Origin of the sequence: Enterocloster citroniae, assembly GCF_040545455.1 — a bacterium.
Classification (GTDB): Bacteria; Bacillota; Clostridia; order Lachnospirales; family Lachnospiraceae; genus Enterocloster; species Enterocloster citroniae.
This window is the reverse complement of record NZ_JBEPLZ010000023.1, coordinates 1-89805: the sequence shown is the minus strand read 5'-3', so window position 1 is coordinate 89805 and position 89805 is coordinate 1. Positions and strand designations below refer to the sequence as shown.

Genomic DNA, 89805 nt, shown 5'->3' with positions numbered 1-89805 from the left:
CACTTTCGTATAGTACTATTATACTACATCGAAATCCTGAGTGAAAGAAAAAAGACAACCGCCTCCTATTAGGAGGCTAGTTGTCTACAGTCTGACCTTGGTATAATACCAAGGTAAAGAGGTGTTTTGCATGATCCTGGATTATTTTTTGATATTGCTCAATTCTGATCTGCACAGGAAAGAGGTGTCTATGTCAACTTATTATAAAATTGGGGAAATTGCCGCATTATACGGCATCAGCACGGATGTGCTCCGCTATTACGAGGAGCTGGGGATCCTGGTCCCGCGCAGGGCTACCAACGGATACCGTGTCTACCGCACCGAAGACCTGTGGTGCCTGAATATTATACGCGACCTGCGCGGTCTTGGATTTTTCATGGACCAGATACGGGATTATATTATGAACAGGAGCGTCCGCTCCACCTTGGAATTATTTGAACAGGAAATGGATTTGATCGACCGGCAGATTGACCGCCTGAATGCCCTGAGGGATAATATTACCGCCCGCAGACAGACCATTGCCAGGGCCGGCGAGCTTCCCAGGGGAGAAATCACCCTGAAGGAAATGCCTGCCCGTCCCTGCCACAGGATCATGCAGAGTTATAAGACAAACGAAGAAATGGATATCCTCATCAAGCAGCTGGTCTCCATCGGACCGGGGCGCCAGTATATCATCGGCAATAACCAGATGGGATCCTTTGTAAACCCGGAGGCCGCCATGGAGGGACGCTGCCAGCAATATGACGCGGTCTTTATCCTGCACCCGGACGGTGAACATCAGATCGAACCGGGCGCCTATCTTTCGGTCTGCTACAACGGAGACTGCCGCCAAAACCAGATCTATGTGCCGCAGCTGATCCAACATGCCAGGGACCACTCCATGACGATTCTGGGGCCCATGCTGGAACTGCTGTGGATCGATGTACATGCCACCATGTATGAGCAGGAGCAGGTCACGGAACTGCAGCTGAAGGTTGGGGAAACATCCCCAACCTGACAATCCTTATACGCTTTAGCCCGCTTCCTCAAAATTGCCCGTGTAGAGCTGGTAATATTTTCCTTTTCTATGGATCAGCTCATCATGCGACCCGCGCTCGATAATCCTGCCCTGTTCCATAACCATGATACAGTCTGAATTGCGGATGGTGGAAAGCCTGTGGGCAATGACAAAGGTGGTCCTGCCCTTCATAAGGGCGTCCATTCCCGCCTGGACCAGGGATTCAGTTCTGGTGTCAATGGATGAGGTGGCCTCATCCAGGATCAGCACAGGCGGGTCGGCTACAGCCGCCCTGGCTATGGCAAGAAGCTGCCTCTGCCCCTGGCTCAGGCTTCCTCCGTCCCCTGTAAGCACGGTCTCATAACCATCGGGAAGGCGGCGGATAAAGCTGTCCGCATTGGCCAGTTTGGCCGCGTTCATACACTCTGCGTCCGTTGCATCCAGCCGTCCGTACCGTATGTTGTCCATAACAGTACCGGTAAACAGATGGGTATCCTGCAGGACGATTCCCAGCGACCGGCGCAGAGCCGGCTTTTTTATTTTATTGATATTGATCCCGTCATAGCGGATCTTTCCGTCCTGGATGTCATAGAAACGGTTGATCAGGTTGGTTATGGTGGTCTTTCCGGCTCCCGTGGAGCCTACGAAGGCGATCTTCTGTCCTGGCTCTGCGAACATTTTAATATCATGGAGTACCATCTTGGAGTCATCATAACCGAAATCCACCCCGTCAAACACAACGCCGCCCTCCATCTTTTTGTAAGTGACCGTCCCCTCCTGTTTATGGGGATGCTTCCAGGCCCAGACTCCGGTGCGCTGATCCGTCTCCTCCAGTGTTCCGTCCGCATGCTCCTTTACATTGACAAACTCCACATATCCCTGGTCCTCCTCCGGCATTTCATCCAGCAGTTCAAATACCCGTTCTGCACCTGCCGCGGCCATAACAACCGAATTCATTTGCTGGCTGATCTGGGTAATAGGCTGGGTAAAGTTCTTGTTAAGGCCCACAAATGCCATGATGGTTCCAATGGTGATCCCCCCAATGCCGTTCAGGGCCAGCAGGGCACCCGCCACCGCACACAGCACGTAACTTAGGTTTCCGATATTGGAGTTTACAGGCATCAGCAGGTTGGCGTACCGGTTGGCCTTATCCGCGCTGTCCCTCAGCCGTTCATTTAGGTCCTCAAACTCCTTCATGGCCTGGTTTTCGTGGCAGAAAACCTTAACCACCTTTTGGCCGTCCATCATTTCCTCTATATAACCGTCCACAATTCCAAGGGCTTTTTGCTGCTCTCCAAAATGGACAGCGGACCGGCCGGAAAGGCATCTGGTGACAGCCAGCATCACACAGGCCATGGCAAAGGTGAGAAGGGTGAGCGGCACGTTGAGAAGCAGCATGGAGACAGCGGTCGCCGCCAGGGTAACTGCCGAGTTGATCACCTGGGGGACACTCTGGCTCATAAGCTGGCGCAGGGTATCCACGTCATTGGTGTACACTGACATGATATCACCGTGGGCGTGGGTATCAAAATACTTAATGGGCAGGGATTCCATGCGCTCAAACAACTGGATTCTCAGGCGCTTCATGGTCCCCTGGCTCACGGTAACCATGACTCTGTTATAAGCATAGGATGCCAGGATACTGACCAGGTAGAGAGCTGCCAGTCCGCACAGCGCCGTGAACAGCGGAGTGAAATCCAGGGCAGCCTGTCCTCCCACAGCTCCCTGTCCTCCCACAGCTCCCTGTCCTCCCACAGCTCCCTGTCCTCCCGCGGCCTGCATCCCCGCTGCCTGGGCCAGCAGGGGCTGGATGTAATCGTCCACCAGTGACTGGATAAACAGCATTCCCCTTGCAGTGGCTGCCGCGGAAAGTATGATGCACGCCAGGACTGCCAGAAAGGCCAGTTTGTAGTTTGTAACCATGTATTTGATGACCCGCATTAAAATTCCCAGGGATTCATTGGCCTTGCTCTTTCTATTATTTTCCATCAGGCAACACACTCCTTTCCTGTCCGTGCCGGCTCAGTCTCACCGCCTCCGCTCTGGATCTGGTCAAAATCTCCTCCGCCCTTGTTCTGGGACTCGTAAATCTCCCGGTAGATCTCATTGGATGCAGCCAGCTCCTCATGTGTGCCAAAGCCATTGATCCTTCCGTCATCCATCACCAGGATATGGTCCGCATGCTGTACGCTTGAAATACGCTGGGAAATAATGATCTTTGTGGTGCCGGGTATGGCTGCTGCAAAGGCTGACCTGATCCTGGCATCCGTTGCCGTGTCCACCGCGCTGGTGGAGTCATCCAGGATCAGTACTTTGGGGTTCTTTAACAATGCCCTGGCAATACAAAGTCTCTGTTTCTGTCCGCCTGACACATTGGTGCCTCCCCGCTCGATCAGTGTGTGATATTTTTCAGGTAGCTGCTGGATGAACTCATCCGCACAGGCGGCCCTGCAGGCATCCATACACTCCTGGTCCGTGGCCGCCTCATTTCCCCAGCGCAGGTTCTCCAGAATGGTACCGGAAAACAGGACATTTTTCTGAAGGACCACTGACACGGCATCCCTCAGGACCTCCAAATCATAGTCCCGGACATCTCTGCCCCCTACGCACACAGAGCCGGTGTCCACGTCATAAAGACGGCTGATCAGGCTTACAAGACTGGTCTTGCCGCTGCCCGTGCCTCCGATTATCCCCAGGGTCTCGCCGGCCCGGATGTGAAGGTCAATGTCGGTAAGTGCCTGCTTTCCACTGCCCTTTCTGTAGGAAAATCCCACCTTGTTAAAATCAATGCTGCCGTCCGCCACCTCTGTCACAGGCTGCTCAGGGTTCCTGATATCCGGCTCCTCCATAAACACCTCCTCAATCCTTCGGATGCTGGAGGAACTCATGGTTATCATCACAAATACCATGGAGAGCATCATTAGGGACATCATGATGGACATGACATAGCTGAACAGGGAGGTCAGTTCCCCGGTGGTCATGGTCCCGCCGACAATAAACCGGGCGCCAAACCAGGATACCGACAGGATGCAGCTGTAAACCACCAGCATCATCACCGGGTTGTTAAGGGCCAGGATGCTCTCCGCCTTCACAAACAAACGGCACAGATTGTCTGCCGCCCCGGCAAACTTGGTGTTTTCATACTCCTCCCTCACATATGCCTTGACCACGCGGATGCCCGAGACATTTTCCTGGACACTTGCGTTCAGATCGTCATACCGTTTAAATACCACGTCAAATGTCTTTCTCGCCATCATCATAAAACATCCCAGCACACAGGCCAGGAACACAATGGCTGCCAGGAATATCATGCTCAGCCTGGGGCTGATCATAAATGACATCACCATGCTGCACACCAGCATCAGCGGGGAACGCACCGCTATCCTGATGCACATCTGGTAGGCGTTCTGGATATTGGTCACATCCGTGGTCATACGGGTCACCAGGCCGGCTGTACTGAATTTGTCAATGTTTGAAAAGGAAAATGTCTGTATTTTGTCGTAGATCCCCTTTCTCAGGTTACAGGCCAGGCCCGAGGATGCGCTGGCCGCATATTTCCCTGCCAGCGCCCCTGCCATCAGGCTGACCAATGCCATGACCACCATGATGCCACCATAGGTGTACACCTTTCCCATATTTCCTTCCTGTATGCCCTCGTCAATGATCAATGCAGTGACAAAGGGCAGCATGACTTCCATGATTACCTCCAGCGCGGTAAACAGCGGGGTCAGGATGGAATCTTTTTTATACTGTTTGATCTGTCCTAAAATAGTCCTCATATTCTGCTGTTCTCTCCTTATTCTTTATTTTCAGCCGCAGTCCGGGCCAAGCTTGGCCTGGCAACCCCAAATGCCTTGTGGATCTCAGTGGAACAAATGGTGTTGCCCGGATGTTCCAGAATAAAAAGCAGGACCAGTCCCCGGGAGGCTGTAAGCCCCATATCTGCCAGAAGCCGGTTCAGCAGACATTCTATCCCCATTCCCAGCTTCTTGATATTCCAAAGTACCCGTTCCTCTGATTCCCACATGTTCCTTCCTCCGTTTCCGCAAATGATTCCGCATAATAGTTAACTAGCTAACAATTATGTTACTTATATTTTATAACTCATTTTCGCTTGAATGTAAAATTCAAAAATGTTATAATCTATAAAAATCTTTTATAGTTAATGATTCAATTTATTTTTAGAAAAACATAGGAGGGGGAGAAATGAATACGGTTCAGTTAGAATGTTTCCTTGCCGTGGCAGAATACCTAAATTTTTCCAGGGCCGCAGAATCCCTGAAAATCACACAGCCTGCGGTAAGCCATCAGATCACATCCCTGGAGGATGAGCTGGGCGCCAGGCTTTTTATACGCACCAGCAAAAATGTAACCCTGACCGAAGCTGGTTTTATGTTTATGGAGGATGCTTCCAGCATAATAAAAATCGCCTCCAGCGCGAAAAACAGGCTGGGGGCGGGTTTTAATGATTCCCTGTTTCTTACCATTGGCTGCCATAATCAGTCTGAACTGAACATACTGCCTCCGGTCATAGAAAAGCTGGTAAAGCAGTTTCCCACCCTCCACCCTTCCATAAAGCTGATACCCTTTAAGTCCATGGCCAATCTGCTGGAAGAAGAACGCATCCACGTGATGTTCGGCTTCCACCAGGAGGAGATGAAGGGAATGCCCGGGCTGTTCCATGAACTGGGAAAGCTGCCCGTGTCCTGCGTGTGCAGCCCTGACCATCCCTATGCCGGACGCGGTTCCCTCAGCGTCCGGGAACTGCAGGGTCCCATGATTCTGTGCGAGCCCCATCGTCTCCCCCACTCCATTGAGCAGCTCCAGATGGGTATTTCCACAGCCCGGCATCCTTCCCAGCTTTACTTTGTGGATGGATATGAGAGCATATTGGCCCTGGTAAGGTCCGGGCTGGGCTTTTCCCTGCTTCCGTCTTACCCCGGCTGTGAAGGGAACGGACTGCGTTATGTACCGGTGACAGGGATCGACCCTGTTGTCTTCGGCCTGTTCCACAAGGGACTGAAGGGTAACCCGGTGCTGAAGGAATTTGTGCGGATCATGGACCACGAAATCACCACAAACTGATATCGTCATTTCCAATGGTTGGGGACGCAATCCCCCGTTTTCTGTTCACCTCGTAGATATTAAGTGTGTGGAATACCTGGGGTTTCTCTTCATATCCCACTGATATTTTTATTTCCCCGGCAGTGACATAATCCACCTTAAACAGCAGTTCTTCCTCCTCATCCTGGTAAAGGCCCAGTTCCTTCAGCCTGTTCTCCAGGAGATAGCAGGCTGCTTGCGGATCGATCTGGGGTTTCGGCTCCCAGGCACCGGTCCGGGAATCCAGGCAGTACCATGTTCCATCGATCATGTTCCAGCCCGTCAGCCGCTCCTGCCCATCTTCGTAATACCACTGTCCATCCTGCTCCTGGACCCATCCGGCCGCCCATGCCGCCTGTGTGCTGCATACCAAAGACAGTGCAGCTGCCAGAAAAAATACTCTGATCTTATATATGCCCATGTTTTAATCCTCCCCTGCCCCGTGTTGCCGGCCTGACTTTAAAGATACCCTGTAAGCATATCATTAAAAGATAAACTTCATATAAATTCAGACAGGACAGAATATAAAATCATAAAATATTCACATTTCATATCCTATTCTATTCCAGGATCAGTCCGGGTTTGAATTTCAGGTAGTCCGAGGATACCAGACTGTATTCAATCCCATTTACCTCACCCTGAAAGCTGTCCTGATACCTGGCAGCTCCATGGCAGTGGGAGTAGACCACCTGACTGGCTCCATATTCCTCAGCGGTCCGCGTAAACACGCTTTCCATCTCCCCGATACTGGTGGGGGGATAATGCAGGAACATGATAAACTTCCTGAAACCTCCGGCAACCGCCAGCTCAAATGAGATGCGCAGCCGTTCCAGCTCCCGTTTTACCAGCTTCTCATACTGCTCCGGCGTATCCCTTCCCTCATAACAATATCCCTTTGTTCCAACCAGGGCGTACTCCCCATACATGTAATAATTATTCTGGAGAAATGACAGACTGCCCTGGTACAGATCATTCAGCTGACAGGTCTTTTTAGCGTCCCAGAACATATCATGGTTCCCCCTAAGCAGGATCTTCTGCCCGGGCAGTGAGGCGATGAAATCCAGGTCAGCCCTGCATTCATCCATGTTCCGGCCCCAGGAATGGTCACCGGTCAGGACCACTGTGTCCTGTTCACGGATTCGCTTTTTCCAGTTCTTCTCTATCTTTGCCACATGGTTTTCCCATTCCCTTCCATAGATACTCATGGGCTTATCCACCGTAAAGGACAGGTGCAGATCACCGATTGCATATAGACTCATCTTCTCATCTCCGTTATCGTTCTGGTCAGTCTCCTATGGTCCAGGGGCACTCCCCGGCGCAGAGACTGCACTCCATACACAATTTCCCGCTGCCGCCCACCCGGATCTTCTCCCCTGTGATTCTGGTATAAATCCGCGATTCCTTTCCCATCGTTTCTCCCTGGACAAAGGTATTGACAGCCCCGTCTTCTATAATCCCATTCCGTCTCAGATAATAAGTCAGAGCGCCGTTGGATGTGCCTGTGGCTGATTCCTCCGGTATTCCAACCAACGGAGCAAAGTTCCTGCAATAGGCCGTGCCCCCATCTGATCCGCCCAGACAGAACATATGAATCCCCACGGCCCGGTACTGCTTTGACAGTGCTGCAACTCTTTCCTGGTCCATGACAGCTTTGTAAAGGCTCTCCCTGTCTTTTACCGGGAGGAGTATATCGCACAGCCCGGTGCTCACAATACCAGGCACCAGATTCCCGGGTGCGGATGACAGGTCAAGGCCATATGCATCGTACAGCTGTCCCCTCTCTCTGGCGCTGAACTCATATCGGTATTCAGGCTCTGCCATATCCATCCATACCATACGGCGTTCCAGGGAAACAGCCAGTTCGCCCGCCAGGGTCCCTGCCCGATATTCCCCTATATGAATCCTCCCCGTATCCCGCATGGCTGCAAAGGAAGCGATGGTGGCATGTCCGCACAGCTCCACCTCCGCTTCAGGAGTAAAATACCGGATGTCAAACATATCTTCCCCTGTCTGTTTCACAAGGGCGGTTTCCGAATGCTTAAGCTCCGCTGCCAGGCTTTTCATAAATGACTCCGGCGGGAACGCCTCCTCCTTATCAAGCAGTACGACACCTGCCTGGTTCCCTTTAAATAGTTCTTCCGCAAATGCATCTACCACATATATCTTCATCTTTCCCTCCGGCCGAAACGCCCATTGCTCCAGGTATGCGATCATCCGGCGCTGAAACGAGGCCTCTGGAGATTGCTCAACAGAGGCCCGGTATCTATCTTCGATTTATTTATCATAACAAATCCCAGCTGTAAAATCAATGATGACAATCTTCGGCTTTCATCGGCCAAACTTGACAATCACGGAAAAGATTGTTATAGTATTTTCGTAACACTTTTGTAACAATTGTAATGGACTGTAAATACGGATACATTAAGAAAACCGAGGTTTTTATGAAACAGAATTGGAACCGTTCCAGCAGAAGAACTACCATACTTACCTTGACGGCAGCGGCCCTTCTGGGTCTGAGCGTATTTCCCTCTGTCTGTCCGCCAAGGTCAGCAGCTTTTCGTCCACACCAGATCGCTGCGGCCCCAGGTACGGAGCCTGCCAAACCTCAGGCCTCCATTGAACCCATGCAGGTTCCCCTCTCTCTTGCACCGGCCCCTTCTGAGTATGATAATAAAGCCGTGGCCAATGTCACGGATGTGTTAAATTTAAGGGCTGAACCCTCCACCGAAGGAAAGATCCTGGGAAAGTGCTACCGCGGCAGCGGCGGTGTGATCCTGGAGCAAAAGGATGGCTGGACCAAAATCCGCTCCGGGAAACTGGAGGGATGGCTTAAGAACGATTACCTGGTATTCGGGCAGGACATCAAGCCCCTGGCCAAGGAACTGGGACTTTTTACAGCCAAGGTTACCACACAAACGCTGAATGTGCGTGAGGAACCTTCCACAGAGTCCGCCATCGTGGGCCTTGCTGCCGGGGATGACTATTATCCTGTTTTGGAGGAAAAAGACGGATGGGCCAAGATCCAGCTGGCCTCTGACAGCAGCGGTTATGTATCCACCCAGTATACAAAGATCAGCGTGACTCCCGGCAAGGCAGTCAGCATAGAAGCGGAACAGGCTGCGCTGAAAGCAGCCGAACAGAAACAGGAAAAAAAGCAGGAAAAGAAAAAAGAAGAGGAAAAGTCAAAATATGTGATCAAAGCTTCCGATGATGAGGTTTACCTGATGGCAGCCTGCGTCATGATGGAATCCGGCGGCTATTCCTATGACGGACAGCTGGCCGTGGCCAATGTGATCGTCAACCGTGTCAAATCAGGGCGCTGGGGCGGTTCCATAACAGATGTGATCTATGCCCAGGGCCAGTTCCCCGGCGCCTCATCAGGTCTGTTGGACAAGTATCTTACCAAGGGACCCTCAAAAAGCGTGCTGAAAGCGGTCAAAGCCGCTCTGTCCGGCACCAATAATATAGGGGATTACCTTTTCTTCCAATCTACCAAAGCTGCTGATTACGGCAGCTACTCCTCCTACACGGTGGTGGGAGGCAATTGCTTTTATAAAAAATAGCGGGCAGGTCCCCACTTTTGTGAAAGACTTGCCCACCTGGAAAACTTATCCTGCGCAAAGGGTAAACACCCGGGCCTCATTGTCCGCCTTGATCACCGGCATGGGAAGCCCGGCATACATAAGCGCGGCCCCTGAACATCTCAATCCCAGCTCCGGTATCTCATACAGGCTCTGTTCCTCAAGGCCCTTAAGCTTTATGTAGATAATGCCCTTATTGGCCCCGGAAACGCGCTGTACATAGGCCACCACCGCGGCCTTCTTATCAGCTGACACGGACATAAACGCCGTGTACTCCCTCTCCTTTTCAGGATCGGTCAGACGATAGTGATCCCCATGGGCACAGACCAGCCCGTGATCCTTATAATACCGTACCTGCTTTCTCACGGCCTCCTGTTCCTCCTCTGACAGCAGGTTCAGGTCAAGTTCATACCCAAAGGTGCCAAAGTAGGCCAGAGCAGCCCTTGTATCAATGGAAACCGTTCTCCCGGTCTGCTGGTTGGGGCATTCCGAGACATGGGCGCCCATGACAAACGGCGGATAGATCATGGAGGTGCCGTACTGGATCAGGATCCGCTCCATTGCATCCGTATCATCAGAACACCATATCTGAGGCATGTAATAGAGGACTCCCATATCAAATCTTCCGCCGCCTCCGCTGCACCCCTCAAACCGTACGCCGGGGAACGCCCTGGTCAGCTTGTCCATGAGCCGGTAAAGGCCCAGCACATACCTGTGGCAGAGTTCCCCCTGCCTGCGGGCCGGGAGAGCTGCTGAGAATCGGTCCGTCATGCTCCGGTTCATGTCCCATTTGATATAATCGATCCCGGCATCCTTAAATTCTTCGTAGAGCTGTTCAAAGACCTGGTCCACCACTTCATCCCTGCTGAAATCCAGAATCAGCTGATACCTCTGCCTGGTGGGTTTCCTGCCCGGGATCCGGATGCACCAGTCCGGATGTTCCTCATAAAGCCGCGAGTCCTCATTTACCATCTCAGGCTCGATCCAGATACCGAACTTCAGTCCCTTTTCGTGGATCCTCCGGGCAAACCCGGGGATGCCGCTGGGCAGTTTATCCAGATTGCACTGCCAGTCTCCAAGCCCCCTGTACTCATCCGTCCTTCTTCCAAACCAGCCGTCATCCATCACAAACATTTCAACGCCCAGTTCCTTTGCCTTGCCGGCTATGTCCACCAGCATCTCCTCGTCAAAGTCGATCATGGTGGCTTCCCAGTTGTTGATCAGGACCGGACATCTCTGGTCAATGAACTGCTTGGGGATCAGGTGATATTTGACGGCGCGGTGGAAATTATGGCTCATTCCCGTAAGTCCCAGGGCGCTGTATGTCATCACGGCCTCCGGCGTCTCAAACACACCGCCTGTCTCAAGCTCCCAGTACAGGGTCTCCGGATTCACCCCTGCCACCAGCCTGGTCTGCTTAAAGTCATTGACCTCCACTGTGATCGCAAAGTTCCCGCTGTAAACCAGAGCGATTCCCCAGCAGTCCCCCGAATCCTCCGTGGCACCGGGGGCACAGAGCACTGTGGACGGATTCTGATAGTGGCTGGATATTCCCCGCACACTGTCCACAGTGATCTTACCGTGCCTTACAGGCGTTCTCTCCGGGCAGCGCTCATGTCCCCAGCTTCCGTAAAAGCTGATCATGTCCATCTGGTCCGTGGGGAAGGAAATGCAGGCGGAGTGGGCTGCATTTACATATACGGTCCCCTTTCCCATGTTCCTGATCCTGGCACACCGGGTGATGATGTCATGTTCTTCCAGCACGCCGTAGACAAGGGTCACCTCCATATCCGTATAGGGGTCCCGCAGCAGCACCTCCAGCGTCTTCCAGAAACCGTCCTGTTCTCTCAGGGAAGGCATTCCATTCAGGCTGTATTTCCCTTCCATGATCCTGTGTGATACGTATCTTAAATCAATGCAGTTGGAGCCGTCCCCGTTGATCACGCTCACTGCAGCCACCTTAAAATCCGACACTCCGAATCCGGGGTACTCCTGCTCGATCAAATCCAGGCTTATGGTCCTGTCCTTTTCAGCTTCATGGGGATTGGCTTCAAATCCGTGGCGGATCCTGACCGGAAGGTACTCCGCTGTGTCCGGGATCCGTCTGCCGTAATAGAGATGTTCCAGAAAACCAAACTCCGCCACGCGAAACTGGTAGGTGGTATTCCGGGTGTCCAGCCGGAATACCTGTTTTTCTTTATCATATATGATGCTCATGTGTTACCTCCGATCGTCTGCTGAGGGCTCCTACTTAATGGCGCTGTCCACCATACCCTGTATGAAGTATTTCTGAAGGAACAGGAACACCACGATCACAGGAAGGATTCCCAGGAATGCCGCTGCCGCCGCCCCGTTCACATTTGCCGAATCAGCTGAGAAAAAGCCTGCAATGGCCAGTGTGATGGTCTTGATCTTAGGCGACTGGAGCAGATATAAAGCAAATTGATAGTTGTTCCAGCAGTTCACCCCGGTGATAATGACCACAGAAGCAGTCACCGGCTTCAGCTGGGGCATGATGATCCTGAAAAATGTCTGGAACGGGCCGCAGCCGTCAATGGCCGCAGCCTCCTCAAGGGCAATGGGGATGCTGCTTATAAAACTGGAAAACAGAAAAATGCTGGTGGGCAGCTGGAAGGTAAGCAATGTTACGATCATGCCCCAGTAGGAGTTGATCCCCTGCACCTTTGCCATAAAGGAGTAAAGAGGAACCAGGATACTTAAAGGCGGGATCATCATCACACCCATAATAAATCCTTTTACCAGATTGTTCATCCTGTTTCTGTTCCTGGCAATAGGATAAGCTGCCATGGCGCCCACCACCACGATCAGGAGAATGGAAATGCCGCTGATGATAACCGTATTCTTGAGGGCCAGCAGCATTCCGCCCCGTTCCAGGGCTGTGTGTATGTTCTTCAGGTACACATAACCCGGGAACGCCCATCTTGAGGAGTGGTCGTAAGGAGATTTGAATGCAATGGCAAGCACCATGTAAATGGGCACAAAATGAATGACAATGATAACAAATGCCAGGATATATTTCCAGGTATTGGACCGCTTGGAGCTTTCCATTACACATCCACCTCCTTCCTGTCAAAGTATCCCATTACCACATTGCTGATGATCATGATCAGCAGGAATGAGAAGATCCCGACGGCAGACGCATAGCCTGCGGACTGGGCTGAAAAGTACTGGTTGGTGACCAATGTGGACAATGAGTGGGTACTGAACCCTGGTCCCCCGCTTGTAAGGGCCATGACAAGGTCAAAAAGCTTCAGTCCTCCGATCAGGTTCAATATGGTGGAGGATGAGATGGCCGGCATCAGAAGGGGAAGCGTCACATGGCGAAACCGCTCCCAGAAAGTAGCCCCGTCCAGCATGGCTGCTTCATAGTACATGGACGGCACGTTCTGCAGGCCGGCCAGATAGATGACCATGGCAACGCCCACAAACTGCAGGGAATTGACCAGGACAATGATCACAATGGCGTAATTGCTGTTCACCAGCAGGTCCACGGGCTGCATGCCCAGAGCGATCAGTATATCATTGACCGCCCCTCCGTCATACTGGAAAAAGAAGTACATGATGTAGCCCATGATCAGCGGGGCGATCATGACAGGCATGTAGATAATGGTGCGCACCAGGGAACGGCCCTTGAATTTTGTGTTTAAGAACATGGCATAACCAAGCCCTAATATATTTTGGATGACCGTGCTCATGATGCCGTAAATCAATGTGTTGACAAGGGCTGTTTTTACATTTGCATCCTGGAACAGCCGGATGTAATTCTTAATCCCCACATATTTCATGCTCTGTGAGTATCCGTTCCAGTTGGTAAAAGAAAGACGGATACCCTGGATAAAGGGATAGATCACAAAAACCAGAAACAGCAGGATTGCCGGCAGGTAAAACAGATTGATGACTGAATTTTTCCGAACCTTCATATTTACTCCTGTGCTTTCTTTTCCTCATAGCTGGACTTCATCTGGTCTACAGATATGGTCAGGGCATCGGACTGGCCTGAAAGGAGGGTGGCTCCTGTCACGCAGAGATCGTTCCACATGCCGCTTGGCAGGTACTTTCTGTCAAAATAAGGGATGTTCAGGATGGAACTGTCCGTTGAATACTTGTCATAATATGGCGCCAGTCTTCCTGTGTCGCTTTCCACATTGTCAAGTCCGGAGGGCATACCGCATTTGGTTGCCAGGTAGGAGCAGATATCTTCACGTGCAAGGAAATCCATAAACTGCTTCACTTCCTCGGGATGTTCTGTGGTCTTTGACATGCCCACTGCAAAATGCTCGCCTGTCATCAGCGCCTGCTTAAGGCCCTCTTCCCTGGCTGGAAGCGGCATAAAGCCCATCTCCGTGTCCGGATTCTGTACATAAGTCTCGGTGATGCCGCTGGCTGCCGTAAACATAAATGCTGCCTTCTCAGCTGCCAGTGCCTTGATCCCTGTCATATAATCAGCGGTCACGGCATCTGTGTTAAAATATCCCTTCTGTCTCCAGGAATCGATCATCTCCACTACGGTGTTCCATTTGCTCCAGTCAAAGCTTCCGTCTAAAAGCGCCTGCTGGTTGGCCTCGTCCTGGTTGGTGATCAGGGTCGGGGCTACGAAATCCATCATGTTTCCAATGGTGTAATTATCTTTTCCGCCCAGCTGGATGGGTGTTTTTCCCGCTTCCTTGATCTGCTCGCAGGCTGTCTCAAAATCAGCCCATGTCTTGATATCATCCACATTCACTCCAGCTTCCTTCAGCACATTCACGTTATAGATGATCCCTGTCAGGTCCATGTCAATGGGAAGGGTAAACAGGTTTCCATCCTGGTCCGTGATCTGCTCCTGAATACTGGGTGAGATGTGGGAGGCAAAGGAAAAATCATTTAAGGGCGCCAGGTATTCCGCATATCTGGCCACTGCCCAGCCATGGGTCGTCCATGCATCGGGGAGCTGGTTGGATGCCATCCTGGTTTTCATAATATCAGAAAAGTTGCTGCCTGGCATCACTGCCTCCACGCCGATCCCTGTTTCCTGGGTAAACTGCTTGCATACCTCCTGTACGGCGTCACTGACCGCCTCGCCGTTTAAGTTGTACAAAAATTCAATGGTCACGCCTGTGGATGCCGCCGCCTCCCCCTGGCTATCTTCCTTCTCTCCCGCCTTCTCAGCTGACGTCTGCTCTGCGGTCTGCACCGGCTCCTCGGGAGCTTTGGAGCATCCTATCATATTGACTGCCATCAGGCCCGCAAGGGCCGCTAACGCTAATTTCTTCATAAATTTCCTTCTCCTTTTTACACTGTGTTTTTCAGCCGGCTTTCTTTGTAGCTTAAGTCTATCACACCGGGTCCATTTTCATAAGGTACCCAAATCTACACTTTGAAGCTCATTTCTATCCTGGGGCTGAAAAGAATTGCTAAACAGGTCTGATCTGTGTAGAATAAACATGTAAGACATACCCTGGGAGGATTGGTTGTGATACGCCTGAAAAAAAGACAAAGTTTCCAGAGCCGCCTGCTGGCCCTGTTCCTTATAAGCATTGTGCTGCCCATTGTCATCTTATCCGCTGTGCTGGCCTGCTATTTCCAGAACCGGATCTATGAAGACAATGACAAATACTTTTCCACCTCGCTCTATTCCGTCTCCACCCATTTAAGCACCTATGCCTATGACTTAAAGCGACTGACCCTGACCCCTTATATCTATGATGATATACTGAATTTTTACACGGCCGTTGACAATGGGAACTATACCCGGGACGGGTCACGGGATTACACCATTGAGCGCTACCGGCAGAACTACATCACCGCCCTGCAGCGCATCCTGATCACCGCCAGGGAGGATATTCTTGCCGTGTCCTTTGTGCCCGCAAACCCGGACAACCACATCATGGTCACCACCACAAAAAACAGCGACTTTATAGACAATACCGAGTATGCCTATGAGTCGGAGGCCTGGTACCAGAATAATCTGGACCACGACCAGCCCTATGACTTTATTGTATCGGATTCCCCTGTTTACCTTGGCTCGGACAGGGCTGTTATCTCTGCCGTGCACACGGTGAGGAATGTGTACACCAAGCGGAAGCTGGGAGTGATACGGATCGATGCCTCGGACAAGATCATAAAGGATATCTTTAAGAATGTAACGCTCAGTGAGAACTCGGGATTTGTCATTGTGAACCAGGATGGAAACCTGGTCTACCAGGTGGGAAAGGTGGAGGAGGATGTGATCCGCGAACTCCCCCTGGCCGGTCAGACGATCCGGACCGGAAGCGATACCTATGACCTGTATAAAAGTGAGATCTCAGGAATGCCGTGGCAGCTGGTGTTTGTCTCCTCCCGCAGGGATACAGCCAGAGAGGTGTCCATTATATGGAGCCTGGCCGCGGCCTTAAGCCTGGCATCCATCATCACCGCGTACTTTATTTTCCGCTCCAACTCCCGCCGGACATCCCTGGCCCTTAACTCCATCCTGGAGGTGATGCAGGAGGTTGCAAAGGGAGACTTAAACACATCCGTGCCCGACACGGTGCTCCTTAAGAATGATTCCTTTAACACAGAGGAATTTTCCCTGATCGCTGAAAACTTAAACGAAATGATACAAAAGCTGCAGCTCTACATTGACCGCTCCTACAAGTATGAGATCAGCCGTCAGGAAGCGGAATACCGGGCGCTGCAAAGCCAGATCAATCCCCATTTCCTTTATAATACGTTAAACTGCTTTATTTCCATGAACCGTCTGGGAATGAAAAAGGAACTGGAGGACAGCATCATACAGCTGACCAGGATATTCCGCTACACCTGCAACAACGCCAAGCTGACCACGGTAAAGGAGGAGTTCGCATTCTGCACCCAGTACTGCCAGCTTTTGAAAATGCGCTATGACGAGCGCCTGACCTTCCACTGCCAGGTGGAGGAGGAGGCTGCCGGGATCTCCATTCCCCGGCTTCTCATCCAGCCTCTGGTGGAAAACGCCATCAAGCACGGCATGGATACGGAGGGGATCTCCATTATCATCTGGATCACGGCCTCTGTCCGCGACCGCGCATTGATCCTGGAGGAACGCAACAACGGCGTCCCCATTCAGGTAGACGCCGTTTATGCAGAGGGAAAAGTAGGGATCCGCAATGTGGAAAACCGGATCAGGATGATCCATCCCCAAGCGGTATTTGAGATCGGTCTGGAGGATGGGATCACATCCGTCATTATTAAAATACCTTTGGAGGAGGATATGGAACATGAAGATCATATTGGCTGATGACGAACGTCTCACCCGGCTGGGACTTAAAAATATGATAGAGGAGCTTTATCCTGACGCCCATCAGTTTCTGGAGGCATCGGACGGTGAAAAACTGCTGGAAATGCTGGAACAGGAAACCCCTGACCTGATCTTCCTGGACATCCACATGCCCAGGCTCACCGGGCTGCAGGCATTTTCAAAGTTCAGCGCCAAAAGGATACCGGTTGTCATGCTCACCGGATACGCTGAATTTGCCTATGCCAAGGAGGCGTTAAAGCTGGGCGCCCTGGATTATCTGCTAAAGCCGGCCAGCCTGGACGAGGTGCAGGCCACCATGGAAAAGGCACTGGCCATCTGCCGGGAGCGGGAGGCGCTGCTGAAAAAGGACTATGAACTGGAGTTTGAAAAAATCCTTGACCTTTACACCACCATCGGCTTTTTGCAGGCCCCCAGGTTTGTCCTGCCTCCCTACACTGTGCTGCTCTTTTATTTTGACCACTATGAACAGGAGACCTTCCGAAGGGACCTGGATGCTCTGAGCACTGTTCTATCCCGCATCTGTAAACGCCGCAGGGCGCTGTCCACCATCTCGTTTTTGTCTACCGGTGAGCTGTGCTTCCTTGCCAGCGCCTCCATTACAGCGGACGAGTTTATACCGGATCTGAAATACTTTAACGAGACCTGCGGGTGTATTGCAACCGGGTTCTATGCGTCCGCTGACGGGCTTTCCTCACTGTTCGGACAGATCGAGTCCATCCAAAAGGAGGAAAGCCTGCGATACTGCGTCTGCCTGGGGTCTCTGATCTCTGATAGGGAGCGCGCCGCCCGCAAGGAGCTGCTGCCCTTTTCCGGCCTTTTGGAAAAGCTTCTGCTGGCCCACCGGGCAGGGGACAGCATGGAATTTCAGAAACTGATCCCGCAGCTGGACCAGTTTTCCCATCAGGACAGGATCCTGTCCCTGTGTGATCCTTCCCTGAACCGCATCCTATCCCTTGAATCCGGCGAAAATGTCCATATCCGCTCCTACAGCCAGCTCACAGAGCTTTTAAAGCAGATGATCTCCGGCCGTCAGACCGTGGACCTGGTGGACAGGATCAATGCCTATGTGGATGAACACTATATGGACCAGATCGGCATTAACACCATTGCGGACATGATCGATATCTCCCCCAATTATCTCAGCCGCATCTACAAGCTGAAAACAGGGGAAAATTTCATTGACCATCTCACCGGTGTCAGGATGAAAAAAGCCCGGGAACTTATGTCCGGCGGGCAGACATCCAGTGTCCGGGAAACGGCTGAGCGGGTGGGGTATTTCAGCACCCGGTACTTTACCAAGGTATTCCTCAAAAATACCGGGATGCTGCCATCGGAATATATGAAACGTTTTGTTTTGAGCCAGGAAAACTAACAGCCGGACCCTTCATCTTTCCTTGCCCCTTCATTCTTCCTTGCCCCCTTCATCCTTCCTCACCCCATCATCCCGCATATCCGGTCCACCGCCACCTTATTGGAGACAATGGAGACCTCAGGAAACTGCTTGTAGTTAGGGAGCATTTCCAGGGTCAGGTAATCATTGTAGCCCACTGCCCTCAGAGCCTCTGTCACCTTTACAAAGTCCACGTCCCCTGCAAAGAGGTCGGTAAAGGCTCCCAGGCCTGCCTGGCCGGTGCGGTAATCGGATAAATGGATCTTCCTGATCAGGCTTCCCAGGATCCCGATCCAGTCCTCGGGGTAGCCCACATACATGATATTGCCCACGTCAAAGTAGACTCCCATGGCGGGAGAACCCACATCCTGCACCAGTCTCTTCATCTCCAGGGGGGAGAGGAGGAAACGGTTCCACACATTCTCAATCCCAATGGATACCCCGGCGCGTTCAGCCAGGGGAGCCAGGGACCTAAAGGCTTTGACGCAGCGCTCATAGGCCACGTCATAGCGGATCCGCTCCGGTTTGGAGGCAAAGTCGCAGCCCACATAACCGGGTACCACAAGGATGGTATCCGCTCCCATGAGGGCAGCGCATTCAATCTGTTTTTTTATAATATCCTCTGCCTTTTGCCGGATGGACGGGTCGTTGGACACAAGGTTGTTCTCCCACAGGGACCATACCCCCACGCTGGGTATCTCCAGCCCTGTGTCCTGTGCCATTTTTTTAATCTCCAGTATTTCCCGCTCCGATGTGTTCTGGTTTAAATATCCATTCTCGCTGAGGACAGGTTCCACTCCATCATATCCCGCCTGTTTGACCAGTGGAAACAGATGCCTTAGATCCGCATCCTCTGTAAAAGAAAACATACTGACTCCGGTTTTCATTCTTCCCTCCTATTATATGAAATGCACTCTCGGAATATAGTCCGGGAAATTCCCCGACTACACCGAAGCCTGCCTGTCATAATCCACCTCTGCCTTTTCCCCTGTTTCCAGGGAGGTCTTGATGGCTTCCATGGTGCACAGCACCTCCCGCACCTGTTCCACTGTGATGATGCCTGATTCGCACCTGCGCTCAATGCAGTCCACAAAGTGTTCCAGCTCAATCTCATAGGCGTCCCTGAGGTTGACGGGAAGGGTAGTTATGGCGCCGTTTTCGTAAATCCGCGTCTCCCGTTTGGAGGATGCCACATCCTCCAGGTTATGCCCTGCCTTCATGGCGTACTCATAGGTCTTTTGGCTTCCCACCAGCCGCAGCTCCATAGTGAAGGGATATCCCTTTTCCATCTCGATCACTCCCTGGACGGAGGCGGAGATGCCTGATTCAAATGTCAGCATGCTGCTTACGTAGTTCCAGCATCCGTCTTTGTTCTGCTTTCCGGACGCGTACACACTCTTGACCCTTCCAAGAAGCCAGCACAGGTAGTCCACATCATGGAGATGAAGGTCCAAAAGCCCGCCTCCGCTGTTCTGGGGTTTCCTGTACCACTGGCTCCAGGCGGGGTGCTCCGACATGCGGGCTGCAAACACATAGTTCAGTTCACCCAAACTTCCTTTCTCATACATTTCCTTGGCATTCACATATTCCGGCCAGAACCGCAGCACCTGGCCAACCATCATCAGGACCCCGGCCTCCTTTACCGCCTTCATCATACGCTCCAGGGAGCTGACCTCAAGGGCCACCGGTTTTTCACAGAATATGTGCTTCCTGTGCCTGGCGCCCATAAGCACATACTCCTCGTGAAGAAATGTGGGAAGGCATATATCCGCCACATCAAACTGACATTCCTCTAACATCTGGTGAAAACTGCTGTAGTACCTGCAGTGATACTTTTCCGCAAACGCTCTTCCCAATGTCTCGTTCTGATCACACACAGCCGCTATCTCAGCATTACTGATATTCTGGTAGGCGGTTCCATGGGTTCCTCCCATAAAACCGGCTCCTAAGATTGCTATTCTTACCACTGCCCTACCTCCTATTTCTTCTTAATATTATTTATATTGCTCAGCACCACCGCGCAGACAATGATGGCTCCGGTGATAATGGTCTGGATATAGGTCTCCACCTGGAGAATGTTCATGGCATTGCTGATAACGCCCATGAGCACGCAGCCCAGAAACGCTCCTGAGACAGTCCCCTTGCCTCCGTCAAATGTAACTCCGCCAATGATGGCCGCGGTCAATGCGCTGGTTTCATATCCGGTTCCAGCATTGGCGGTGATGGAGTCGATCCTGGCTGAAAAGATCACCGCTGCTATGGCGCAGAAAAAGCCCGCAATGGCATAGATAATGATCTTATACCTGGTAACATTGATACCAGACAAAAAGGCATTTTTCTCATTGCCGCCAATGGCCACGATGCGTCTTCCAAACTTGGTCTTGTTCATGAGGAAATATGACAGCATGACCATTGCGGCCAGCACAAACAGCATTACCGGAAATACATCAAACAGCTTTGTCTTTCCAATGGCATTAAATGCACCCCCAAAGCTCATGATCCTGCCTCCCGATATGGTCAGCGCCAGCCCGTAAAACACCTGGCTGGTCCCCAGGGTAATGATCAGGGGGATGCACTTGCTTTTCGCGATCACAAACCCGTTGAGCACTCCGCAGGCGACCGCTGCCCCGATCCCGGCCGCAACAGCCAGAGGGATATTCCTGCTTGTGTTGATGATCTGTGCCATGACAACCCCTGACAAAACCATGATATTCCCCACCGACAGGTCAATGCCTCCGCTGATCAGCAGCATACTCATAGCCATTGTCAGGATACCGATCACGGAAATCTGCTGAAAAATGGTTATGAGGTTTTTGACTGCGATGAATTTCGGATTGATCATGGACACCACCGCAATGATGGCCACAATTACAAATGCCAGCAGAATTCTTTGGTCTTTTAACAGTTTTTTCCTATTGTTCATCTTTTTTCACCCCTAACGCTCGTTTAATAATCTCCTGCTCCGTGATCTGTTTTCCGGTAAGCTCACTGTCCACTGCACCGTTTCGGATCACAAGCACCCTGTCGCTCATGGAGATCAGCTCCGGCATATCCGAGCTGATCATGATAATGCATTTTCCCTGTTTGGTCAGCTCAGACATCTGCTTATAAAATTCCGCCTTGGCATTCACATCGATCCCCCTTGTGGGTTCATCGAATATATAGATCTCCTGCTGCGCAAACAGCCATTTTGCCAAAACCACCTTTTGCTGGTTTCCGCCTGACAGGTAAACCGCCTCTGTCCACACACTGGGGGTTTTTATCCTCAGTTTCTGTACCAGGGGTTCAATGAGGCGCGGATGCTTTTTTATATCCACCAAAAAGCCCTTGATCTGTTTCCCCAGTCCCACAATGGTGGCATTTTCCAGCACACTGATATGGAGCATCAGGCCCAATCCCTGCCGGTCCTCGGTAATGTGGGCAAACCCATGTTCAATGCTTTCCCTGGGATTGCGGATCACTACTTTTTTGCCGTTGATCAAAACATCTCCCCCGTATTTGGGGTCCGCACCGGTGAGAGCCCTTACGATCTCTGTCCTTCCTGCTCCCACCATGCCGGCAAATCCAAGGATCTCCCCTTTTCTCACCGCAAAGCTGACCTTAGGCCCCTCCTTTTTCAGCTGCAGGTCCCTGACCTCCAGCATCACTTCCCCGATCTCATGCCTTTCTTTCTGGTAAAAAGTGTCCACGGGACGGCCCACCATGTCCCGGGTAATGACGGAGAGCTCAATGTCCCTGTTTGTATTTTCATATGTATTTACAACAGCCCCATCGCGGATAACCGTGATACGGTCCGCGATCTGCCGAATTTCTTCAAGATAATGAGAAATATATATAATTCCGATCCCCTTGGCCGCTATGGTCTGTGCCAGCTGCAGGACCTTGGCCGCGTCTTCCACATTAAACATGGACGTGGGTTCATCCATGATCAGTACCCTTGGCTCAATGGAAAGAGCCTTTAATATCTTCACAAACTGCTGGTCGGACACGGACAGGTCCTCGATCTTTGTCAACGGGTCGATGTGGATCTTCAGGTCCTCCATCTGACGCCTTGTCTCCTCCAGCATGGCCTTAAAATTCACCAGGCCGAACCGGTCCGCCACTTCATTTCCCACATAAATATTTTCCACCACATTCATACTGGGAACCAGATCATTTTCCTGATATACAATATTGACCCCCAGCTCCTTGGACAGGGTGGGTGTCAGGGTCCTGTAATCCTTTCCGTCAATACAGATCTTTCCGCCGCTGGGAGTGTAGGCGCCGCTGAGCACCTTCATCAATGTGGACTTTCCGGCCCCGTTCTCCCCCACCAGGCAGTGGATCTCTGATCGGTACAGATCAAAAGTGATACCGGACAGCGCATATACGCCTGAAAACTCCTTGACAATATCCTGCATTTCAAGGATCGGTTTCTCCCTATAATCAACATTCATTCGTATCACCTCCTGTAACTCTCAATAAAGCTGCCTGAAGGTGCAATGATTTCTCAAACACGCCATGAGGCAGCTTCATAAATTTCTTACTTGGTCCTGATCGATCCTTTACTTGCCGTATACATAGTCGTAAGCAGCTGCATAGTCATCCCATGCAATGAACTCGTCCAGCTTGTCCGCAGATACAGGCACGATGGGAAGGGAAACAAATTTCTCAGGTGTCTTGCCCTCTACCACGGCATCATACAGGTTCTTAAAGGTCTGAACGCCCTGGATGGATACGGGGGCTGTCATATTAGCAGCCTCCACGCCGTCTTGAAGCATCTTGTAGTCGTCCGGTGAACCGCCTGTGGAGACAATGGGGATGTCCGCCATATCCGCATCCTTTAATGCCTGATAGCAGCCCTGGGCCATCATGCCGTTGTTTGCGAAAATGTAATCAAACTCCTGTCCTGTGGAAATAAAGTCCGTGGTTACATTGTACGCCTTGTCTGTCAGCCAGTCGCCGTGAAGGGTTGCAACCACTTCCACCTGGTCGCCCAGATCCGCCAGCGCGCGGTCCACGCCTTCCTGGTACTTCTCATATACGCCCGCGCCTTCCTGGCCCGCGCAGAAAAATACCTTTGCCCCTGGTTTTGTCTCAGCAATATACTTCATGGCCGCATAACCGATCTGGTCATATTCGCAGGCCACGGAAGCTATGTAATCCCCGGGATCATCAATATCCATTGCAAAGTTTTCAATGGTAACCGGGATATTGGCCTCGTTGGCCATCTTTACAAGCTGTGCTCCCTGCTCTGTGGAGATAGGGAATATGGAAATGCCGTCCACCTCCTGCTGGATCAGGGATTCCATGGCTGTGATGGATTCCTCCAGACTGTTCTTGGAATCCAGGACAATGGTTTTTACCTCCACATCCGCCTGTGAAGCAGCGTACTCAAATGCTTTGGAAGAATACTCGTTCCAGATATCCGTATTGTCGTAAGCAATGTAGCCGAATGTGTAGCTGTCCTTGGCTGCTTTTGCCTCTCCTGTGGTCTCCTCCGGGGCGGTATCCCCGGACTTGGCTGCCTCAGTGGTCTCCTCCTTGCTCTCCTGGCTCTGTGCGGCTGTTGTGGCTGCCGCCGGCTCCTGCTTTGCCCCGCATGCGGCCATGGATGCCACCATGGCACCGGCCATCAGAAGCGCTGTTACTTTTTTCATCTTTCTCATGAATGATCCTCCTTCATATTCTATCTGATACACCTGACAGGCTCCATGATCCCATCGGCCCCTGGAAACGTCAGGATGTAACGATCTCCCTGTTACAGTTCAAATCCCTGGCATTTTAAGTAGGCGGCTGATTCCATGACAGCCTGGTTTACCGCTTCCAGACTTCCCGCGCCCTCAGGCGTAAATTCAATCTCAATGCTGAAGGGGCAGCCGTTCCCCGCCAGGGAAAGCTTTTGGAAGATCTGTGAAAAGTCCACATTTCCTTTTCCCAGAGCGGGAAAATTCCATTCCCTTATCTCCCCGGCTTTATCCTTTAAATGGATGAATTTCACATCTGCCATGCAGGTGTCAATATCCTCCTCGGGCTTCACCTCTCCATAATAGATCACATTGGCCGTGTCATAGTTGATCCCCACCAGTGGCGAACCGATGCGGTCCGTTATCTCCTTTAATATGGTCCCTGTGGCATGTTCCCCATGGGTCTCTAAAACTAGGGTAAGGCCGCATTCCTCCAGGTATGGGAGCAGCATCCTGATATGCTTTGCCACCAGCTCAAGGGTTGCCTTTTCCCTGTCCTCCAGGTGTGCCTCCCCCACGGAGGAGACAATATAGTCACAGCCGAAAAATGCAGCCAGCCTGATATTCCTTATAAAATCCTCCAGACGTTCCCGGTCCATCAGGTTGCAGTGTCCGCTCATGGCAAAGGGCACCAGCTTAAGTTCCTTCATCTTTTCCCTGATACCGTCCAGATACTCAAATGTCTGGCTTGGGAACACATGCTCGGTCCACCCCTTGGTGGCGGTCAGCTCCACGTAATGAAATCCTGCCGCAGCAATGCCTTCCAGGGCATCCTCCACGCTGTAACCGTGGTAGCAGTTGGAATTAACTCCTATGGTCCGCTTCATACCATATCCTCCTTAATACAAAAATAATTTTCCCTTCATATCTTCCATAAAATCATAGTGGGTGTCCATAAAATACTTGGCCGCCCCCCGGAATACCGCATCCTCCCTCAGTGTGGTAAAACGGATATCAACGTCCTCTACAAACTGACGGAACCCCACGGTCTTCACCCGTTCCAAAACCCGTTCCAGATACAGATCCCCAAGCTTGCGCCCCATTCCTCCGATGATAATGGTATCCGGGTGGAACATGGTGATGAGATTGCCCAGGCCAAAACTCAGATCATCCGCCAGCGCGCGGATCAGGCGAAGCGCCCCCGGTTTTCCCTGCTGTGCCAGCTGCCCCACATGGCAGAACAGGATCTGCTCCGTTCCCTCAAATTCCTCCAGGGCATTGCATTCCACGGCACGTTTTGCCAGCACGATCTCTCCGATCCGGTTCTCCAGACATCCCCGGTTGCCGCAGCTGCATGGCTCGCCGTCCCGGTCAATGGAAAAATGTCCGAACTGAGTCCCCATACCGGTGGCCCCTCTCAGGATATTCCCATTCTGGATCAGACTGGCACCCACGCCTTCATTGATGTTCAGGTACACATAGTTCTTAATATCCACATTGCCAAAGGCGTTCTCCGCATAGGCCAGGCAGGCCGTATCGTTGAATATGGCCAGGGGAAGATCCTTTACCTGTTCCCTCAGGCCGGTCACCACCTGGTCGTCCACGCCCAGGGACAGGACCATGGAAATAATCCGTTTTTTTTCACTGTCAATAATACCCGGGATCACGAGACAAATCCCCAGCACATGCCGTTCCCCGCAGTGCCTGTCCATAAAATCCTTGGTAATGGACCAAATCCGGACCGCCGGGTCCTCCCCCTCTGCCGGAGCCGTCTCCTCCAGTATCTCAACCTCGAATCCGGCGGAAACCAACGAAACCTGGATGGTGCGCTTTCTCCAGTTGAGAACAATGACACAATCCCTCCTGTCATTTACCGCCAGGCTGTTGGGCCTGCGCCCCTGGCGCTTGCTCTCCACCGCACCCTCATCCACAATACGGCCTTCCTGGATCAGCTCATCCACAAGGGCTGAAACCGTAGTCTTGCTCAGCTCGGTTCTGGCAGCCAGATTCACTCTGGAAATCCCCGGGTTCTCTGAGATCAGCATATATATCTTTTTTTTGTTAACGGCTTTTATCACTTGTTGGTTAATCATATGGTATATTCCTCTTGATCTGCATTAATAGGATTTAGTTAGTCCACTGGACTAATTAACTGGATTATAACATCCATATCTTATCTTTGCAAGCATTATGTCTATAAATTTTTGATTAACAATATGTGTTTTGGGTAGTATTAACAGACAGGACATTGATTACGTAAAAGAATCTGATATGGAGATATTTTCTCATTAGATGGTTAACGAACTATTTTATCAACTGGGCGCTTGAAGAAAGGGGGACATTCATGTTAAATTCAAACCAGTGTTTCATAACAATGTTTTGGATCATCCAGAAGGTGATGTAGACTCTCACATAGATGGCTGTGCCAAGATCTGTATCAGGGGGGTATCCCTGCGCTCCATTGACAGGCGGGCCCGGACAAGCACCGGTTCTATCTACACCCGGCTTGGGGACAAACACGGTCTGTTCCTGGCCCTGGTCTACCATTCGGTCAAGGAACTTCTTATATGGTGCATACCGCCAAAAGGGCGGCAGAATGGAGGATAAGATAATGAATAAGTTTTTTCAAAACACATGCAAACCCCAGGGGGCTGTGGGAAAACTGATGGTGACCATGATGAATAAGGGGCATGCCGGCCTGGCTGGCTGGGGGCTTTCCCATCTCGCCCTGAGAGACGGAATGGATATACTGGATATTGGCTGCGGAGGCGGGGCCAATCTGGCTGCCATGCTCTTGGCCGCACCTCAAATCAATGCCGTGGGCATGGACTACTCCTCCGTAAGTGTGGAAAAATCCAGGCAAACCAATAACGCGGCTGTTCGGGCCGGCCGCTGCCGGATCATCCAGGGAGATGCCTCTGCCCTGCCCTTTGAAGGCAATTCCTTTGATCTGATCACTGCCTTTGAGACTGTCTATTTCTGGCCGGAACTGGATTCCTGCTTCAGGCAGGTCTGCCACACCCTGCGCACCGGCGGCATTTTCCTGATCTGCAATGAAGAATCAGATCCCGAAAACGACAGATGGTCCAAGCTGATTCAGGGCATGACCATTTACAGCGGGGAGGATCTAAAAGACCGTCTGGAAAAGGCTGGTTTTGCGGATGTCTCCTATGAATATGAAGAAAAACGCCATTGGCTATGTATCACTGCTAAAAAAGCATGACCCCGGCCTTCTCATACTCGCGTTCCATCAGTTCTTTCCAATGATCCGCAAACTTTTCCCACTGCCCTTTTTTCAGGTACTCAGCCGCCGCCCAGGTCATCTGAGCATATTCCTCCTGCAGACGCTGTTCACCGGCCCGGTATAATACAAAGGGATATCCCCACACCAAAAACTCCTCCAGCCTGACGTAGCATTCCCTTACCGTGGCCAGCGGACACTGGCTGCGGATAAAATCAATTGCCAGTTTAAAGCAGTACTGGCACTTGTGCCTGTTAACTATATCCGCAAATTTCTCTGCCAGGCGCTGGCGTTCCTCCGGTTCCACATGCTCCAATGTGTAAAGGAATACCGGGCGCACAGTCAATGCCATGAACTGCAGGCTGTCCCGGTAGAGACGGAATCCCTCCCTTATCTCCGGCCGTTGAAAATCAATTGACCCTATGGTCATTAAGACCCGGGACCCCTTTCCCTGGTAGGAGTGGATGATCCCAAGGCTGTTGAGGATACTGACGGCCCTGCGTAAGGTCCGGTATGATACATCCAATTGTTCTGACATGGTGGGCAGGGACGGCAGGAAGCTTCCAATTGGATAGGTTCCTTTTATGATCTCAAAAATGATTCGGGACACCAAGGTATAGCAAAGCTGCGGCCTCTGCCGGTATACACTCCACCGGAAAGGAATCTGCTCCCTGCCCTTTAAGCCGTATCTCTCCTCCGCCTGGGAACAGAAAGCCAGCAGGCGCTTTAAGCCGCGGCCGAAATCCTCTTCAAAGGCCGCCCTCATAAACACGGTGTCATTCTCTTCCCCATGGGTCAGTAACTCCCTGTCCCTTTCCCGATGCGCATCATAACCGGACAGATAGGGAAAGCGGATATACCGGAGAAGTTCCCAATAAAAATTAAGGATCAGTTTGTTCTGCAATGCGGCAAAGGCGTAGATATGCAGACGGGTGGAGACAGACAGATCCACGTTTGCCGCCTGGGCCAGTTTTTGCTTTAGCCTCCCCCATGTCTCCTGATCAAGGCTGCCCTGGGCGTATTCCCAGATCGGTTCAATGAGCAATCTGCCGGAATGGCAAAAATCCACCATTCCCTCCCGTCTTGGCACGAAATACAGAGCAGCGTTTTCATTAATACGCTCGTCATTTACCTGGTATATGACCTTTGCCGCTTTTCGGGACTCGATCCTGATATATCCCTTCTCCTCCAAACGCGAAAATGCGGCCCGCACTGTCCGGGGAGCCATCTGAAAACTTTCTCCTATTTTGGAAATGGAGGGCAGCAGCTCACCGTACCGGCACGCCCCCATTAATATCCTAGTCTCATAATAATCGCAGACCAGATTATAGATCATGTTCTCGCTGTCTGTCAAAGATTTTCTCCCCTTTATCTTTTTTGTGGCTTTTATTATATCATACAAAAAATGCAATAAAAAGAAAAACATCTCTGGACGTTATCAAAGATACCGTTCACCAAAGATGTCTTCTTTTCTGCAGGTCTATGCGCCTTCTTCCAGCTTAAAGTAATCAACTAATCCCCTTAGAAACTGTGCCTGGGAGGACAGTTCCTCGCTGGCCGCAGCGCTCTCCTGCGCTGTGGCGGAATTGGTCTGCACCACCCCGGATATTATATTGACCGATTCGGAAAGCCGGAGGATCGCATCCGACTGATCCGTGGAAGCTTCCGCAATATCATTAAGGGAATCCGTCACGCCCTCAACTCCCCGGACTACTTCAGTCAGGGAAACCGCTGTCTTATTTGCGATCTTCTTTCCATCTTGAATGGTCTGAAGGGAGCTTTCGATCAATGCAGCCGTGCTCTTGGAAGCAGATGCGGATTTATCCGCCAGGCTGCGCACCTCTTTTGCCACCACTGCAAAGCCTTTCCCCATTTCCCCCGCCCGCGCTGCTTCCACAGATGCGTTCAGGGCAAGAATGTTGGTATGGAATGCAATGTCCTCAATCGTCCTCATAATTGTTCTGATCTCACCGGAACCTTTACTGATCTCTGACATTGCGCCCAGAAGCTCCTCCATACAGACGCTGCTCTCCAATACCTTTGACCGGACCATACCGGATCGTTCACTGGAGTTCTTTGCATTTTCCGTGTTTCTGACCACCTGATCCGATATGTTTCTGATGGTGCCGGAAAGCTCCTCCACCGATGCAGCCTGCTCCGTTGCCCCCTGGGCCAGGGTCTGGGCCCCCTGGGAAACCTGTTCGGATCCAGCCGCCACCTCTCTGGCCGACTGGTTGATCTGAAGCAGGGTACTGCTTAACCTGCTGTTGATCTTTTCCACGGAGACCAGCATCTGATTCAGGTCCCCCAAATAGCGCTCTTTCTGATTGCTGCGCACCTTTAAATTTCCTTTGGACATTTCAGACAAAAGATATGTTTCATCCTGAATGACCGAAGACAGCGTGGCAACCATGCTGCGCATATCATCCGCAAGATTTCCCAGTTCATCCTTTGACCGGTATGTAATCCGTATGGCGGAAAAATTCCCTTCGGACAGGCTGCGGGCCGCCTGCTCCAGTTCCCTGACCGGCTGTGTAATGCCCCGCGCAATACAGAATCCAAACCCGGCGCTGATGATTATACCTGCAATTCCCAGCACGGCCATTGATGTCACTGCATTGATCTGCCGCTCCCTCAATCCCGCAACCAGGACTTCCCCCTTTGTGTTCCCATTCTCTATCAGGTGGTTCAGCTCTGTCTGTGCTTCCCTGATCACAAGGATATTGTTCTTTTCCATGTAATCAGCCGCTTCCGCTTTCTTATTCCGGCTTGCCAGGTCCAACACCTTCTCACGCATGGGCGTCAGTTTTGTGAGAGCCGCATCCAGCCGTGCAATGATCTCCTTATCACCCATAAAGTGCTGTTCGATGACCGGAAGCTGCTCCTGGATGGCCCGGGCCGCGTCCTCTGCGTTTTCCATTGCCTCGTGTATGATCTCAGGGTTTGTATTGGATATGGATCTGTAAACGGATTTCTGCATTCCTTCAAAATTTGCATTCACAATATTGGCGCTGCTGTTAACCGTAAAGGGACCATTGTAAAATGTCTGGATCTGTCCCCCCAGCTTCACCAGATCCACAATACTAACCACACATCCCGCGATCAGCATGGTTATGATGACCGCATACGAGATAAATAACTTATTTGCTACCTTAAAGTTTTTCATGGCTCTCCCGCCTCCGAATTTTTATTCGTATTCTAATGCATATATGGACAGAGTTTTGCATTAAAATGATTATAGCATGAATCAAGATCATAGACAACAACAGAAAAATACCGAAAAAGCACAAAGAAAAAGCGCCAATGGACCGGTATCGCCGGAACCAGCTGACGCGCCTCCTTTACTGTGCCTGCCTAATCTCCTTTTTCCCAAAAATCATAAACCGCTGTATGATAAAGCTGAGGGCAAATAAGGATAATTCCGCACACAGCTTTGCCCTTGCCTTCCCCATCCGCCCATATACCACCAGCCATGATAATAAAGCCGTATTGATACAGAGAACTGCCAGGGCCAAACTAAAATACTGCAGCCCTGCTTTTAGGCTGCTGCCCTTGTGATGAAATACATATTTTCGATTCCAGCAAAAATTGCAGCAGGCGCTGATGACCCGGGCAGCCGCGTTGCTGACCGCCACGGCTGCGACCATCTCTGCTCCAACCCGTGACAATCCTGCACAAAACAAAAGGAAAAGTCCATAATCCACGGCAAAGGAAGCCATGGAAGAACATGCGAATTTTATAATATTCCAATAGATCCGTACGGAGTCCCTTATCACCCGAAAATGGGATGACTCATTCTGATCCAAGTACACGGTCTCTATTCCCACCTCCTCAAATTTGATCCTTCTCTTTGACAGCTGCATCAGCGTGTTCATCTCAAATTCATACCGCTCTCCCCTGATGCGAAGCAGCAGGGGGATCAGCCGGACATGGAATGCCCGAAGGCCAGTCTGGGTATCACTGAGAAACGTACCTGTTACACAGTAAAATATAGCACACGTAATTGCATTTCCAAATTTGCTCCTGAAGGGGACTTCCCCTGAAAAGCTTCGGACTCCCAGAACCATCCGGTGTTCATACCCCTGGGCTGCATGCAGGACCCGCAGGATATCCTCCGCCTTGTGCTGTCCGTCTGCATCGGCGATAACGATCGTTTTTGCCTCTTTTCTGTTCTTTCTTATGTAGTCCAGCGCTGTCTTGACAGCCCTCCCCTTTCCTCTGTTCGTTCTATGGAACAGCACCGTGGCATATTCTGCTGTCCGCCCAAAGAGTGTGCACAATCCTTTTTCGCTGCCGTCATTTACAACAATGATCCCAATCCCAGGATACCCTGACAGTCCCTTTACCAGGGACAGCAGCCTGAAATCAGGTTCAAATGCCGGTATTACGACATAATTACATATCCCCGGCTCTCTGTTTTCCTGTGCTGCCCTCAATCTGATCCCTTCCCTTCCCCATCCGTCTCCTCTGCCCGTTTGGGGGCGGGAAGCCCTATCAGGACCGTCCCCTTTTCACCACACTGCTGCCAAACCCGGAGAATCCCATGAATCAGTACCAAGAAGCAGAATACGATCTGCACCGTATTTGAGACAAAACAATCCATAAATCCCATGAGAGGATTTAACTGGTCCAGTACCCACAGTGTGCCCACCCACAGGGACATGATGATCGTAATGTGTGGAAGTATCCGATCTATTTTCTTATTCATCTGATCCCGCCTTTCCAATATAAATTATGTCACTGATATCCCGTCCCCCGCCGGCCGGACGGTTTACATACTGCCCATCCCAGACCATGGATGAGGATTTTCCTCCATCCAGGTTATAGGCCAGCACGCAGCCCTCATCCTTCATGATCCTGGCAAACTCCGTCATTGACGCCCCTTTGGAATAACCTGTATTTCTTCCGTCCACCACCACAAATTTGTAGTGGCCCGGTGCCACATACCCAATTCCGCATCTGGGATTCTCCTTATTCAGATAGGCGGTGGTCCGGAATGCCTCCTTTATCTCCCCATCCTCAAGCAGAGAGGGGCCAAAATTCCAGACCTGCCATACATCTCTTTCAAGGATTCCCAACCGGTTGAATTCTTCCGGTTCATAAACTGCCATGGTCCCGTCATAAAAAAGGACACAGATCTCCGCATCGCCCACTTCAGAGCGGTACAAGATTCCGTTTCTGACAACGATCCCGCTTTCACTGTTTCCATAGGAATCCCCGGATACTGCCAGAAGTGCCTGGTGATCCTCAGCCATCTCAAGAGTGGATTCCCTCATATTCTTGCCATAACTTCCAAGGGCAAAGGCCGTCCTTAGCTGCCGGATGGATGTCAGATACAAATCCGCCGTATAATAGGTAATGGCATTGTTCCCTGTTCCCAGACGGGTCTTCTTAACCCACACCTGCATGGTCCCATCGCTGATGGTATAAAGTTCTGTTTCTTCCTTTTCAGCCGTTTCCGGCTGTTCTGCATCCCGGTCCGAGGCAATTGACCTGGTATTGGAATTGCCGTTTCCGGGTCCGCCCCGGCGCTTTGTATTTGTTTGTTCCGGGGATCTTCGTTCCTGGTTCTTTGGTCCTGTGCCTTCACGGCCCTGCTGCGGGAGCTCAAATCCTTCTCCTTCCATCTCCCGGGTATCGAGGATCACCGTGCCTGCGTCCTTGTCCTTACGGGGCAGTATATAGAAATATAAAAGGAATCCCCACACACAGACCAGGGCAATGAGGAAATCAATGCAAAGTACCTTGATGAATTTTTTTCTATCCATGAATCCTCCTTTTCAGGGCCGCTTTAATAACTCTGACTAAGGGCCAGAAATATTCTCACCATAGGAATACACCAAGGCGGCTGCCGCGGAGACCATTGGCGCGGCCATGGAAGTGCCGGTCATATAACTGTATCCCTGATCTGCCGTGGTGCTGAGTATGTATGTACCCGGAGCCGCCAGATCCACGGAATCCGAACCGTAATTGGATCTGCCGCACAGTGTTCCGTCATAGCTTAAATTAGCCACAGAGATCACATTGGGAAGATCAAAGGATGCCGGGTAACAGGGGGATACCTCTAGATCCATCCCTGTTCCTGTCTGTTCATCCCCATTCCCTGCCGATACCACAAACAGCAGGCCGGATCGTGCCATGGTCTGATACAGCGCCTGGTCGTAGGATGTGGTAGACAGGCTTAGATTGCAGATAGATGCTCCGTTGTCCTGTGCATACTGAATGGCCCGGATCAGGGATGTCGTATCTCTATACCATTGCCTGATATTTCATCTTCATTGATCCATATGGAACCGCTTAACTCCTGATGGGATATGTCCACCCCGGTATCGATGAGCGCGATCACCACCTCCCGGTTCCCTTCCCGTATAAATCCCAGGCTTCCTCCACGTTTATATCGATCCCTGCCACTGCTCCCGCCTCGGCATCCGCACTTGCCGCGGATATGATTCCGTGACCGGGATATCCTGCAAATGCCTGACCCAGCGTCCCGGCAGGATCCATTTTTACCGGGTGTGATCCCCCTAACTCCCGGGAACGTGTTCTGGGGTGTTCCCGAAGGCATGTTCCCGGACGTTCCCCAAGGAGCGCTCCCGGACATTCCCTGTTGTGGTCTCTGCCAATGTCCCGGGGCGGACGGCTGGGTAAAAGGCCGGTCAAATACAGGAAAGCGGTTTTGCTCATCCTCCATCTGAAATGTCCCGTCATTGGACAAAGCCCACTGCTCTCCTGCCAGCGTATCACTGGCTTTCATATGTATAGACCTGGAAGGAGCCATCCCCGTAAAATGCCAGCAGCTGCAATCCGTCATTGGCCGTTCCTGTTCCACGGACTGTTCCCTCTGCCTCCTTCTCCTCTCCGCCTGCTCCCTGACTGCTGCCCGAACTACGCCGCCCCAGCCCGGGGGATATGTGTGTATTAACAATCCTGTGCAAAGGATACCGGCTGCCAAAAGTAAAACAGGATAACTGCCCTTCTTTTTTACCACCTCCGCTTATTTTCCTGCTGACATCCTAACAGCTTAAGCTGAAACACACCTTAAAAATCAGGGTGTAAAATCATGAACTATCTGTGAAACAAAAAAGATGCGCCAAGAGACACTTCACATAAGGAAGTGTCTCTTTTTCAGCATTTTAAAGAATTTGTAATGACAGTTGGATATGATGAATTTGGAGGAATAACTAAATATATTGGAGGAAACCACAATGAAAATCGTTATTTGAGCAATTTGACGGTATTAAACAACAGGCAGAAGAAATTATATCATTGGAGGAATATAAGTGGCAGATAGAGAGGTCGGCTTTGTTGTGAATGATGAATACAAAGCATGGATAGAAACTATAAAGAGCAAGATAAAGCATAGTCAGATAAAAGCTTCTGTGAAAGTGAATTATGAGATGCTTGATTTATATTGGGATATAGGCAGAGATATTGTTGCAAAACAGAAACATGCTAAATGGGGCGATGCATTTCTTACAACAATGAGCAGGGATTTGAAGAAAACTTTTCCAAATATGTCAGGTTTTTCGGTACAAAATTTAAAAAGCATACGTTATTGGTACAGATTTTACAACTCTGATGAAAATGGCTTACAAGCTGTAAGCCAATTTGCAGTTTGAAAAATTCAATGATTTATGCAATTGATTTTCCACCGCTGCTATATTAGTTTAAAAGAGGTAAGTGTTTGCAATATAAGATACTTTTTCTGCTCCAACTACTGTAAGAATACGGAAAACTGTACCGCACATTACATCCGTGAAAAGGTTGTTTATGCTTTAGTACTTGAAAGTCTGCAGCGAGTTCTGTTCTATGTACAGGCGTTTGAAAAGCAATTTGTGCAGGAGCAGCTTGATAAACCGAGTGAGGAACAGAAAAAGGAACTTGCAAAAAAGCGGCGTGAGTTAGCCAAATCCGAAAAACGTATTGCTGAACTTGATGTATTATTTCAGCGGATTTACGAAGATAATGTATCGGGCAAACTGAGTGATGAGCGTTTTGCGATAATGTCGGCAAATTACGAAGGGGAGCAAAAAACATTAAAAGAGGCTCTCTCACAGTTGAAAGCCGATATTGAGACACAGGATGATAAAACGGCATAGCCACGAATAGCTATACCGTAATTTGATACAGAGATGCCCTCGTACCTTGTTTTTTCTTAATGTATGTTTGCCTGTTCCACGGATTGCATGGATTGTGCAGACCATACGGATTATGCCTGTTTCAAGGCATCTGTATAAAAAGTGGAAGGCACCGCGCCAGCACCGGAGTCATGAGCAGCACCGTCACCATACGCAGCACCTGGAAAATGGTGACTATATCCGCATCTGCACCGTACTCCATGGCCACCATGATCGTGGGGGGAAGCCCTGCCGGGCAGCAGCTGAGGATACATGTAATCTTATCCCACTGTGTTAGCTTCATTAAAAGATGCGCCATCAGGATTCCACTACCCGTTACCAGCAGGCTAAGCAGGATGATCGGTATGATATAATGTGGAAATCCCATCATACTTTCCCTGGATATAGATGCCCCCGTAAGGCCTCCGATACCAATCTGCACCAGTGTCTGCAGGTTCCGGTTTATCCTGCATTCCAGACCGGCCCCCCGCACAGCAGTTCCCACCACCATCATAGGAGCCAGGATGGTGGCCGCCGGTATGTGCAGCAGTCCAAATATTCCCGCCCCTGCCAGGGAAAGTACGATCAGCAGGCACCACAGAGGCAGGGATATTCCCTTTCCCCTTAGATGATCCATTTTTCTTTCTTCCGGATCCTTCTTACGGTATCTTGCTGCCAGGGATGAAAAGAATGTCATGGAAATAAGCATCCTGGAGGATTGGAGCAGAACCGTCACAAAGGGATCCGAGCGGTAACTGAGAGACATCAGAGTGATCTCAGCCATTCCCCCGGGCATGGCTGCAAAAAAGGCAGTCTCCCTGTCAACCCCCGTTGCTGTCAGAATACAGATACCTGCAAGGGACAGCAAAATAAGCCAGGCCACATAGACAATGATCTGACGGTATACTCCTTTCAGACTGTGATTCATACGCAGCCCCAAAAGGATTCCGGTAACCACGGATAACATTGGCTTTTGGAATGCGGGTACGGACAGATGAACACCGGAAAGAGCCAGAACCATAAAGCAGGCAACAGGACCTAAAATGGCAGGAGCAGGCACTTTTAAGCGTCTGCCTGCCATATATCCCAGAAAACTTAAACACCAAAATATTACAAAGTTCGCAAAAGCTGTCATAGATCAAACGTTCCACTGATCAATGCGCGGGCCAAAGGCAATCAGTCCTCCTGCCTCCAGCATTTCCATCAAAAACGGATCCACCGGGCGTGCCTGCAATACGTCTCCTGTGGTCTCATTTTTTATCTTCCCTATGGTCATATCCACGGACAGGCAGTCTCCATCCGACACATGGTCTGTAATTCCCGGACACTCCATAAGGGGAAGCCCTACTTCAAAGGCATTTCTGTAAAATAATCTTGAAGCATACTCTACCACAACCGCTCCCACTCCTGTGGCCTTGATGGCCTTTGGGGCCACTGCCCTGCCGGAGGACTGGCCGAAATGCTTTCCGGCCACCAGGATATCTCCTTTTTGGACCTTCTTTGGAAACTCCGGATTATAGTTTTCCAATACATGCCTTGCCATCTCCTCCATGTCGCCCAAGGCGCGGTCCACTCTTACGATCTGATCCGTGGGAATATTGTCGCCAAATTTCCACACCCTACCTTTTATTTCACTCACTGTATCACCACCAAATTCCTATATTTGATATTCGTCAATTCTGGGTCCAAAGGCGATCAGCCCTCCGGCTTCCAGCATTTCCATGAGAAAGGGATCAATGGGTCTGGCCCTGAATTCCCTTCCCGTTGTTTTGTTCACAATGATCCCACTCTCCATATTAACATAAAGAATATCTCCATCACTGACCCCCTGGGTGATTCCCTCACATTCCAAAAGTGGAAGACCTATCTCAAAACAATTCCTGTAAAACAGACGTGATGCATACTCTGTAATCACTGCGCCCACGCCTGTGGCCTTAATAGCCTTTGGAGCCACTGCACGGCCTGAGGACTGGCCAAAATGTTTTCCAGCCACCAGGATATCGCCCTTTTTTACATGTTTCGGAAATTCAGGGTTCAGGTTCTCCAGCACGTGTTTGGCCATCTCCTCAATGCTGAGCAATACCCTGTCAGCTTTTACGATTTGGTCTGTTGGTATATTATCACCGAATTTCCAGCACCGGCCTTCTCTCTCCATCTGTCATCCCTCCAAAAATTCCCTGGGATCCGTCACACATCCTTTTACAGCTGATGCCGCTACGGTATATGCCGAACTCAGGTACATGATTGCCTCGGGACTACCGTTTCTTCCCGGGAAGTTGCGGGCATGGGTAGAGATCATGGACTCATGCTTTGACATTGCCCCCATATTAATGGCCTGGTTGGAACCTGTACTGGCGGGGAACCAGGATGCTCCGGCCTGGTGGAAGATCTCCACGATCCCTTCCTTCAGGCACTGTTCAAATGTTTCCCTGCTGCTGGGAACCGCGTTAAATTTCACCTCTGGAGCCAGCTTGCGCCCCTTAAGGATTTCCGCCGCCTGTCTGAAATCCTCCAAACGCGCGCCTCCGTGGCCGCCTAATTCCGCCCACTGGACCGGCCTTCCGCCAAAGCCCTCTGCTGGTTTTACATTGCCAAGGGTAGGGGAAGCGGCAACCTGGGGTTCCAGATCGCTGATGTCAAAGCTCAGCACCTTCTCATACTCGCAATCCGGATCAGAGGTGATCACCTCAAATGGCTCATCCGTATACTGTTTGATAAATTCTGCGGTCTTCTCATCCGGATCAATAAAGCCGCACTTTCCACCTACATCAATGGTAATCAGCGGGAACAGCCATCTGTCCCACACATCCAGATCCTTGATATACTGGCCTGTAAAATGCAGCGCGCGGTAAACAGCTCCTCCCTCTCCGATCTGCCCTGTAAGCCACAGCGCCACATCCCTTGGTGTCACTCCCGGCCTGGTGCTTCCTGTAAGCTCGATCTTAATGGTCTTCGGCACCATAAACCAGGCTTTCCCATAGGCCATCACGGTAGCCGCGTTGGAATTATTCCCCAGTCCAGTGGCAAAACACCCCATAGTGCCATGGACCGGGGTATGACTGTCAGAACCTACCACAATGGTGCCCGGACGCACAAAACCGTTGCGCACCCCAACGTTGTGGATATTGCCTGAACCGCAGTCAAAGAGATTAATATGATACTTTCTGGCAAATTCACGGTTGCGCTCCAACACCTCCGCCCTCTGTTCCGTGGGCGGGGAGAAATGGTGGTCAAAAACCATGGCCACACGTTCCGGGTAACGCATTTCCTTTTTAACCTCGTTTTCAAATACATTGGCAGTAATATAACCGCTCAGGTCGTGAAGCAGCAGGGTGTCAACATTTGCAACCACCACGTCCCCTGGCTTTACTTCCTTTTTTCCACTGGCTTTTGCCAGGATTTTTTCTACCATGTTCATAAAACAACTGCCCCCTTATCTGTAATGCGGTACATATTGCTGCAGTAAATGCCGCTTTCATTGTCAAATACTTCCACGGACAGGACCTGTCCCTCGGCAATTTCCCATACGCTCTGGTTTAGATCTGAAACAGTGTCTGATGCCACATGTCTGAGTGTAACCTCAACACTGCCGGTCCCATGGGGCATCTCCGCCCCCGGCACCAGTTCCACGGCCACTGCTTCCAGCTGACTGTCTGTCTCATTTGTATCTATCCCAAACGTCTTTGTAAGGCTGACCCAGACTCCCAGATACTGCATCAGCCCATAAACAGCCCATCTGCCCTTGGCGTCCTCAAGGGTGACGGGCAGTCCGAATTCCTTTCCCCTGTGGGAGACATAAAGCACAATATCCATGGCGCCGTTTTTCCTGGCCGCATACTCGATTTCTGCCGCCACGGTTTTGGAGTTCCCGCCCTGTGCATATTCCTTTCCGCCTTGTTCAAACGCATGGCGCAGGATACCCACCGCCTTTGCGGCCGTCTCCCTGTACGGCTCATCTGCTGTCTGTAAAAGCTCTGTCTTTATATCATCCATTACAACCAGTTCAAATCCCTGTTCCACAAGGGCAGCGGCCAAATCGGCCATAACGTATGTTCCGATCACTCCGATCCGTCCGCCCTGGGGGAAACGCTCCTTCAGGGACTGGGCCGTCCTGGCCGGGACCTTGAATCCGGAAGCCAGCAGCTTCTCCTCCTCAATCCCAGTCAAGGTATGGATCCAGGGGTTGACGCGGTTATTGTGGCCCGTCACCATATAGACCTCATGTTCTGTAACCACTGCCGCACTGTTGCACCAGTATGGCGTATAATTCACATAGTAGGATAACTCATCTGCCGAATACACATCACCGTATATCACAACCGCCTTTGCACCTGCCTTGGCAGCTGCTTCCATCAGTGCCTGTCTTCTCTTTTCCAGGGCGGACAGAGGAAGCAGATTTTTATCCCAATCCATATATCCACGCTTCATATAATCCTCCTTCTACACCTCAAACAGTTTGCGCTCTGTAACGGAAAGCAGTTCATAGCCATCCTTTGTGATCAGTACCGGATCCCCAAATACCATATAGCCGCACAGCGGGCTGAAGGTATTGGGATGTATGACCACCACCATGTTTTCTTTTAAAACCAGATCCGTTGATTCCAACACCAAAGGCATCTCATCCAGGTCCAACCCGTGGCCATGGCCCCTTACCCTGGTATACTTTTCCGTACAGTATTCACCGTAGCCATACTTGCGGAACACATCGTTTTCCGCTTTTGCCACATCACGGATATTAACACCGGGGCGTATCATATCAAAACCTGCCTGCTCTGCTTCCAGGAAAATCTCAAATGCCTTTTTCTGGTTGTCACTAGCCTTTCCCTTTACACAGGTACGGCAAATCTGGGCCCACCAGCCATTGACCTGGGGCGTCACCTCGGTGCGCACCATCTGGCCGGGCTGGGCCACGCGCATCATGGGAGGCGTCATACCGCGCACTTCATCGCCGCCCGTGGCCAGCAGCATAAAGCAATCCTCTGCACCGTGGCGTTTGATATAATGCTCCACCTCTGCTACGATCTGGTATTCGTTGAGACCATCCGCCACGCCCTTCATAAACACGGTCCATGCCTGGTCCGCCAGGCTTACGGCCTGTCTCAGATATCCGATCTCTTCCTCTGTCTTCTGCATCCTGGCAGTTTCCAGCCTGCCTTCTCCCGGAATGCAGGCAGTTCCCGCCAGATCAACGGCCCGGGCCAGATCCAGGGGTATATACTTTTTCCCGGACACTGCCAGGTTCTTTACCCCCGCTTCCTTCAAAAGCTTGGTCACAGTACCGTAGGGGTCGGTGCCGTGAACATGCACCTTGCTTAATAAGGGCTTATTTTTACACTGATCCCAGTCTGATCCATAAATAATATGGGTCTCATCTGTTTTCGTCAGATACAGGATCACTCCAAATGGTCCGATAAAATTTTTCTCTGTCAGGAAACGGTAATTCTCCTTATGCCACTGGGGACTGTAGACCATGAATCCATCAGCGTTCAGATCGGATGTGATCCTCCTGAGCAGTTCGATCTTCTGAACCTTCATCCTATTTCCCCTCCATCTCAGCTTTAAGTTTATTTAACAAACCTCCTGCCGTCATAATATCCAGAAGAAAGTCCGGAAGCACCATACCCTTAGTTTCTGTTCCCTGTGTTATGTTTCTGATGATCCCCTTTGAAAGGTCCGCCTCAAGTTCATCCCCCATCCGGCAGAAGCCGCAAATATCAGCGCATTCAATAATGGGAAGTCCTATATTGATGGCATTGCGGAAAAATATCCGTGCAAAACTGTCGGCGATCACCAGTTCCACCCCTGAAAATTTAAGGGCTCTGGGCGCCCATTCACGGCTGGAATTACAGCCAAAGTTCTGGGCTGCCACCATGATTGATCCGTTCTTTATCTTTTCATGGAACCGGGCATCAATATCTTTCATACAAGCTGAGGCCAGTCCCTGAGGTGTTACCGCTGTCACATGGGTGGAGGATGCGATCTGCTCCGCAGCCACATTTGGCCCGTAAACACCAAATACCTTGTTATGTATTACCATATTCATTCACCTCAAATCTTTCTAGGATCCATAATCCTGCCGCTTACAACAGATGCTGCCACAACTGCCGGGGAAGTCAGGTAAACCTGAGATGTTGGATCTCCCATTCTTCCTACCATATTACGATTGGATGTGCTGAGACACACTTCATGTTTCCCTAACAGCCCATAATGACCGCCTGCGCACGGCCCGCACTGTGGATTACACCAGATAGCCCCTGCATCCAGAAAATCCTGGACGATCCCCTCTTCAATACATTGTCTGAAAATGGCCCTGGATCCCGGGATGACCTGCAAACGTACATTGGAGGAGATCTTTTTGCCCTTGATGATATCACGTGCAATTCGGAAATCTTCCATTCTTCCATTGGTGCAGGTGCCAAGGAGAGCTCTGGTAAAAGGCGTTCCCTCCACTTCACCGACCGGCACGGAATACTGGGAACCTCCTGGTTTAGCCACCATTGGTTCCAGTTTGCTTCCATCTATATTGTAGACCTTATCGTAGACTGCATCCGGATCAGAATGTACGATTTCAAAGGTGCGGTCGGTTCTCTCCTTAATAAATTCCACAGTCTTTTCATCCGCTTCTATGATCCCATTTTTTGCGCCTGCTTCAACAGCCATATTACAAAGGGAACAGCGGGAATCAATACTGAGCTGGCGGATGCTGCTTCCCCTGTATTCAATGGCCTTATAGCTTGCCCCATCCGTTCCTAAAAGGGTCATGACATAAAGGGCCAAATCTTTTCCGTATACATAGTTTGGAAGTACTCCATCAATATTGATAAGGATCGCACTGGGAACTTTCATCCAGATACTGCCCTTATTAAATACCCATGCCATCTCCGTAGCCCCGATCCCTGTGGAAAATGCACCAAAGGCACCGTAAGTCGTGGTGTGGGAATCCGTTCCCACATATGCATACCCGGGAAGGATATGGCCTTTTTCCGGCATGATCTGATGGCAGATCCCTTCTGAGTTATAGAGCGGAAGATCATATTCCTGTGCAAAACGGATGGTGTCGGTAATCAGATCCGCATCCATTACTTTGCTGGGCGGTGTGCCATGGTCCACCAGGATAATTGCCTTGTCCTTATCCCATATTTTCAGGCCCAGCTTACGGAACTCTGAAAAAAACAGAGGCCCCTGCTTTTCAACTGTAAATGCCCCATCTACCTTAACCTCGATGATCTGACCTGGCTCCACATAGTCCAGCCCGGCCGCTTTGGCCATGATTTTTTCAGTTATATTCATGTTCTATTTTCCTTTCTTTAACACATATGTGATTGCATCCTTGGGACATACACCCCGGCAAAAGCCGCATCCAACACACAAGTCTTCATCCACTGCACATTTCTTTGCAGCGCTATCATAGGTGATGGCGTCACAATGAGCGATCGGCATACACTGCCTGCATCCCACACAGCTTGTTTCATCGACCAGAGCCGTGATATCCCCGTAGTCCATTTCCCCGGGAGCACATACATACTTTGTGGCAAGTCCCACCATTTCATCAATAGAGCGATAACCGCATTCATCCATAAACCGTCCCAGTCCGTCCAGGATCTCCTTTCCGATCCCAAATCCTTTTTGCATAACAGGGACACACATCTGGACAGCTGATGCTCCGTACATAATTGTTTCCACCACATCCCGCCATGTGTATAATCCGCTTCCTCCAATGACAGCCTTTCCAGTGTTGGACCAGTATACATCGCATATAAAGCGGTCGGAAGCGCGTTTGGACCAGGGTCCGCTGATGGCTCCAAAATTTCCCTTTTCACTTCCCGGATACAGCATCTTCCCACCGTGATAAATATCCAGTCCCGGGGCACTGCGGTAGGATGCATGAACATTCAGGATATCCGCGCCTGCCTCTGCCACGGCTTTGGACACCGGCATCAGCTTTCCGCTCTCTGTGTTTAACTTTGCAATTACCGGGATCTTCACCGCCTGTTTCACTGCAGCCACAACCGTTCTGCAGGAGTCGGGATCCGCCCCGAGATTGGCCCCAAGGACCGCCTTTGTCTTCGCATCAGCTGTCAGCAGGTTTGGACAATTGAAATTCAGTTCAATGGCATCCGCTCCTGCCTGTTCCATCATGTGGGACAGTTCTCCCCAGGACTCCACCTGATTAGGAATTCCCGACAAGTTTACCGCTATCTTAAGCTCGGTCTGTTCTTTGGCTTTCCTGATAAGATCCAGAGCATACTCAGGCTCAAGGCGGGGATCCCCGCTAACAATCACTCCAATCTTAGAATCAAAAAACCATCTCGGCTTTGCCTCAAATTTCTGCCAGGCCATTGTATGCTTCAGACTGACAGCAGCAAACCCGTTCTCCTCAGCTTCTTTTAGATGTTCCAGTTTTGAACTGATCGGACCTGACGCGATCATTAAAGGGTTTTTCATTTTAAAACCGCCAACATTCACTTCCATTGAACTCATAAACATAACCTCCTCATTTGTTGTCCCATTTAACGGTATATCTGTCCCATTTATGAATATAGCACGTTCCATTTTGCAATGCAAGATGTTTTTACAAAAATGTTTTAATTCTGATTTTGACAAAAAATGAAAACCCTAAACGCAAAAAAATAAGACGGCTGTGTATGAACCGTCTTATTTACAGATAAACCGTATTCTATCTTAAAAGTTCCAATCCCGCTTTTTGGGATGCCTCCCGGAGCATTTTAATATACATGTCCTTCACATCTTCCGAGTAGGAAGAGATCACACTGTTAACGGAAAGCGCTCCCAGTGTCTCCCTTGTGATCCCGCTGACAATGGGAACCGCAATGGACCAGCAGCCCTCATAGCGCTCCTCCATACTAACCGCGTAACCATCCTGCCGGCATGTTTCAACCTTGGCAATGACCTCTTTTTTATTAGCCGCCGTAATGATGCCGTTCTCCTCACCATATATCAAGGCCTTTCCAAACTTTAGCGGAGAAAGGGACGCAGTGAGAACGCGGCCTGTGGAACCGCTGAACAAGGGTCCCCTCTCTCCCATATGCACATTGTTGATGGCGCGCTTTCTTCCCTCAACCCTGTAAATACAGATCCGCTCCATGTTTTCTAAAACATTCACGGAAACCGTTTCCTGCGTTTTTTCCGCAATCTCCTTCACAAGTGGAATCATTACCTCCAGGAAATCCGTATTTTGATTAGAACTCAGACATAACAGCTGAAGTTTCTGGGAGATGGAATATCCCTTATCCTGTCTATACACGATCATTCCGGATTTTTCCATGCTCTGGAGAATCCTATGGACCGTACTTCTTGGAAGTCCTGTCAGTTTCTGGATCACGCTGACACTGTTGGTTCCTTTTGTCTTTCCAACGGCTTCAAGTACTGTAAAAATTTTCTCTGTCATAACTACCACCTGTTCTAAAAAGTTTATGTTGGCACATGCCCCCACCATGCCGCCAGTTTTATATAATCATATTATTAAATTTAAAAAAAAGCAATCTATTCCGACCAAGCCTTTTACTGCCGTATCACGAATTATGACATTTGTATATTTTCCTCTTGCATTTCTCAAACTTTTTTGCTACAATCCCGTTATACAGTATAGCTGTCCCACTATGCGGTATGCATAAAGTTCATGTTATGAATGATTTATTTAAGATTTCTTGGAGAATGAAAGGAGATAGTTATGAAAATCAGTATCATGAAAACCATGCAGAAAATCCCCAGTGGGCTTCTAATTGTTCCTTTGCTTATTTCTGCTGTATTCAACACGCTCTTCCCTGATTTTTGGAAAACCCTTGGAGGCCCAAGCGAAGGTCTGTTCAAGTCTGGTACATACTGTGTCATCGGCCTAATGCTTTTTTCCAGTGGAGCCACTGTTTCAGCTAAAAAGCTGGGCTACATTCTAAAATACGGTGCTACCTATGCAATATTCAAACTTTTTATTATCTTTGGGGCAGGCACCCTGTTCCTGCACTTGTTTGGAGTGGATGGCTTCTGGGGTATATCTGCCTTTGCATTCATCCCCGCTATCTGCTATATGAATCCCGGGCTATTCATGACACTGGCCCAGCAGTACGGAGAGCCCGAGGATATTGGCATGATGCTTCTTCCACAGCTGTTCTGTATGTCCGTATGGTCCATCCTTGTATTCAATCTTTCCAGCGGAGCAGATGTCAACTGGATGTCCGCTGTCAACGTATTGATACCGTTTTTCCTTGGTATGCTGCTGGGGAATCTGGATCCTGACTTTATTAAATTTATAAAGCCCGCTTCCACCATCTGTCTTATGCTGATGGGCTTTGTATTCGGAGCTGCCATCAATTTAAAAACAGCGTTCCATGCCGGGCTTCGGGGCATTGTCCTCTCGATCATTGTGCTGCTCATCAATCTGCTATTCATGTATCTGCTGGCGGACAAGGTCATCCTTAAACGGCCCGGCTGGTTTGGAGCCGGTCTATGTGCCACAACAGGTGTTGCCTGTGTGGACCCGTCCCTCATGGCAGCTGGAAATGAGGCATATGCAGCCTATATACCGGAAGCTGTCTCCCTCCTTGCCCTCACCTTTTTGATCACCACCCTTATATGCGCCGTTATGTGCAGGGTGATCTCCAATAAATCAAAAAAGGAAGCCGAACAGGCCTCCTAAGAATATGTATCGTAATCATATATGATATTTAAACTGCCGCGGCTATGTAATAAGCCGCGGCAATTGGCATATGCTCATTTATTACCGCTTCCGCCGTCTTCAGCCGGTCATTGACAAACGCATTGGCAGTCATGGCAATGATCCGTGATCCCCATCATTTTCAGCAGTTCAACCGCGATTTCCTGGTTTGATTAATTTTCTCATGGAAGCCGCTCTCTATTTGCCGTCAAATACTCAATAAAGTATTTGACGGCAATAGGCAGACTGTTTTTGTCCTTGTACGCAACCCCAATGGTACGGTAAACAGGCGGGTCAATAGGAATGTATACGATATTGTAATTGGTACGCCGGAGCACAAGTTCGGCCAGGATACTGATCCCAAGCACAGCCTCAACCATTGTCATAATGGCATAACCTTCTTCCAACAGGATAAACGGTTCTCCGGTAAGTTCCTCCAACCCCACAACGACAGGGTATTTAGGGGGAACCAGGCAGCTATCTGTGTTTTGGACAGATGGCTTCCTGAAAAAACAATGATGGATATCACATTGGAAAACAATTTTTCCGAAACAGCTTTTGTTGTAAGAAACAGCCATATGTATGATCTGCGGTGGTTCACACCAGGCGGGGAAATAGACCTTTGCGGTCATGCAACCCTGGCCGCCCGGCTGTCGTTTAGCTCATATACAATGGTGTTCCCATCTACCTCTACATTTATTTTCATATGGATTTCCTCTTTTTCCGGTATGGATCCTTCCTGCTGATCCGGCTGTGCAGCTTCTGCCTGGCAGTAAAACTCTTTCTGGACCATCTGAGGAATAAGATGGAAAAGAGCCTGGAGTTTGGGGAAAAACAGCATTTTCCCCAAGTCCCAGGTTATATTTTCCGAAAGACAAAACTGCCGCCTGAATCAGTCACAAGTTTGAGGTTCTTTAGGCGCGCGCAGACACGCCCGGTCCACCAGCTTTAGATGATATTTGTTTACCAGTTCTTCTGCAAATGAGAGGGCCTGGGGATTCCAAACCCGGTCCGGCAGATGGGCATCGGATCCAAAGATCACTTTGTTTCCCACCTCGCCTGCAATGCTCCAAAATTCCGGATTCGGATAATTCCTCTTATCTCCAATACCCAGGAAATTGATCTCCAGCGGTATGTCCAGGTCATTGGCACAGTGGCATAACTGGCGCATCCAGCGGCCATATACTGCCCGGTCCCCGGTAAAATTAATCAGGTCCGGATGGGCAAAATATGTAAAACATCCTGTTTCCAATGCTTCCTTTGACTGACCGCAGTATCTTGCCAAACGTTCCTGGGAGTCCGTGGGCGCTCCGCAATAAAAGTCATTCACTTCATTTCCAAGATAGTGCTGGGCCAGCAGAAAATATTCAATGGGGTACTGCCCTGTCATCTTAAGCAGGGCTTTAAAATACTTTGGATAATACTCCACTTCCAGCCCGATATGGATCTCAATATCGTCCTTGTATTCATCTTTCAGTTTCAGTATCGTATCCACATAATCCTCCAGCTGATCCGGCCTCATTTTCACATTGCTGACATATCCGCCGGAATATGGCATGGGTGTATGATCTGAAAATCCAAGAATCTTAAGCCCGCCCTCAATCGCCTTTTCTACGTATTCCCGTTCTGTGCCTGATGCGTGCATACAGCGCCAGGTGTGTGTGTGATAATTTGCAATCATGCTGTTCTCCAGTTATATCTCAATTTTCAGACCATCATAGGCCGGAGTGATGGGTGTCCCCTCCAGCAGTTTCTCCAGTTCTGAGTGGGGCGGGGTCTTATGTGGACTCATATGCGTCCAGTAAATCCGCTCTTTATTCTTCCATATCCCTGCGTCCTTAAAAAACTCCATGGCCTCCATGGCGTGGTCCCAATCCATATGATAATTTCCCTTATCCGCATTGCCAAAGGTCTGTTCCATAATGACTGCGTCAAATTTATGGGCGGCAATGCATTTCCTGGTCCTCTCCGTATACGGCCCTGAATCACTGGCGTACAAAAACGTCTTTCCCTGGGCTTCAACGATATAGATCAGACCCTTTGAACTGCCGCGGTCTATGTGGGAAGCTTCCATGGGCACAAACCTGACCCCGTTGCATTCATATTCCTGATACAGCTCCGGGACAATGAACTTAATTGCGAAATCTTCCAGATCCTGTCCGTTAAAATGATCCGCCAACGTATGGTATGTACACTGGTTTCCGTAGATATACAGTGTGGGCAGTTCCTGCTGCCTGCTATATCCCCGTTTAAACTTTTCCTCCTCCGACATGTCTGCCGCTTCCTTGGGACGGTAGCGCCAGTATAATAATTGGGGATAGAAATGATCCTCATGGGAGTGTGTTACCAACAGCAGCCTGGACGCCAGCAGATCAACTCCATAGCGCTCTCCCTGGGTAAATGTCTCCGGTGGAAAATCAATCAGGCAATCTCCTGCAAAATGGCCCGAACTGGTATGACGGATATTGCGCCCGCCCATTTTTCTTGCTTTTGTACAATACTCACACGTACACCATAACCCCGGGTACTGCTCTGCAGCTCCTGTGCCTAAAAATGTGAACTCCACTGTATTTTCCTCCTTGTAGCTCTTAATATCATGCTCAGCCTTTCATGGCTCCTGACAAAGCGCCTGAAAGTATATATTTCTGTCCAAATGTAAACAGCAAAAGGGTTGGCAGCATAACGATGATCACGCCTGCCATCATCACATTGTAATCCGCGGATTCCGCATCCAGCAGCATACCGATGCCGATCTGGACCGTGCGCATTTTATCCGTATTTGTCACCAGCAAAGGCCACATATAAGCGTTCCATGCATTAATGAACGTGTAGATCCCAACAGCCCCCATGGCGCCTTTGGACAGCGGGATCTGGATCGCCAGAAGAAAACGAAGGCTGCTGCACCCTTCCATGGAAGCCACCTCATACAGCTCTCTGGGTGTCTGCAAAAACGCCTGGCGCATAAAAAAGATGGTGGTGGCAGATGCCAGGGATGGCAGGATCATTGCAACATAGGTGTCCAACAGGCCCAGCTCCCCCATTGTAAGGTAATTGGACAGGACAATGGACTCCCCCGGTATCATCATGGTTGCCAAAATGGCCATAAACAGTACATTTTTCCCTTTAAAATCAAAGTAGGCAAATGCAAATGCCGTGATACATGCCAGAAAGACCTGTCCAACCGTAATGCATACCGCAATGATTACCGTATTGACCAGATAGCGAAACAGGGGCGCTCTCTGAAATGCCGTAACGTAATAAGAAAGGTCCGGTTCATGGGGAATCAGCTTCAGCGGCTTGCCAAATATCTGAGACAGCGGTAAAAAGCTTATATCCAGCGCATACAGGATAGGACATAGAATAACCAATATTACCAGTATCTGCACCGCCAAAAAACAGGTTCTCCCTATGCGGGTACTCGGTCTCATTGATAGAACACCCCCTTCTTTTCTGCCTTAAACTGAATGATGGAAATGATCAGCAGTATCACAAAGAATACGATCGACTGTGCACTGGCATATCCCCAGCGATTGCTCACAAAAGCGGATTCATAGATCGAATACGCCATCACAGATGTGCTTCCCCCTGGACCGCCCTTTGTCATCAGCTTGACCTGGGTAAAGATCTGAAAGGCATTGACTGTATTGATCACCAGAAGGAAAAACAGCGTGGGGGAGATGCAGGGCAGCGTAATATGCCGCACCGTCTGCAGATAGCCCGCTCCTTCCAGCCTGGAACATTCGTAAAGCTCATCCGGCACTGACTGGAGCCCTGACAGTACATAGATAAAATTCATACCGGCCGTCAGCCAGCAGGTTGTGATAATGATCATAAGCATTGCATATATCCGGTCACCGGACCAGCTGATCGGCTTTCCGATCACGGAATTAATAAGGCCGGCAGTGGGGTTAAACATCATAAGCCAGATCATGGCCCCGCAGGCATAGGAGATCGACATGGGCAGGGCAAAGATGGTGCGGATGGGGCTGGTTTTCTTTTTCCGGTTATCCGCGAGAAGCCCTAAGGTTACCCCGATCAATAATTCCAGTGGAACCAGACAGGCTGCAAACACAAAGGTGGTCCGAAAGCTTTTCCAAAACTGCTCTGCCCGGAACAGGGTATGGAAATTTTTCAATCCCGCGAATTTGACGATTTCTCCCATGGAATTAACGGAAGAAAGGCTCATTACCACGGTGCGGATCAGGGGATAGAATGTAAATACCCCAAACAGGGCAAATACCGGCAGCAGATACAGATAGGGTTCCAGCTTTTTCGTCACCTTTATGTCAGCTTTTTTCTTCATACTACTCATAAGCAAACTCCTTCTTCCCAGATCAGGCCTGCCTCAGGACATAGGCCTGACCCGGCCCGCATTCTTGTACTAGAAGTTAATATCATTGTATTCCTCAATCAATATATCGATCTCTTCAGCCGACTTGCTGATACATTCTTCCGGTGTTATCTCTCCAAGCATCATCCGTTCCAGATAGCTGGAATAAATCTCCCTTGCATCCACCAGACTGGCATATAACGGACCATATCCCATGTTGGGAGACTCATTCACCGTATCGATCACGGCCTGGTACTGCGGATATGTTTTCAGTGTTTCCTTTACGGCATCCTGGTTTAATGCCTCCCCTGTAACCGGGAAATATCCTGTGTTTGCAAATATGTATCCCTGTGCTTTTGGGGAGATCAGATACTTGACAAAATCCGCGATCCCTTCATTCCTGCCGTCACCCTTTCCGTTATCACAGATATAAACAGAGCCGCCGCCAAGGGTGACACCGCCGTTGGGGGCATCCGCCGTCAGTCCCGGGAACTTACATACGCCAAGTTCATAGGCGCCGCCGATGGTTTCTAAGGATGAACGGATGGAGCCTGAAGAGTCACACATGATCACCGCGTCTCCTGACCAGAAGGCCGCCCGGTTGGCCTCAATGGTAAAACCAACATCAGCAACATACCCCTTTGCCACAAGTTCCTGGAACTTGGAGGCGATCTCCACCGCCAGCGTGCCGTCAGCAAATGTTGTTTTTGTTGCTCTTCCCGTGCGCCCGTTGCCATTATCTACCATTGGATATTTTTGCTGTACCATGGGCTGTTCAAAGCACCAGATCAGGTTTGAGCAAAGTGCGATCCCTGATTTGGACAGGCCCTGATCCATCACCTTCCGGGAAATGTCGGCAATGTCATCCCAGCTTTGAGGACCGTTCTCATAACCGATCTCCGAGAGGACGGTCTTGTTATAATAACAGACCGGCACGGAGGTATTTAAGGGCATGGAATAAAGCTGGTCGTCAACCGTGTAATAGTTAAGCATGTTTTCTTCCAGTCCGGATATATCAATATTGTAATCGTCAATGATCTGCTGCATGGGAATGATAAAGCCGCTGTCGATCATGGTCCTTGTTCCTGCCTCATAGATCTGGACCAGATCCGGTCCGTCCTGTGTGCGCATGGATGTCTTTAACTTATTCAATGATTCCTGGTATGAGCCCTGATACTGAAGGTCCACAAAGACTTTATCCTGGGAATTGTTATAATCATCGATCACCTGCTGGATCACCTCTCCGGCCTGTCCGGATAACCCGGTCCAGAACACAAATGTCTCTTTTCCGTCCGCGGCTTTCCCCGTACCGCTTCCCGACTCCTTTTTGCTGTCCGCTAAGACCCCTTTGCTGTCTGCTGTATTTTCTTTGTTATCAACCTTTGCCGGTGCGCAGCCGCTGATTGCCGATGCCGTCATTACCGCTGCAAGAGCCGCCCCAATTAAATTTCGTTTCATACGCTTACCTCTCCAATCTGAATCTATGGTTTGTTGATGCCTTCCTACACAACTGGTTTCCGGAAACAGTTCCTGTAGATTGAATTATACTAATTATATCATTCCTCCCCATTATATCCTTGATGTTATTGTTGCTTTCATTAGACTTTTTTGCTGTTACCTATACTTTTCCCTATATTTCTTTACCAGTTCCATGCTTTGCTCCGGTGTATAAAACCGTTCACTGGAATGGATGCTGTGTTTAAACATTGTTTCGTTCCCCACCCTTTCCAGTAATTTTTTCCCATATACTTCCGGTGTGACTCCGGTACGGCTGACAAATGCTTTTGAAAAATACCGGTAATCAGAAAAGCCGCATTCCATGCAGATATCCAGCATTTTGTACCGGCCCGTGGCCATCATCTTACATGCGGCGCTGTACCGGACCAGGTCCACATATTCGCGGAAACTCTGATGCATGGCGCTCTGGACAAAATGTGAGATATGGCTCAGTGACCGTCCCTCCCTTTCTGCAAAGTCGGACAACCGTATATTATTCTGGTAATTCATATTGACAAATTGGATCAGACGCTTCAGCCTTGCATTCTGATTCTTTTGGATCTGGCTTTGCTCCTCTGTAAGCACGCGGTAAGGAAGGTAGGATAACAGCGTATAGAGAAACAGCCGGATCTGGCTTCTGCAAAAGAATTCATAAAAGGCAGGCTGTGTCAGGTACTGCCATGTCACATCAAGCAGGGTCTGCTCTATATCCTTATAGATTTCTTGCGGCAGACTGTTCACAAAATACTGGTCAAAATGGATATGTTCAAACTCCGGCACGTCCTCGGCCACCAGATCCGGCGAGATCTGGATCCCAAGCAGGGTACAGCTTTTCCCCGTGGCCTTGATCTCATGGGGCTGTTCCGAATTCATCAGGACCATCTCCCCCTCCCGCACCGTACATCGGTCATTGCCCACCTGTACTTCCAGGTCGTCCTCCAATGCCCACATAACTTCGATATCCCGGTGAAAATGGGAGGTCCGATAATCAAGCGTATTAAAATACAGTCTTACACATTTAACAGTCTGGTGCAGGTTAATATTATGTTCGCTCATTACCTTCTCCTTTTTATAAAAATATTCCCGGATCTTATCAACTTCCGTATCCGTATTTCTTTTTACATAGTAGCACGTAATGAGCCAAATCTCACTAACATTAAAAATCTGTGCCCAGGTATGTCTTAATTATCCCATTTTGCTCTGAAATTTTATCACTGACAGATCCCCATACATATTGTTTCCTCAGCTTTTTTATTTCCTGTGCATGTCCGGCCAAGTCCGTGGGCGTCTCTAATATAAAGGGCAGATGACACAGACGCGGGTGGTTGATGATCCTGATGATCGTGTCCTCCCCGATGTGCCCCTCCCCTATCAGTGTATGCCGGTCCTTGTGGCTTTCCCTGACATTCATGCTGTCATTGATGTGAAATGCTTTCAGACGGTTTAATCCGATGAGACGGTCAAACTGTTCCAGCGTCTCATCCAGCCGGTCCACAATGTCATATCCCGAATCCCACATGTGGCAGGCATCCATGCAGACTCCGATGTGATCTTTTTGGGCCACCCGGTCCAGAATCTCCTTCAGTTCTTCAAACCGTTTTCCCACCTCGCTGCCTTTCCCGGACATGGTTTCCAACAGCACCGTGGTCTTCATGTCCGGGAACATCACATGGTTCAGCCCCTGGGCGATCTGTTCAATGGCGCTGTCCAGGGGCTGGTCCAGCCGGCTGCCCGGATGAAGGTTGTACAGATTTCCCGGCATCAGTTCCATCCGCTGCAGGTCCTCCCCCATCATCCGGGCGGAAAGCTCTCTCAAATGCCGGCTTGACGAACAGAGATTCAGCGTATACGGAGCATGGGCTATAAACGGTCCAAATCCATGCATTTGCAAACTATCCAGGAATGTCTCGATCTCTCCCGGTTTTAACTCCTTTGCCCTGGCTCCCCGGGGATTGCGGATGAACATCTGGAATGTATTTGCGCCGATTTGGACCGCGTCCTTTGCCAAAGCGGCGTACCCCTTGGCAACTGAAAGATGGGTTCCGATTGATAATTCGTTTATGCATGTTTCGCTGGCCGGCGTTTCGTTGACCGGTGTTTCGCTGGCCGGTGTTTCGTAAGTCAATGTCTCATGTTCCTTACAATGTTTTTTGCACCTATTATAATTTTTCATATTGATATTATCTTTCTTAAAAGCTCAATTATGTATATAAAAACATTCCCGGCCAGGAAGAATCCTTACCGGGAATAAATATTTATACTCTTTTAAATCAGTTGAATCCTGTACGCGGTCGTCTGCGGTGGAATACTTGCCGTCATAAAATTGGCATGGGTGATCCTGGCCATCTGGCCGGGCCGGAGGGAATGGATATTGATAGGTCTCCCTGCCCGGTCTGTGATCGGCGTGGTGCTTGGAACACTGAACCTGATCTGGCTGTTTATATCACCGCGGTTTCCAGTGTAAATAAAGCCATTGCATGCATCCACATCCACAATCCGGTCTGTTGTCACCGAAGTCTCCTGACCCCTGCTTCGCACAACAATCATAAACGCATTGGATTGAGGCGGGATACTTCTTGTCATGCGGGAAGAAAAAATGGCATTGATCCACATTCCCGGCTGAATCCGGCACAGGCCCACACTCTGTCCAAAAGAATTTATAATAACTGTATTTCTGTTTATGTTCAGCTGTAGGGTCTGGATGGAAACCATTTGTCCGGCTTCCGGCATGGAATAAGAGATCAATATGGTTCCGTTTGAATTGTTGGTACAGGAGCTGTCCTCCACAAATGCATTATCAATACGCAGGGCATTTCCCTGCCGGACGATGGTTCCTCTGGGGTCGTTGTTCATAGCTATCCTTAACTAATACGTTGTTTACTATTATAGTATGAGGATTTTGGCAACCTGTTCCACTATACGTCATATACCCCGCCGTCATAGGCAGTCTGGGCGGAAATGCTTCTCTGTCTGGGCGGGAACTTCTCCGTAAGGTCTTTTGCCAGCTCAATTCCGATTCCCGGTGCATCCGGGATCACAATGTATCCATCTTCCTCCCGGAACGGTTCGGTGGTCATCTCCGCCTCGTTTCCCTGGTGATAAAAGGATGGGAACTCCTGGATGGCAAAATTGGGGATGGCCGCGTCCAGCTGCAGGCAGGCTGCGGTGGAAACCGGACCCAATGGATTGTGAGGCACGATTTTGGCATAGTTCGCCTCCGCCATGGCCGCCACCTTTTTGGAGGGAGTCAGACCACCCAGGGCGCAGACATCCGGCCTGAGGTATCTGGCCGCCCGCTTCTGTAGAATTGTTTCAAACTCCTGTATATTGATAAAGCGCTCTCCTGTTGCCACCGGAATACTTGTGCCCTTGGCAACATCCGCCATAGCCTCCGGGCTGTCCGGGGGGATCGGATCTTCCAAAAACAGGGGTCTGTAAGCCTCCACCCCTTTTGCAAATGCAATGGCCTCACAGGGATCCATACTGCGGTGGCATTCCAGGATCAGGTCAAAATCTCTCCCCACCGCTTCCCGGCAGGCCCTCACCCGCTCTATGTAACCTTCCACCTTGCTGTTATAAATACCGGATGACCGGTCCGCCTGGGTCCTGGTGATATCACCTGTGATCATCAGACGGGCCGCATCATATCCCTTCTGTTTTAAATTCACGCAAAATTCAGCCATTTCCTCCGGCGTATAGCAGAAAACCGCCTCGTAGCTTCTCACTTTATCCCGGCATTTTCCTCCCAGCAGTTCGTAAACCGGCACGCCCAGCGCCTTACCTTTTATATCCCAGAGTGCAATATCAATGGCGGACAGGGCGCTCATGATCACCGATCCCCTGAAATACATGCTGCGGTACAGATAATTCCAGTGGTGCTCAATCTGAAATGGGTTTTTGCCCAGAAGATAGCTCTCAAAACGTCTCAGCACTCCCTCCACTCCGTCTAAAAAGCCCCAGGCCCCGGCCTCGCCCGTACCGTGGATCCCCTCATCCGTGCTGATCCTGATAAATAAATATTTGCTTGCCGGAATGATCTCCAAACCAGTAATCTTCATAATATGGTCACCTCATTCTTCATTAATAAAACGGAAACATGATAGGCAGTGTAAAAATGCAGACAATAGTGATCATAACCGCCAAAGGTGTTCCGCATTTTAGATAATCCTTTAGTGAATACCCGCCCGGCCCCATGATCATGATCTGGCAGGGAGCCGCCATGGGGGTCAGAATAGAGGTACAACTGGCAATGAGCACGCCCATTACAGCCGCCCTTGGGTCCACTCCAATCTTTACACAGGCAGCTGCTACCAATGGAATGAAAATAGTCACGGTTGCCAGATTGGACATCACCTGGGTCAGAATGAATGGGATAATGAAGAACACTGCCATGATGACATAGGGGTTGGTGGTATTGCCCAGCAGGGAGATCATCCAGTCCGCCACCACATCCCCGGCCCCTGTTATCTTGATGGCGTCCGAGAGAGCCAGCACACCGGCAAACAGGAACACGGTGGGCTGATGAATGGAACCCAGGGCCTCGCGCTCCGACAGCACGCCGCACAGGACCAGGAGGCATGCCCCAATGGAGGCGGTAAGGTACATCTTAATTCCGGTCACGGATTCCAACAGCATACAGGCAATGGTGCCCAGGATAAGGATGACAGCCACCTTTTCCTTGGAAGGTGTCAGATGGCTGGCCGTGTCCTTTTTCTGAATGTTATCTGAAAACTGGGAATTATCAATGTCAGGCATGAGACGGTAGCCGATAAATACCATGTAGGCCAGTGAAATCAGCAGAATGGGGATTCTGGCAATGGTAAAATCCCAGATTGAAAACGGGATGGAAGCGCCCGCCTTGATCATAACATCGCTCCAGGTCATATTGCTGGCCCCCTGTCCCAGGAATGTCATGGCGGTAGCTATGTTGGCAATAGCCATGGCGGGAAACAGCATCTTGCTGCGGCTGGTGCCGATCTCATTGGCAATCCCCACCAAAAGGGGAATCATGATGGCGGCCGTGGCTGTGGCGCTGGTCAGGCAGGCCAGGAAACCGGCCACTAAGGATGAAATCAAAATCAGCATTTTGGGATTATTTTTGTAGCGGACCACCAGTTTCTGGGCTCTGTCCAGCAGACTGGTCTTGGTCAGTGCAGCGCCGATCACAAACATGGCAACAAACATGACCACATTGGTGTTGATGAAACCGCTTAAGGCTTCGGCCGGCTTCATCACACCGGTAAGAATAAGGGCGAGAATGATTCCCGCTGAAATGATGGAAAATGGGATTTTTCCCGATAAAAACGCTATGATGGTACATAGCAAGATAATGAGCGTAATCTGTAAAGGTGTCATGGTTTCCTCCGTATGGTTAGAGTATCCCGGATCCTTTTAATGTCCGGGAGTACTCATTCTTCAATGACCGCGCCGTCCTTTGATATACTTATCATAATGCAGTCAAATGCAGATGTACAGCTCAATATTTTCAACATTTATCAACTTTAATTCAATATTTTACGTAATCGTCCAGACGAAGAAACTGAACGGTTACTATTTTACCGGATATGCTTTTTGCAGATACGGTAAAACACGTTGATCTCCTCTGTCAGCATGGATTCCTCCGGATGTGCGGTGACCAAATTCCTGGATAAGGGTTTCTCACCCACGGACAGGGGGACAATCTCCTCATGGAACAGATTATTAAATATCATGTGGTCCAGCGTGATCATCAGGGCATGGGTGTACGCCACACAGGCCAGGCCGCTGCGTGAGGATCCCAGCTCATAAGCGATATCCGGCTTCAGCTGGTAATAACCGTACAGATTATCCGCATAGGTACGGTACGGGGAACCGGGCATCAGCATTACATTGGGTTGATCACAGCAGTACGAAAGGTCGATCCAGGGATATCGAAATCCCGGTTTTGAAACAGCCTTCCGTACCACCGGATGCGTCCCCACCGCTGCCATCACCAGCTCACACTGGTGGACCGTTTCATAGCAGAAGCCATGCTCCTGCTTATCCATCACGGCCAGCAGCACGTCCAGCTGGCGCCCCTTTACCATCTGGACCAGCTCCCCCACGGTGCGCTCGTGCATCAGGATTCGGATCCCCGGAAATGCCTCCTTAAGCTCCGGCAGGATAAAGCGGAACATGACCTCCGTAAAGGTGGCCTGGACCCCGATGCGTATCACCCCCCTGCTCATACTGGAAAAACTGCCCATCTGCGTGTCCAGTTCCCGCTGGATCCGCTCGATCTCCCCTATCTTCTGAACATAATACTCCCCTGCCTGGGTCAGCACAAACCGCTTGCCCACACGGTGGAACAGCTTCACCTGAAGCTCAGACTCCCTGGCCTGGACAAATTTACTTAAGGCAGACGGGGTAATGAACAGGTTCTCCGCTGCTTTCGTGATGCCGCCGCAGCGAGCCACCTCCAAAATGTATTCAATTCCTTTGTCCATGTCTCCCACCTGACCTTTGCAGCTGCAGGCTTACCAATTATAATATTTGATCAAAGCCTGCGTTCCCAGTTCTCCCATGCCTTCCCGCTCCAATTCCTTATACATGGAAAGGACGTCCTCCAGCACCTTTAACTCCGTATCCGCTGCCCTGGCCTCTTCATCCGCCAGGTTCATATCCTTGATAAAATGCTTGATAAAGAATCCAGGCCGGTAGTCGTCCTGCAGCGCCTTTGAAGCCACATTGTTCATCTGCACGCTGCCGGCGGCTCCTGTGGAAATGGACTTTAGCATTGTGTCCACATCCAGCCCCACATTCCTGGCATAGACCATTGCCTCACAAGCCCCTGCCAGGGCTCCCGCAACCGCAATCTGGTTACACATCTTGGTGTGCTGTCCGTTTCCTGCCCTGCCTTCATAATCAATATTTTTACCCATGGCCTGAAGGATGTTCAGGCAGACGTCAAAGTCTTCCCTGTCACCGCCGGCAAGAATGGTCAATGTTCCATCCTTTGCCCCCTTGTCGCCTCCTGTCACCGGAGCGTCCAGGGCGTGAAGACCTGCTTTCTTTGCCTCCTCATAAATCCGCACAGCCAGTCTGGGACTGGTGGTTGTCATATCGATCAGAAATGTGCCGGGATCCGCATTGGCAATGATACCGCCTTCACCAAAATAGATGTCCTCCACATCCTTTGGATACCCCACAATACTGATCACAGCCTGTCGTCCCTTGGCGCATTCCCCCGCGCTTTTGCACCAGACTGCTCCTTCGCTAATGATATCCTCCACCTTTGATCTTGTTCTGGTATAAATAGCAACCTCATAGCCCGCCTTCATCAAATTGCGCACCATGGATTTTCCCATGATCCCCACGCCAATAAAACCTATTTTTTTCATTTACCATTACCTCCTACAGATATGGGGAAAGGCCCCCCGTTTTTTCCAGGCTCATCTCCCAATATATCACTTTTTTTCAAATTATCAAGCCATACTCCCAAGGTGGTAAAACAAAAATTTCTTACCCCTTGATCCCATCCATGGCGATCCCATCCACCAGATACCTCTGAAATATGATGAAAAAAATGATGACCGGAAGCAGCGAGATCACCGACATTGCAAACAACCCACCATAGTTGTTGTAGGAGTTAGGGTCCAGGTACATGTTGAGAGCCAGGGGGATTGTGAATTTACTAACACTATTCATAAAGATCAGGGGCTGGAAAAAGTCCTGCCAAGTCCAGTAAAACGCAAAGATGGAGGAAGTGACAATGGCCGGCTTCACAATAGGGATCAGGATCCGGAACAGAATCGCCAGCTTGCCGCACCCATCGATCTCAGCCGCTTCATCCAATTCCCTGGGAATCCCCCGGAAGAACTGGACCATAAGGAAAATAAAAAACGCGCCGCCAAAAAACCAGGGTAGGACCAGGGCGGTCCTGGTGTCGATCAGGTGCAGCCTTTTCAGTATAATATACTGGGGTACTACCATAACCTGGGGGGGAATCATCATGGTCAGCATTACACATCCGAACCAGAATCCCGAGAATCTGAACTTGATCCTGGAAAGTGCATAGGCTGCAAACAGGGATGTGATCACACAACCGGCTGTACCGGCCACGGTGACGACCAGGGAGTTCATGAAAAATGTGATAAATCTGACTCCACCCACCCCTGAAAAACCGCTTTTATAGTTTGTAGCCCCATCCCAAATCTTAGGAATCAGGGAATAGGTGTCAAGAAACATGGTATCATTGCTCTTAAAGGAGCTGGCCAGCAGCCACAAAAGGGGATAGATCATAAGGAATCCCAGAATGCATGCCCCCATATGGAACCTTATGGAATGGATCCGTTTCTTTGTATGCATACCCATTTTTTATTCCTCCTCCGACTCGTAGTAAACCCAATTTTTCTGGGTCTTGAAGATAATGACGGTAAATACCGCGATAATGGCCACCAGAATCCATGCCAGGGCGCAGCTGTATCCCATATCAAAATAGGTAAAGGCCCTGCGGTACAGATAAAGCACATAGGACAGCGTGCTATCAAGAGGACCTCCGTCCGTGATCACATAACTCTCTGTAAATACCCTGAATCCGTTGATGATCTGAAGGATCAGGTTAAAGAAAATGGTGGGGGTCAGCATGGGAAGGGTGATGTGCAAAAACGTGTATCCGGGTCTGGCTCCGTCCACCATGGCGGACTCATACAGTGAAAATGGAATCTGCTTCAGGGCCGAAAGAAAGATGAGCATGGAAGAACCAAACTGCCATACTCCCATCAGCACAATTGCGCCCAGGGCCGTCCTGGGATTTCCCAGGAAAGAGGTAGTCTGGTTGACCCCTACCAGGGATAACAGAGTCATGACAACCCCCTTGCTTCCAAAGATCTGCTTCCACACGACCGATACCGCAATGCTGCCTCCGATGATGGAAGGCACATAGTACAGCGTCCTGTAAAGCCCCAGGCCTGCATGCTTTTTATTTAACAGCATGGCTACGAACAGGGCAAATGCCAGACGCAGCGGAACCAGTACCAGCACATAGGTGAAGGTCACTTTCAGGGCCTGTATAAATGTGTCATCCTGTGTAAACACCCGGATATAGTTTGCAAATCCGATTATCTGAGGCTGGTTCAAAAGATTAAAATTGGTAAAAGAATAATACATGGATATGGCGGCCGGTATCAGCCACATGCCCACAAATCCCATGAGCCACGGCGTCATAAGAAGATAGGCCACCGCGTTATCCGCTGTTTTATAGACTGATTTGTTCTTTCTGCGCTTCATAACTTCTCCTCTTTGAATGGGAGGGGACTGCTTTGATGCGCAGCCCCCTCCCTCTGTTCTGTATGGTACCTGTCCTGTTCAGCCGGTACCTGTCCTGTTAACCAATATCCACCCTGTTCAACTAGTGCCTGATCAATTGCTCCTTGCCAGGATTGCGTCTGCATCCTTTCTGAACTTGGCCGCAGCCTCCTCAGGACTGGTCTGCCCGTAAAATACACTGTATGCAGTATTCTTAAATACCTCATTGATCTCCGAAGTTCCGGCAGGGTCCGGAGCAGGCGTCTCCCCGCAGAGAGCCTGTGCTGACTCAACCGCCTCAAACATGGCCTTCTGCTGGTCATTGAGCTTGCCTGAATTGACCATATAGTCACGCACGGTGGATGATGCAGGAGTTCCTCTTTCCGCCATCATAATATCATTGGCCTCCTCCGAGTTCATGAACCAGTTAATAAACTCCGCTGCTTCCTTTTTGACCTTGGACGTATCCGCAATGGAGAAGAACATTCCGGGCTTCAGCCACAGTCCCTTTGCATCCGAGCCGTCCAGCATGGGCGGTGTCACGATTTTTAACTTATCATTGACCGCGCTCATCTTGGAGGCGTAGTTATTCCACTCATAGATAAAACCACCCTCCCCGGTAACCACTGGTCCGGCCTCCTGGCCCAATGCCTGGATCTGGGCATGTTCATCCGGATTGGGAACCGCGCCTTCATCAATGAGCCCCATCCACATTTCCAGGAAATCCGTGTACAGCTTATCATCCGCATATCCCAGGGATTTATTGTCATCTGCAAACAGATCTGAACCATGCTGGCGTACCCAGTATTTAAACATATTCATGTCATCCACCACACCGTAGGCAACCGCACCGTATTTTCCGGTCTTTTCCTTAATGACCTTTACATCATTGGCAAACTCATCCCAGGTCCAGCTGCTGTCCGGTTCTTTAATACCGGCATCTGCCAGCACGGCCGGATTGTATCCCATGACTGCGTAGGAGCTTGAAAGGACCATTCCTGTCAGCTTGCCATCGATCATCCCGGAGTTTAACAGGTTCTCATCAATCCCTGATACTTCGATGGTTCCGTCATCCACATAAGGCTGCAGGTCAGCCAGGGAGTTATTTCTTGAATATGTGCTTATGTACAGATAATCCATCTGAACAATATCAGGCATGGCCCCGGAAGCCGCTTGTGTGGCCAGCTTGTCAAAATAACCGTCCCAGCCTGAGGGCATTGCCTCAAATCTCACGTTGGGATGGGACTCGGTGTAGAGATCTAAAAGTTTCTGGGTATAATCATGCCTTCCCTGGCCACCCCACCAGGTAATCTTTAAGGTAACCGGTTCTCCCGTGCTGACACCGCCGTCCGTCTGCGTGTTTGTAGCCTGGGCCGCTTCTCCCTGGGTTGTTCCTCCATTGTTTCCCGATGTTCCGCTCCCTGAGCCACAGCCAGCTGTGGTCAATACCATGGCAGCTGCCATTCCCAGAGCCGCCCATCTTGTCATACGCTTTCTCATAACATACACCTCTCCTTTTTCATTGATCTGTTACTGTTTGTCATTCCCATTGAATGACTTTATTATAACCGGACTATCTCCTAAAATGAATGGATTTAACAGATTACATATCTGAAAAATTCCGACATTGGATCATGTCTTCAAATTCCTTACCATCTGCTTTGGGATATCATAAAAAAGTAACGCCCACTTTTTAGAAAAAGCGAGCGTTACCATCCCAATAAACCACACCAATAGATCTGCTAAGTTGCACGATTTAACGCAACTATCGTGTTCCTGTATTCTGACGGCACCATCCCCGTCACCTTTTTAAACACCTTTGCAAAATACTGCCCATCAGCCGGATAGCCGATGCGCACCGCCAGGTCCGATATGCGGATCTCCGGGTCATATTCCATGAGCCGCCGGGCCAGGCCAATGCGTATGCCCATGAGAAATGCAGAGTATTTCTCATGCATATGTTTGTAAAAGAAACGGCCAAAATAATCCTCATTCATAAACAAAATCTCCTTTGCCAGATACTGAAGCGTCAGTTCGGGATCAGAAAGGTTTTCATAGATGGCGTACAGGATCTGTTTCATGCGCTGTTCCTCCTTGCCCTCTCCCATGGATAAATGCAGGTGTCCGGCACAGGTTTCTATGACAGGCCGCAGAATCTCCCAAAGTTCCCCGGCAGTCCTCTTTTCCACGCACCTGCTCAATTCACTGCCTTCCGCCATTTCCCCGTCCCCCCACAGCACCTTCAGGGCTGCAGCATAGGCCCGTTGTATTTCATCCAGGGAAAGTCCGCGTATTTCCATCTTTACATATGATGCATAGATCTCAAACAAAATCTCCCCATATGTTTTTGCAGACCGGATACGGCCGTAATCCACCACAAATGAGGAATCCTGGCTCGCCTCCCGGTGCAGGGACCAGTTCAAAAACTCCTGTTTCTCCTCCACTTCCCCCAAATGATACAGTTCCTCGATCTGACAATAAAGCTGATACACTGTCTCAATGCTTCCCACATCGCTCATGGCAAAGCACAGCCTTGTCTTTCTATATTTTCCAAACTCCTTTTGCACCTTAAGGGCCAGAGGGGGCATGCTGTCCGCAAACTCTGCGGGCAGCAGATAGATCATCCGCTTTCCCGCCACGGTACTCATGATAACCTGTTCCCCGCCCATAAGTTCGATCAGTATATTGGTCAGGGCAAACCGGTCCAGCTGGTCGAAATCCGCGTCCATTTTTACCGCAAAAAGAACAAATTCATCCTTCCGCTCCCCCAGGAACTTTTTTAGAAGGAATTCATCTGACCTGGAAAGCTGGCGCCTGGTGATGAGTTCACCCAGGATCTGCTCCTTTACATGGGGCAGCATCCGCTCCAGTGCTCCCTGGTATTCCTTGGCTGAAACCTCATTTTCCTTTTTCCTGGTAAGCTCTTCCCCAACCTTTAAAAGCACCTCCACAATGGTTTCCTCATTACAGGGCTTCAGGATATAGTGCCGGATCCCCAGTTCCATGGCTTTGCTGGTATACCCGTACTCCCCATAACCGGAGAGAACCACAAACATCATATGGGGATACGATTCCTGGCACCTGCGGATCAGCTCAATCCCATCCATAACCGGCATCTTGATGTCGGTGATCACAATGTCCGGCACCAGCATCCGTATCTTATCCATAGCCTCGATCCCGTTCCATGCCATATCCACCAGTTCCATATCCACCTTTTCCCACGGAATGGTCTGAGCCATGATCTCCCTCTCAAGGTCCTCGTCATCCACGAGCATTACTTTATACATCCGGTTGTTCCACCTCCATCCTGGGAATCAATATTTTTACAGCTGTTCCCTGTCCGCTGGCACTTTCCACCTTAAACACAGCCATTTGGTCATACGCCATTTTCAGGCGCTCATAGATATTTTTAAGCCCGATGCCATGGCCTGTGGGCTTAACGGTAAATGACCGCACTGCTTCCAGCTCCTCCTGCGTCATCCCGGGGCCATTGTCCCTTACCTCGATCCGGATCTGATCCCCTTCTTCCTGGACGCTGACCTCTATGGTACAGGGGGTCAGCATTTTTTCCACTGCGTGGTAAATAGCATTTTCCACCAGCGGCTGCAGCGTCATGTGGGGGATCAAGCAAGACTGAGTCACATTCACATCCACCTGAAAATCCACGCGTTTCTGGTAGCGGTACTTTTGGATCACAATATACTTGTTCAGCATATTGATCTCCTCTCCCATGGTAAAAAACTGCTTAGAACTTAATGCCGCGCGCAGGATCTCCCCAAGGGCTACGGTCATATCTGCGGCCTCCTCATTTCTTCTCGCCCGTACCATCCAATGTATGCTGTTCAGGGTATTATAGAGGAAATGAGGGTTGATCTGGGCCTGAAGCATTTTATACTTTGTATCCTTTAAAAGCAGCTGCTTCTCATAATTTTCATAGATCAAATGATCGATCTTGTCCAGCGATACCTTAAACTCCTGGGTCAGCAGACCGATCTCATCACCACGCCCGTCTTCGCCCAGGTAATCCCTGGCACGCTTAAAATCACCAGTTTCCACGATCTGCATACTCTGTGTCAGCTGTTCCAGCGGCCTGACGATCATATGGGCCAGCTTTTTAAGGAACAGGGAGGAAACGGCAAATAAGGCCAGAAACCCCGCCACCATCATATTGCGCAGCGTCTGGTTCTGTCCGTATATTTCTGAATATGGAAACATGTTCACATAGGTCCAACCTGTCTTGGCAGACTTGAGATGGCACAAAAAGTACCGCTGGCCATTATTTCTGATGATCTGGTACCCCTTATCTCCCAATATTTGGGGAACCATATCCATCATGTGCTCCTGATTTTCATAGATAAGCCCCTCATCCGAGTATACGCACAGAGCCGAGCTCTCCGCCTCCAAACGGTTTATATTCTTCTCGATCATCCCCGCCACATCACTGGTGATGAGGAGCGTGCCCAGATACTCCAGGCTGGAGTCTATATGCTTGCGTATATCCCGTCCTGAAAGCAGATAGGGATACTGTTTCGTAGGCTGCTGAACCACATAGGCTCCTCTGGCTTCATGGATGGTTTCCATAAATGCCTCATATCCCCCGGGATCCGGGGATCCGGTGGATGTCCCGGCCACGATCTGGGTGCTCTCCTCATCCGTGTATACAATATTGGAGATCATCCCCGCATTGGTCAGTTCATTGTTTAACAGCATACGCAGGTTATATATATCCGCAGTATATTCCGCGGTAAAATGCTTTACGCTCTTGATATGGCTTAGCAGCTCCTGTATCTTTGTATCAATGGCCACATAGTAGGACAGAGCCTCCACCTGGTCCAGATTCTGGTTCACCTCCTGGATAAAGAAATCCAGCTCCTGGACCGATTTCTGGTACAGGTTGTCGTCATATATATTAAATGCGATCCGCAGTGCCACAAGACTGAACAGACAGCAGAAGCCCATGATCAAAACGTAAATGGCGATCATCTTTTGCGCCAGTTTCAGATTCCTGAACTTGTTGTGCCAGTATCCTTTTTTGATCTGCATATGGGCCTCCTTTTTAGAGTTACTATCTATTTTACCATATTCAGGAGTTAAGTCCATCTTGTTTCTTCTTCATTGCCTGGTACATCTCATCATCCGTCAGGTGATTCTCCTCATTGAGAAGCAGAAGGATCCGGCTGTCTCTTTCCGAATAGATGACCTTTCTCTGCCAGTGATAAAAGTAGGGCCCGTCATCCATATTCCTTACATAACCCATGAGAAGCCGTATCAAATAGGCGGTTTCTTTTATATCTGTCTGGCAATCATTGTCATAAAATCCCTTCCATTTGCCATGGCCGCAGGCTCTCATGGCCTCATCCGCCTTCTGAAACCAGTCCGCTGACTGTCCGAGGCGGTAAAATGTTATCATATACTCATGATCCAGCCATGCCTCATAGGCACTGACAAACAGAAGAACACCCTGAATACAGAATGCATGAAGCTTAACCTGGAGAAGAAGGGAATCCTCCCACAGACGTCCACCATCATCAGATAGATTGGCACACCGCTCTAACAGTTCAAATACCGCATCACTTCTGCTCCTACACACCTGGCCGAACCAGCGTATCTGGGCCGCAAATGTATCCATGGGGGCACACCACTCCAGTTCTTTACATGGACCGGCAGCACTTCCCTTCATCCAATGATGGATAAATACACGTGTAATGTAGTTATAGAATTGTTCGCCTGCATGCTCGTCTTCCTCTTTGCCGTAAGGAACCATGACTTTAAAATAATCCTGAAAGCACTGCTTCATACCGGTTATAACCGGATCCGGCAGAAGGGCGCTTGGGTTGGCCGCAGCGCCTTCCCTACCCCGATAATATTTCCTAATATATTCCTCCAGATGATCCACCGTACCCTTCCTTTCTCCGTTCCACAGGGAAGAAATATAATCCAGCGGATAGACATGGGGCTTAATATTGGAACAGTTGATCACCCAAAAATCCTTCACGCCATGTTCAAAAGCCTGGGATAACTCTTTTCCTACAAACTCCATGGAATTAGGTATCATGGTGAGAACATTGGCTGCCTGCAGGTCGTAAAACGATACGTGGTAATATACCCCGTGTTCCTTATCCTTCAGGTGTGTTCCCGGCAGTGATGCCACCCTTGGGTTATGGTTCCACTGCCTCCGGGAAACCATTTTCCCGTATCCATTGTCCGCCCATATCATGATCACATCCCCGGGAAGGCGAATGTATCCCTGCTGGTACAGCTCCGTAATCTCACCGTACAGGTTGACACAGTACACAGGTTCCTCCACATAGGTTCTCACCAGACCGTACTGTTCCATCATAATAGAACTGATCAGCTCTCCCCGCTTCTGCGGCGTATCATACAGCGGGTCCTGTTCCCAGAAGGGGGTATCTCCCTGTCCCCTGAACCCCAGGTTCCAGATGACCTTTTTGTGCCTAAGAAGCTTTACGCTGTCCTCCCACAGTCCCCTGAACAGCTGGGGATATTCCTTAAATGAAGGATTTTTGTCCGGATATGCCCGCAGGAACATCTCCGCCCCCAACGGCTCCGCATGGTGCTGGGTGATCCACAAACCCATATCGGATGCCAGTTCCGCATATCGCTTGGAATTAAGGTCGGTGCCCGGGATCACCATATTTCCGCCGCACCGCAGCAGGGCTTCAAAAGCCATCTCCCATGGATAGTCAAGATTTCGGCCGCCGTCCCAGTGGCTGATGAGAACCTCATCATTGATAAACCAGCCCCTGAATGTTACGGGTCTGGGAGAGGATTCATACACAGATACCGGAACCGTTACGCTCTCTTTTGGTTTAAATTCCTGGTCGTTCCAATACCAAAAAGGCTCGATCCCAAGATAACTCCGGCTGAGATGGCAGAGTGCATAAATTATGCCAAGGTCACCTGATGCTTCTATCTCCATCTTGCATTGACCGGTCACCTTCAGGCGAAACTGCTCCCGCACCGGTTTGCTGCCCGCCTGACCGCTTTCCCGGGACCGGATCAGGCGGATAACCCCCTTTTGCTGTTCCTCTGTTACCCTGGCCGTGGTCATCTCCAAATCCCTGTAAAATCGCCTGACTGCCCGTTCTACCGGCTCGCTGTCCCAGGATCCCTTATCGATGACAACATTTCTGTTCAATAAAAAACCTTCCATACTAATACACTCCTCCGGCCATATTTTCTTTTATTTTACAAAAAACAGTCTTGGATTAGAATGGAAATTTCCTGGAACTACTCTGTAAAATTCCGACACAAAGGCTTTAGACCTTATCTTTCCCCCATACAGCGCATCATGATTTACCTTCCCCCATACAGCGCAAGTTCCTTTAACTGAAGTTCATCATATTCCCTGTATACTTCCTCTACGCCGGCACCCTCACAGAGCTTGACGCTAAGCTCTTTCATCGTGTTCCAGGTATTAAAATGCAGCGAAAAGTCCTGATTTGGTACCTGGCGGCCGATCTCTGATCCGCCCCTACCACACAGACCACACCGCCAGGCAGCACGGGCAGGGCTGTCATTTCCACGTTAAAAGGATAATCGTGGGAAGATGCCTTTGCCCGACAGATGGAGCTGATACAGGCACAGTTTCCTTCTGAAAAATAGGATATCTCCTCCTCCGTATTAGGCAAGGTGGCAAATGTACGGTCCACATCCAGATATCCTTCATCGATCATGGTCTGAAGGAACAGGAAACCATCTCTCATGTAAGTGCTCACAGGTGTCTCGCCAGCTGCCAGATCTGCCACCAGTTTATCACTCCGTGGATCCTGGTATAAAGGGCCAAGGCCGGCACACATGGCCGGTACACCTTCTCCTCAATGTATGGCAGTTTGATTGTATCACACGCTATAGAGGCATGCAATGAAACATTGATCTTCTGCTGGATAAACCGGGAGTATCCATTGCCCTTGGCTCAACCAGTTTTTCCATGGTCCTTCCATGATAAACAGCGTCTGGCTGCGACATGTTCTCATAATCTCAACTTATCAGCCCCACCCACCGAAGAATCCAGATATATTTTCCCATTTCCATAGGGAGCAGTTTTATATTTCCCCACGCATCATTCCCCGGATCCGGCCCAAAGGATGCCCGGCGGCCTGCCTCCCCGCAGCCTGCCGTTTAGCTGCCTTTGGCCCATGGACCAGTTCCTCCCTCCCAGCCTCTCTGACAGATATCTGAAAGTCCTCATTTGCAGCACACGCAACCATGTAATCCTCGTATTGAAACCAGTGGACGAACCGCCCCTCATTTTCATATACCGCTCCCACTGCAAACCCGGTCCCCAATAGTTTCAAAGCCGCCTCACACTCTGTCCACATCCTTGTAAACTGTATGGACTGTTCCTTTTCCGGCGTTTGTTTAAGACGTACCTGCTGTTCCCCGGAAAACACCTTTCTTACAGATGGCCAGTGGATATCCATGATTCTCTCCATGTCCACCCCGATCTCCATATCCGCAATGGCCAGGGCCACATAATTCCCGCTGTGGGACAGATTAAAACAAATCTCCCCGGACCTCAGCATGGGCTTTCCATACCTGTTCCTTATGAGCTGTCCATCACTCCATACCCCCAGATAAGACTTCAGCAGGAAGCCTGCCGTCAATTCCTGGCATGCCTCCTGCTTTACCTTTATATTCCTGTATTTTTCAGCGTAATACTGAGGGATGCTGTGGATAAACTCATCCCCATGTGCGGCAATCCGGTCTGTATCTGCGATGATTATCTTTACTTTTTGCATCATTATTACCTCATGAGCCGTCTCACCATCATTTTCTGAAACGCGTCAACGCCCACGCCCACGTAGATAACTCCCACCAGCATGGCGATCCCGATCTGGACCGGCAGGGTGCCGATCCGGTCCACTTTCACGGGACCCATGATAGTAAGGCCGATGGCCCATCCGCACAGCCAGGCCGGTGTATAGATCACCTTTGCAAGTGTCTCCCCAACGATCACCGCAATCCCTCCCAGAATGAACAGGGTAAGGTACAGCTCCACATTGGGATTCCACGGCAGGATTTCCATGATCCACACCGCGGTCAGCGCCCATAGATCGCCCAGCAGGAAACCAAGGCTGATCTTAAACGTATCCTGCCGTCTATTGCCGTTGGCCACAAATAGTCCGGCGCAGATCAGAGCCACGGCTCCGGTATCCACCCCTATAAAAGGCGCCAGCACAGCCCAGACCGGAGGCATAAACGCAATGCCAAATGCCAGGGTCAGCATATTGATTGTCTTTATCCTTTTTTCTTCCATATCCGTCACTCCCAGTCAAAACCGTCCCATACCGGCTTTCCTGTGTATGTTTTCAGTTCCTCCCCGCCTTCCAGCACGCGGATGGCTCCGGCAGCCATGGCTTCCATCTCAAACTCTCCGGGATAGGCTGTCACCGGTGCGATAAAGGAACATGCATCTGTGATCTGTTTTACAAGGTCCTGGTTATGTACCATGCCGCCGCCCAGCAGAATGCCGTCCACCTGTCCGTGAAGCGCGGCTGCCATGGAGCCGATGCACTTTTCGATCTGGTAGATCATGCTGTCCCAGAGCATTTCCGCATACCGGTCCCCCGATGCAGCGCGGTCCGTCAATTCAATGGCGTCCGAGATTCCCACGTGGTTTACAAATCCCCCTGTTCTGGTGCAGAGTTTTCTCACATCCGCCACTCCCAGGCCGCTGGTTTCCATATATTCCAGAAGGTTTGCCACGGAAATGCTTCCGCATCTGGTAGGCGCCATTGGCCCCTCCCCTCCCACAATATCATATCCATCGATCATCTTTCCCCTGCAATGGGCGGATACGGAAATGCCTCCGCCGATGTGGCATACCACATAATTGCACTCCTCATAGGCCCTGTCCATCACATTCCGGCTGTGGCGGATCGCCGTCTCCTTCAAATTCAGCGCATGGAGATGAATGATGCGGTACACTCCTTTGATACCGGTCATACGCGCCAGTTCCTGGAGTTCGTCCACATCCGGCGGATTAACCACCATTGCCTTGGCGCCATAGGTTTCTGCAAATTCATGGGCCAGCTGCGGGCCCAACGCGGCCGGGTGGATCACGCCATTGGCGCAGGTCCTTGCATGTTCCAGCATCAGATCCGTCACCCCATAGGTTCCGCCCTCCACGGCCAGCAGACCGCCGCCCCGGCCCACAAATACATCCACATCCTCAAGGCTGATACCCGCCTCCTTAAGAAGCTTTAAAATGGTATCCCGGCGGTAGGGAAGCTGTTCCGGCAGGGTCTTAAATTTCCCAAGTTCATTTGCCTCGTGGGAAACATTCCGGGAATACAGGCATTGATCTCCTTCAAACAGCGCAACCTTTGTGGAGGTGGAGCCGGGATTGATGGTCAGTACTTTATATGCTTTCATGCTGTGTCTCCTTACCTTTTACTTCCAGCAGCACGCACGGCGCTGATGACAATATTTCCTTTTATCTCGGAAACCGGAGCGCCTCTGGAGCAGTCACATACCACTTTGTTAAATCCCTGAAGCATGGGTCCGTAGGCATTGGCATGACCAAACTGCTGGATCAGCTTCACTCCCACATTTCCCACATTCAGGTCCGGCCAGATGATCACATTAGCCTTTCCTGCTACCCGGCTTTCCCTTGGCACCTTTTTAAGCGCCACCTGGGGTGAAACGGCCGCGTCAAACTGAAATTCTCCATCGATGGCAAGATCCGGGCGCTGCCCATTGGCAATTGCCACCGCCTTAGCCACCTTATCCACCAGCTCTCCCTGGCCGCTTCCCAGAGTGGAGTAGCTGACCATGGCACACCTCGGCTCCCAATCCAGAAGGCTGCTCACCGTATCACAGGCGGAAATCGCAATATCCGCCAGCTGTCCCGCATCCGGATTGGCGCACACAGCGCTGTCACCGATCGCCAGAAGGCTTCCTTCGCTTCCCTTGAATCCCGGAATATCACATAGTCCGATACTGGATATGGCGCTGATTCCCGGCTTCAGGCCGATCACCATCTGCCCGGCCAGCAGCACATCTCCGGTGGTGTTGTCAATTCCCGCAAAGGTCACATCCGCTTCATCCACGGCCTGCATAACCATGGCGTAATACAATGGATTCTGCATCCGGCGGTTCAGCGCCTTCTCCTTTAACATGGCCTGGGGCAAGTCCACATACCGGTCAATCAGGCTCTTTTTATATGTCTCCTCCCTGATATCCACGATTGTGAAAATACTCTCCTCATATCTCTTTTCGGATAATGCCATCCTGATCTCATCCCCATACCCGACAAGCACAGGAATAATATATCCCTCTTTGCCCGTCTCATAAGCCGCCTGCATCATCTTCTCATTGAGAGCCTCCGGAAATGCGATCCGCTGGGGATTCCTTTTTGCTTTTTCATAAATCTGATCCAGTACACTCATAATTGATTCCTCCTGACAAATTTCCTGGAGTCTGTTTGAAAAATCCTCTACAGTTCTATTCCCTACAGTTCTTTTTCAATCAGATCCGTCAGATCTCCAACGGTTGCACAGGCGCTGGCCTCTGAAAGCATCAGCTCCACATCCAGTTCATTTTCAATTTCCGACACAAGGGCAACCATCTGCACGGATGCGCCTCCCAGATCCTCTTTAAAAGATGTGGATGTGTTCAGATCCTTTACATCCTTTTTGTATGACATGGCTACCATCTGAAGTACCTGTGCTTCTAATTCTTTTCTGTCCATTTTATTCTCCTTTTTGTCATTTTCTATCATTATTTCTTTATATGATCCATAGATTGCTGTTCTTCTTATGATCCGCGCATTACTGCTCTTCATCTGATCCGGACATCACTGCTCCTGGTCCAGATCAAACACAACCGTCTTATAACCGCCTTCTCTCTGGAAGATAGACGCATGGCAGTTCAGCGGAAGCTTGGCCGACAATTCCTTACGGTTTTTCTTGCTGATGCCGCGGACCACCGCATTTAACCGGGATCCTTCCTCCAGCTCCACTTCCCCGTAGGCGTATTTTCCCAGGTTCTTGTACTCCGGCTTGGATGAAAGGGCGGCCGGAAGTACGATGGAATGCAGTTTGGCCCTGCCGCTGATCTCATACCACTGGGTTTCATAATTACCGCACTGATTGCAGGCATAAACCGGAGGGAATTCTACATTTCCGCATAACGGGCATTTGCGTCCCAGAATCTTTCCCTCCTCCAGGCCCTCATAAAATGTCTGTACCACCTTTTCTAATTGAATGCTCATCATCACACCTCCTGTTGATCTATTGTACGAAGCAGGACAGCGGCAACGTTCTGGGCGCCGCCATATCCCCTTAACATTGCAGTCTTAGGCTGTTTTTTTACCTGGTGCTCACCGCACTCGCCCCACAGCTGCTTGCAGGCCTCATAGACATCCGCCAGCCCCGATGCCGCATGTGCATGGCCAAAGGAGGTGCGCCCGCCGTTTGTATTGATCGGTTTATCCCCGTCCCACGCCGTGCGTCCGTCACAGATGTATTTCCAGCCCTCGCCGTATGGAAGATATCCGGCGATCTCCGCCGACACCAGGTGAGAGGTGATGATAAAATCATTTGCATAGAACAGGTCCAGGTCATCCCCGGACATGCCTGTGAGTTCGTATACCTGACGCACCGCTTCCTCTGTGGCGCGTACCTCAAAATGAGGTGTGGTGGCTTCACAGGCAGCGCTTCCGATTCCCAGCACCTGGATGGGCCTGTGTTTCAGGTTCTTTGCGATCACCGGAACCATTTCCGTGGCGCACACAATGGCTGCGGCTGCGCCATCACATTTCAGTTCCACGCCTCCGGCGCGCAGGTAATCTCCCATTTTGGGGTTATAGGGGGAATTCATGTATTCGTCCAGCGTCATACCCGCTTCCTCTGCAAGGGACTCATATGTCCGTTTTTCCAGGGAAAGGGGGTTCACGGATGCATTCCGCCGGTTGTTGATACACATCCAGTTCAGGGCATCGTTCATCTGCTCGGCCGTGATGCCCCTGGTCCGCACATACCACTCCGCGACATCGTCATAAATCAGTTCCTGGCCCGCCATCAGGCTTCTTGTGTAAGTGCGGTCATACAGCCATGACGTGGTCTTTAAAAACTTTTCCATGGTCATCTTGTCGCGCTTATACGGGTGCTTGGGGCTTTCCACATTGTCGGCCGGTGACGGAGTGCTGTCACCAAATTCCACCGCGCCTGTGAGAACACAGTTGTATTTTCCTGACGCCACTGCATTGACCGCCTGCTCAATGGCAAGATAACCTGTGCAGCATGCCTCCGAATGGTGGATGGATCCTTTTCCCTTCATTCCAAACCAGTTGGCAACCTGAACATTGGGTGTCAGATAGTTGGAACCGTTGAGCGGGCTTGCTTCACCGTGAAAATAAAAATCCACATCCCGCGGATTGACTCCCGCGTCCTCCATTGCTTTTAATGCCGCGTATCCGAACAGTTCCCCCTCGGTGAGTCCATCCGTCTCCGGATGATCTACCGTGTACATAAATGGGGTACAGCCCACGCCGATGATCGAAACGCTTCTGTTATATTTTCCTAGTGTACTCATAGACAGCTTCCTTCCTTTCCCTTTTTTCTCCCGTTTTTCTATTTACGATTGTGTGATTATTATATATAATAAAAGCACTGTTATCATCGTGTTTCCGGCTAATGATGGCAATTGCCGGAAGCTCATTTTTGTGCGGACGCACAATGCGAAATGGAGGGGTTATGGAATATCAGATCTTATTAGATAAACTGGAAAAGAAACACTATTATCCGCAGATATTCGGCAACAGGCAATCCAACTGCGATATGCTTAACATAAGGATCCTGACACCGGAGCAGAACCGTTTTGAGGAGACCGTCCTCTATCTGACCTCCACTGCTCTGCTCCCCCATAGGGACACGGTTTCCACATTTACACTGTTCTGTTATGGAGATGAGATTGACTTTTCTCCCTATGATGAAAGCGCATTTACCATTGTCTATTTTGGTCCGGAAATCTCACAGGCCCAGCTTTTTAATGTTACGCTGGAAAACCTGACCGAGCTGCAGCAGATCACAACCGGCATGCACATCCTGACCAATGCGCTGTTCTCCGGCAACGGCCTTCAGCACCTGATCGATACCGCTTCCCAGCTGTTTCACAATCCCATTTATGTGGTAGACCTGCAGAATAAATATCTGGCCATGTCCGCGGGCATTATACCGGATAATGATTTCTTCCGTGAGGAAAGCGCTTCCGGTTATATCAGCGAAAAAGGGATCCGGTCCATCCGGTTCAACCGGCTGGACGAGAAGGTCCGAAGCAGCGATACCGCCTACTACTTCATCAACGAGCTGGTCAAAAAGGGGATGCTGGTGGATGCGGTCCATATACAGGAGGTGGAGGTGGGCCATGTGATGATGCTGGAATCCGAGCATCCCTTCCGGGAATATGATGCGGACTTTTTCCACCGCTTCTGCAAACTGGTCTCCATGGAGCTGCAGAAGGATTCCGCCTATTCCAGAAACAGGGGTGTGATGTATTCCTACTTTCTGGCCGATCTTCTGAAAAATCCGCGGCAGAATGTGTCTGATATTAAGGACAGGCTGAAGGTCCTGGGTTACAGCCTGAAGGAGACATTTTATATTGTGGTCATCCCGCCGGTCAGTCACAGTTTTTCAGATCTGAAGCTGGAGGTCATTTTGGAGTATTTGAAAAAGATCTTCGGAGGCAGCATCTATTCCATTTATGAGGACAGCATCGTATTTCTCATCAGCCGGGCCATGGACCAGAACCTCAGTGAATACGAGATATCCCAGCTGTCGGAATACCTGTCGGCCAACCGCCTGAAGGCAGGGATCAGCAACTTTTACCAGAATTTGGAGGACACTCCCCGGTTCTACCGGCAGGCCATTGATTCCGTCCATCTGGGCCTGAAACTTAAGGACCCGGCCCCCATCTATTATTACAGCGACTATTATCTGTTCCAGATGCTGGAGCTGTATGAGAAGGAGGATTCTGAAATACGGTTTCTGATCCACCCGGGACTGATGAAGCTGTACTACTATGACAGGGAAAAGAACACTGATTTTATGGTGACTTTGAGGGAATACCTGACCCGGCCGGGGCAGCCTGCAAAGATTGCTGAAAATCTGCATATCCATAAGAATACACTGCTGTACCGGATGGGAAAGATTAAGGAAATTACGGATTGTGATTTTATCGAGGGGGAAGATTTTATGAATTTTAATTTGTCGGTAAGGATCATGAGGTATTTGGGGATGATTGAGTAAGAAAAAGGAGCCGGACCGGCTGAATTAACGGACCGGCTCTTTTCGTCTGTCTCACCGTCTGCAGGGAATGGGCTTGCGCGGACATTTCGGCTTGACCGCACCGGCCTTTACCACCGCGTCTTCTTCGCACACGCTCATACAGGCGCCGCACTGGGTACACTCATCCTGGTCAATAACGTGAACGAACCGTTTTTTCCCAAGAACCGCGTCCTCCTCACATTCGTCCATGCAGTCCCCGCAGCCCGTGCACCGGTCCGCCAGGATATGATAGGTCATAAACTTCCTGCATATACCGGCTTTGCATCCTTTTTTGCCGATATGCTCTTCAAAATCCCCGCGGTAAGTCTCAATGGCGGCCAGCACCGCGTCTGCGATTTCTTCCCCTGTCCCGCAGAGAGACTGGGTCTTCATCAGGCCGCAGAGTTCTTCCATCAGGCTTAGATCAGAGCTGCGGCCCTTTTTCTCCGTGATGTCGTTTAAGGTCATCTCCAGCTGGGTGATGCCCTCGTATCCGAATACACATTTTCCGCAGGTCCGGCATTCATTAGCGCGGACTTCATTCAAAAGGAGGTCTGCGATACATTCATTCTCTTTCAGGTTCTGAATTTTTTCCAATGTAGTCATCTCTCTTACCCCCTTAGTATTCGTTCCAGAGCTTTGGTCTGGCCAGCTGGAGGCGCAGGTCGCACTGGAGGCATCTTCCGGCCTCGCACATGGCCTGTTCACAGGTAAAGGGATGCTCCGCCTCCTCAAATCCCTGTATGCGCCGGGATGGAGGTTCGGTCCTGGGTTCCTGGCGTTTTAACTCTGCAAAATCTTCCATTCTGCCAATATAAGCGGCCGGGACTTCCTTTTCCAAAAGTTCCTCACTGATATCGCCGTCACCGCCCAGGTACAGGTCCATCTGCTCCGCCGCCCTTCGTCCTGCTGCAATTGCAGCGATCACGGACTTAGTTCCGGTCACAGCGTCACCTGCCGCATAGACCGCCTCCATGCTGGTGCGCAGGTCTGCATCGGCCAGAATGTAAGGGCCGTGTGTCAGCTCCAGTCCCATGTCCTCTGTTCCCTCCGGCTTCTGACCGACCGCAAAGATCACATAGTCTGCAGGAACAATGTGTCTGGTTCCTTCTTCCAGCTCTATGACGGCCTTCCTGTTTTCATCAAAGTAAAATTGCTGAACTTTCTGAAGTTCCACTCCTTCCACCTTGTCCGTACCGGTGATCTGCAGGAAAGAATGGGCCGCGTGGAGGATGATTCCCTCCTGTGTACCTTCCGCAATTTCCTCCGGGGTGGAGGTCATCTGCCGTTCATTTTCCAGGCAGGCGATATGTACCTCTTTTGCGCCCAGACGGACCGCTGTCCTGGCACAGTCATAAGCCACATTGCCGCCGCCCAGGACCATCACCCGTCCGTTCACGGGGAGGGGCGACCCTGTTCTGGCCTGCCGCAGGAAATCGGTGTTTAAGTATACCTGGGGCAAATCGTTTCCTGTCAGAGGAAGTCTGGTTCCCTTATGTGTTCCCACGGAAACCAGCACCGTGTCAAACCCCTGCTGCAAAAGACTGGCCGGAGCCTGGACCGGGGTGTTTGTCTTACATTCAAACCCTGCCTCTAAAACCGTCCGGATCTCCCGGTCCAAAAGCTCATCCGGGAGCCGGTAGGCCGGTATACCGTAACGGCACTGGCCCCCGGCTTTTTCGTTTTTCTCAAACACAGTCACCCCATGTCCTTTTTTCGCCAGATAGTAGGCGGCTGTTAAGCCCGCCGGGCCTGCTCCGATGACAGCGGCCTTCTTTCCCGTGGGGGCTTCCCTGCGTGCATGCTCCTTCCAGGCGCCGCTCTCGTTTACCGCTGCCGCCCGCTTCAGCCTGCACACGGAAAGCGGGGCATCCAGTTCATTTCTCTTGCACTCACTCTCACATGCATGGTTGCAGATGCTTCCCAGCGTCTCCGGAAACGGCACCTTTTCCCGGATCACCGCCGCAGCCTTGTCAAACTCCCCGTCCCTGATATAGCGGATGTATCTGGGAATATCGATATGGGCAGGGCAGGTGCTTTTGCAAGGCACAATGTTTTCCGCATAGGAACGGTCTTCCTTCATGATCCTTACCTGATCCATAATGGAACCGGTGGGACAGACCTCGATACACGCTCCGCAGAAACGGCATCCCGCTTCCTTTAACGACTTTCCATCCGGAACACCTGCGCAGATGCCCGCATCCGTCTTAATATAATCCAGCACCTTTACGCCGCGCAGCTCCTGACAGGCGCGGATACATCTTCCGCAGCGGACACACCTGGTAAACAGGTGGGAGATCAGGGGGTTGCTGTCGTTGTTGGCAAGACTTCTGGATTTCTTTCTCCAACGCTCCGGACTGACCCCCATGTACTGGTACATGGACTGCAGCTCGCATTTGCCATACTTGGGACATCCGGTGCAGTCAGCCGGATGGGTTGCCAGTATCAGTTCCATGGCCGTTTTTCTGACCTTCTCAGCCTTTGCCCCGTTTACCGTAATCTTCATGCCCTCCCGGGCCTCGGTTTTACAGGCCGGGACCGCCTGGTCACCGCCTTCTATTTCCACGGAACACAGGCGGCATCCTCCCTTTGCTTCCAGGTCCGGGTGGCTGCACAGATGGGGGATAAAGATCCCCCCATCCAGCGCCGCGTCCAGTACCGACTGCCCCTGCCTTGCTTCTATTTCTTTTCCGTCAATGGTAATCTTCATTCTTCCGCTCCTGATTCCGCCGTCTGTATTCTCTAATACTCAAACTCATCCAACCCGGCCGCTGCATTTTCACCTGCAATACGCCCGCTGTTTAAACAGAAGCCCATGGTATTGCCGGACAGTATAAAGGGATAGCTGTCCCCGAAAATGTTGCACGCATCGGTTCCCACACAGTACAGACCCGGAATTACCTTTGCCTCCTGTGTCATGACCTCTGTCTTATGGTTGATTTTGACTCCGCCCAGGGAACCGTAAGCGCCCACGTTCTGGCGGCAGCAGTAAAACGGCGCCTTTGCAATAGGCTGCATATAGTGCCTGTCTTTTTCAAAAATCTCATCAAATCCAGCCTCGCACATCTCGTTGTATTCCTCCACCTGCGCGGCCAGGCCTTCCGCATCAATGCCTGCTTTTTCGGCCAGTTCCTCAATGGTGTCCGCCTGCGCGATCGGCTCATATCCGTCCGCCAGATCCCGGTTCCACTGTTCGTCAAAGTGATCATACAGGTCGTGGGGGTGTACGTGGCTGACAATGTCCGGACCTTTTTTCTTGTATTTTTTAAGCAGCTTGCTGTCAAAGATAGAATAGGCCACGCTGCCGGGCTGGGCCGTGACCGCATTTCCTGTAAAGGTGGTGTTTCCGATCTGATCCTCCGGCATGAACCTCTGCCCGTTGCGGTTGACCCACAGGCACGGCTGGCGGAACGCGCCGTCCAGGATAAAATGATTCATATTGTCGGGAAGCTGGTACATCAGCTCCATGGTGCACGGCTCCTTGCCTGCCCCTGCTTCCCATGCCATCTTAATCCCGTCCCCCTTCATTCCCGGAATAGCGAAATTAAAAATGGTCTTTCCGAACTCATATCCAGTCTCTTCTTTGATCATGACAGGATTATCGCCAAAGCCGCCGGTGGCAAGGATCACTGATTGGGCCCTGGCCTCAATCTCTTCACCGTCTTTATCCTTGGCCATCACTCCTACCGCGCGGCCGTCTTCCATAATGACCTTGCAGACAGGAGTCTCCAGCAGGAATTCCACTCCCAGGTCTTTTGCACGCTCCGTCATCTTTTTTGTCATGGATGTGGCTGCCCTTGGCCCAGGGATGCCGCCGTCCTCGGGCTTGCATACATGCCATGTAAATTCACCGTCCGAGTATGCTCTCGTATTCTCCGGCGCACTGAACGCCCTCTGCACACCTGCAAATTCCACGCCCATATCCGACAGCCAGTCAATGGTATCCCCTGACTTGAAGTAATAATCACGCACCATCCGCGCGTCCACACGGTAGTGGGTGAAATACATGTGCTTGCGGAACGCCTCCCCAGGAGTAAGGGAGATCATGTGCTCCCTCTGAATCCTGGAACCGACTCCCAGAGGTCCCATGCCCATATTGGCCGCACCTCCTGTGGTGTTGGACTTTTCAAAAACCAGTACCCTGGCCCCGTTTTCCGCCGCTGAAATGCAGGCTGCAAGGCCGGAAAGGCCGGCTGCCACAACAATAACGTCTGTTTCCATTTTCCTCATAACCAATAATACCTCCAATTTTTTTATTCAATTTCACATCATCAGTCACACGATATCAATCGCCGCTTCATAGCCCGCATGGACCGCATCTCCGACTTTCCCGGCCCTGTCACAGTCCCCGATGACATATGTCCTGATTCCTCCGGCCATCTCCCGGATCTCTTCCACAACTGCCTTGTCCGCCTTCATCCCCATGGAATATACGCATGTATCCGCCGCAATCAGCTTTTGTTCGCCGTCCGTTTCAACCAGCACGCCTTTATCTGTAAACTCCAGCACCTTTGTATGAAGCATCTGCTTCAAACCGCGCCGGTCCATTTCATCCAAAAGGGCATTGCGGTAGTATCCAAATGTTTCAAACGCCATCATTCCCTGCATCTCGATCACAGTCACCTCATGGCCATGGTTGGCCAGATGGAGTCCCACTTCACAGCCTACCAGTCCGCCGCCTGCAAGAACCACGTGTTTTCCTATTTTGTCCATATTGTGATATGCTTCCAATGCATTCATGGCCCGGTCAATTCCCTTAATGGGCGGCTTTATGGGTCGTGCGCCTGTGGCTATGATCACAGCATCCGGCTTACACTCATCCATGATTTCCCTGGAACACACCGTATTCAGGCGGATATCTGCCCCGGCTTCCCCGGCCCCACTTTCCCCGGCTTCGCGGATCAGAAGATTCTTAAAATTTCTAAGGTCCTCCTTGTCCTCGTCATAGTCCGTAAAGTTGATCGTACCGCCAAGTTCCCCTGTCTTTTCAAGGAGTGTCACCTTGTGCCCACGCTTCCTGGCAGTGATGGCAGCCTGCAGGCCTCCCACCCCGCCGCCAATGATCAGCACATTTCTGCTTTTTGTGGGATATGGGTGCCGGTCCTCATACCAGCCGAACCCGGAATTGGGGTTAATGGCACAGCGCCCCATGGATGCGGGGCTGTAAATGCGGTCAACATCCTCCTTGGAAAGCCCTTTTTCCCAGAGAGGCACATCGGTCCTGTGCTCGCAGAAACCGGGATAACAGGAAAAGCATCTCACACATTTGCGTATGGTATCTTCCCTGCCGGAAAATGCCTTGTTGGGAAATTCAGGATCCGCAAATCCCTGGCGTCCCAGTTCAATAAAATCCGCCTTCCCATCCGCGATCACCTGATCCGCAAAGGCCGGGTCGTTGATTCCGCCGATTACCGCTACTTTTGATCTGGTTACCGCCGCCTTGACCTTTGCCGCATGTTCTACGTTTACGCCGTGCACATCAAAGAAATCCGAGAATGTCTGCGTCTGGTTTCCCGCCCATTTCAAACCGTTGGAAACATGGATGATATCAGCCATGCCATCGATCTCCCGGCAGAATTCCACCATATCGTCAATGGTCATTCCTCCGTTTACTCCGTCCTCCGCCGACATGCGCAGTTCCAGGATCATATCTTCCCCAATGCCCTCACGCACTGCTTCCAGGATCATTTTGGGGAACCGGGCGCGGTTTTCCATGCTTCCGCCGAATTCATCGGTCCGGTGATTGGTCCACGGCGAGATAAACTGCTGCATGTTAAAGCCGTGCCCGCCGTGAACCAACACTCCGTCAAATCCGCAGGCCTTTGCCAATTTGGAAATCTTCCGGTAATCATTGCAGATCTTTTCCATCATTGCAGGGTTCAGCGCAAAAACCTGTACCCCGTCCTCCCGCACATAGGCGTCCGGGCCCCAGGGAACATAAGGCGCTTTTGTCTCAGCCACCGCTCCCTCATGGGAAAATTCCAGATAGGCGAGAGCGCCATGCTTCCTGATGCGGTCCGCATACTCCCTGATCTTTTTAAAATCTTCCCCATCGTAGTCATCCATGTCAATGGCACGTTCCATAAACAGGGTGGTGCCCTCCTCATTGTTCACGGGCAGCTCCCCCGTTGACACGGCCGCAAACCCGCCCTTGGCCCGGTTCTCTACCATCCGGTATACATTTTCAGCAATCTCAGGCAGAAAAAATACGGAATGTGCAAACAGGGTAGGTGCTGCGATCAGGCGGTTTCTGTACACTTTTCCCCGGATTGTCATGGGGCTTTCCAGATGTGTGAATTGACTCATTGCCTCTCCTTTTTGGCAGACCGTTGCAGAGCGTGTTTGAATATGCTCCGGTCCGGAATCCATTATTATTTTATCGTAACTGTTCAGTGACATTTGATCTGATTCAAATTATAGTGGATTGACAATCCCTTAACATCATGCCTGCACCTTATGTTTTCCGCCGCAGATAGCTGGTTTTTGTGCAAACGCACAAAGTAGTATAAGTATACTTTTAAATCCCCTTAAACTGCTTATTCTTATACTTCCGCACCCTTTCCTGCACCGCCTTCAGATTCTTTGGCTCTGCATAAAATCCGCCCTCGGTATGCCCGATCTCTTCCAGGTGCTTTGCCCGGCCTGCCACTGTGGTGCGGTCCTTCAGATATCCGTCTTTTTGGATGACAAATCTCCATTTTCCATCCCCTGTCCGTTCCAGATCTCCGCCCGCGCCGCAGACCTGACATTCCACGGGATAATGCAGCCCGTCCCACTGGGGTTCTCCCAGCACCAGGGCATTGGAGTGACAATTTGGACACCAGCCCATATCCTCATCTCCCAGCCATCCGCGCTCCCCGGGAGGTGTTGCCGCTGCTTTCATGATATGTTCTCCCATCTTTCTCGCACGGGCCATGAGAGCGTCATCCAACAGGCACTGGGCACGGCCCGGAACCCGCGTTGCCAGTATCATATCCACCACCTTCATATCCGTGGTGAACATGGTGGCCTGCATGGCTTCCAGAGCCATGGACTGCCATGCCCTGGTGGAACCGCCCGCACAGATCAGCCCCGCAACCCGGTCCTTATGGTCAATTGCACCAATGGTCTCCAAAAATGCCGTCTCATAGCTCAAACTTCTCTGGGCAAATATAAGATACTCCGCATTGGGCATCAGATCGTAGGTGGGCGCTGAAAAGATCACCGCGTCCTGGTCCAGCATCACTTCCATGATCTTCTTTTTATCATCCTTTTCATCCAGCACACAGCCTGTATGCTTTCCCTGTGCCATGCCTCTTGTGCACGAGGTACAGCCCGTGCAGCTCTCGATGTGATAATCCTTTAAATTGATCATTGTCACATCCGCACCGGCCTCCTCGCAGTACATAAGCGCCTCCTTTAACAGGATCTCACTGTTGCTGTCCTTTCTGCCTGCTGTAATCCCCATTACTTTAACTGCCATCTCTTTTCCTCCTGGACATTTGTATGTACTCTCGGAGATTCCTCCTGTACACTTGTCTGAATCGACTTTTGATTGAAACAGATTCCCGAATCTGTTATACTTCATATAAAATATATCAGTTATTTTTTTAACAGGCACCCGTTTCAAGTCGGATCTTATCCGCATTTTCGTGTTACTTTTCGTACATTTGTCTGACAGGAGGCTGTACATGGCATATTTGGAAACGATCGTCCGTCATCTGGAGGAGATATTTGATATTAAAATAGAAGGGCAGTGGAATGGGCGGACCAGGATTGAGGGGATCCGCTTTTTGGCCTGTGAGCAGGACCGGGCAGGGCAGGGACAGACATATATGGGACGGACATATGGGGGACAGGCACAGGACTTAGAGGGGCAGCTCCTTTATATCAGTGATTCCAAGAACGAGCTCCCCGCCAGGCGCCCTCGGAACCTTTTGATGGTGGGGTTATGTGAGCCGCTGCCTGACCCTCACATTATCTATATCAGGGAACAGATCGGCCTGGCCCAACTGTTTAATGCGGTCCAGGAAGTCATTTTCATGCACAATACACAAAAGCTGAAACAGGAGGAACTGTTCCGGTCGCTGCACAGCGGCCACGGGATCGAGGGGCTGGCCCATGTGGCCCACGCCTATCTGGGCAATCCTGTGACAATATGCGATACCAGTTTTTCAATCATTGCAGCCAGTCCCGTGGTGGAGGATGCTGATAATCTGGAGAAAAAACATGGACGCCTCTATCTGAAGGACGCCCTTTTTCAGAACATGGAGGACCGCAAAATCATCAGACACATTTATTCCTCCTCTGCGCCCTATGTCACAACCCTTGATGATTATCCATATAAATGGGTATTTGAGAGTATACGCATCCGGCATGCAGTGGTGGGATATGTCTGCGTCAGAGGGACAGTCCGTGAATTTACAGAAGATGATTTAGAATTGATCGATGTATTTTCCCAAATGCTTTCCATTGAAATGCAGAAGGACGCCGGTTACCGCCATCCCACCGGCCTGAAATATGAATATTTCCTCACGGAGCTGCTGGAGGGGCATTTTGACCGCACGGAATACATAACCAGCCACCTGCTCCAGCTGGGACGCGTGCAGATGCCCTATTATACCATTCTGCTGCTGTCATTTACGGACCCGGACCACAAACCAAGTCAATATAAAGGCTATTTTGAACAATTGCTTGCCCTGCTGCCGAATTGTATGGTGGTGCTGTTTCACGGCTGCCTGACCGTGCTTTTGCCCGGCGATTCAGCGGAGCCCTTCAGCGAAACATGCAGGAGCCGTTTTGATGCCTTCTTACAGCTGAACCATATGCAGGCTTTTATCAGTTATCCCTATACCGACATTGCAAAAAGCAGCATCTACTACCAACAAGTAAAAGAGCTGTCTTTGCTATACGCAAAAACAGCCCGGCCGGATCACCCGTCCTTTGTTTACTATGAAACATATTTTATGGAGCACGGCTTCTATCAGTACCATGATAAGAACCTTCTAAGCGCTTCCGTCCATCCTGCCATTACCCGTATCATGGAATATGACAGGACCGCCAACACGGAATACGCCCGGACCCTGCGCGTATACCTTGCCCAGAACCGGAACGCCCTGTCCGCAGCCAGGGAGCTGCACATCCACAAAAGCACTTTCTTTTACCGCCTTGGGAAAATGTCGGACCTGTTTGGGATCGATATGAATGACGGACTGGCCCTGTTTACCTATGAATACTCGTTCCGGGTGCTGGATTACCTGGGATAGGCCCTTATATGAGATTTGCTTTTTCACAAAACATCCGCATTTCTTTTACTATCTACAACACCGCAAACAGTCTTTTTGCCAAAGATTTTAGAAAATTTAAGAAAAATATTTTTCATTTCATAAAATCAGCGCATCTATACACAACCGAAAATCCGGCTGAATATAAATGCGCTGTTTCATACTTTCAATATAGGATTTTTAACGGTATTGAAGATACTCCAAGAACCGTTTGACTGCGAGTGAAGCTGTCTTTTTACTCCGCAGGGCAATTCCGATTTTTCGATATGCGGGTACATCTAATTCCTTTGCCACAATCCGGTATGGAACGCGCTTCAAAATCAATTCCGGCAAAATGCTGATACCAAGACCGCTTTCCACCATTGACATAATCGCGTAATCGTCCCATGTTGTAAAATGTACGTTGGGCGTCAGGTTACAGCGTTCAAATATTTCCGACACTTCCGTTTTTGCGCCTTTCTCCAAGAGCATGAATGGCTCGTTGCAAAGAGCCGCCACAGGGACTTTTTCAAGCTGCGCCAGAGCATGATTTTCCGGCAAAATGACAAGCAGCCTGTCCTGTTCTAAAAAAACGGTTTCAAAGTCAGAATAAGTCGGTAATCGCAGGAAGCCGCAATCCACGCGCCCCTCTGAAATCCATTCCTCAATCTCTGTATAATCTCCAAGCAGTAATTCATAATCAATGCCCGGATAGGCCTTTTGAAATTCCCTGATAATATTCGGGAGCCAGTGCGTTGCTACGCTGGAAAATGTGCCGATACGGATAAGCCCCGATTGCAGCCCGTTCAGTTCGTCCACTTCCATTTGCAGCTTTTCATATTCCATGCAGACACTCTTTGCATGAGGAAGCAACTTCATTCCATCGCTTGTCAGCTTTACGCCGGATTTCCCCCTTTCCAATAAGACAACTTTCCATTCCTTTTCCAAGTCGTTTATCATACGGCTAATACCAGATTGAGAGTAATTCAGTATTTCTGCGGCTTTTGTGAAACTGCCATACTCGACCGTCTTGACAAACGCCATATATTTTTGAATATTCATGTCCATGTTGTCACCCTGTTCCATTCATCTGATTTTATCATATATCCTATGATAAACATTCGCTTTTGTAATTACATGGAACATGGTAAACTGAATACGCAAAAAAGTCAAGCGGGAGTGTGACCACAATGTTTTATGTAAGTGAAATTCAAACCGAAGCCCCCTGTCGCTTTCAGACGCAGCTTCAGGAAAAAGTTTATGAGGCGTTAGAAAAACTGCAAATTCCTTTCCAGCGTGTCGATACCGATGAAGCGATTACTATGGAGGATTGCGTTGCCATTGATGAAAAACTGGATATGAACATGGTAAAAACCTTGTTCCTCTGCAATCGGCAACAGACAGATTTTTATTTGTTTATTACCATCGGCAGGATATGACGGTATCGGGGAGGTATCGTCATGTTCTTTTTTCATGTGCATAATGGCAGCTTGCTAAAAAAATCTCATTTCAAACAGCACGTCAGTTTGCCAACAAATATGAACTGTATGCTCATTTAGTATGTCTTGACATGGAGCATATCGAATATGCTTTTAATGCCTTTTGCCTCCTGTTTCTCAACACTCTGCCTACACTGGCACGGACTTTTGGGGCGGAAGCATATCGATCAAAATAAGGGACCTCCTATTAATACCAGTCATGTTTTTCGCCCCGGTCCAGGGCATTGATCTGCTCCATCTCCTCCCTTGTCAGTTCAAAGTCAAACAGGGAAATGTTCTCACGGATATGCTCCGGGTTGCTGGAACCGGGAATTACCACAACGCCCTTTTGCAGATTCCATCGCAGAATCACCTGTGCCGCGGAGCGTCCGTGAGCCCGGGCAATGGAAACAATGGCTTCATCATTCAAAAGTTCCCGGGTGTGCCCCCTGCCTCCCAAAGGGTACCAGCCCTCCATCACAATTCCCAGACCGTGCATATAGCCGATAACTTCGCTTTCCTGATAATAGGGATGGATTTCATTTTGGACCACCGCCGGGGGAATGGCCACCTGGGGAAGAAAAGTATCTATCTCCTCAATATACCAGTTAGAAAGACCGATGGAACGGATTTTTCCATCTGCCACCGCCTGCTCCATGGCTTTGTACGCCTGCACATCACCAGAACCCGGATGATGGAGCAGCATCAGGTCAATATACTCCACTCCCAGGGCTTCCAATGCCTCGTCTATGGCCTCCGCTGCATAGGCAAACTGTGTGGGATACAGCTTTGTGGTAAGAAAGATCTCTTCCCTTGGCACGCCGGACTGCCGGATTCCCCGGCCAACTGCCGTTTCATTGTGGTACATATAAGCAGTATCGATCAGCCGCACTCCGCTGTCCAGTGCTGATACAATGGAATTTACACATTCATCATCCAAGAGACTGTATGTACCGATTCCGGCAATGGGCATTTCATAACCACTGTTCAGCCTGACCGTGGGAGCCATACCATTTTCCCCGGCAGGCAGATCAAAGACAGCTGCATCTGCCGTGGCTTCAGACGTCTGGTCTGCGGTCTGAACCGCAGACCGGAAGGAGGTTTCGTTGGCCGGCGGATTTAAAGAAGTTCCGCCTGACTGCGGATTTGGTGAAATTCCGCTGCCGCAGAGCAAAAGCAGAGAAAAAGCAGCCACCGGTATTAATATATATGTTATTTTCATTGTGATCTCCCCTGGCACAAATTTTCCGTAAAAAAGCTTTCGATCTTATGAAATGGGATCTTATCTTTCCTGTCATACAGGTCTGTGTGGACCGTATCGGGCAGGATCAAAAGCTCCTTGTTACCGCCTGTCAGCTTTGAAAAGGCATCCCGGCTGAAATAGCAGGAGTGTGCCTTCTCGCCATGGATCATCAGCACCGCGCTGCGGATCTCCTCACTATACTGTAAGATCGGCATATTGATAAAGGACAGAGAGGACGTCTTATTCCAGCCCTCATTGGAGTTCAGGGAACGCTCCGTATACCCGCGCTCCGTCTTGTAATAATCGTAATAATCCTTCACAAAAAAGGGGGCGTCATCGGGAAGCGGGTCAGCTACACCCCCGGCCCTGGCAAAGGTACCGGACTTAAAATCCTCTGTGCGCTGGGCGTTCAGAGTTTTCTTCATCTCATAGCGTGTCTGGGCACTGTCATCCTGATCAAAGTAGCCCTTTGCATTAACACGGGTCATATCATACATAGTGGACGTAACCGTTGCTTTGATACGGGTATCCATGGCCGCTGCGTTTAAAGCCATTCCACCGAAGCCGCAGATTCCTATGGCGCCGATCCTCTCGGGATCTACCATATCCATATTGGAAAGAACGTCCACCGCGGCAGAGAAATCCTCCGTGTTGATGTCCGGTGAAGCCACGTTCCTCGCCTCTTCCCCGCTTTCTCCAATAAAAGACGGGTCAAAAGCCAAGGCCGCAAAACCTCTGGACGCCATCTCATCTGCGTACAACCCTGACGCCTGCTCCTTCACCGCGCCAAAGGGACCGCACACAGCGATTGCAGCCAGCCTGTCTTTAGCGCCCTTTGGCACGTAAAGATCTCCGGCCAGTTCAATGCCGTAACGGTTTCTGAAATATACCTTTGTTCTGGTGACATTTTCACTGAGTTTAAATGAATATCCTTCAAAAGCTGCTTTCATGGGAATCCTCCTCCATCATCCTTAAAATACATTTCCGCGTTTGATCTGGTAGACCAGAAAATCCAGACAATCTATCTGTCTCTGGCTTTGGTGGACTGTATCCAGCAAAGCATCCTTTTGCTGCGCGAGTATCCGCAGCAACTGGGCCTGCCGCCCTTCTTCCACTAAGCACAGGCAGGCCCAAACTGTCTGGGAATCAAAACCTGCATCCACCAGGTTTTGTATCAAAATCCCCTGCTTATCTGATGCTTTTGCCATATAAGTCCCCTCCTGATTCAGATTATACGATCTCCTCTCGGAAATAGCCAATACTTGTTTTCTATAACTAGATATTCTTGAAATAAATATCTTGGCAGTGTATACTATAACCTGGTTAGTTGAAATCCTAAATGCAACATTGAAGTTGTAAATGCACATTGGAAATTTCACGAAGTTGTAAATGCACCATGACATGGGTAAATGCAA

At 50.3% G+C, this 89805-nt stretch carries 84 protein-coding genes and 1 pseudogene; 14 read left to right on the top strand and 71 right to left on the bottom strand.

Annotated elements, in window-relative coordinates:
- Nucleotides 1-190: 190 nt before the first annotated feature.
- A complete protein-coding gene (locus ABID13_RS22725; RefSeq protein ID WP_048929613.1) occupies nt 191-997 on the top strand; it encodes a MerR family transcriptional regulator in 807 nt (268 codons plus the stop codon).
- 15 nt (nt 998-1012) lie between these two features.
- On the opposite strand, the gene ABID13_RS22720 is transcribed toward ABID13_RS22725, so the two are convergent.
- The 3 genes from ABID13_RS22720 to ABID13_RS22710 are packed head-to-tail and all read right to left on the bottom strand — an operon-like array spanning nt 1013 to nt 5024.
- A complete protein-coding gene (locus tag ABID13_RS22720) occupies nt 1013-2986 on the bottom strand; it encodes an ABC transporter ATP-binding protein (RefSeq protein WP_048929442.1) in 1974 nt (657 codons plus the stop codon).
- Nucleotides 2986-4776 (bottom strand): ABC transporter ATP-binding protein, encoded by a 1791-nt coding sequence (locus ABID13_RS22715; protein ID WP_048929443.1) that lies wholly within the window; start codon nt 4774-4776, stop codon nt 2986-2988. Before ABID13_RS22715 ends, ABID13_RS22720 begins: the two co-directional genes overlap by 1 nt.
- A gap of 17 nt (nt 4777-4793) precedes the next feature.
- A complete protein-coding gene (locus ABID13_RS22710) occupies nt 4794-5024 on the bottom strand; it encodes a winged helix DNA-binding protein (RefSeq protein WP_045092048.1) in 231 nt (76 codons plus the stop codon).
- Nucleotides 5025-5203: 179 nt separating this feature from the next.
- Between ABID13_RS22710 and ABID13_RS22705 the strand changes: the two genes are divergently transcribed.
- Complete coding sequence (locus ABID13_RS22705; RefSeq protein ID WP_007862926.1) at nt 5204-6082, top strand: LysR family transcriptional regulator; 879 nt, start codon at nt 5204-5206, stop codon at nt 6080-6082.
- On the opposite strand, the gene ABID13_RS22700 is transcribed toward ABID13_RS22705, so the two are convergent.
- The 3 genes from ABID13_RS22700 to ABID13_RS22690 form a co-directional block, all read right to left on the bottom strand.
- Complete coding sequence (locus ABID13_RS22700; RefSeq protein ID WP_045092047.1) at nt 6069-6521, bottom strand: hypothetical protein; 453 nt, start codon at nt 6519-6521, stop codon at nt 6069-6071. The genes ABID13_RS22705 and ABID13_RS22700 overlap by 14 nt on opposite strands.
- Nucleotides 6522-6660: 139 nt before the next feature.
- Nucleotides 6661-7359 (bottom strand): metallophosphoesterase, encoded by a 699-nt coding sequence (locus tag ABID13_RS22695; protein ID WP_007862929.1) that lies wholly within the window; start codon nt 7357-7359, stop codon nt 6661-6663.
- Between the two features lie 25 nt (nt 7360-7384).
- A complete protein-coding gene (locus ABID13_RS22690; RefSeq protein ID WP_048929445.1) occupies nt 7385-8269 on the bottom strand; it encodes a PhzF family phenazine biosynthesis protein in 885 nt (294 codons plus the stop codon).
- 272 nt (nt 8270-8541) lie between these two features.
- On the opposite strand from ABID13_RS22690, the gene ABID13_RS22685 reads away from it, so the two are divergent.
- Nucleotides 8542-9663 carry a cell wall hydrolase gene (locus ABID13_RS22685; RefSeq protein WP_048929446.1) on the top strand — a complete coding sequence of 374 codons (1122 nt, stop codon included), beginning with the start codon at nt 8542-8544 and terminating at the stop codon, nt 9661-9663.
- Nucleotides 9664-9708: 45 nt separating this feature from the next.
- Here the strand turns inward: ABID13_RS22685 and ABID13_RS22680 are convergent, their stop codons facing one another.
- From ABID13_RS22680 to ABID13_RS22665, 4 genes are read right to left on the bottom strand one after another with little or no spacing between them, the layout of a single operon-like run.
- Complete coding sequence (locus ABID13_RS22680; RefSeq protein WP_045092046.1) at nt 9709-11898, bottom strand: alpha-galactosidase; 2190 nt, start codon at nt 11896-11898, stop codon at nt 9709-9711.
- 30 nt (nt 11899-11928) lie between these two features.
- Nucleotides 11929-12750, bottom strand: coding sequence for a carbohydrate ABC transporter permease (locus ABID13_RS22675; protein WP_048929447.1), 822 nt, complete (start codon nt 12748-12750; stop codon nt 11929-11931).
- On the bottom strand, nt 12750-13622 hold the full coding sequence (locus ABID13_RS22670; protein ID WP_007862934.1) for a carbohydrate ABC transporter permease: 873 nt from the start codon (nt 13620-13622) through the stop codon (nt 12750-12752). The genes ABID13_RS22675 and ABID13_RS22670 overlap by 1 nt, the downstream gene beginning before the upstream one ends.
- Nucleotides 13623-13624: 2 nt before the next feature.
- A complete protein-coding gene (locus tag ABID13_RS22665; RefSeq protein WP_007862935.1) occupies nt 13625-14956 on the bottom strand; it encodes an ABC transporter substrate-binding protein in 1332 nt (443 codons plus the stop codon).
- A 198-nt stretch (nt 14957-15154) separates the two neighbouring features.
- On the opposite strand from ABID13_RS22665, the gene ABID13_RS22660 reads away from it, so the two are divergent.
- Nucleotides 15155-16939 (top strand): sensor histidine kinase, encoded by a 1785-nt coding sequence (locus ABID13_RS22660; RefSeq protein ID WP_007862944.1) that lies wholly within the window; start codon nt 15155-15157, stop codon nt 16937-16939.
- Nucleotides 16920-18332, top strand: coding sequence for a response regulator (locus ABID13_RS22655; RefSeq protein WP_048929448.1), 1413 nt, complete (start codon nt 16920-16922; stop codon nt 18330-18332). The genes ABID13_RS22660 and ABID13_RS22655 overlap by 20 nt, the downstream gene beginning before the upstream one ends.
- A gap of 59 nt (nt 18333-18391) precedes the next feature.
- On the opposite strand, the gene ABID13_RS22650 is transcribed toward ABID13_RS22655, so the two are convergent.
- From ABID13_RS22650 to ABID13_RS22620, 7 genes are all read right to left on the bottom strand, one after another.
- Complete coding sequence (locus ABID13_RS22650; RefSeq protein ID WP_007862964.1) at nt 18392-19237, bottom strand: sugar phosphate isomerase/epimerase family protein; 846 nt, start codon at nt 19235-19237, stop codon at nt 18392-18394.
- A gap of 57 nt (nt 19238-19294) precedes the next feature.
- Nucleotides 19295-20317, bottom strand: a complete 1023-nt coding sequence (locus ABID13_RS22645) for a Gfo/Idh/MocA family protein (protein ID WP_143111272.1) — start codon at nt 20315-20317, stop codon at nt 19295-19297.
- A gap of 11 nt (nt 20318-20328) precedes the next feature.
- A complete protein-coding gene (locus ABID13_RS22640; RefSeq protein ID WP_007862968.1) occupies nt 20329-21273 on the bottom strand; it encodes an ABC transporter permease in 945 nt (314 codons plus the stop codon).
- Complete coding sequence (locus tag ABID13_RS22635; RefSeq protein ID WP_048929450.1) at nt 21263-22786, bottom strand: sugar ABC transporter ATP-binding protein; 1524 nt, start codon at nt 22784-22786, stop codon at nt 21263-21265. Before ABID13_RS22635 ends, ABID13_RS22640 begins: the two co-directional genes overlap by 11 nt.
- A 108-nt stretch (nt 22787-22894) precedes the next feature.
- On the bottom strand, nt 22895-23998 hold the full coding sequence (locus ABID13_RS22630; protein ID WP_007862970.1) for a sugar ABC transporter substrate-binding protein: 1104 nt from the start codon (nt 23996-23998) through the stop codon (nt 22895-22897).
- Nucleotides 23999-24090: 92 nt separating this feature from the next.
- Entirely contained in the window at nt 24091-24903 is an 813-nt protein-coding gene (locus ABID13_RS22625) for a sugar phosphate isomerase/epimerase family protein (protein WP_048929451.1), read from the bottom strand.
- A gap of 12 nt (nt 24904-24915) precedes the next feature.
- Nucleotides 24916-26109 (bottom strand): ROK family transcriptional regulator, encoded by a 1194-nt coding sequence (locus ABID13_RS22620; RefSeq protein ID WP_048929452.1) that lies wholly within the window; start codon nt 26107-26109, stop codon nt 24916-24918.
- A 286-nt stretch (nt 26110-26395) separates the two neighbouring features.
- Here ABID13_RS22620 and ABID13_RS22615 point away from each other — a divergent pair, with 286 nt between their 5' ends.
- On the top strand, nt 26396-26623 hold the full coding sequence (locus ABID13_RS22615) for a TetR/AcrR family transcriptional regulator (protein WP_330376638.1): 228 nt from the start codon (nt 26396-26398) through the stop codon (nt 26621-26623).
- Nucleotides 26624-26627: 4 nt separating this feature from the next.
- Complete coding sequence (locus tag ABID13_RS22610) at nt 26628-27239, top strand: class I SAM-dependent methyltransferase (RefSeq protein WP_082082540.1); 612 nt, start codon at nt 26628-26630, stop codon at nt 27237-27239.
- On the opposite strand, the gene ABID13_RS22605 is transcribed toward ABID13_RS22610, so the two are convergent.
- From ABID13_RS22605 to ABID13_RS22575, 7 genes are all read right to left on the bottom strand, one after another.
- Nucleotides 27226-28611 carry a GntR family transcriptional regulator gene (locus tag ABID13_RS22605; RefSeq protein ID WP_048929614.1) on the bottom strand — a complete coding sequence of 462 codons (1386 nt, stop codon included), beginning with the start codon at nt 28609-28611 and terminating at the stop codon, nt 27226-27228. The genes ABID13_RS22610 and ABID13_RS22605 overlap by 14 nt on opposite strands.
- Nucleotides 28612-28737: 126 nt before the next feature.
- Nucleotides 28738-30423 carry a methyl-accepting chemotaxis protein gene (locus ABID13_RS22600; RefSeq protein WP_048929454.1) on the bottom strand — a complete coding sequence of 562 codons (1686 nt, stop codon included), beginning with the start codon at nt 30421-30423 and terminating at the stop codon, nt 28738-28740.
- Between the two features lie 175 nt (nt 30424-30598).
- Nucleotides 30599-31693, bottom strand: coding sequence for a bifunctional glycosyltransferase family 2/GtrA family protein (locus ABID13_RS22595; RefSeq protein ID WP_048929455.1), 1095 nt, complete (start codon nt 31691-31693; stop codon nt 30599-30601).
- The gene (locus tag ABID13_RS22590) at nt 31690-31965 is read right to left on the bottom strand and encodes a hypothetical protein (RefSeq protein WP_048929456.1); all 276 of its coding nucleotides are present in this window, start codon (nt 31963-31965) and stop codon (nt 31690-31692) included. The genes ABID13_RS22595 and ABID13_RS22590 overlap by 4 nt, the downstream gene beginning before the upstream one ends.
- A complete protein-coding gene (locus ABID13_RS22585; protein WP_053095343.1) occupies nt 31958-33025 on the bottom strand; it encodes a phosphodiester glycosidase family protein in 1068 nt (355 codons plus the stop codon). The genes ABID13_RS22590 and ABID13_RS22585 overlap by 8 nt, the downstream gene beginning before the upstream one ends.
- A gap of 36 nt (nt 33026-33061) precedes the next feature.
- Entirely contained in the window at nt 33062-33451 is a 390-nt protein-coding gene (locus ABID13_RS22580) for a S8 family serine peptidase (RefSeq protein WP_242849240.1), read from the bottom strand.
- Between the two features lie 38 nt (nt 33452-33489).
- Nucleotides 33490-34245, bottom strand: coding sequence for a hypothetical protein (locus ABID13_RS22575; protein WP_242849230.1), 756 nt, complete (start codon nt 34243-34245; stop codon nt 33490-33492).
- A gap of 292 nt (nt 34246-34537) precedes the next feature.
- On the opposite strand from ABID13_RS22575, the gene ABID13_RS22570 reads away from it, so the two are divergent.
- Nucleotides 34538-34876 (top strand): DUF1016 N-terminal domain-containing protein, encoded by a 339-nt coding sequence (locus ABID13_RS22570; protein ID WP_048929460.1) that lies wholly within the window; start codon nt 34538-34540, stop codon nt 34874-34876.
- Between the two features lie 15 nt (nt 34877-34891).
- On the top strand, nt 34892-35356 hold the full coding sequence (locus ABID13_RS22565; protein WP_048929461.1) for a recombinase zinc ribbon domain-containing protein: 465 nt from the start codon (nt 34892-34894) through the stop codon (nt 35354-35356).
- A 121-nt stretch (nt 35357-35477) separates the two neighbouring features.
- On the opposite strand, the gene ABID13_RS22560 is transcribed toward ABID13_RS22565, so the two are convergent.
- The 10 genes from ABID13_RS22560 to ABID13_RS22515 form a co-directional block, all read right to left on the bottom strand.
- Nucleotides 35478-36509 (bottom strand): AbrB family transcriptional regulator, encoded by a 1032-nt coding sequence (locus ABID13_RS22560; protein ID WP_048929462.1) that lies wholly within the window; start codon nt 36507-36509, stop codon nt 35478-35480.
- A gap of 3 nt (nt 36510-36512) precedes the next feature.
- Entirely contained in the window at nt 36513-37013 is a 501-nt protein-coding gene (locus ABID13_RS22555; RefSeq protein ID WP_048929463.1) for a LeuD/DmdB family oxidoreductase small subunit, read from the bottom strand.
- Between the two features lie 18 nt (nt 37014-37031).
- Entirely contained in the window at nt 37032-37529 is a 498-nt protein-coding gene (locus tag ABID13_RS22550; RefSeq protein ID WP_048929464.1) for a LeuD/DmdB family oxidoreductase small subunit, read from the bottom strand.
- Between the two features lie 3 nt (nt 37530-37532).
- Nucleotides 37533-38792 carry a 3-isopropylmalate dehydratase large subunit gene (locus tag ABID13_RS22545; RefSeq protein ID WP_048929465.1) on the bottom strand — a complete coding sequence of 420 codons (1260 nt, stop codon included), beginning with the start codon at nt 38790-38792 and terminating at the stop codon, nt 37533-37535.
- Nucleotides 38789-39802, bottom strand: a complete 1014-nt coding sequence (locus ABID13_RS22540) for a hypothetical protein (RefSeq protein ID WP_048929466.1) — start codon at nt 39800-39802, stop codon at nt 38789-38791. Before ABID13_RS22540 ends, ABID13_RS22545 begins: the two co-directional genes overlap by 4 nt.
- 12 nt (nt 39803-39814) lie before the next feature.
- On the bottom strand, nt 39815-40909 hold the full coding sequence (locus ABID13_RS22535; RefSeq protein WP_048929467.1) for a M24 family metallopeptidase: 1095 nt from the start codon (nt 40907-40909) through the stop codon (nt 39815-39817).
- 1 nt (nt 40910) lies between these two features.
- The gene (locus ABID13_RS22530; protein WP_048929468.1) at nt 40911-41411 is read right to left on the bottom strand and encodes a LeuD/DmdB family oxidoreductase small subunit; all 501 of its coding nucleotides are present in this window, start codon (nt 41409-41411) and stop codon (nt 40911-40913) included.
- 11 nt (nt 41412-41422) lie between these two features.
- Complete coding sequence (locus ABID13_RS22525) at nt 41423-42664, bottom strand: 3-isopropylmalate dehydratase large subunit (RefSeq protein ID WP_048929469.1); 1242 nt, start codon at nt 42662-42664, stop codon at nt 41423-41425.
- 3 nt (nt 42665-42667) lie between these two features.
- Nucleotides 42668-43855, bottom strand: a complete 1188-nt coding sequence (locus tag ABID13_RS22520) for a 4Fe-4S binding protein (RefSeq protein WP_048929470.1) — start codon at nt 43853-43855, stop codon at nt 42668-42670.
- 196 nt (nt 43856-44051) lie between these two features.
- The gene (locus tag ABID13_RS22515) at nt 44052-44783 is read right to left on the bottom strand and encodes an IclR family transcriptional regulator (RefSeq protein WP_048929471.1); all 732 of its coding nucleotides are present in this window, start codon (nt 44781-44783) and stop codon (nt 44052-44054) included.
- 282 nt (nt 44784-45065) lie between these two features.
- Between ABID13_RS22515 and ABID13_RS22510 the strand changes: the two genes are divergently transcribed.
- Nucleotides 45066-46028, top strand: coding sequence for a 2-keto-3-deoxygluconate permease (locus tag ABID13_RS22510; RefSeq protein ID WP_048929472.1), 963 nt, complete (start codon nt 45066-45068; stop codon nt 46026-46028).
- 200 nt (nt 46029-46228) lie between these two features.
- Here the strand turns inward: ABID13_RS22510 and ABID13_RS22505 are convergent, their stop codons facing one another.
- Nucleotides 46229-46432 (bottom strand): LysR substrate-binding domain-containing protein, encoded by a 204-nt coding sequence (locus ABID13_RS22505; RefSeq protein ID WP_082173840.1) that lies wholly within the window; start codon nt 46430-46432, stop codon nt 46229-46231.
- A 102-nt stretch (nt 46433-46534) separates the two neighbouring features.
- Here ABID13_RS22505 and ABID13_RS22500 point away from each other — a divergent pair.
- Nucleotides 46535-46675: pseudogene (locus tag ABID13_RS22500) on the top strand (PhzF family phenazine biosynthesis protein); the annotation flags it as partial.
- On the opposite strand, the gene ABID13_RS22495 reads toward ABID13_RS22500, so the two are convergent.
- The 27 genes from ABID13_RS22495 to ABID13_RS22365 form a co-directional block, all read right to left on the bottom strand.
- Complete coding sequence (locus tag ABID13_RS22495; protein WP_048929474.1) at nt 46675-46887, bottom strand: hypothetical protein; 213 nt, start codon at nt 46885-46887, stop codon at nt 46675-46677. The pseudogene ABID13_RS22500 and the gene ABID13_RS22495 overlap by 1 nt on opposite strands.
- A gap of 51 nt (nt 46888-46938) precedes the next feature.
- Entirely contained in the window at nt 46939-47727 is a 789-nt protein-coding gene (locus ABID13_RS22490; RefSeq protein ID WP_007862984.1) for a histidinol-phosphatase, read from the bottom strand.
- Between the two features lie 12 nt (nt 47728-47739).
- Nucleotides 47740-48612, bottom strand: coding sequence for an MBL fold metallo-hydrolase (locus tag ABID13_RS22485; RefSeq protein WP_007862987.1), 873 nt, complete (start codon nt 48610-48612; stop codon nt 47740-47742).
- Between the two features lie 34 nt (nt 48613-48646).
- Nucleotides 48647-49474: a carbohydrate ABC transporter permease gene (locus ABID13_RS22480; RefSeq protein ID WP_007862988.1), complete on the bottom strand. Its 828-nt coding sequence runs from the start codon at nt 49472-49474 to the stop codon at nt 48647-48649.
- Nucleotides 49471-50358 (bottom strand): carbohydrate ABC transporter permease, encoded by an 888-nt coding sequence (locus ABID13_RS22475; RefSeq protein WP_082173816.1) that lies wholly within the window; start codon nt 50356-50358, stop codon nt 49471-49473. The genes ABID13_RS22480 and ABID13_RS22475 overlap by 4 nt, the downstream gene beginning before the upstream one ends.
- 69 nt (nt 50359-50427) lie before the next feature.
- On the bottom strand, nt 50428-51834 hold the full coding sequence (locus tag ABID13_RS22470; protein ID WP_007862993.1) for an ABC transporter substrate-binding protein: 1407 nt from the start codon (nt 51832-51834) through the stop codon (nt 50428-50430).
- Between the two features lie 156 nt (nt 51835-51990).
- A complete protein-coding gene (locus ABID13_RS22465; RefSeq protein WP_007862995.1) occupies nt 51991-52929 on the bottom strand; it encodes an AraC family transcriptional regulator in 939 nt (312 codons plus the stop codon).
- 100 nt (nt 52930-53029) lie between these two features.
- Nucleotides 53030-54046 (bottom strand): deoxyribonuclease IV, encoded by a 1017-nt coding sequence (locus ABID13_RS22460; protein ID WP_082173817.1) that lies wholly within the window; start codon nt 54044-54046, stop codon nt 53030-53032.
- 92 nt (nt 54047-54138) lie between these two features.
- Entirely contained in the window at nt 54139-54726 is a 588-nt protein-coding gene (locus ABID13_RS22455) for a hypothetical protein (protein ID WP_045092036.1), read from the bottom strand.
- Nucleotides 54727-54788: 62 nt separating this feature from the next.
- Nucleotides 54789-55931: a mandelate racemase/muconate lactonizing enzyme family protein gene (locus ABID13_RS22450; RefSeq protein WP_045092035.1), complete on the bottom strand. Its 1143-nt coding sequence runs from the start codon at nt 55929-55931 to the stop codon at nt 54789-54791.
- Nucleotides 55932-55953: 22 nt separating this feature from the next.
- On the bottom strand, nt 55954-57228 hold the full coding sequence (locus tag ABID13_RS22445; RefSeq protein ID WP_007862999.1) for an SLC13 family permease: 1275 nt from the start codon (nt 57226-57228) through the stop codon (nt 55954-55956).
- A gap of 200 nt (nt 57229-57428) precedes the next feature.
- Nucleotides 57429-58337 carry a LysR family transcriptional regulator gene (locus ABID13_RS22440; RefSeq protein WP_048929476.1) on the bottom strand — a complete coding sequence of 303 codons (909 nt, stop codon included), beginning with the start codon at nt 58335-58337 and terminating at the stop codon, nt 57429-57431.
- 30 nt (nt 58338-58367) lie between these two features.
- Complete coding sequence (locus tag ABID13_RS22435; protein ID WP_048929477.1) at nt 58368-59231, bottom strand: NAD(P)-dependent oxidoreductase; 864 nt, start codon at nt 59229-59231, stop codon at nt 58368-58370.
- 121 nt (nt 59232-59352) lie between these two features.
- The gene (locus ABID13_RS22430; protein WP_048929478.1) at nt 59353-60204 is read right to left on the bottom strand and encodes a carbohydrate ABC transporter permease; all 852 of its coding nucleotides are present in this window, start codon (nt 60202-60204) and stop codon (nt 59353-59355) included.
- A 3-nt stretch (nt 60205-60207) separates the two neighbouring features.
- The gene (locus ABID13_RS22425; protein WP_048929479.1) at nt 60208-61119 is read right to left on the bottom strand and encodes a carbohydrate ABC transporter permease; all 912 of its coding nucleotides are present in this window, start codon (nt 61117-61119) and stop codon (nt 60208-60210) included.
- A gap of 132 nt (nt 61120-61251) precedes the next feature.
- The gene (locus tag ABID13_RS22420) at nt 61252-62637 is read right to left on the bottom strand and encodes an ABC transporter substrate-binding protein (RefSeq protein WP_048929480.1); all 1386 of its coding nucleotides are present in this window, start codon (nt 62635-62637) and stop codon (nt 61252-61254) included.
- Between the two features lie 242 nt (nt 62638-62879).
- Nucleotides 62880-64424 carry a response regulator transcription factor gene (locus ABID13_RS22415; protein WP_048929481.1) on the bottom strand — a complete coding sequence of 515 codons (1545 nt, stop codon included), beginning with the start codon at nt 64422-64424 and terminating at the stop codon, nt 62880-62882.
- Entirely contained in the window at nt 64417-66180 is a 1764-nt protein-coding gene (locus ABID13_RS22410; RefSeq protein ID WP_053095344.1) for a sensor histidine kinase, read from the bottom strand. Before ABID13_RS22410 ends, ABID13_RS22415 begins: the two co-directional genes overlap by 8 nt.
- A 40-nt stretch (nt 66181-66220) precedes the next feature.
- Nucleotides 66221-68311: a glycosyl hydrolase 115 family protein gene (locus tag ABID13_RS22405; protein WP_048929482.1), complete on the bottom strand. Its 2091-nt coding sequence runs from the start codon at nt 68309-68311 to the stop codon at nt 66221-66223.
- Nucleotides 68312-68558: 247 nt separating this feature from the next.
- Complete coding sequence (locus tag ABID13_RS22400) at nt 68559-68906, bottom strand: hypothetical protein (RefSeq protein WP_156200035.1); 348 nt, start codon at nt 68904-68906, stop codon at nt 68559-68561.
- Nucleotides 68907-69203: 297 nt separating this feature from the next.
- Nucleotides 69204-69902: a 4'-phosphopantetheinyl transferase family protein gene (locus tag ABID13_RS22395; protein WP_048929484.1), complete on the bottom strand. Its 699-nt coding sequence runs from the start codon at nt 69900-69902 to the stop codon at nt 69204-69206.
- Between the two features lie 2 nt (nt 69903-69904).
- Entirely contained in the window at nt 69905-70417 is a 513-nt protein-coding gene (locus tag ABID13_RS22390) for a DUF1097 domain-containing protein (RefSeq protein WP_007863003.1), read from the bottom strand.
- A gap of 5 nt (nt 70418-70422) precedes the next feature.
- Nucleotides 70423-71535: a butyrate kinase gene (buk, locus tag ABID13_RS22385; RefSeq protein ID WP_007863004.1), complete on the bottom strand. Its 1113-nt coding sequence runs from the start codon at nt 71533-71535 to the stop codon at nt 70423-70425.
- An 11-nt stretch (nt 71536-71546) separates the two neighbouring features.
- Nucleotides 71547-72551: a phosphate acyltransferase gene (locus ABID13_RS22380; RefSeq protein WP_048929485.1), complete on the bottom strand. Its 1005-nt coding sequence runs from the start codon at nt 72549-72551 to the stop codon at nt 71547-71549.
- A gap of 62 nt (nt 72552-72613) precedes the next feature.
- Nucleotides 72614-72853, bottom strand: a complete 240-nt coding sequence (locus tag ABID13_RS22375) for an acyl carrier protein (protein WP_007863006.1) — start codon at nt 72851-72853, stop codon at nt 72614-72616.
- A gap of 105 nt (nt 72854-72958) precedes the next feature.
- Nucleotides 72959-73375, bottom strand: coding sequence for a Zn-ribbon domain-containing OB-fold protein (locus ABID13_RS22370; protein ID WP_048929486.1), 417 nt, complete (start codon nt 73373-73375; stop codon nt 72959-72961).
- Between the two features lie 2 nt (nt 73376-73377).
- On the bottom strand, nt 73378-74697 hold the full coding sequence (locus ABID13_RS22365; RefSeq protein WP_048929487.1) for a thiolase family protein: 1320 nt from the start codon (nt 74695-74697) through the stop codon (nt 73378-73380).
- A gap of 161 nt (nt 74698-74858) precedes the next feature.
- Here ABID13_RS22365 and ABID13_RS22360 point away from each other — a divergent pair, with 161 nt between their 5' ends.
- On the top strand, nt 74859-76409 hold the full coding sequence (locus ABID13_RS22360) for a PucR family transcriptional regulator (protein WP_048929488.1): 1551 nt from the start codon (nt 74859-74861) through the stop codon (nt 76407-76409).
- A 51-nt stretch (nt 76410-76460) separates the two neighbouring features.
- Here the strand turns inward: ABID13_RS22360 and ABID13_RS22355 are convergent, their stop codons facing one another.
- The 5 genes from ABID13_RS22355 to ABID13_RS22335 form a co-directional block, all read right to left on the bottom strand.
- On the bottom strand, nt 76461-77033 hold the full coding sequence (locus ABID13_RS22355) for an NADH-ubiquinone oxidoreductase-F iron-sulfur binding region domain-containing protein (protein ID WP_045092030.1): 573 nt from the start codon (nt 77031-77033) through the stop codon (nt 76461-76463).
- A 13-nt stretch (nt 77034-77046) separates the two neighbouring features.
- Nucleotides 77047-79137, bottom strand: coding sequence for an FAD-dependent oxidoreductase (locus tag ABID13_RS22350; RefSeq protein ID WP_048929489.1), 2091 nt, complete (start codon nt 79135-79137; stop codon nt 77047-77049).
- Nucleotides 79138-79169: 32 nt separating this feature from the next.
- Nucleotides 79170-80657: an FAD-dependent oxidoreductase gene (locus tag ABID13_RS22345; RefSeq protein ID WP_048929490.1), complete on the bottom strand. Its 1488-nt coding sequence runs from the start codon at nt 80655-80657 to the stop codon at nt 79170-79172.
- A 45-nt stretch (nt 80658-80702) separates the two neighbouring features.
- Nucleotides 80703-82733, bottom strand: a complete 2031-nt coding sequence (locus tag ABID13_RS22340; RefSeq protein WP_048929491.1) for an NAD(P)/FAD-dependent oxidoreductase — start codon at nt 82731-82733, stop codon at nt 80703-80705.
- A gap of 211 nt (nt 82734-82944) precedes the next feature.
- Nucleotides 82945-83889, bottom strand: coding sequence for a flavodoxin family protein (locus ABID13_RS22335; RefSeq protein ID WP_007863017.1), 945 nt, complete (start codon nt 83887-83889; stop codon nt 82945-82947).
- Nucleotides 83890-84097: 208 nt separating this feature from the next.
- Here ABID13_RS22335 and ABID13_RS22330 point away from each other — a divergent pair, with 208 nt between their 5' ends.
- On the top strand, nt 84098-85672 hold the full coding sequence (locus ABID13_RS22330; RefSeq protein ID WP_007863018.1) for a PucR family transcriptional regulator: 1575 nt from the start codon (nt 84098-84100) through the stop codon (nt 85670-85672).
- 198 nt (nt 85673-85870) lie between these two features.
- Here the strand turns inward: ABID13_RS22330 and ABID13_RS22325 are convergent, their stop codons facing one another.
- Nucleotides 85871-86737, bottom strand: coding sequence for a LysR family transcriptional regulator (locus ABID13_RS22325; protein ID WP_007863019.1), 867 nt, complete (start codon nt 86735-86737; stop codon nt 85871-85873).
- Nucleotides 86738-86859: 122 nt separating this feature from the next.
- Here ABID13_RS22325 and ABID13_RS22320 point away from each other — a divergent pair, with 122 nt between their 5' ends.
- Nucleotides 86860-87108, top strand: a complete 249-nt coding sequence (locus ABID13_RS22320; protein ID WP_242849232.1) for a YbaK/EbsC family protein — start codon at nt 86860-86862, stop codon at nt 87106-87108.
- 247 nt (nt 87109-87355) lie between these two features.
- Here the strand turns inward: ABID13_RS22320 and ABID13_RS22315 are convergent, their stop codons facing one another.
- The 3 genes from ABID13_RS22315 to ABID13_RS22305 are packed head-to-tail and all read right to left on the bottom strand — an operon-like array spanning nt 87356 to nt 89598.
- The gene (locus ABID13_RS22315) at nt 87356-88369 is read right to left on the bottom strand and encodes an aldo/keto reductase (protein ID WP_117451591.1); all 1014 of its coding nucleotides are present in this window, start codon (nt 88367-88369) and stop codon (nt 87356-87358) included.
- A complete protein-coding gene (locus tag ABID13_RS22310) occupies nt 88366-89340 on the bottom strand; it encodes an alpha/beta hydrolase (protein WP_048929492.1) in 975 nt (324 codons plus the stop codon). The genes ABID13_RS22315 and ABID13_RS22310 overlap by 4 nt, the downstream gene beginning before the upstream one ends.
- Nucleotides 89341-89361: 21 nt before the next feature.
- Nucleotides 89362-89598 (bottom strand): hypothetical protein, encoded by a 237-nt coding sequence (locus tag ABID13_RS22305; RefSeq protein WP_007863029.1) that lies wholly within the window; start codon nt 89596-89598, stop codon nt 89362-89364.
- Between the last annotated feature and the right edge of the window lie 207 nt (nt 89599-89805).

Coding starts and splice junctions, on each gene's coding strand:
- ABID13_RS22475 (WP_082173816.1), bottom strand. CDS start 50,358: ATGAGTAGTATGAAGAAAAAAGCTGACATAAAGGTGACGAAAAAGCTG.
- ABID13_RS22565 (WP_048929461.1), top strand. CDS start 34,892: ATGCAATTGATTTTCCACCGCTGCTATATTAGTTTAAAAGAGGTAAGT.
- ABID13_RS22450 (WP_045092035.1), bottom strand. CDS start 55,931: ATGAAGATTACTGGTTTGGAGATCATTCCGGCAAGCAAATATTTATTT.
- ABID13_RS22585 (WP_053095343.1), bottom strand. CDS start 33,025: ATGGATAGAAAAAAATTCATCAAGGTACTTTGCATTGATTTCCTCATT.
- ABID13_RS22430 (WP_048929478.1), bottom strand. CDS start 60,204: ATGGGTATGCATACAAAGAAACGGATCCATTCCATAAGGTTCCATATG.
- ABID13_RS22465 (WP_007862995.1), bottom strand. CDS start 52,929: ATGAGCGAACATAATATTAACCTGCACCAGACTGTTAAATGTGTAAGA.
- ABID13_RS22345 (WP_048929490.1), bottom strand. CDS start 80,657: ATGAGGAAAATGGAAACAGACGTTATTGTTGTGGCAGCCGGCCTTTCC.
- ABID13_RS22550 (WP_048929464.1), bottom strand. CDS start 37,529: ATGGAGAGAGAAGGCCGGTGCTGGAAATTCGGTGATAATATACCAACA.
- ABID13_RS22370 (WP_048929486.1), bottom strand. CDS start 73,375: ATGAGCATTCAATTAGAAAAGGTGGTACAGACATTTTATGAGGGCCTG.
- ABID13_RS22365 (WP_048929487.1), bottom strand. CDS start 74,697: ATGAGTACACTAGGAAAATATAACAGAAGCGTTTCGATCATCGGCGTG.
- ABID13_RS22395 (WP_048929484.1), bottom strand. CDS start 69,902: ATGATGCAAAAAGTAAAGATAATCATCGCAGATACAGACCGGATTGCC.
- ABID13_RS22725 (WP_048929613.1), top strand. CDS start 191: ATGTCAACTTATTATAAAATTGGGGAAATTGCCGCATTATACGGCATC.
- ABID13_RS22380 (WP_048929485.1), bottom strand. CDS start 72,551: ATGAGTGTACTGGATCAGATTTATGAAAAAGCAAAAAGGAATCCCCAG.
- ABID13_RS22460 (WP_082173817.1), bottom strand. CDS start 54,046: ATGAAAAATTATAATAGGTGCAAAAAACATTGTAAGGAACATGAGACA.
- ABID13_RS22440 (WP_048929476.1), bottom strand. CDS start 58,337: ATGGACAAAGGAATTGAATACATTTTGGAGGTGGCTCGCTGCGGCGGC.
- ABID13_RS22490 (WP_007862984.1), bottom strand. CDS start 47,727: ATGATTGCAAATTATCACACACACACCTGGCGCTGTATGCACGCATCA.
- ABID13_RS22325 (WP_007863019.1), bottom strand. CDS start 86,737: ATGGACATGAATATTCAAAAATATATGGCGTTTGTCAAGACGGTCGAG.
- ABID13_RS22710 (WP_045092048.1), bottom strand. CDS start 5,024: ATGTGGGAATCAGAGGAACGGGTACTTTGGAATATCAAGAAGCTGGGA.
- ABID13_RS22390 (WP_007863003.1), bottom strand. CDS start 70,417: ATGGAAGAAAAAAGGATAAAGACAATCAATATGCTGACCCTGGCATTT.
- ABID13_RS22650 (WP_007862964.1), bottom strand. CDS start 19,237: ATGAAAACCGGAGTCAGTATGTTTTCTTTTACAGAGGATGCGGATCTA.
- ABID13_RS22520 (WP_048929470.1), bottom strand. CDS start 43,855: ATGAGTTCAATGGAAGTGAATGTTGGCGGTTTTAAAATGAAAAACCCT.
- ABID13_RS22425 (WP_048929479.1), bottom strand. CDS start 61,119: ATGAAGCGCAGAAAGAACAAATCAGTCTATAAAACAGCGGATAACGCG.
- ABID13_RS22635 (WP_048929450.1), bottom strand. CDS start 22,786: ATGAATGTTGATTATAGGGAGAAACCGATCCTTGAAATGCAGGATATT.
- ABID13_RS22335 (WP_007863017.1), bottom strand. CDS start 83,889: ATGGCAGTTAAAGTAATGGGGATTACAGCAGGCAGAAAGGACAGCAAC.
- ABID13_RS22640 (WP_007862968.1), bottom strand. CDS start 21,273: ATGAACAATAGGAAAAAACTGTTAAAAGACCAAAGAATTCTGCTGGCA.
- ABID13_RS22340 (WP_048929491.1), bottom strand. CDS start 82,733: ATGAGTCAATTCACACATCTGGAAAGCCCCATGACAATCCGGGGAAAA.
- ABID13_RS22610 (WP_082082540.1), top strand. CDS start 26,628: ATGAATAAGTTTTTTCAAAACACATGCAAACCCCAGGGGGCTGTGGGA.
- ABID13_RS22720 (WP_048929442.1), bottom strand. CDS start 2,986: ATGGAAAATAATAGAAAGAGCAAGGCCAATGAATCCCTGGGAATTTTA.
- ABID13_RS22705 (WP_007862926.1), top strand. CDS start 5,204: ATGAATACGGTTCAGTTAGAATGTTTCCTTGCCGTGGCAGAATACCTA.
- ABID13_RS22620 (WP_048929452.1), bottom strand. CDS start 26,109: ATGATTAACCAACAAGTGATAAAAGCCGTTAACAAAAAAAAGATATAT.
- ABID13_RS22455 (WP_045092036.1), bottom strand. CDS start 54,726: ATGAACAACGACCCCAGAGGAACCATCGTCCGGCAGGGAAATGCCCTG.
- ABID13_RS22675 (WP_048929447.1), bottom strand. CDS start 12,750: ATGGAAAGCTCCAAGCGGTCCAATACCTGGAAATATATCCTGGCATTT.
- ABID13_RS22590 (WP_048929456.1), bottom strand. CDS start 31,965: ATGAATAAGAAAATAGATCGGATACTTCCACACATTACGATCATCATG.
- ABID13_RS22405 (WP_048929482.1), bottom strand. CDS start 68,311: ATGGAAGGTTTTTTATTGAACAGAAATGTTGTCATCGATAAGGGATCC.
- ABID13_RS22470 (WP_007862993.1), bottom strand. CDS start 51,834: ATGAAACGAAATTTAATTGGGGCGGCTCTTGCAGCGGTAATGACGGCA.
- ABID13_RS22415 (WP_048929481.1), bottom strand. CDS start 64,424: ATGTATAAAGTAATGCTCGTGGATGACGAGGACCTTGAGAGGGAGATC.
- ABID13_RS22515 (WP_048929471.1), bottom strand. CDS start 44,783: ATGACAGAGAAAATTTTTACAGTACTTGAAGCCGTTGGAAAGACAAAA.
- ABID13_RS22330 (WP_007863018.1), top strand. CDS start 84,098: ATGGCATATTTGGAAACGATCGTCCGTCATCTGGAGGAGATATTTGAT.
- ABID13_RS22630 (WP_007862970.1), bottom strand. CDS start 23,998: ATGAGAAAGATGAAAAAAGTAACAGCGCTTCTGATGGCCGGTGCCATG.
- ABID13_RS22510 (WP_048929472.1), top strand. CDS start 45,066: ATGAAAATCAGTATCATGAAAACCATGCAGAAAATCCCCAGTGGGCTT.
- ABID13_RS22420 (WP_048929480.1), bottom strand. CDS start 62,637: ATGAGAAAGCGTATGACAAGATGGGCGGCTCTGGGAATGGCAGCTGCC.
- ABID13_RS22525 (WP_048929469.1), bottom strand. CDS start 42,664: ATGAATATAACTGAAAAAATCATGGCCAAAGCGGCCGGGCTGGACTAT.
- ABID13_RS22670 (WP_007862934.1), bottom strand. CDS start 13,622: ATGAAGGTTCGGAAAAATTCAGTCATCAATCTGTTTTACCTGCCGGCA.
- ABID13_RS22665 (WP_007862935.1), bottom strand. CDS start 14,956: ATGAAGAAATTAGCGTTAGCGGCCCTTGCGGGCCTGATGGCAGTCAAT.
- ABID13_RS22545 (WP_048929465.1), bottom strand. CDS start 38,792: ATGAACATGGTAGAAAAAATCCTGGCAAAAGCCAGTGGAAAAAAGGAA.
- ABID13_RS22495 (WP_048929474.1), bottom strand. CDS start 46,887: ATGCTGTTTTTCCCCAAACTCCAGGCTCTTTTCCATCTTATTCCTCAG.
- ABID13_RS22505 (WP_082173840.1), bottom strand. CDS start 46,432: ATGACAATGGTTGAGGCTGTGCTTGGGATCAGTATCCTGGCCGAACTT.
- ABID13_RS22375 (WP_007863006.1), bottom strand. CDS start 72,853: ATGGACAGAAAAGAATTAGAAGCACAGGTACTTCAGATGGTAGCCATG.
- ABID13_RS22445 (WP_007862999.1), bottom strand. CDS start 57,228: ATGACACCTTTACAGATTACGCTCATTATCTTGCTATGTACCATCATA.
- ABID13_RS22690 (WP_048929445.1), bottom strand. CDS start 8,269: ATGAAGATATATGTGGTAGATGCATTTGCGGAAGAACTATTTAAAGGG.
- ABID13_RS22625 (WP_048929451.1), bottom strand. CDS start 24,903: ATGAAGCGGACCATAGGAGTTAATTCCAACTGCTACCACGGTTACAGC.
- ABID13_RS22410 (WP_053095344.1), bottom strand. CDS start 66,180: ATGCAGATCAAAAAAGGATACTGGCACAACAAGTTCAGGAATCTGAAA.
- ABID13_RS22715 (WP_048929443.1), bottom strand. CDS start 4,776: ATGAGGACTATTTTAGGACAGATCAAACAGTATAAAAAAGATTCCATC.
- ABID13_RS22655 (WP_048929448.1), top strand. CDS start 16,920: ATGAAGATCATATTGGCTGATGACGAACGTCTCACCCGGCTGGGACTT.
- ABID13_RS22600 (WP_048929454.1), bottom strand. CDS start 30,423: ATGAAAAACTTTAAGGTAGCAAATAAGTTATTTATCTCGTATGCGGTC.
- ABID13_RS22480 (WP_007862988.1), bottom strand. CDS start 49,474: ATGAGACCGAGTACCCGCATAGGGAGAACCTGTTTTTTGGCGGTGCAG.
- ABID13_RS22700 (WP_045092047.1), bottom strand. CDS start 6,521: ATGGGCATATATAAGATCAGAGTATTTTTTCTGGCAGCTGCACTGTCT.
- buk (WP_007863004.1), bottom strand. CDS start 71,535: ATGAAAGCATATAAAGTACTGACCATCAATCCCGGCTCCACCTCCACA.
- ABID13_RS22435 (WP_048929477.1), bottom strand. CDS start 59,231: ATGAAAAAAATAGGTTTTATTGGCGTGGGGATCATGGGAAAATCCATG.
- ABID13_RS22305 (WP_007863029.1), bottom strand. CDS start 89,598: ATGGCAAAAGCATCAGATAAGCAGGGGATTTTGATACAAAACCTGGTG.
- ABID13_RS22685 (WP_048929446.1), top strand. CDS start 8,542: ATGAAACAGAATTGGAACCGTTCCAGCAGAAGAACTACCATACTTACC.
- ABID13_RS22320 (WP_242849232.1), top strand. CDS start 86,860: ATGTTTTATGTAAGTGAAATTCAAACCGAAGCCCCCTGTCGCTTTCAG.
- ABID13_RS22695 (WP_007862929.1), bottom strand. CDS start 7,359: ATGAGTCTATATGCAATCGGTGATCTGCACCTGTCCTTTACGGTGGAT.
- ABID13_RS22310 (WP_048929492.1), bottom strand. CDS start 89,340: ATGAAAGCAGCTTTTGAAGGATATTCATTTAAACTCAGTGAAAATGTC.
- ABID13_RS22360 (WP_048929488.1), top strand. CDS start 74,859: ATGGAATATCAGATCTTATTAGATAAACTGGAAAAGAAACACTATTAT.
- ABID13_RS22530 (WP_048929468.1), bottom strand. CDS start 41,411: ATGGTAATACATAACAAGGTATTTGGTGTTTACGGGCCAAATGTGGCT.
- ABID13_RS22535 (WP_048929467.1), bottom strand. CDS start 40,909: ATGAAGGTTCAGAAGATCGAACTGCTCAGGAGGATCACATCCGATCTG.
- ABID13_RS22315 (WP_117451591.1), bottom strand. CDS start 88,369: ATGAAAATAACATATATATTAATACCGGTGGCTGCTTTTTCTCTGCTT.
- ABID13_RS22540 (WP_048929466.1), bottom strand. CDS start 39,802: ATGAAGCGTGGATATATGGATTGGGATAAAAATCTGCTTCCTCTGTCC.
- ABID13_RS22680 (WP_045092046.1), bottom strand. CDS start 11,898: ATGAGCATCATATATGATAAAGAAAAACAGGTATTCCGGCTGGACACC.
- ABID13_RS22350 (WP_048929489.1), bottom strand. CDS start 79,137: ATGAAGATTACCATTGACGGAAAAGAAATAGAAGCAAGGCAGGGGCAG.
- ABID13_RS22355 (WP_045092030.1), bottom strand. CDS start 77,033: ATGACTACATTGGAAAAAATTCAGAACCTGAAAGAGAATGAATGTATC.
- ABID13_RS22560 (WP_048929462.1), bottom strand. CDS start 36,509: ATGACAGCTTTTGCGAACTTTGTAATATTTTGGTGTTTAAGTTTTCTG.